Annotated in this window: 98 protein-coding genes, 3 pseudogenes and 1 riboswitch (2 of these 102 only partly in view); of the genes and pseudogenes, 20 read left to right on the top strand and 81 right to left on the bottom strand. The window is 44.1% G+C overall.

What is annotated here, in order from left to right; all coding sequences use genetic code 11:
• Together QFZ81_RS10260 and QFZ81_RS10255 are read right to left on the bottom strand one after the other, a co-directional pair.
• A protein-coding gene (locus QFZ81_RS10260; RefSeq protein ID WP_307444818.1) for a DUF3231 family protein crosses the window boundary here: on the bottom strand, nucleotides 1–803 show its 5' portion. Its footprint begins 226 nt before the window's first position; 803 of the gene's 1,029 nt are visible here — the first part of the coding sequence; the start codon lies at nucleotides 801–803; the stop codon falls past the left edge of the window.
• 118 nt (nucleotides 804–921) lie between these two features.
• Nucleotides 922–2,421, bottom strand: coding sequence for an MDR family MFS transporter (locus tag QFZ81_RS10255; protein ID WP_307444820.1), 1,500 nt, complete (start codon nucleotides 2,419–2,421; stop codon nucleotides 922–924).
• Between the two features lie 140 nt (nucleotides 2,422–2,561).
• Between QFZ81_RS10255 and QFZ81_RS10250 the strand changes: the two genes are divergently transcribed.
• Together QFZ81_RS10250 and QFZ81_RS10245 are read left to right on the top strand one after the other, a co-directional pair.
• A complete protein-coding gene (locus QFZ81_RS10250) occupies nucleotides 2,562–3,218 on the top strand; it encodes a TetR/AcrR family transcriptional regulator (protein ID WP_307444822.1) in 657 nt (218 codons plus the stop codon).
• Between the two features lie 4 nt (nucleotides 3,219–3,222).
• A complete protein-coding gene (locus tag QFZ81_RS10245) occupies nucleotides 3,223–4,077 on the top strand; it encodes an AraC family transcriptional regulator (protein WP_307444823.1) in 855 nt (284 codons plus the stop codon).
• Nucleotides 4,078–4,157: 80 nt separating this feature from the next.
• Here the strand turns inward: QFZ81_RS10245 and QFZ81_RS10240 are convergent, their stop codons facing one another.
• The gene (locus tag QFZ81_RS10240; RefSeq protein ID WP_307602615.1) at nucleotides 4,158–5,567 is read right to left on the bottom strand and encodes a HEAT repeat domain-containing protein; all 1,410 of its coding nucleotides are present in this window, start codon (nucleotides 5,565–5,567) and stop codon (nucleotides 4,158–4,160) included.
• Nucleotides 5,568–5,697: 130 nt separating this feature from the next.
• The gene (locus QFZ81_RS10235; RefSeq protein ID WP_307602613.1) at nucleotides 5,698–6,585 is read right to left on the bottom strand and encodes a sugar phosphate isomerase/epimerase family protein; all 888 of its coding nucleotides are present in this window, start codon (nucleotides 6,583–6,585) and stop codon (nucleotides 5,698–5,700) included.
• A gap of 132 nt (nucleotides 6,586–6,717) precedes the next feature.
• Between QFZ81_RS10235 and QFZ81_RS10230 the strand changes: the two genes are divergently transcribed.
• From QFZ81_RS10230 to QFZ81_RS10220, 3 genes are all read left to right on the top strand, one after another.
• Complete coding sequence (locus QFZ81_RS10230; RefSeq protein ID WP_307444827.1) at nucleotides 6,718–7,635, top strand: helix-turn-helix transcriptional regulator; 918 nt, start codon at nucleotides 6,718–6,720, stop codon at nucleotides 7,633–7,635.
• A gap of 125 nt (nucleotides 7,636–7,760) precedes the next feature.
• Complete coding sequence (locus QFZ81_RS10225; RefSeq protein ID WP_307444828.1) at nucleotides 7,761–8,084, top strand: UxaA family hydrolase; 324 nt, start codon at nucleotides 7,761–7,763, stop codon at nucleotides 8,082–8,084.
• Nucleotides 8,085–8,105: 21 nt separating this feature from the next.
• The gene (locus tag QFZ81_RS10220; RefSeq protein WP_307444830.1) at nucleotides 8,106–9,266 is read left to right on the top strand and encodes a UxaA family hydrolase; all 1,161 of its coding nucleotides are present in this window, start codon (nucleotides 8,106–8,108) and stop codon (nucleotides 9,264–9,266) included.
• Nucleotides 9,267–9,319: 53 nt separating this feature from the next.
• Here the strand turns inward: QFZ81_RS10220 and trhA are convergent, their stop codons facing one another.
• From trhA to QFZ81_RS10205, 3 genes are all read right to left on the bottom strand, one after another.
• On the bottom strand, nucleotides 9,320–9,964 hold the full coding sequence (trhA, locus tag QFZ81_RS10215) for a PAQR family membrane homeostasis protein TrhA (protein WP_307444832.1): 645 nt from the start codon (nucleotides 9,962–9,964) through the stop codon (nucleotides 9,320–9,322).
• Nucleotides 9,965–10,095: 131 nt separating this feature from the next.
• Nucleotides 10,096–10,695 (bottom strand): glycerol-3-phosphate acyltransferase, encoded by a 600-nt coding sequence (locus QFZ81_RS10210; protein WP_307602610.1) that lies wholly within the window; start codon nucleotides 10,693–10,695, stop codon nucleotides 10,096–10,098.
• Entirely contained in the window at nucleotides 10,692–11,786 is a 1,095-nt protein-coding gene (locus QFZ81_RS10205; protein WP_307602608.1) for a glycosyltransferase family 2 protein, read from the bottom strand. The genes QFZ81_RS10210 and QFZ81_RS10205 overlap by 4 nt, the downstream gene beginning before the upstream one ends.
• Nucleotides 11,787–11,963: 177 nt before the next feature.
• Between QFZ81_RS10205 and QFZ81_RS10200 the strand changes: the two genes are divergently transcribed.
• Both QFZ81_RS10200 and QFZ81_RS10195 read left to right on the top strand, forming a co-directional pair.
• Nucleotides 11,964–12,137 carry a hypothetical protein gene (locus QFZ81_RS10200; protein ID WP_307444837.1) on the top strand — a complete coding sequence of 58 codons (174 nt, stop codon included), beginning with the start codon at nucleotides 11,964–11,966 and terminating at the stop codon, nucleotides 12,135–12,137.
• A gap of 45 nt (nucleotides 12,138–12,182) precedes the next feature.
• On the top strand, nucleotides 12,183–12,941 hold the full coding sequence (locus QFZ81_RS10195; RefSeq protein WP_307602606.1) for a hypothetical protein: 759 nt from the start codon (nucleotides 12,183–12,185) through the stop codon (nucleotides 12,939–12,941).
• 315 nt (nucleotides 12,942–13,256) lie between these two features.
• Here the strand turns inward: QFZ81_RS10195 and QFZ81_RS10190 are convergent, their stop codons facing one another.
• Nucleotides 13,257–13,424 (bottom strand): hypothetical protein, encoded by a 168-nt coding sequence (locus QFZ81_RS10190; protein ID WP_307444841.1) that lies wholly within the window; start codon nucleotides 13,422–13,424, stop codon nucleotides 13,257–13,259.
• A 522-nt stretch (nucleotides 13,425–13,946) separates the two neighbouring features.
• Between QFZ81_RS10190 and QFZ81_RS10185 the strand changes: the two genes are divergently transcribed.
• Together QFZ81_RS10185 and QFZ81_RS10180 are read left to right on the top strand one after the other, a co-directional pair.
• Entirely contained in the window at nucleotides 13,947–14,984 is a 1,038-nt protein-coding gene (locus QFZ81_RS10185) for a DUF3231 family protein (RefSeq protein ID WP_307602604.1), read from the top strand.
• A gap of 76 nt (nucleotides 14,985–15,060) precedes the next feature.
• Nucleotides 15,061–15,303, top strand: a pseudogene (locus QFZ81_RS10180) (hypothetical protein); the annotation flags it as partial.
• 513 nt (nucleotides 15,304–15,816) lie between these two features.
• Here the strand turns inward: QFZ81_RS10180 and QFZ81_RS10170 are convergent.
• From QFZ81_RS10170 to QFZ81_RS10135, 8 genes are all read right to left on the bottom strand, one after another.
• Nucleotides 15,817–16,692 (bottom strand): hypothetical protein, encoded by an 876-nt coding sequence (locus tag QFZ81_RS10170; RefSeq protein ID WP_307602602.1) that lies wholly within the window; start codon nucleotides 16,690–16,692, stop codon nucleotides 15,817–15,819.
• Between the two features lie 42 nt (nucleotides 16,693–16,734).
• Nucleotides 16,735–16,869: an ATP-binding protein gene (locus QFZ81_RS10165; RefSeq protein ID WP_373463770.1), complete on the bottom strand. Its 135-nt coding sequence runs from the start codon at nucleotides 16,867–16,869 to the stop codon at nucleotides 16,735–16,737.
• Nucleotides 16,870–16,878: 9 nt separating this feature from the next.
• Complete coding sequence (locus tag QFZ81_RS10160; protein ID WP_307602600.1) at nucleotides 16,879–17,019, bottom strand: hypothetical protein; 141 nt, start codon at nucleotides 17,017–17,019, stop codon at nucleotides 16,879–16,881.
• 53 nt (nucleotides 17,020–17,072) lie between these two features.
• Entirely contained in the window at nucleotides 17,073–19,298 is a 2,226-nt protein-coding gene (locus QFZ81_RS10155; protein WP_307602598.1) for a heavy metal translocating P-type ATPase, read from the bottom strand.
• 95 nt (nucleotides 19,299–19,393) lie between these two features.
• Nucleotides 19,394–19,597: a copper chaperone CopZ gene (gene copZ / locus QFZ81_RS10150; RefSeq protein ID WP_307444848.1), complete on the bottom strand. Its 204-nt coding sequence runs from the start codon at nucleotides 19,595–19,597 to the stop codon at nucleotides 19,394–19,396.
• 17 nt (nucleotides 19,598–19,614) lie between these two features.
• Nucleotides 19,615–19,947 (bottom strand): metal-sensitive transcriptional regulator, encoded by a 333-nt coding sequence (locus tag QFZ81_RS10145; protein WP_307443690.1) that lies wholly within the window; start codon nucleotides 19,945–19,947, stop codon nucleotides 19,615–19,617.
• 103 nt (nucleotides 19,948–20,050) lie between these two features.
• On the bottom strand, nucleotides 20,051–20,365 hold the full coding sequence (locus tag QFZ81_RS10140) for a hypothetical protein (protein ID WP_307444850.1): 315 nt from the start codon (nucleotides 20,363–20,365) through the stop codon (nucleotides 20,051–20,053).
• The gene (locus tag QFZ81_RS10135) at nucleotides 20,355–20,807 is read right to left on the bottom strand and encodes a MarR family winged helix-turn-helix transcriptional regulator (RefSeq protein WP_307444852.1); all 453 of its coding nucleotides are present in this window, start codon (nucleotides 20,805–20,807) and stop codon (nucleotides 20,355–20,357) included. Before QFZ81_RS10135 ends, QFZ81_RS10140 begins: the two co-directional genes overlap by 11 nt.
• Nucleotides 20,808–21,284: 477 nt before the next feature.
• Between QFZ81_RS10135 and QFZ81_RS10130 the strand changes: the two genes are divergently transcribed.
• Genes QFZ81_RS10130 through cydS form a run of 3 tightly spaced genes read left to right on the top strand, consistent with a single transcriptional unit; the run spans nucleotide 21,285 to nucleotide 23,765 of the window.
• Nucleotides 21,285–22,634, top strand: a complete 1,350-nt coding sequence (locus QFZ81_RS10130; protein ID WP_307602596.1) for a cytochrome ubiquinol oxidase subunit I — start codon at nucleotides 21,285–21,287, stop codon at nucleotides 22,632–22,634.
• Nucleotides 22,631–23,659: a cytochrome d ubiquinol oxidase subunit II gene (locus QFZ81_RS10125; protein ID WP_307444855.1), complete on the top strand. Its 1,029-nt coding sequence runs from the start codon at nucleotides 22,631–22,633 to the stop codon at nucleotides 23,657–23,659. Before QFZ81_RS10130 ends, QFZ81_RS10125 begins: the two co-directional genes overlap by 4 nt.
• A gap of 4 nt (nucleotides 23,660–23,663) precedes the next feature.
• A complete protein-coding gene (gene cydS, locus QFZ81_RS37295; protein WP_373462665.1) occupies nucleotides 23,664–23,765 on the top strand; it encodes a cytochrome bd oxidase small subunit CydS family protein in 102 nt (33 codons plus the stop codon).
• Between the two features lie 44 nt (nucleotides 23,766–23,809).
• On the opposite strand, the gene QFZ81_RS10120 is transcribed toward cydS, so the two are convergent.
• The 4 genes from QFZ81_RS10120 to QFZ81_RS10105 form a co-directional block, all read right to left on the bottom strand.
• Nucleotides 23,810–24,619, bottom strand: a complete 810-nt coding sequence (locus QFZ81_RS10120; RefSeq protein ID WP_307602594.1) for a substrate-binding periplasmic protein — start codon at nucleotides 24,617–24,619, stop codon at nucleotides 23,810–23,812.
• Between the two features lie 166 nt (nucleotides 24,620–24,785).
• A complete protein-coding gene (locus QFZ81_RS10115) occupies nucleotides 24,786–25,994 on the bottom strand; it encodes a ZIP family metal transporter (protein ID WP_307602592.1) in 1,209 nt (402 codons plus the stop codon).
• A 21-nt stretch (nucleotides 25,995–26,015) separates the two neighbouring features.
• Entirely contained in the window at nucleotides 26,016–27,059 is a 1,044-nt protein-coding gene (locus QFZ81_RS10110; protein WP_307602590.1) for a multicopper oxidase domain-containing protein, read from the bottom strand.
• A 378-nt stretch (nucleotides 27,060–27,437) separates the two neighbouring features.
• On the bottom strand, nucleotides 27,438–28,376 hold the full coding sequence (locus QFZ81_RS10105; protein WP_307444861.1) for an NHL repeat-containing protein: 939 nt from the start codon (nucleotides 28,374–28,376) through the stop codon (nucleotides 27,438–27,440).
• Nucleotides 28,377–28,670: 294 nt separating this feature from the next.
• On the opposite strand from QFZ81_RS10105, the gene QFZ81_RS10100 reads away from it, so the two are divergent.
• A complete protein-coding gene (locus QFZ81_RS10100) occupies nucleotides 28,671–29,615 on the top strand; it encodes an alpha/beta hydrolase (protein WP_307602588.1) in 945 nt (314 codons plus the stop codon).
• Between the two features lie 467 nt (nucleotides 29,616–30,082).
• Here the strand turns inward: QFZ81_RS10100 and QFZ81_RS10095 are convergent, their stop codons facing one another.
• The 3 genes and pseudogenes from QFZ81_RS10095 to QFZ81_RS10085 all read right to left on the bottom strand — a co-directional run.
• Complete coding sequence (locus tag QFZ81_RS10095) at nucleotides 30,083–31,552, bottom strand: methyl-accepting chemotaxis protein (protein ID WP_307602586.1); 1,470 nt, start codon at nucleotides 31,550–31,552, stop codon at nucleotides 30,083–30,085.
• Nucleotides 31,553–31,755: 203 nt separating this feature from the next.
• Nucleotides 31,756–33,579 (bottom strand): heparinase II/III family protein, encoded by a 1,824-nt coding sequence (locus tag QFZ81_RS10090; RefSeq protein ID WP_307602583.1) that lies wholly within the window; start codon nucleotides 33,577–33,579, stop codon nucleotides 31,756–31,758.
• A gap of 114 nt (nucleotides 33,580–33,693) precedes the next feature.
• Nucleotides 33,694–34,097: pseudogene (locus QFZ81_RS10085) on the bottom strand (LLM class flavin-dependent oxidoreductase); the annotation flags it as partial.
• Nucleotides 34,098–34,340: 243 nt separating this feature from the next.
• Here QFZ81_RS10085 and QFZ81_RS10080 point away from each other — a divergent pair.
• Nucleotides 34,341–34,886 (top strand): hypothetical protein, encoded by a 546-nt coding sequence (locus QFZ81_RS10080; protein WP_307602581.1) that lies wholly within the window; start codon nucleotides 34,341–34,343, stop codon nucleotides 34,884–34,886.
• Between the two features lie 135 nt (nucleotides 34,887–35,021).
• Here the strand turns inward: QFZ81_RS10080 and QFZ81_RS10075 are convergent, their stop codons facing one another.
• The 10 genes from QFZ81_RS10075 to QFZ81_RS10030 all read right to left on the bottom strand — a co-directional run bounded on the left by QFZ81_RS10075 (nucleotide 35,022) and on the right by QFZ81_RS10030 (nucleotide 52,994).
• Nucleotides 35,022–35,279: an aldo/keto reductase gene (locus QFZ81_RS10075; protein WP_307606866.1), complete on the bottom strand. Its 258-nt coding sequence runs from the start codon at nucleotides 35,277–35,279 to the stop codon at nucleotides 35,022–35,024.
• 218 nt (nucleotides 35,280–35,497) lie between these two features.
• Nucleotides 35,498–36,406 carry an SGNH/GDSL hydrolase family protein gene (locus QFZ81_RS10070; protein ID WP_307444870.1) on the bottom strand — a complete coding sequence of 303 codons (909 nt, stop codon included), beginning with the start codon at nucleotides 36,404–36,406 and terminating at the stop codon, nucleotides 35,498–35,500.
• Nucleotides 36,407–36,470: 64 nt separating this feature from the next.
• Nucleotides 36,471–37,151, bottom strand: a complete 681-nt coding sequence (locus QFZ81_RS10065; protein ID WP_307444872.1) for a GntR family transcriptional regulator — start codon at nucleotides 37,149–37,151, stop codon at nucleotides 36,471–36,473.
• Nucleotides 37,152–37,307: 156 nt separating this feature from the next.
• Nucleotides 37,308–41,762 carry a X2-like carbohydrate binding domain-containing protein gene (locus QFZ81_RS10060; protein ID WP_307606864.1) on the bottom strand — a complete coding sequence of 1,485 codons (4,455 nt, stop codon included), beginning with the start codon at nucleotides 41,760–41,762 and terminating at the stop codon, nucleotides 37,308–37,310.
• Between the two features lie 96 nt (nucleotides 41,763–41,858).
• Nucleotides 41,859–43,538 (bottom strand): extracellular solute-binding protein, encoded by a 1,680-nt coding sequence (locus QFZ81_RS10055; protein WP_307444874.1) that lies wholly within the window; start codon nucleotides 43,536–43,538, stop codon nucleotides 41,859–41,861.
• A gap of 118 nt (nucleotides 43,539–43,656) precedes the next feature.
• Complete coding sequence (locus tag QFZ81_RS10050; protein WP_307444876.1) at nucleotides 43,657–44,553, bottom strand: carbohydrate ABC transporter permease; 897 nt, start codon at nucleotides 44,551–44,553, stop codon at nucleotides 43,657–43,659.
• A gap of 19 nt (nucleotides 44,554–44,572) precedes the next feature.
• The gene (locus QFZ81_RS10045) at nucleotides 44,573–45,538 is read right to left on the bottom strand and encodes an ABC transporter permease (RefSeq protein WP_373462668.1); all 966 of its coding nucleotides are present in this window, start codon (nucleotides 45,536–45,538) and stop codon (nucleotides 44,573–44,575) included.
• 214 nt (nucleotides 45,539–45,752) lie between these two features.
• Nucleotides 45,753–48,059: a helix-turn-helix domain-containing protein gene (locus QFZ81_RS10040; RefSeq protein ID WP_307444878.1), complete on the bottom strand. Its 2,307-nt coding sequence runs from the start codon at nucleotides 48,057–48,059 to the stop codon at nucleotides 45,753–45,755.
• Nucleotides 48,060–48,173: 114 nt separating this feature from the next.
• A complete protein-coding gene (locus QFZ81_RS10035) occupies nucleotides 48,174–50,552 on the bottom strand; it encodes a glycosyl hydrolase family 95 catalytic domain-containing protein (RefSeq protein WP_307444880.1) in 2,379 nt (792 codons plus the stop codon).
• A gap of 135 nt (nucleotides 50,553–50,687) precedes the next feature.
• A complete protein-coding gene (locus QFZ81_RS10030; RefSeq protein ID WP_307602579.1) occupies nucleotides 50,688–52,994 on the bottom strand; it encodes a glycoside hydrolase family 95 protein in 2,307 nt (768 codons plus the stop codon).
• Between the two features lie 244 nt (nucleotides 52,995–53,238).
• Between QFZ81_RS10030 and QFZ81_RS10025 the strand changes: the two genes are divergently transcribed.
• A complete protein-coding gene (locus tag QFZ81_RS10025) occupies nucleotides 53,239–53,454 on the top strand; it encodes a hypothetical protein (RefSeq protein ID WP_307444884.1) in 216 nt (71 codons plus the stop codon).
• A gap of 84 nt (nucleotides 53,455–53,538) precedes the next feature.
• Here the strand turns inward: QFZ81_RS10025 and QFZ81_RS10020 are convergent, their stop codons facing one another.
• The 8 genes from QFZ81_RS10020 to QFZ81_RS09985 form a co-directional block, all read right to left on the bottom strand.
• Nucleotides 53,539–54,441, bottom strand: coding sequence for a polysaccharide deacetylase family protein (locus QFZ81_RS10020; RefSeq protein WP_307444886.1), 903 nt, complete (start codon nucleotides 54,439–54,441; stop codon nucleotides 53,539–53,541).
• A gap of 162 nt (nucleotides 54,442–54,603) precedes the next feature.
• Complete coding sequence (locus QFZ81_RS10015) at nucleotides 54,604–55,932, bottom strand: DRTGG domain-containing protein (RefSeq protein WP_307602577.1); 1,329 nt, start codon at nucleotides 55,930–55,932, stop codon at nucleotides 54,604–54,606.
• A 104-nt stretch (nucleotides 55,933–56,036) separates the two neighbouring features.
• Nucleotides 56,037–57,617, bottom strand: coding sequence for a malate synthase A (gene aceB, locus QFZ81_RS10010; protein WP_307606862.1), 1,581 nt, complete (start codon nucleotides 57,615–57,617; stop codon nucleotides 56,037–56,039).
• A gap of 49 nt (nucleotides 57,618–57,666) precedes the next feature.
• Nucleotides 57,667–58,944, bottom strand: coding sequence for an isocitrate lyase (gene aceA / locus QFZ81_RS10005; RefSeq protein ID WP_307444889.1), 1,278 nt, complete (start codon nucleotides 58,942–58,944; stop codon nucleotides 57,667–57,669).
• A gap of 33 nt (nucleotides 58,945–58,977) precedes the next feature.
• Nucleotides 58,978–59,145, bottom strand: coding sequence for a hypothetical protein (locus QFZ81_RS10000; RefSeq protein ID WP_307444891.1), 168 nt, complete (start codon nucleotides 59,143–59,145; stop codon nucleotides 58,978–58,980).
• A 187-nt stretch (nucleotides 59,146–59,332) separates the two neighbouring features.
• Entirely contained in the window at nucleotides 59,333–59,530 is a 198-nt protein-coding gene (locus QFZ81_RS09995) for a hypothetical protein (RefSeq protein WP_307444892.1), read from the bottom strand.
• A 608-nt stretch (nucleotides 59,531–60,138) separates the two neighbouring features.
• On the bottom strand, nucleotides 60,139–60,774 hold the full coding sequence (locus tag QFZ81_RS09990; protein ID WP_307444894.1) for a phytanoyl-CoA dioxygenase family protein: 636 nt from the start codon (nucleotides 60,772–60,774) through the stop codon (nucleotides 60,139–60,141).
• Between the two features lie 7 nt (nucleotides 60,775–60,781).
• Nucleotides 60,782–60,952 (bottom strand): hypothetical protein, encoded by a 171-nt coding sequence (locus tag QFZ81_RS09985; RefSeq protein WP_307444895.1) that lies wholly within the window; start codon nucleotides 60,950–60,952, stop codon nucleotides 60,782–60,784.
• 179 nt (nucleotides 60,953–61,131) lie between these two features.
• Here QFZ81_RS09985 and QFZ81_RS09980 point away from each other — a divergent pair, with 179 nt between their 5' ends.
• Nucleotides 61,132–61,605: a cupin domain-containing protein gene (locus QFZ81_RS09980; RefSeq protein WP_307444898.1), complete on the top strand. Its 474-nt coding sequence runs from the start codon at nucleotides 61,132–61,134 to the stop codon at nucleotides 61,603–61,605.
• 36 nt (nucleotides 61,606–61,641) lie between these two features.
• On the top strand, nucleotides 61,642–62,037 hold the full coding sequence (locus QFZ81_RS09975; RefSeq protein WP_307602575.1) for a helix-turn-helix transcriptional regulator: 396 nt from the start codon (nucleotides 61,642–61,644) through the stop codon (nucleotides 62,035–62,037).
• A 47-nt stretch (nucleotides 62,038–62,084) separates the two neighbouring features.
• On the opposite strand, the gene QFZ81_RS09970 is transcribed toward QFZ81_RS09975, so the two are convergent.
• The 28 genes and pseudogenes from QFZ81_RS09970 to QFZ81_RS09835 form a co-directional block, all read right to left on the bottom strand.
• Entirely contained in the window at nucleotides 62,085–64,160 is a 2,076-nt protein-coding gene (locus QFZ81_RS09970; RefSeq protein WP_307444903.1) for a glycosyl hydrolase family 28-related protein, read from the bottom strand.
• 86 nt (nucleotides 64,161–64,246) lie between these two features.
• On the bottom strand, nucleotides 64,247–65,773 hold the full coding sequence (locus tag QFZ81_RS09965) for an extracellular solute-binding protein (protein ID WP_307444905.1): 1,527 nt from the start codon (nucleotides 65,771–65,773) through the stop codon (nucleotides 64,247–64,249).
• 48 nt (nucleotides 65,774–65,821) lie between these two features.
• Nucleotides 65,822–66,703, bottom strand: coding sequence for a carbohydrate ABC transporter permease (locus QFZ81_RS09960; RefSeq protein ID WP_307444907.1), 882 nt, complete (start codon nucleotides 66,701–66,703; stop codon nucleotides 65,822–65,824).
• 14 nt (nucleotides 66,704–66,717) lie between these two features.
• Complete coding sequence (locus QFZ81_RS09955; protein WP_307444909.1) at nucleotides 66,718–67,674, bottom strand: ABC transporter permease; 957 nt, start codon at nucleotides 67,672–67,674, stop codon at nucleotides 66,718–66,720.
• A 166-nt stretch (nucleotides 67,675–67,840) separates the two neighbouring features.
• Nucleotides 67,841–70,102, bottom strand: a complete 2,262-nt coding sequence (locus QFZ81_RS09950; protein WP_307444911.1) for a helix-turn-helix domain-containing protein — start codon at nucleotides 70,100–70,102, stop codon at nucleotides 67,841–67,843.
• A gap of 104 nt (nucleotides 70,103–70,206) precedes the next feature.
• Nucleotides 70,207–71,829, bottom strand: coding sequence for an extracellular solute-binding protein (locus tag QFZ81_RS09945; RefSeq protein WP_307444913.1), 1,623 nt, complete (start codon nucleotides 71,827–71,829; stop codon nucleotides 70,207–70,209).
• A 36-nt stretch (nucleotides 71,830–71,865) separates the two neighbouring features.
• Entirely contained in the window at nucleotides 71,866–74,223 is a 2,358-nt protein-coding gene (locus tag QFZ81_RS09940; protein WP_307444915.1) for a helix-turn-helix domain-containing protein, read from the bottom strand.
• Nucleotides 74,224–74,369: 146 nt separating this feature from the next.
• Complete coding sequence (locus QFZ81_RS09935) at nucleotides 74,370–75,251, bottom strand: carbohydrate ABC transporter permease (protein WP_307444916.1); 882 nt, start codon at nucleotides 75,249–75,251, stop codon at nucleotides 74,370–74,372.
• Between the two features lie 10 nt (nucleotides 75,252–75,261).
• Entirely contained in the window at nucleotides 75,262–76,191 is a 930-nt protein-coding gene (locus tag QFZ81_RS09930; RefSeq protein ID WP_307449935.1) for an ABC transporter permease, read from the bottom strand.
• Nucleotides 76,192–76,280: 89 nt separating this feature from the next.
• Nucleotides 76,281–77,429, bottom strand: coding sequence for a type 2 periplasmic-binding domain-containing protein (locus tag QFZ81_RS09925; protein ID WP_307602573.1), 1,149 nt, complete (start codon nucleotides 77,427–77,429; stop codon nucleotides 76,281–76,283).
• A complete protein-coding gene (locus tag QFZ81_RS09920) occupies nucleotides 77,404–77,904 on the bottom strand; it encodes an extracellular solute-binding protein (RefSeq protein ID WP_307602571.1) in 501 nt (166 codons plus the stop codon). Before QFZ81_RS09920 ends, QFZ81_RS09925 begins: the two co-directional genes overlap by 26 nt.
• A gap of 213 nt (nucleotides 77,905–78,117) precedes the next feature.
• A complete protein-coding gene (locus tag QFZ81_RS09915) occupies nucleotides 78,118–79,752 on the bottom strand; it encodes a helix-turn-helix domain-containing protein (protein WP_373463769.1) in 1,635 nt (544 codons plus the stop codon).
• 1 nt (nucleotide 79,753) lies between these two features.
• Nucleotides 79,754–80,299, bottom strand: a pseudogene (locus QFZ81_RS09910) (transposase); the annotation flags it as partial.
• A 175-nt stretch (nucleotides 80,300–80,474) separates the two neighbouring features.
• Nucleotides 80,475–80,624 (bottom strand): hypothetical protein, encoded by a 150-nt coding sequence (locus QFZ81_RS09905; protein WP_307444948.1) that lies wholly within the window; start codon nucleotides 80,622–80,624, stop codon nucleotides 80,475–80,477.
• A gap of 45 nt (nucleotides 80,625–80,669) precedes the next feature.
• A complete protein-coding gene (locus tag QFZ81_RS09900; RefSeq protein ID WP_307444949.1) occupies nucleotides 80,670–82,853 on the bottom strand; it encodes a hypothetical protein in 2,184 nt (727 codons plus the stop codon).
• A gap of 101 nt (nucleotides 82,854–82,954) precedes the next feature.
• Entirely contained in the window at nucleotides 82,955–84,637 is a 1,683-nt protein-coding gene (locus QFZ81_RS09895) for a type 2 periplasmic-binding domain-containing protein (RefSeq protein WP_307602567.1), read from the bottom strand.
• A gap of 50 nt (nucleotides 84,638–84,687) precedes the next feature.
• Nucleotides 84,688–85,581, bottom strand: a complete 894-nt coding sequence (locus tag QFZ81_RS09890; protein WP_307444952.1) for a carbohydrate ABC transporter permease — start codon at nucleotides 85,579–85,581, stop codon at nucleotides 84,688–84,690.
• 54 nt (nucleotides 85,582–85,635) lie between these two features.
• Nucleotides 85,636–86,598 (bottom strand): ABC transporter permease, encoded by a 963-nt coding sequence (locus QFZ81_RS09885; RefSeq protein WP_307444954.1) that lies wholly within the window; start codon nucleotides 86,596–86,598, stop codon nucleotides 85,636–85,638.
• 159 nt (nucleotides 86,599–86,757) lie between these two features.
• The gene (locus QFZ81_RS09880) at nucleotides 86,758–88,380 is read right to left on the bottom strand and encodes a response regulator (RefSeq protein WP_307444956.1); all 1,623 of its coding nucleotides are present in this window, start codon (nucleotides 88,378–88,380) and stop codon (nucleotides 86,758–86,760) included.
• Nucleotides 88,373–90,103 (bottom strand): sensor histidine kinase, encoded by a 1,731-nt coding sequence (locus tag QFZ81_RS09875; RefSeq protein WP_307444957.1) that lies wholly within the window; start codon nucleotides 90,101–90,103, stop codon nucleotides 88,373–88,375. Before QFZ81_RS09875 ends, QFZ81_RS09880 begins: the two co-directional genes overlap by 8 nt.
• 374 nt (nucleotides 90,104–90,477) lie before the next feature.
• Nucleotides 90,478–92,832, bottom strand: a complete 2,355-nt coding sequence (locus tag QFZ81_RS09870) for an EAL domain-containing protein (RefSeq protein WP_307602565.1) — start codon at nucleotides 92,830–92,832, stop codon at nucleotides 90,478–90,480.
• Nucleotides 92,833–93,256: 424 nt separating this feature from the next.
• Nucleotides 93,257–94,969, bottom strand: a complete 1,713-nt coding sequence (locus tag QFZ81_RS09865; protein WP_307444962.1) for an adenine deaminase C-terminal domain-containing protein — start codon at nucleotides 94,967–94,969, stop codon at nucleotides 93,257–93,259.
• 21 nt (nucleotides 94,970–94,990) lie between these two features.
• On the bottom strand, nucleotides 94,991–96,052 hold the full coding sequence (locus QFZ81_RS09860) for an ABC transporter ATP-binding protein (RefSeq protein ID WP_307602563.1): 1,062 nt from the start codon (nucleotides 96,050–96,052) through the stop codon (nucleotides 94,991–94,993).
• A gap of 15 nt (nucleotides 96,053–96,067) precedes the next feature.
• Nucleotides 96,068–96,856 (bottom strand): ABC transporter permease, encoded by a 789-nt coding sequence (locus tag QFZ81_RS09855; RefSeq protein WP_307602561.1) that lies wholly within the window; start codon nucleotides 96,854–96,856, stop codon nucleotides 96,068–96,070.
• Between the two features lie 4 nt (nucleotides 96,857–96,860).
• Nucleotides 96,861–97,682, bottom strand: coding sequence for an ABC transporter permease (locus tag QFZ81_RS09850; RefSeq protein ID WP_307444966.1), 822 nt, complete (start codon nucleotides 97,680–97,682; stop codon nucleotides 96,861–96,863).
• Nucleotides 97,683–97,709: 27 nt separating this feature from the next.
• A complete protein-coding gene (locus QFZ81_RS09845; protein WP_307444967.1) occupies nucleotides 97,710–98,642 on the bottom strand; it encodes a nucleoside hydrolase in 933 nt (310 codons plus the stop codon).
• Nucleotides 98,643–98,712: 70 nt separating this feature from the next.
• Entirely contained in the window at nucleotides 98,713–99,822 is a 1,110-nt protein-coding gene (locus QFZ81_RS09840; protein WP_373463768.1) for an ABC transporter substrate-binding protein, read from the bottom strand.
• A 264-nt stretch (nucleotides 99,823–100,086) separates the two neighbouring features.
• Nucleotides 100,087–100,434 carry a hypothetical protein gene (locus QFZ81_RS09835; RefSeq protein WP_057306268.1) on the bottom strand — a complete coding sequence of 116 codons (348 nt, stop codon included), beginning with the start codon at nucleotides 100,432–100,434 and terminating at the stop codon, nucleotides 100,087–100,089.
• 343 nt (nucleotides 100,435–100,777) lie between these two features.
• Nucleotides 100,778–100,866, top strand: a riboswitch (cyclic di-GMP riboswitch).
• Between the two features lie 119 nt (nucleotides 100,867–100,985).
• Here QFZ81_RS09835 and QFZ81_RS09830 point away from each other — a divergent pair.
• Nucleotides 100,986–101,348, top strand: coding sequence for a response regulator (locus QFZ81_RS09830; RefSeq protein ID WP_373462669.1), 363 nt, complete (start codon nucleotides 100,986–100,988; stop codon nucleotides 101,346–101,348).
• A gap of 51 nt (nucleotides 101,349–101,399) precedes the next feature.
• On the opposite strand, the gene QFZ81_RS09825 is transcribed toward QFZ81_RS09830, so the two are convergent.
• The 10 genes from QFZ81_RS09825 to QFZ81_RS09780 all read right to left on the bottom strand — a co-directional run bounded on the left by QFZ81_RS09825 (nucleotide 101,400) and on the right by QFZ81_RS09780 (nucleotide 110,992).
• Nucleotides 101,400–101,564: a hypothetical protein gene (locus QFZ81_RS09825; RefSeq protein ID WP_307602557.1), complete on the bottom strand. Its 165-nt coding sequence runs from the start codon at nucleotides 101,562–101,564 to the stop codon at nucleotides 101,400–101,402.
• A 134-nt stretch (nucleotides 101,565–101,698) separates the two neighbouring features.
• Nucleotides 101,699–101,971, bottom strand: a complete 273-nt coding sequence (locus tag QFZ81_RS09820; RefSeq protein WP_307444974.1) for a Rieske (2Fe-2S) protein — start codon at nucleotides 101,969–101,971, stop codon at nucleotides 101,699–101,701.
• Between the two features lie 57 nt (nucleotides 101,972–102,028).
• Nucleotides 102,029–103,168 carry an exo-beta-N-acetylmuramidase NamZ family protein gene (locus QFZ81_RS09815; protein WP_307602555.1) on the bottom strand — a complete coding sequence of 380 codons (1,140 nt, stop codon included), beginning with the start codon at nucleotides 103,166–103,168 and terminating at the stop codon, nucleotides 102,029–102,031.
• A 729-nt stretch (nucleotides 103,169–103,897) separates the two neighbouring features.
• On the bottom strand, nucleotides 103,898–104,605 hold the full coding sequence (locus tag QFZ81_RS09810) for a PIG-L deacetylase family protein (protein ID WP_307444977.1): 708 nt from the start codon (nucleotides 104,603–104,605) through the stop codon (nucleotides 103,898–103,900).
• Nucleotides 104,606–105,574, bottom strand: a complete 969-nt coding sequence (locus QFZ81_RS09805; protein WP_307602553.1) for a GNAT family N-acetyltransferase — start codon at nucleotides 105,572–105,574, stop codon at nucleotides 104,606–104,608.
• Nucleotides 105,575–105,608: 34 nt separating this feature from the next.
• Nucleotides 105,609–106,469, bottom strand: coding sequence for a carbohydrate ABC transporter permease (locus QFZ81_RS09800; RefSeq protein WP_307602551.1), 861 nt, complete (start codon nucleotides 106,467–106,469; stop codon nucleotides 105,609–105,611).
• 54 nt (nucleotides 106,470–106,523) lie between these two features.
• Complete coding sequence (locus QFZ81_RS09795) at nucleotides 106,524–107,429, bottom strand: carbohydrate ABC transporter permease (RefSeq protein WP_307444983.1); 906 nt, start codon at nucleotides 107,427–107,429, stop codon at nucleotides 106,524–106,526.
• Between the two features lie 92 nt (nucleotides 107,430–107,521).
• On the bottom strand, nucleotides 107,522–108,964 hold the full coding sequence (locus tag QFZ81_RS09790; protein WP_307602549.1) for an ABC transporter substrate-binding protein: 1,443 nt from the start codon (nucleotides 108,962–108,964) through the stop codon (nucleotides 107,522–107,524).
• A gap of 69 nt (nucleotides 108,965–109,033) precedes the next feature.
• Nucleotides 109,034–109,948: an N-acetylmuramic acid 6-phosphate etherase gene (murQ, locus tag QFZ81_RS09785; RefSeq protein WP_307444987.1), complete on the bottom strand. Its 915-nt coding sequence runs from the start codon at nucleotides 109,946–109,948 to the stop codon at nucleotides 109,034–109,036.
• A gap of 177 nt (nucleotides 109,949–110,125) precedes the next feature.
• Nucleotides 110,126–110,992 carry a MurR/RpiR family transcriptional regulator gene (locus tag QFZ81_RS09780; protein ID WP_307444989.1) on the bottom strand — a complete coding sequence of 289 codons (867 nt, stop codon included), beginning with the start codon at nucleotides 110,990–110,992 and terminating at the stop codon, nucleotides 110,126–110,128.
• Nucleotides 110,993–111,235: 243 nt separating this feature from the next.
• Between QFZ81_RS09780 and QFZ81_RS09775 the strand changes: the two genes are divergently transcribed.
• Nucleotides 111,236–112,543, top strand: a complete 1,308-nt coding sequence (locus QFZ81_RS09775; protein ID WP_307602547.1) for a 6-phospho-beta-glucosidase — start codon at nucleotides 111,236–111,238, stop codon at nucleotides 112,541–112,543.
• A complete protein-coding gene (locus QFZ81_RS09770) occupies nucleotides 112,533–113,543 on the top strand; it encodes a BadF/BadG/BcrA/BcrD ATPase family protein (RefSeq protein ID WP_307602545.1) in 1,011 nt (336 codons plus the stop codon). The genes QFZ81_RS09775 and QFZ81_RS09770 overlap by 11 nt, the downstream gene beginning before the upstream one ends.
• A gap of 97 nt (nucleotides 113,544–113,640) precedes the next feature.
• Here the strand turns inward: QFZ81_RS09770 and QFZ81_RS09765 are convergent, their stop codons facing one another.
• A complete protein-coding gene (locus tag QFZ81_RS09765; RefSeq protein WP_307602543.1) occupies nucleotides 113,641–114,483 on the bottom strand; it encodes a glycoside hydrolase family 43 protein in 843 nt (280 codons plus the stop codon).
• Between the two features lie 93 nt (nucleotides 114,484–114,576).
• A protein-coding gene (locus QFZ81_RS09760; protein ID WP_307444996.1) for an ATP-binding protein crosses the window boundary here: on the bottom strand, nucleotides 114,577–115,343 show its 3' portion. 439 nt of this gene lie beyond the right edge of the window; the window shows 767 of its 1,206 coding nt (coding positions 440–1,206); its start codon lies off the right edge, out of view; its stop codon occupies nucleotides 114,577–114,579.

The following is a 115,343-nucleotide window of genomic DNA, read 5'->3' as shown; positions in this document are numbered from 1 at the left end:
GAAAATGGGGACTCCTTAGAATCCGAAATTTCTGTTTCCCAAGTCACGGGTGCCGGCAGCTGGTCATCGCGTAATAAAGCGCTGAATACTTCGACATGCTTCGAGGAGATATCTCTGCCGCGTACGATATATTCAATGACTTCTTTGTTTTGCGCAACTTGAGAAAAACCTAACATCAATGCTTCACCTATGCTGTTTTTCATAATATTCAAATAAAGGTTCGTAATTTCTACTGCATTTAAGGGTCTACGATCGCCCAGCAGTCCATTTAACCAACTTTCTTTGTGTACATACTCAACTGAATCCGGATACGGAATGAAAGGACTCCTAGTGAGAATTCCTTTAGATTGCAGAATAGCCGTAGATTTCTCCGACAGCTCAGCCGCAGTCTTCAGATTATGTTGAAAGAATGCACGGATATCCTGTCTTGAACTGCTTGCTAAAGCCATTCCGTAAGTAACTGTACCAGCAATGCCCATATGTCTTAGATAAAGTAGCATAAAACCATCTGAAAATAGTCTTGGCGCATTTAGGTTGACATCCTTCTCTGTAAAGGCATGAGGGATAGGGAACTCTTCGTCTTTAAATAACTTGTTGCTAAATTCCATATGTTCCTTTGTCAACCCAAAAGCAAATTCAATGATTGGTTTTACTTCAACATCCTCAACAGTATGCAAGAAATGTTTAAGCACACAATTTACCATACTATCACTTAAATACCCTCCCCACAGAGGCGCGATATCACCAGAAGTTAGTTGAATATGATGCGGATTCTTTTCGAGTTTCCTTTCATCTTGACTCATTGTATTGCCCCCTACTATGATGTTTTACGCTATTAGTTATAATTCCTTAAATACCAACTTCTATGTATAAAAAAAGCCTACCGATTATTCGGTAAGCTTCCTGGACGATAGTTCTTATTTAGTGTAGTCCTTCTAACACGACTTCTTGTTTCACAGCCTCATTAGGCTGTGTCTTGTCACGGCGAAGGAACAAGCCTAAGAATATCCCACAGATCGCAATAATGAGCATCACGTGGAAAGTCTGGCCAAACGCTTCGGGCGCTACAGCAAGCATAGCCTTTTGCTTATCAGCAGGACTGTTTATTAGAATATTCTTTGCAACAATCGATGAGTTCACGCGCGAGGAGAGAATTGTCACCAAGGTAGCTACTGCGAAAGAATTGATAACTTGCTGCATCGCACTAGTTAAAGAAGTAACTCGACTCACCAAATCATGCGGAGCTTTCTTAATCAGATGCGAATTAAGCGGCATCATCATAAGTCCCATACCCGAGCCAGCCATAATAAGCGGTAAAATTAAGTCATGTCCCTCTGTCGTTAGATCGACATGCGAATATTGAAAGATCGCACCTGAAACAAGACTGAGCCCAACAACAACTAACCAGCGAACTCCGATTTTATCAAATAAGTAACCGCCAATCGGCATCATGATGGCCGAAGCTAACGCTTGCGGGAATAACGTCATCCCCGTGTCGAACGCACCGTACCCGCGGGCTTGCTGAAGAAATTGCGGAAGCAGGAAAATGGCCCCGAACAAGCAGAATTGCAGTACCCACTGTACGAAAATACTGAAGGAAAAATCAACGGAGCGGAACACTCTCAGTTCAAGCAATGGGAGTTTGGATTTAAGTTCAACAATGATAAAGGCGATCAATGCGACCGTTCCAATGATGATGCCCCATAGCGTTTTATCGGAAGTCCAGCTTTCAGCACCTTGTGTGATCCCATACGATAATGATGCAAAGGCGATGGGTCCTAGAATCATACCCGGTAAATCAAAACCAGCTACCTTTTTACGAGCGACAGCCGGCAGTTTCCATAGTCCAAAGATAAAGCTGAAAATACCAACGGGAAGATTAATTAAGAAAATCCAATGCCAAGAATGGTACTCAACAAGCCATCCGGATAAGATAGGCCCGATCGCAGGCGCAAGCAAAATGGGCACACCCAGCATCCCCATCACTTGACCAATTTTGTTCGGAGGACTTAGCCGGAATACATAAGCCATAGCAACAGGCATAACGAATCCGCCGCCTAAACCTTGAAGGATACGAAAAAAAATCAACCACTCCGCGCTGTTCGGTGTTGCACATAAGACCGATGCAACGGTGAAAAGAACAACGGAGGTGAGGAATACGTTCTTCGCCCCAAATCGATCTGATAGCCATCCCGCAAGTGGAATGACTGCCGCTGTCGCCAGCATATAACCCGTTACGGTCCACTGAATGGTCGGTAAATCCGTTTTAAAATCCACAACCAGCTTCGACAATGCCACATTCATCGCAGTCGTGTCGAGGATAACCATAAATATACCCGATATGATGGCGATGAGCGGTACCAGAATGCTCGTAATCTTAAACTCCGGCTCCGCTTCGCCAGATGTTATGGGTTGACTCATGTTGTGTTCCTCCTTCACAATATGTATTCCATCGTGCTACAATAGTAACGGACAATTGTCCGCAACATCATATTACGGACAATTGTCCGGAATGTCAATTATTTCTTTTATTAAGGTTCGTTCTTATGGGAGGAGCAGGCATGAAACATCCAGATACCAATGAGAATACATCATTATATAGCCAAGATATGAATGCAATTCCACCTTGCGGCCGACGTGAAGAACGTGATTCGGAGTATCGCCGACGTATTCTTACGTCTGCCAGAAGCCTGTTCGAAACCAATCAAATTGAATCCGTTACCATGCATCAGATTGCCAAAGAGTCAGGTGTTGGACAAGGTACTCTTTATCGCCGTTACGCCCATATTGGCGAGGTTTGCAGCGATCTGCTTCGTTCAACAACAACCCAATTTCTTGCTTCTCTGGAAGAGGGTCTTGCTGATCCCGCTCCCGAGGTTACAGCTATGAACCAATTGGCGGACACGATCGTGCGAATTGTTGATTTTGTGGACGATAAAGCCTCATTACTTTCCGTTATCAACACTATGTATACGGACAAACGAAGCTTCTATTTACACAAAAAGCCCATTTATATCCGACTTCACAGCATTGTCGCTCCTTTGATCACTCGTGCTGTAGAACAAGGGGAGATTGAACAGATCGATGTCAATTTGACGGTTAACACATTGCTTGCATCCTTAACGCCAGAACAGTACTTGTATCATAGAGAAATTCTTGGCTATAACAAACAGCAATTTGTTGAGGGCATTTGCCGACTCTTCGTGAAAGGAATATGAGCCTATGAGAATAGAAATGAATCCTAGCCAGCTCACCTTCTGGAAGAAATATATGGCTAAAGCGAAGCTTGATTTATCCTTGGCTGCGTACACCAAGGTACTGAAATCCTGGAACGATGAGAACGCTTCCTGTCCGTTTAATCGCTTGTATTTTATTATCGAGGGAGAAGGCTTTGTAAAAATTGGGGATCAGACCTATTATCCGAAACCAGGTGAACTTTATCTGCTTCCAGCGGGGAGTGATCAAGCTTATGGAACCATAAGTGATCACACTTTCGGAAAATACTGGTGTCATTTCACGGCAAAAATCGGGGATTTGGATCTGTTTCAGATTTTGCAAACTTCCGCTTTCATTACGATCAAAGATCCAGAAATTTTACAAAAAAAATTCGAACAACTAATAGAATATAATAAAAGTGAAAAGTTAACTTCCGCTTTTAGAGTCAATGCGATTATAAGTGAATTCATTGCCGAATTCATTGAACAAAGTGAAACCGTCAAGCTAAATCTAGCTTCTACCCCTACTTTCGAGAAAATGAATAGTGTGCTCCACTATATGGAAAAGCATATTGCTGACAACGTATCCATTGATACATTATCCCAAATTGCACACTATCACCCGAATTACTTTATTAATGCTTTTAAACAGTTTACGGGTTATTCACCTATTCAATATATGAACCATTTGCGCTCGGAAAAGGCCAAGGATTTACTCATGATGTCGGAATTAAATGTCTCACAAATTGCCGATTCGCTGGGAATGGAATTATCGTATTTTTCCCGCATGTTTCGAGAACAAACGGGTTTCACACCAACTTCTTTCCGTGATTTGAAGCCGAAAATGATCGATTACAATTGAAACTATGATGAAATGAAACATGGAAACAACGCAAAGAGGGCAAAAGTTAATTTGCCCTTTTTCTCAACCTATTTTGTCGTTTACGGGTAGAAAGCATTAGTCTTTGTCGTTGTAGGGCACCAGCGGGAATTAAGCAGAAACTTAATGAGCGTATTCTTAGCCCGCTCCGAACCGATATAATGCAGAGATTCCGCAGCATGAGCTCGAACATATCTGTTGTCATCATCCAAGGCGATTTCCAATTGCGGCACAGCTGCTTCCGCTTGAGAGCCTAATCGTGACAAGGACAAGCTTGCCATGAAGCGAACTTGCGCGTTCTCATCTTGTAAGCATTTACCTAAGCTTGACACGATGTCATTCAGCGGTGTGTCCATGAATCCAAGTGCATCTACTACGGCGCAGCGAACAAGATCAGCTGGATGTTCGAGCAGCTTTATGAAAGTAGGAACGGCTTCTGCCGCTAACCCTCTTAATTCACCAAGAGCAAATATCGCATGTGTAACGATTTCAATATTTTCATGATGCAAAGCTGCAATTAGCCCATTAACTGCCTCGCTTCCTGAAACTGATAATCCATAAGCGGAAATTCGCGATACTTGGCTATTCTCGCTATTTAATCCTTCGAGTAAAGCGTCCACACCCTGCTGCCCTCTTCGTGCCAGATCATAGGCCGCATTGATCGCTAGTGGTTCAAAACCATCCAGCTTAGCGGCTAACTCCTTAATCTGATCCGGATCAGATGCAGCTGTTCCGGCCAGACTGCCAATTTTACCAGACAGCCAGTTCCAAGTTTCTTCCCACATCAAATCATGCTCGGCTATTGGCAAATGTAAGTTGGCTGGTTTCTTCCATGCTGCCTCTTGATTATTCCAACTAGGTGCTTGCGGCAGCTCTGTACGCATGAATTCAAACTTCAGCATGTAGCGCGGCTGTCCTAACACATTAGGCGTGGAACGATGCCAAATATCATAATGGATCAGCGCAAAGGTACCCGCCTCGCCGCTTGCTAACACTTCCCCTTCTTGTTCATTGGATTCAAAAGTCCGAGTCTGGTAATTTTGCGTGCCTGGCATAACACCTGTCGGTCCTAATTCTACAGGCGTATCCTGTGGAAAATACATAATCATTGCCCAATTGGGGTGGTGATTGCGCATTCTGTTATATCCCCAATAGCTGTCCTTATGCCAGCCTCCAGCCGTTGCTGAAGCATTGAAATGCCCATGTCTATGTGCGTGCATCATATAGTTCGGCCCTAATACACTAGTTAAAGCACCTGTCACAACAGGGTGGTCAAATACTTTTTGCAGCTCACGAATGCGGGGTAGTAAATTATTGCCGGGGTTCCCCTCTTCCGCATAGACCGTGTTTAATTGTGCTAAAAGATTGCTGTGAAACTCGCTCGAAAAGTCAGTTTTGAGTAATAAACATCCATTTGTAATAAATTCTCTCATTTGCTCATCTGTCAATAATAAAGGTGTGTTTTCCTGCATGGCTGTTAGCCTCCTTGGCTTTAATGAATGCGGTAACAATGACCTTATTATAAGAAAGATGTCTCTGACTAAAAATAGACGATCTTAATCAGAGCTAGCACAAAACTAAGATGGAACAAGAAACGACTCATTAAACAGGGTTTGGAATGTAATCTCCGCCACGGCAGCGTTTTAAATAGTTCAAAGCATGCACCTGACCCGTCATCTCGAGCTCATCACGGTAGACAGGATCATGCCAGCCTTCAATGTCGATTGTACCTTGGTAGCCTGCCTGACGCAGAATCGTAATAATATCGGACCAATTCGTGTCCCCAAAGCCAGGTGTACGGTGCCAAACGAACTCTTTGCTCCCATGAACCCCATATTCCCGAACAATATCCCACGCAATTGTCGCATCTTTGCCGTGGACGTGGAACACTTTATCGACCCATTTACGTAACTGCGGAATCGGATCGATTAAACTAACCATCTGATGGCACGGCTCCCATTCCAGACCAATGTTATCCGCCGGTACGGCATTAAACATTAGATTCCAGGCAGTTGGGTTATGGGCAATGTTCCAATCCCCTGTCTTCCACGTTCCGCCCATATCACAATTCTCGAAAGCAAGTCGCACACCGTGATCAGCGGCTCTCCGAGAAAGCTCACCAAACACTTCCTTGAACTTCGGTATGGACTCATCAATTGGACGATCCGGAATACGGCCGGTGAAACCGTTTACGATATCGGTACCAAATAGATGTGCATGATCAATAAGCCGCTCCCAGCTCGCGAGTGTATCCTTATTATCTCCTGTTCCCGTGAGTGGATTTCCGAATACACCTATCGTAGATATGACGGCGTCGTGCTCTGCCACAATGTCGGCTACCCGCTTTGCCGTTTCTTTGAGATCGATATTCCCTGTTGTTTGCCAAAAGGATAAACTGTAGGATTCAAATCCGTGCTTGGCAATTTGGGGGATGATGCGAACGGCATCTCCGCCACCAACTAAAGTACCCACTCTAAGCTTCTTATTCATGATTGAATATCACTCCTATATTGGTATAAGATAAATGAATATGATCATTATAACTAGGAATATCAGCAAATTCTCTATCCTATCTTGCTCCAAATAGGTCTTATCTTGATACTTAGGAAAGTGAGGCAGCTCATGACGTACCCCCAAGATTTAATGGAAAAGACACCACTCTGGGATAGCAGCTATCCCATCCGCTTTTACCGAAACCGACCGCAGACGGCCGCAAAAGATGATAACATTCTCTATCTTCACTGGCATGAACATTTCGAGATCATTGATATGCAGGTTGGCAAAGCGATCTTTCATATTGATAGCCGTCCTTATGAGGCCCACGCTGGCGACCTGCTGTTCGTGCCCGCCGGAGCTTTACATGTTGGTTATAATGCAGCAGATGAAGAAATGGAGTACGTCGCTGTCGTGTTTAATGCTTCCTTGCTGCGGGTGATGCATCCGGATCCCGTCCACGAGCGGTATATCCTCCCATTTCTGGACGGGCGAGTTCCAATGCCTGCCAAATTATTTGCCGAGGATGAATTTGCTGCCCCTTACCGTCGACTTATTCGTGACTCTACGGCTGAATTCGAAAATAAAAATGCTGCTTACGAGCTCGTCATCAAACATAACTTTCAACTGCTCTTCGCGCTGCTATCTCGGCAATTTTTACCGGAGAAGTTCATAGATAAACCAGCTCCTGCCCGTCATTCGGAATCTTTCAAGCCGTTAATCCAGCATATTGAATCCCATATTGCCGAGCCATTGTCGGTTGAGCAGGCTGCACGGATGGTAAATCTGAACCCGTACCATTTTTGCAAAACGTTCAAGAAACTAACCGGACGTACCTTCGTAGATTATGTGAACTGGCTGCGAATCAACGAAGCTGATCGTTTACTTCGTGAAACGGAATGGACAGTAACTGAAATCGCCGAGCGAATTGGCTGCGGAAACGCTAACTATTTTACGAAACTGTACAAGAAATATAAGAGTTTTCCGCCATCTGACGTTAGGCGAAGACGGGAGTCCACTATGAAGTCAGTCCCCCCATTATCTTAGTCTTGTGCTAACATGCGTGAGAAAAGTCTCTATTCAATTCCATTCATCTTCCTTAAACTAGAAATGAAACTAAGCTGGATGCTTACAAAAACACTTAGTGCGAGCTTACTCTGAGGAGGGATCTAATGTCACATGACTTCATTCACGGGACAGATAGTCTTGTCATGAGCGAAAAGGACGATGTTGCGACCGTGCTGCGTGATATTCCGAGCGGTGATTCTATTCATTTCTATAAGGGCGCAAGTATGCAAACGCTATCATTGCTTGACTCTATTCCATTCGGACATAAGGTAGCCATCGCATTCATCAAACAAGGTGCCGAGGTCGTTAAATATGGGGATGTCATTGGTAAAGCTACCCAAGATATTCGAGCTGGCGAGCATGTTCATGTCCACAATATTGAAGGTATGCGCGGTCGTGGAGATCTACCGAAAACACATGAATCTTAAACTTGCCAAGGGGGCTGCGATATGACTACTATTATGGGTTATCAGAGAGAGAATGGGGACATCGGTATCCGAAATCATTTAATCATCATTCCGACCGTCATCTGTGCCAACCATGTCTGCAATCGAATCGCACAAATGGTACCCGGCGCGGTCGTGATTCCACATCAGCATGGCTGCAGTCAAATTGGGGATGACAAAAATAGAACCTTCGATGTCTTAGCAGGTACAGGGCAAAATCCTAATGTAGGAGCTGCTATCATTATTAGTTTGGGCTGCGAGGTCATCGATCCCACTGCTCTAGCCGATGCGATTAAAGCGACAGGCAAACCCGTGGAGGTTTTTGATATTCAATCCATCGGCGGTTCGGTTAAAGCCATTCAGCATGGGGCTGAAATTGCCAAAAGATTACTGGCCGATCTGGCCGAGGAGCCGAAGGTTCCGATCCCTTTGAATAAGCTGAAAGTAGCGGTGAAATGCGGCGGCTCGGATGCCACATCCGGATTAGCGTCCAATCCAGCTTTAGGTGTTGCCGCAGATAAATTAATGCATGTTGGGGGCAGTATCGTCATCGGGGAGACGACGGAAATCATTGGCGCTGAGCACATTCTGGCCAGCCGCTGCAATTCGACGGAAACAAGCGACAAGCTTTACGAAGCTATCGAGCGATTTGAAAAAGAGATTGAGCGCATGGGCGCCGATATGCGCGGCGGCAATCCAAGTCCCGGCAACATTGCTGGTGGACTTTCTACGATTGAAGAGAAATCACTTGGCTGTATCAGCAAATGCGGCACGCAGCCTATTCAAGATGTGATTGGTTACGCTGAACATATTCCAGAACATGGCTTATACTTTATGGATTCACCGGGAAATGACATCGAGTGTGTGTCCGGTATGGCTGCAGGCGGCGTACACATTGTCTGCTTCACGACGGGTCGCGGAACGCCAACGGGTTCAGCTGTTGTCCCCGTGATCAAAATTACGGCAAACAAATTCACCTATTCAAACATGGAAGACAATATGGATGTGGATGTGAGCAGCATGCTCGCTGGAACCTTAAATTTGGAGCAAGCTGGCGAACAAATCTGGCAGGAAATTTGCGAAGTGGCTGAAGGAAAACTGACCAAGGCAGAAATACTGGGCCATCAGGAATTCAGCATTAACCGTATCGGTCCCAGCTTATAGATTCAGGTATTATGCAGATGTCAGCCTGCCGGACACTAGGCACATTTCCCCCTCTACAAAACGGCAGGCATCACATAAGCATACACAGCAATAAAATGGCAGCTGCTTCCTGCAAGCACAAACAAATGCCAAATAGCATGATGATATCTTAACCTACGCCAAAGAAAGAACGGCACGCCAAAGCTGTAAAATGCGACTCCGAATAATAACCAAGCTAGAGCCATCGAGGGAAGAAGTTCACTTAGTGGCCCTATCAATGAAACCATGAAGCCACCCATCAATAAATACATAAGCAGGCCCCAAGGCATAAACCGCCTTATGATCAAATGAACATAGCGCACGCCTCCGAAAGCTAGTCCCCATATCAACAGCAGCAAAGTGTAACCTAGCGTTCCTTGCAAGGTAATCAGTAGGAATGGCGTATACGAACCCGCAATGGCAATAAAGATAGCCGAATGGTCCATGACTTCAAAGCGTTCGCCCCATTTCTTCGAGCGAGAGCAATGCAGCAGGGTCGAGGACAGATATAGCAGGCAAAAGGATATCCCATAAATCGCATTGCTAACGATATAGGCAAGATCTTCGAACAGAACAGAGCGTTGTAAAAGTAAAAAAAGACCGAAGGCACTCAGCGCCGCGCCCAAGCCGTGGCTTAATGCGTTTAACCGTTCTTCCCTCAGTGCTATGCTATCTTCCATTCAGGTTCACTCCTTTCTGCTTAGCTCCTAGTTTTTCCTAACGTGAAGCCTAGTATGTAATCACTCTGCCCTGTTTATGAGAACAAAAAAATGGATCCCGGCATCAAGGCCGAGATCCATTTTTTATTTTTTCATCGCCTCTTTAAATAGACAGCAAGCTCATATCTATGAGTATATGCAAGCAACAGAAAATTCCCTAACCATACCCAAATGATTACACTCGAATAATCCCTCATATACAAATAGACACCTACCAACAGAAAACCGACAACGACCTGCGAGCCGTCTGCCTCAGTCGATGTAGACTTTCCTCTGTTAATCACCTTGATTGCACTCTGTAAAATGGCCAAAACCACAGCAAAAACAAGCGAAACTTCAAAGCTGGATAATGCACTCCATACGCCGAAGGTTACAGCGATTGCTTTGCCCCCTTTCCCCTTAAGGAATGGAGAAAAGGCATGCCCGATAATCGGAGCCAATGCGATGGAAATGACGGAGTGTCCTTGAACATTTTCATTCCGCAATACTAAAAGAAGGATAAGATATCCTTTTAAAAAGTCGAGAATAATACCTACCATACCAAGCTTATAACCAGCTGCCTTCCACAGATTTAGAGCCCCCGGATTCCCGTCACCAACCGTCTTTAAGTTTTTTTTGGCGATAAGGCCAAGCCAGTAAGAAAACATGAAAGATCCTGATAGAAAGGCACAAACCGTCCAAACAATGGTCATTGCCCCCTCCTGCTTCCTACCTTAACGTGCCGTCCTTTCCATGACACATGTCCAAGGAATACGACCTGATAAACGGAATACAGCATGACGAAGATGAAAAATAACGTTGAGAGGACATGCAAAACAGGCATAATGATTCCAAATCTACCAACATGTTTAATGAAATAAAACAACTGAAGCATGTATAAGAGATATCCGATGAAAAGTGGCAGTGCCCACGAAGTGTTGATTAATAGGAAGAAAGTTTCTGAAACAATCAGCCCGACAACCCAAATGGCAACAAGAAGGATCGTGCCCGGACTTAACGTTGATGTGCTTAGGACTGCTCCTTTACCGAAGCCTTGAACCTCGCTTTTGATCCCTTGTGGATACATACGAAAAGAAACCAGGCCTCGCCCGATAAAATTCGTCACTTGAATCCCGGCATTCCTATAGGTGGCCCCAAGGTTCAAATCATCCAACATCTCCGACTTGATGCTTTCATGTCCCTTGATTTCCTCATAAGCTTCCCTAGTCGTTAAGATACAAGAGCCATACAGACCTTTTTTCGGATTTTTCTTTTCAAAAGGGGACGTAAAAGCGAATACACCAAGAACATTAAAGATCAGCGCCAGTCTTTCAACAAACTTCTCCGTATAATGGAAGGGAACGACAGAAACGACGCCTCCCGCTTTATTTCTCGCCTTAACCAATGCCTCCAGCGCACGTGGAGCTAAGCGAATATCCGCATCAAGAAAGGCAATTAGATCACCCGAAGCATGCAAATACCCGTTCCATACAGCCCAGTTTTTACCCGTCCATCCCTGCGGGAGACTTGTGTTGCTAATCACAGTAACCCCGTAGCTTTCAGCAATTTCCTTCGTATCGTCCTCCGAAAAATCATCAACAACGATAATTTCAAAGGGTTCCAGGGTTTGTACCTTGAGTGCATGGAGGAGATGAGGCAAATTGCATGCTTCATTCCTGGCAGGGATTATGATAGACAGCTTCACATTTCCCGGAACTTGTTCCTGACTGACGCTGATCACATTTTTTCTAAATAAAAAGAAACCACATAGACATCCGATGATAAATAATACATATATCGTCACCCTCGAACCTCCTCCTTCGATTCCCTCATAACGGATGGATAAAAGTGCTGCCCTTACAAAATGGAGAACAGGTTGTATTGATATATATGAACTTGGGGGTGATTTTAAGCCACAAGCGAACATTTCAGCAATTGTGTTATAATGTTCAATATCAAATTACTGGAGGCACAATGGCATATGAAAATATATGTTATCCTCTCCTTCGATGGCGAAGGAATGGAAAATGTTTATGTTGGCGCAGATGAGGAAAAAGCACTTTCTCTGAAGCCGGCTGACTTTGAAAACGGCGAGGCCCTTTTCGTAGAGATTTGGGAAGACGGGGAGAAAACCGACGATTACCGCTTAGAATAACTAGCGATACATACTTCAAACAAATAATAGAAAGGCGGAGATATCATGGTCCATGCGTTTACCATCCAGCCCCCTACGTATAACACTTTCGAAGACGAGAGCGAGCAGCTCGAACAATGTAAAGAATGGGGCTTGCTTTCAGAGAAAGCAGCGAAAACAAAGGCATTCTTCTACAAGGGGAATGGCTTGAATCTGCCATGCGGCATTGTTGGTTTTGTGGATAAAATGACCGCTGTCATTGAATTCGACAACAAGCAGCTGCACTGTATCCACCCCTCTTACCTGAAGGAAATGCAAGCTGCCAATTACAGCCAGAGGGGTGCAGGAACCGCTGACTCCACAGAGGCGGAAGTCTTAGAGCTTGAGACTTTGCAAGAAGATGCCCCAGCTACCGTAGAAGCTAGTATGGAAGCTACAGATGAAGCTAGTGTTGAGGAGCTTGAAGTTAAAAGGGTCCCCAAAGAGCCGAAAAAAGAGAAAGTCAAAAAAGAAAAAGCTCCAAAGCTTCAACTTCCCGAAGAAAAAGTGAAAATGATCGCTACAGTAAAGGAATTTACAACTGTACCGAACAATTTTTCTGATACTGAAGATGAAGTCGTTATCTACGAAGCTGTTTCCATGAAAGAACCAGAAATGGAGATCGGCGAAGCCTGGTCCAGCCACAGTGCCACACTTAAGAAAATGGAACTGGAAATCGGGGACAAGCTATCTTTCGAATGTAAAATTGTAGCAAAGAAGCTCTCGAAACATCCGGTACCTTACAAAATCAATAATCCTGCTAAATTACAAAAGGTAACATCCTGACTTGATATCTTGAAAACATGTAAAGTTGTACTTTGTACAACTTTATTGAATCCATGTAGCGTTATCCTCGCCAATGTTGTAATTAATGCAACAATTCGCATACTTTCCTTTTGACTGCCTCTCGGCAGTCATTTTTGCGTCATCAGAAGATGTGCTTCCGTTCCGATTAATAAATAAGTAGCCAAAAGCACTCCAAACCCTGAATCTTTTGTGCTACACTGGCCCATATGTTCACGCAACCAAAGGATGGGCAATTCATAACCGTGAGCTGACAAAAGAGCAGATTGATTAGCTGGGATCACCATTCAATTCACTCTAATGCATCTTCCTTCTATCTTCCAATTCCTTCTTCAGTGCGTGTTCAACGGATTCTGCAAGGATATCGAACTTCTCTGCAACGGTGTACGTCAGGATCTTTCCACAATGGATGCAGCGCTGCATTTGAATATCTGTGACTTTCGAACAATTGGTGCATTTAATCATCGTATGTAGACCACCTTTGTAAAAATCATAACTCTATTATACATATATACTTCAAAAAGCCACCTATTTACCTAACCAAGTGAACACCACAGGTGACACCCAGACTAACCAGATAACGGTAAGCGATGCTCATACGATCGCTCTTTAAATGTAATTCAGCTTGGAGATCCAAGGGTAGTTCCTCCGGCTTTTGATTTTGAAGTATTTCAATACTGGAATCCACTCCGAAGCAAGAACTAAATCATTGAGCATAAGCTAGACCGGTGTTCATGTTAGTTGAATGGTGAATGTGTTTTGAAGTATTGATACACTACCTTTATTCCATCCTCAATTTCATCTTTCTCATATGGAATTACCTCATATGATTCATAGACACTTCTCCAGAATTTTTCCAATATTCAGCGTAAGCATCTGTCTATCACCAAATATAACTGCCCTTAGTTTAATAGCAAAAAGAGACCCGGAATATAATTTACAATGGAGGAAAATACTAAACGAAAATTTGATTAGGGAGTTTTTATCATGGAAACGATTAAACCTATTAAAATAAGTTCAACTAAATCGAATACCAGTGAAAAACTAACATCAGCAGAAATTGGTAAACTTTGGGCAACATATCTGGGAAACAGCATGTCAAAATGTATATTAAGCTATTACCTTCAACACGTTGAGGATGAAGATATTAAAACTTTATTAGAGAATGCATTAAAATTAAGCGTAGAATTCATGAAAACAACGGAAGATATTTTCAAGAAAGAAAATTTCCCGATTCCTAAAGGTTTTTCAGATGAAGACGTTAACCTTGGTGCTCCTCGTTTATTTGAAGATGAATACTATGTTCATTACTTGAAATATGCAGCTAAAGCAGGAATGAGTATTTATAACGTAGCCGTACCGCTTGTTCATAGGAAAGATGTAAAAGAGTTTTTTATTTATTGCATGGATTCCACCATGGCTTTGATAGAACAAATCAACGATATATTAATGAATAAAGGATTAATCATTAAACCACCTATTATTCCAGTTCCAGATAAAGTAGAATTTGTTCATCAAGATTTTTTAAATGGTTTTTTTGGACATGTACGACCTTTACACGCATTAGAAATTGCCCATTTGTATGATAATATTGAAAACAATGTAACAAGCAAAGCATTAATCATGGCATTTAGCCAAGTAGTAAAATCGGAAAAAATTCGAAAATTGTTTATAGTAGGTAAGGAAATGACTCATAAACACATCGAACAATATATGGAAAAACTACATAATGAAAATTTACCTTCACCATCGTTTCTTGACCATTTGGTTACAACATCAACATTTTCTCCATTTTCGGATAAGTTAATGCTGTTTCATAAGATTGACATGTTTTCAATGAAAATTAGAGCGTTTGGAAATTCTGCGGCCGTAAACGGAAGACATGATATGGGAGTCCTCTATGCAAAGTCATTACTGAAAATCTCATCATTTGTTGAAGATGCAGCAAAAATTTTGATTGAGAACGGTTGGATGGAGCAACCACCCTATGCGGTTAATAGAGATAAGATAGCGTCTGAAAAATAATTATTCAATGTTCCTGAATATCTAAACATTTTGTGTTCTAAATATTCCATAAGAAAAGGGTAGACAAATGTGAATAGTTCGATCTCATTTTAATGAAATAATCTTGCTTAGTTTTGACGGTGAAATTGGAAAAGCCATTGATCACACTGAATACCAATGGCTTATGTTTTATCCTTGTATATATTTTTTTGCCATATGGGACGCGTATAAAGATGCAGGTGGAGATAAGGAACCATACTCTTTCTTACCGTTTCTTCTTTCAGCATGTTTTGTTTCCGTGGGACTAATGTATTCAGCGAAAATAAAATTATTTGGAATATGATGTGTCCTTAGATCAGCCGCTTAAGCCGGGCATCAATCATCTGACTGCCGTATGTAGTCATCCGAATCCCGGTCCATGATCGTAATGCTTAATGTTTGGGTGATGGTGGTTGAATTAGGCCGTTTTTCTAATAGTAACGCAAGGTATGAGCGGTGATGCCGGTAAGGTTAGAAATGGCTTGAATACTCAAATATTTTTCCATAGAGTAAGTTTACATCTTAGAGTGCGCTCTAAGTCAATAGAGCCACGATAAAAACGATGCAAAAATCACATTTGCATCCGGATTGGCTCGCCGCAGTAACGCTTTTATCCTTGCCATCATTTCGTTAGGATCAAATGGTTTCTCCAAGTAATCCTCTGTGCCAAGGTCGAAACCTTTAAGCTTGTCTTAGCTTTCGACTTAAAAGACGCCTAAACTCCTGGTGAGCGTCTTGTCATTTAATCATTAGCTTTCTTTGGCCACCTATGTATATAAATGCCCAGTTTTCCGAGAAAACTGGGCATTTATCATTACGGTACTTTTACAACAAACGGTACAGTAAATACTTTACCGTTCTGCTGGAATTGTCCCCAAATCTTATATACGCCGCTATGCGGGAACGTCGTCATAAATTTGGCATCCGGTCCTGACGCCTTTTCATCTGTCGGATGCACGTGCAGATAATTTTCTGCATCTTGGGTTAAGATCACGACGTGTCCAACTGCTCCTAAGTAAGGCTGTAGGTCTATTACAGGTTGCTTCGACTGAGCGTCTTTAATATTGAAGTTCAAGTTTAGTTCCATGCCCGCCATAAGGTGATCTATCGATAGTGTTACTTCCTTACCGTCCACCACTTTAGTTAATGTTGCATCAGGTTCAATTGATTTTTGAGCAGGCAGTTCTCCTAGAACCGTAATCCATTGGTTCTTACTCATTGCTCCCATGCCCGTGGGAGTGATATCGGCGATCACTTTGAATTCACCTGCAGTCGGAAATTGTGTGGTAACGGTAAACTCACCGTTTCCTTTGTAATCTGGGTGAATGTGGTTAAAGAAAGATAAATCTTTGCTGACAATGATAAAGTGCATCTGTTTTTCATGTACGGTATCAAATTTATCAATCGATTTGCCGTCTTTATCCTGAATTTTAATCGTAATCGTTGTATCTTGGTTCGGCATTGTCTTATCACTAGAAAGCTTAAACTGTGCTTGGACATTTCCTGCTTGTGTGGAAGCTGCCTCTTTTGCCATGCCGCTATGGTCCATTCCCGCTGTAACGCCTTGCGCGGCATTATTCGTTGATCCTGACGTCCCGCTATGCGAAGAATGGTCCATCGAACTGCCTGATTTTCCGCATGCCGTTAAGAGCGCAGCCGTAAGTAAAATTGAAATCGCTACTTTTTTCATGATTTCCTCCTATTGTTCTTAAGGGGCCCCCTCAAATAATGTCTAAACTCTTATCGAAGCAATTCGGGAAGAATGACCGCTTTGCATCTCTACAGATGTTCCTTCACCAACCTGACTTTCCATTCGAATGGTTCCTCCATGTGCTTCCACCAGTTTTTTTACGATCGTTAATCCAATCCCACATCTTCATTCATACCAATCCCAGTATCCGATACAATAATAACCACCGCGTGTTTCGCTCGTTCCGAGCGCACAACCCGCATAGCCGATTTTTAAAGGGGTTGGCGTTTCGATCCCTGAGATCGCTTTGTTTAATGCTTCAGCCATTTCAAGCCCTGCATCTTCTGCTCCACGGCAAAAGTTACACGCATGTATGCCGATTATAACTTCACTCGTTGCAAGCGTAGAGCGTTTAACACAACGGATACTGAACTGAGTGCCATAGCAGCTCCAGCTACCCAAGGTGCTAAAAGTCCAAGTGCCGCAATCGGAATCCCGAGCGTATTGTAACCCAGTGCCCAAAACAGGTTCTGTTTAATGTTCGTCATCGTTTTACGGCTCATATAAATGGCGTCTGTAATGCTTGTAAGTTCTCCGCGCATCAGTGTCACGTCTGCTGCTTCCATCGCAATGTCAGTGCCGGTGCCGATAGCTATGCCGACGTCCGCAGTCGCAAGAGCAGGAGCATCGTTGATGCCATCACCCACCATGGCCACTATCTTTCCTTGTCCTTGAAGTTTCTTCACTTCTTCGGCTTTGCCTCCCGGAAGAACTTCCGCGAGAACATGATCGATGCCAACTTGCTGCGCTATTGCATGTGCTGTTCGTTTGTTGTCACCTGTCATCATGATGACCTCGATGCCCATTTGTTTTAAGCGAGAAACTGCTTCTTTTGATGTGTCTTTGATCGTATCTGCTACGGCTACCATACCTGCGTACTTATTATCCACCGCTGCGAGCATAGCGGTTTTACCTTCAGATTCGAGCTTTTCCATAGCAGTATCTGCTTTACCGAAATCGATGGCTTCACGCTGCAGGAGCTTACGGGTTCCTACTAACACTTCCTTGCCTTCTACGATGGCTCGAATTCCGTAGCCGGGAATGGCTTCAAACTGCTCTGTAGCGGTAAGTATGATACCTTTAGCAACAATCCCAGCAACAATCGCCTCAGCAAGCGGGTGCTCTGACTGTTTTTCGGCTGAGCCGATTAGTCTAAGAATTGTATCTTCTTCATCCACGTTTTCAATTTGAACGTCTGTAAGTTCCGGTTTGCCTTTAGTTACCGTACCCGTTTTATCAAGCACGATGGTTTGCACTTTTTGCATCGATTCTAAATGTTCTCCGCCCTTAAACAGGATGCCAAATTCCGCCGCGCGACCAGATCCGGCCATAATCGATGTCGGTGTTGCAAGACCTAAAGCACAAGGGCAAGCAATGACAAGGACAGCAATAGCTTTTTCCAACGCAGTTGCAAACTCACCAGGAGCAACCCAGATATACCAAATCAGAAATGTTACAACAGCAATTCCTACAACAATCGGGACAAAAATACCCGAAATCACATCTGCGATACGCTGAATAGGTGCTTTAGAGCCTTGGGCTTCTTCTACAACTTTGATAATTTGAGCGAGAGCTGTCTCTTTCCCAACACGGGTTGCTTTTATTTTTAAGCTGCCGTTTTTATTAACTGTAGCGCCAATAACGGCGTCACCGGATTTTTTTTCAACAGGGATACTTTCCCCAGTAAGCATGGATTCATCAACAGCCGACAAACCATCTACAACCTCACCGTCGACTGGGATTTTCTCACCCGGTTTTACAAGAACAATGTCCTCAATGACAACTTCTTCAACTGGTATAGCCATTTCTTCACCATTCCGAATGACTAACGCTGTTTTCGCTTGAAGCCCCATCAATTTTTTGATGGCTTCAGAAGTTCGTCCTTTCGCCAACACCTCAAACAGTTTACCTAAAATAATCAAAGTAATAAGAATTGCGCTTGTCTCGTAATACATATCTGGCGCATGGTGGTGAACATCAGCAGAAGTTGCCCACTGCAGCGTTAGGTATAAACTATAGAAGTACGCGGCTGATGTTCCGAGAGAAACAAGCACATCCATATTGGCGCTTTTATTACGAAGGGCTTTGTATGCCCCTACGTAAAACTGCCAGCCGATAATAAACTGTACTGGTGTGGCAAGCACAAGCTGCACCCAAGGGTTCATCAAGAACTCTGGTAAGTAAATCCACGATGTAAATGTAAAGTGGCTCACCATTGCCCATAGAAGTGGTAACGAAAGGATTGCCGATACCGCTAAATGTATTTTCTTGTGGCGTATCTCTTTTTGCTTATAATCGCCCTTCGATGCTTCTTCTTCTTTACGCATGGCTTTGTATCCCAGTTGATCAACTTTGTTAACCATATCGCTTACAGAAATTTCGGTAGCGCTAAACTCAACATGGGCAGTTTCTAATGCAAGGTTAACAGTTGCTTTACTGACCCCTGGCATTTTATTTAAGCCTTTCTCAATTCGTGTTGCGCATGCCGCACATGTCATACCCGTAATTTGCAGACTTGCCTGTTGCTGTTCTAATGGTTTCTCCATTTCATACCCTCCTACACCTATATACCCCTGTGGGGTATATTTTTTTCAAAAAAAAAGGTGTTACATTGGAGCCGCATGAAGCGGCTCAATTATCTTTATTTCGCAACGTCATAGCCTTGATCTTCAATTGCTTCTTTAATGACGTCCAAAGAAACTTGAGACTCATCGAAATCTACAGTTACGGATCCACCACTCAAATCAACTTTGCCGGAAGCACCAAGTTTCTTAACTGCGCCTTCAACGGAATTCACGCAATGACCGCAGGACATACCCTCAACTTTGAGTGTAACTGTTTGCATTCCTATTCTCTCCCTTATTATTTCATCAATTTATTCATGGTAACCATGAGTTCTTTAATAACCTCATTATCGCCTTCTTGAATGCGTTCGATCACACAGCTGTTTAGATGATGCTCGAGAAGCAGTTTCCCAACACCGTTTAAAGCTGACTGAACCGCGGCGATTTGATTTAACACATCGTCACAATACGTATCCTTCTCAATTAGACCTTTCACACCGCGAATTTGTCCTTCGATGCGATTGAGCCTAGAAATTAAATTATTTTTTGTTTTATCAGAATGATGACTTTTTCGATCACTGCCCGAATGACAACTGTCCTCATTTAATTCTTGTTTATCATGTTGTTCCATTGCCTTTCCCCCTCACATTCAAAATATACCATACCCCCATACCCTATATCAAGCCCTTTTTAAGATTTTTTTCCATAAAAATAATTGGGTCTGCCTATAGAGATTACCAGCCAAACTTCACAAGTGTATACATGATAAAACCTAATGAAATCGCGGCAGAGAGAATAGTCATAATAACCACCCAGGGTACCTTAGACTTGTGTTTAAATAAACGATACATCGATACAAGCATCGTTATAATGGTTACAATGATCATGATACGTCTAATCCATAATGCTGCTGACATTGTCGCCATCATATTCGTTGAGCCGCCCAAGAGAAGTAAAATCCCCATATGAAGCCAGTGATGGGATGAAGCCAGAAAAGAAAAAATAAGCGATAATATACTTGTAGCTGTTTGACTTTTTTTATATTTCATCCTGTGTCCCCTTGTTTTTTAATAGAGCTTCTGTAAATTTTTCAAATCCCTGATGAACCAGTTGTTGATCAGCTTTTGTCATGTGTTGCAAAACATTTTGATAAAATCGAATGGACTGCTGACGAACCTGCTCAATTGTCCGTTCACCTTTTTCCGTAAGAGAAATTAACATTTCTCTTCGGTTTTTTTCGTTGATTTCACGGCGTACAAAGCCTCCTTTTACAAGCCCATCAACAAGTCGGCTTACTGAACTTCGTTCTAGATGCAGCCTATCTGCTAATTCACCAAGTATTAGAGTGGAGCTCTCCACTTCTTGTAGAGCATATACCTGTGATACTGAAAGTTGAAATCCACATGGGGTTACGGTTTGTTCTAATAAACCAAAAAGCCTAATAAATTTTTGTACATTCAATCGAAGTTCCAAAATATCGTTTATTTCCAAAATAACCAACCCCTTATGTGTATAATACATATATTGTATTGTACACATAAAATCCGATAATGGAAATAAAGTGTAATGAAAATACAGATTATCCCCCATGTTGGTCAAGTGAATAGCATCTTGTGATATGTTTGACGGTAGTTCAGTTTCTCTTGTTCGATGAATCTTGTCTTAGCGAAGAGGATTGCAGTCATGACTTCTTTGGTTACCCACTACTATATTTTCATAACGTTAATAAAGTTGTAATACTTTGTTCAAACCGTATTCACATATTATGTGAAAAAAATCACATACGTGGAGTAAGATAGAAATATATAGCAAATCAAATTGAAAACAGAAGGTGATCCACTTGAACCAATCTCGCAAACATGAAAAACGATTGATGTACCTGATGTTCATTGTTGCTTTTGTCATGCTGCTCTCTTTTATCCGCAAGTTTTTTTGAACATATGAAAGTTACAAAGGAGATGAGTCCATATGCCTATCTACGATTCCGTATTTTATAGCCGCCTACTCACTGAGACCACACTGGCATTTCATATCATTTTCGCTACCATCGGCGTTGGCGTTCCGGTCATGATTATGTTAGCTGAATTAGCCAGCATTAAACGTAAATATCCCTATTATGCGTTGCTGGCACGAAGATGGGCTCGGGGATTCGTGATCACCGTTGCTATTGGGGTGGTTACTGGTACTGCAATCGGGCTTCAACTCAGCCTATTGTGGCCGAAGTTCATGGAGATTGCTGGGCAAGCCATTGCGCTTCCGTTATTTCTGGAAACTTTCGCCTTTTTCATCGAGGCTATCTTCTTAGGCATTTATTTATACACATGGGAACGATTAAAACCTAAACATCATCTATTACTATTAGTTCCTGTTGTAATTGGCTCCTCTGCTTCAGCATTTTTTATTACGACTGTGAATGCATTTATGAATACGCCGCAAGGCTTCACTCTAAAAGATGGCTTGATTACGAATGTACAGCCGATTCTAGCTATGTTTAATCCATCCATGCCTACCAAAGTGGCACATGTACTTTCCTCAGCCTATATGACCAGCGCATTCATCTTGGCTGCTATAGCGGCCTACTCCCTTCTAAGGAAAAAAGGGGACACTTTATATGCTAAGAAAGCTTTAAAGCTAACCGTTACTGCTGGGCTCGTGTTCGCCATAACTACGGCAATGATCGGTGATTTATCAGCCAAATTTCTAGCTCATACTCAGCCTGAAAAACTTGCCGCAGCCGAGTGGCATTTTGAAACAACAAAGAATGCACCGCTCGTACTTGGTGGTATTTTGACTGAAAATAATGAGGTTAAATATGCGTTGAAAATTCCGTATGCACTAAGTATCTTGGCAGGTGGAACTCCAGGAACTGAGGTCAAAGGGCTGAATGATATTCCGAAGGATCTCCGACCTCCTTTATACGTACATTATTTCTTTGACGCCATGGTTGCTATAGGTATGTTTGTGATTGTCGTCGCCATTAGTCATATGTGGTACGCACGCAAAAAATCCCGTAAACCTTATCCGAGATGGCTTCTAGCGATTATCGTTGTGTGTGGTCCTCTTTCCATGCTAGGCATCCAATGTGGATGGTTTTACGCGGAGGTTGGTCGCCAACCATGGATTCTGCGTGGATATATGAAGGTAGCAGATGCCGCTACAACTTCACAAGACGTGGATACGATGTTACTACTGTTCTGTTTACTCTATATCGTTTTAGCACTGACCGCAGTAAAAGTATTATCCAAACTTTTCAGAAAAAACGATGTTGCAGATGAACTGATTGCACTTGGTATTTTCGGGGGGAGGACCAAAGAATGAGTCTAGAACTTGTTGGAATAACTGTTTTGTGGATCTTTTTATACGGATATTTAATTGTGGCATCCATTGACTTTGGTGCGGGTTTCTTCAGTTACTATTCGGTTATTACGATGAAACAGCATATCATTCATAAAATCATTGAAAGATATTTATCTCCTGTCTGGGAAGTTACTAATGTATTCTTAGTTTTCTTCTACATCGGTATGATTGGTTTCTTCCCTGAAACGGCACGTTATTATGGGACCGCGTTACTTGTACCTGGCAGTTTGGCTATCATATTGTTAGCTATAAGAGGAGCCTACTACGCTTTCAGCAACTATGGTTCCAAGGATAACAAATGGTACATGCTGCTCTATGGAGCAACTGGCTTGCTCATCCCTGCAACCCTTTCTACAGTGCTAACCATTTCTGAGGGTGGAATCATCGTTGAACAGAACGGCATGATCAATCTAGATTGGAGTAAGTTACTTGGGAGTCCTTATACTTGGTCGGTCATCTTGCTGTCGCTAGTCAGCGTTCTCTATATTTCATCCATGTTCCTTTCCTACTATGCCTATAGGGCAAAAGACTATCCCGCTTTTGGAATTTTACGAGGCTATGCTCTTTTCTGGAGCGGACCTACTATTCTTGCAAGTCTGCTTGTCTTTTTCGCCATAAACCAGCAAAACCAAGAACATTTCCGCAACATGCTTAACCTGGGATGGATGTTCGGAGCATCATTTCTCTGCTTTTTAGTTGCCGTCTACTTCCTTTGGAAACAAATCAAGCTAGGTCTAGCGTTTATTTTGGTACTTTTGCAATTTGCTTTTGCTTTCTTTGGTTATGGTAAGGCCCATTTACCGTATCTTTTATTTCCATACATCTCCATTCACGAAAACTTTACGAATCAAGCCATGGGAACTGCGCTAGTCATCGCCTTTATTGCAGGGCTTGTTATTCTAATCCCATCTCTGTTTCTGCTTATGCGTCTATTTCTTTTTGATGCTGATTATGTACAAGGTAAATTTATAAAGAAGGGTGATTAAACCTATGGAAAACTTATTAATCCAATATGCTCCACCGATATTTGTTCTATTTTCACTTGTTTTTATGATTCTGTGGGTACCAAGAGCTAACGACGTGAAAGAATAATCAGTAAGGCAAAGAAGTCGACTATACGCTAGTCGACTTTTTACTTATGATTCATTTTCGATATCATCTTCCATGTCGTCTTTGAGCTTTTTAGGCATTTTTTCTGGTTTACTTCCAAACCACTTCGTGTAGAGAGCTTCATAAGTTCCATCCTTGGATACTGCTTGAATAGACTTATTGATCCTTCCCATGTACATGTTCCGCTTTTTAGCAACGATTGCGTAGCTATCTTTGTTGAAAACTTCTCCTACTTTTTTAGCTTTTACATCTGCTGTGTTTTGCAAATAATCTTGAATACTGTGCTCTTCAAAAATGACTGCATCAACGGTTTTATTTTTCAAATCATCGTAAGCATCAGAGATATTCGCATAGCTCCTAATTTTGATCCCTTGAATTTCACTCGCAAAATGATAAGCTGTCGATCCGTTCCTTGTTGCCACCACTTTCTTGGCCAAGTCATCTTTGCCTTTGATTCCCTCGTTATCTGATGCGGTGAGTATCGCTTCTCCCGATTGAAAATAAGGATCTGAATAGTCTAATTTGTTCTTGCGGGCATTCGTGATGGTCATTCCGGCAATTGCGAGATCCACATCACCAGATTTTACACTTTTGTTCAACTCACCGTATTCCATGGCTACCCATTCATATTTTATTTTCGCCTTTTTAGCAATGGCTTGCCATAATTCCACTTCAAAGCCTTTCTTCTCATCCCCCTCTGTATATGTGAAGGGACGGGTGTTTTTCTCGATACCAACTTTGATCGACTCATCTTTCGAACATCCTGTGGAAGCCAGTGTTACCAAAAGAACGACCAACAGAGTGATCCCCTGCTTGCTTCGAACTCGTATATTCATTGCCTTTTATGCCCTCCTTATCAGGTAAACAACGGTATTATTTGTAAATTGTTAAACGGTTATGCAGATAGGGCAGCATATATTGTGCAAGTTGTCTTTCAGCCGTATGAAAAAGACCAATCCGCAAAATCGCGGATTGGTCTTTTATCTTCTTCTAACAATTATTTTAAAATTTAACCATGAGAGCTGTCACATACATAATAAGAATTCCTGCAGTGAGCCCTCCAAAATTCAGCCAAGAAACAGGAGAAAGATTTCTTTTCTCGGATTCTTTAAGAATCATTTTGGATATGACATAAATAACCTGCAGTATGGCACCAGCGCCTATGCCGAAGAATAGCGCGGCTAATGTATCGTTAAAAATAAATCCGCCTACCCAAGTTCCAATAATGGCGGGTCCACCGGCGATCAATGCTAAGGTGACAAAAGTCTTCCAATTCGGACGATCATTAAGCAGTGGGGCTGCGATTCCGACACCCTCCGTGATATTATGAAGAGTAAACCCGATGATTAAGAATGTTCCTAAAGCAGCTTCTCCGACCGCAAAAGCGGATCCAATGGCAAGCCCTTCGCCAAAATTATGAAGACCAATACCTGTGGCGATTTTGCCCGATACCCTTCTTCCTTCCAAAGCGCTGCTATTTAGCTTGCGTTCATTAGACTGATCCACCGCTATTAAGAAGAGACAACTGAGCAGTGCACCAAACCATACCAATCCGGTACCTTGAAATACACCTGGAGCCTCTGAAGCCATTTCAAATCCTTCTTCAAACGTATCGATCACAAGAAAGAACAATAATCCTATCGTCAATGCAAGAATAGCATGCATCCCTCTAACTGAAAATCTACGTAAAAATGGATACCACATGAGTCCTAACCCGATAGGAACAACCCCCACATAGAATCCTATTAATGCATATTGCCAAAAAAGTTTACCATTTGGTTCAGGTGTTGCAGCTGCAGCTGCAACTTCACCGGTAAAAATTAATCCATTTGAGGTGATTAGTTTAACTTCATGTGGATCACCTTGCACCCATGGGTAAGGGATTTTGACTGTCCCTTGTTCAAATCTTTGTAGTGTGTCACTTGGTGAGAAATCCGCATTCCAAAAGGCTCCATCCACTACGACTTGGGCGATCGTGATTTCCTCCGGTCCTGAATTAAGCACCTTAAGTTGGATTCCTTCATCATTGAGCGTTATTTTCTCCACATTCAGAACTTCAATAGGAGCAGCAGGCTCATTTTCGATTCCTGTTCCCACTTTTGCTATGGTTGTGATAATTGCAATTAGCAAAATCAGGGGGAGAATTCCCCATAACATAGCATTAAATTTGTTTGTTGAACCCTTATTTTCGGTTTGAACATTATTACTCATCGTACACTCACTCCTCCTTTCTTATTCAGCTATGAAGAAGCCCATCCAACCGAGCTCAGCAAATTCACTTTGATGGGCATGAAACATGTATCGCCCAGGTGCTGGGAATACAATTTCTAATATGCCTCGTTCTCCCTGACATTGCATAATAGTATCTGTAAAACTAGGACGCGCTTCAGGATCCGCACCGGTTGCATAATAGTTAAAAAAGTTCGCATGAAGGTGAAAAGAATTAATAGGATCAAATTCAGTCAGATTGCTGAGATAAATACGTACGAGTTCCCCAACTTTCACCTTAATTGGTTCTTGCTGATAGGCAAATGCGTACCCATTCACCGTGTAGACTTCATTTTCTCCATCTAGGTCAAGATCAAAGCCGTTCATAAGCATATTGAATTCTTTTGCAGCCGCTCTTGGCTTTTTCGGATCAATGATGAAGTTGCCATAAAGTCCTTTATGAATATGTCTGGCGAGAGGAGCAACATGACAATGGTAAACATGCATACCAGCAGGCTTTGCTTCAAACTCATATGTAAAAGTACCACCTGCATGAATGGCTTCCAGTCCGTCCATGTTGGTAGGATGCATACCATGAAAATGGATCGAATGCGGATGGCTCGTTGCATTGGTAAACTTCACTCGAAGCACATCCCCTTCTGTACAACGAATAGTGGGGCCTGGTATCGTGCCATTGAATGTCCAACCGGGAAACTTGATCCCTTTCGCGATCTCAACGTTAGTTTCATACGATGAAATTTCATATTCCCGTAACGTTCTTCCATTAGGAAGCATACTTACCTTTCCATAATCAAATGCTGTGAGTGCTTTCTGTGCTGCTTTAAAACCTTCAGTCACTTCTGTGCTCGGAACATAACCATGCTTCATACCATCATGCAATTGTTCTTTCATAGCAGTATGAACGCCATGCTTATCCGCGGCTAATGATGATTTGCCAAATAAGGATGATGGATTCAGTAAAGCACTGCCAATGACAGCAAAAGCCCCAGCGGTTCCCATTTTCAAAAGATTACGTCTTGATACCTTATCAACCGGTTTACGGAACATCGTTATGCCCTCCTATTTTATATTGCTTGTTTACAATATTTTTGTGTTAGGGAAACTTTTTGAACAAAAAAAAATTTATTTCCAATGGGACAAAGAGTTTACCAAGGGAAAAACCATTTGACTTCACTATAAGCCCATATACATTTTTTGTAAACCTATTTTTCCCTTTAAAAATACCGTTATTTCTATTCTTCACAAAAGAATGCTTTAGCACATAAAAAACTACTTCTGAAAGGTTTTACTCAGAAAAAGTTAGCGTATCTTAAGGTAACGTAAAATTAGCCGGCGTTTCTAGTCGATCAGCACAAAAATAAGCCACTCTTGGAAGAGTGACTTTAAACCGTGCATGTTAAGTAACACGATGATGATTACAATCAATTACCTGCGAGCGAGCTTGGTCAAGCGTCCATCCGAAATCCACTCGGCCACATACACATCTCCACGCGAATCGACACAGATGCCATGCGGAGAACTGAATTTGTTTGCGCGATAGTAAGCTTTATCTAGATTAGGCCATCCCTCCTGAGATTTAGCTTGACGATCCTCACCCAAATGCGTAACTAATCTATCATGTTTATCGAATACCGTTACACGGCTGTATAAGTCCGGAAAATACATTTCATCCTTGTAGAAATAGAAGCTGCAAGGCATATCCATGTCATGGTCAAAAGTGCGTTTGAATTGCCCATCGAGTGTAAACACTTGGATCCTATGATTGCCTCGATCCGCAACATATAGTTCCGGTTCTCCGCGTCGCAAATCAACGGAAATACCATGTGGACAAGCGAATTGCCCAATTTCGGAGCCTTTTCCTCCCCATGAGCGAATATAGTCACCAAGTGCATTATATTGATGCACCCAGCTTTGACCATAACCATCTGAAATATAAATATCGCCATTTGGCCCCACAGCCACATCCGTTGGCACAAATTTGCGTTCAGCATCATAAATCTCAGGCAGATCTGGCGTGCCGATCGTTAACAAATGTTCGCCGGTTAATGTTGTTTTAACCATAATCCCTTTGGCCGTGTCAGTCACATAAAGGAATTCGCCACCTGCTTCCTTGTGCAGATAAAAGCCGTGCGCACCTCCTTCGAATTCTTCGCCCCATGCATTCAAATATTTCCCATTGCGGTCAAATACCACAACGGAAGGCGTTCCGGTATGGAACAAATAAAAACGATCCGCTTCATCAACTTCAATTCCGTGTGTGTAACCTAGTGTGACATTCTCGGGCACTTTGGCCCAATTGGGAATAACTTCATAGTTATGTGATGTATTACCTGCTTGAAGGGCACTCAGAGATAGCGCTTCCAATTTATACACATCCTTTTTCTACTTATTTCCTTTCATAATAACACTTAATTATTGCTGTATACTAGTTCAATGTTGAAAGCCAGAGGAGAACAGTAAGATCTTGCTCAAAGTGAAAAATAACATAAGAATCTTTCAAAGGTGGATACAACCATGTCAATCTGGGCAACCTATTGAGTGCCTTTTCGATGGAAGAGAGATTCAAACTTAGGTTCAACGTTTACATAGTAGTAGGCATTTGAAACAACAATCAATGATGTTAATCCATACATGAACACTTCAAAGGAGGAACTATCCATGCCAAACAAAATTCATCTTGAAGCCGCAGCGCAGAAATTCGCAGAAGATACTGCAAAACCCCCATTTCTCTTCGATCTAGGTCCTGTAAATGGGCGCGAGACTGTTGACAAGGTGCAATCTGAGCCTGTCCATAAAGAAGCTGTCGACATACAAGATCTTACTATCGCAGGTGGCCCGAGCGGTGAAGTATCCGTGAGAATTCTGCGACCAAAGAAATCACCGCCGACACTCCCTGTTATCCTGTATATCCACGGTGCTGGATGGGTTTTCGGAAATGCACATACGCATGATCGCTTGGTCCGCGAGCTTGCAGTTGGTGCTCAGGCAGCCGTCGTATTCCCCAACTATAGCCTTTCGCCTGAGGCCAAGTATCCAACAGCACTGGAGGAGATCTACGTTGTCCTTCAATGGATAGCCAACCATGCAAAAGAGTACGGCTTCGATGCGGAGCGTCTCACTATTGCAGGTGATAGCGTTGGCGGCAATATGGCCGCAGCCATTACGTTGGTCGCCAAGGAACGCAAGGGCCCGACCATCCACAAGCAGCTGCTGTTCTACCCTGTAACCGATGCATCCTTCGATACGGATTCTTATGAGCAGTTCGCAACGGGATACTTCCTACGTCGTGATGCGATGCAGTGGTTCTGGGATCAATACACGTCCGATCCCCGCGAACGAGCGGAGGTGACGGCATCTCCGCTGCGAGCTACGCTCGAGCAGCTCAGCTGTCTTCCGCCCGCGCTGATCATCACGGGCGAGGCCGACGTGCTGCGCGATGAAGGCGAAGCCTACGCGAACAAGCTTCGCGAAGCCCGCGTGCCCGTCACGTCCGTGCGCTTCCAAGGCATCATCCACGACTTCGTGATGCTGAATGCCTTGGCCGACACGGCTGCCGCGCGCGGTGCTATGATGCTCGCCAATGCTTGGCTGCGAGAATCATAACAGTTGCCTGCGGTGCAAGCAGGCTAACACGAATAAATAGAGACACAATCCACTAGTGGATGTGTCTCTGCTTTTTTTCATAGATGAGCATCGTTCTGCATAGCTCCTCGAAACCGCATTTCCCCACATATTTTGCGTAGAAGCAATGATTTACTACCCCTACATGGGTTGACGAAAAGCAATGTTGTATTCTATACAACAATAGGCTAGCTAATTCACGACATCCCTGCGATTGTTGTAAAAAATACAACATTATCTCGCAAAAGCAGCTCCAAAGTATGAAATAAGGTGAAATTGTTGCACAAAATACAACATTGATAACTTTTTGAGAAGAAATCATCGACATTGTTGTACAGTGTACAACTTTTGCTCCTAATCGCTGCGAAAAACAGACGCAAAGGCTCCCTTATTGCCTCTCTCCTCTAAACAGAAACCTAAAAACCAGAAATACAAACACTATGAATCATTTAATGCCGGACCTGCTCCATCCATTCCGTAGCTACATCAACCGCTTGTTTAAAGCACTCTCGCCCGCGGCTAATCAGCGCTTGCTTCGCTTTATCATATTCTCCTTCCAGCATCCATGCTGCATTTTGATCCTTGATCACGCCAAAAACATCCCATGCAGAGCGCAACGAGGAGAAGTATTTTCGATCACTCGCCTCTTTCAACTTACTTTCCAGCTCTTTCATACATGTTTGTAAAAGTACCTCTTGTGCCACTTTTTTCTGGTACCAATCGTTTATTTTTTCTGAATCCCTGGCTTCAATCAACGAAACCATGATCGCTCGCATGCCTGTCGCACATTCCATCCACATATCCAAATCTTTCTGCAAGGCATGAGAGTGCTGGATTGAAGGCAATTTAAATTGCGAAACTACCGAGCGTAAGGAAAGACTGCTCCTTGTTGCTTCTTGAATACTTTCATTCATCCCCAAGATATTCTGAAGCTGAACATCAGCAGCAGCCAAAACTTCTTCGCTCCCAGCAGCTACTTGTTGAATCATTGCTGACGTTTGATTAATCGAGTTTGCTATAGACAATGTATTGCTGGTAACACCTTCTAAGCGACCATCTACTCCCTGCATATCACCTAAAAGTTGACCAAGAAACGTCTCCATCATTTCATACTTACTAACCGCTCCTTGCAAAGTGTGCGCTCCTGTACCAACCGTGTCCTGCATCTGGTGAATCGAACCCCGCAATCCATCTGCACTAGAAGTAACCGTTTGGATAAGTTCCTGTATGTTAACCGTTTCCTGCTTCGTCTGAATGGCCATTTTCGAAATCTCTTGAGCAACGACCGCAAATCCCTTTCCCTGCTCTCCCGCACGTGCCGCTTCGATATTCGCATTCAAAGCTAACAATTGGGTTTGCTGAGAGATATGTTCGATTAAAGTGGTCATATCTGCGATTTTCTCAATAGCTTTATTCAATTCATCCATTTTTACATAGATTTGCGTACTATCCTTGGAGATTAGCTGCATTTGTTCCATCGCAACACTCATTTCCACTCTGCCGGAGCTCACTTCTCCCAAAAATTGAGTCGATGATTGGACGATCGCACTGTTGCTATCTTTAACTCCCTCAAGAAAGGTATGTATAGGATGGATTTGGTCTGATATGAACTGGGCATGTTCGGAGGCATCCTGCATACCTTCAGCCATTTCACGCATCGTAGCCGTTATTTCTTCTACCTGTACAGTAATCAGAGTTGACCTCGCGCTCGTATCCTCCATCTTATGATAGAGCTCACTCGACGATTTATCGACGATTCGGATGAGAGATTTCAAACTGCGAATTGTTTTTTTCAACGTACTGATTAATGATCTCTCACCAACAACAGGGGCACAGCTCATACTAAAATCACCTGTAGCCATTTTTAATAAATCTCCATGAACCTTTTCATACGATGATGAATGAAATAGTTTGAACAAAGTGATTCCTCCTTTTTACACATAAAAAAGCCCACCCCATTACAGAAACTGTAACGGATAGGCTTCGTTGCCGACTAGAACAGATAAGAAAACAATGTTAGATTCTCTACGTGATCACGTCTTTGTGATGGTTCGATTATATAAAAATTGTTGTTCTATGTCAATATATGTAACATTACCATTACATCTATTGAAATTCCTTATTAAAATACAGGCTCTAGAGTCACAGATATGACCTGCTGTCTGGCCGTATCCACACTCTTCAGATCAATCAGATACACTGTCTCGGAATTCCCAGAATGGTCCAAGTGTTCAGCTGTCTGGATCGTAGCATCCAACAACCGAGCTTCATACACAAGACGAAGCTTCTGACCTTCACTCGCGCTTAAAATGATTTCCCCCTCCTTACCAACTTCTGGCGAATAAAGAGAGATGAAACGCTCAGTAATCGATGTAGGAAATTCCGTGAATTCATAACTATCAGTTATCGTTAATTTGCCCTGCTGCTTATCCAAATCGAACAATCGCTCCAATTTGTGCAAATGCGGTACGTCATAAGCTTGCTGCAGATCCAACAGGAACCGATCTCTTCCATCTTGAATACCCACTTCCACTACCTGCGAACGATACTGCTCTCCCTCGCTTTGAAAACAGCCATTGATGATAGGAACGCTATGCCCAGATGAGCTGTTGCAAAGAATCGAATAGCGCTCGTCGCCAAAATATTGTCTTGTATATAAACCAGCACCAAGATCCTCCAACCACCTGACGCCGTCCACTACCCAGACGAAATGTCCGATATCATTATGATTATGCGGCTCCGCATTATGTCCGCCTTTAGCTGCAAAGCTGATGAGTTTACCGCCTACCTGACACCGGCTCACCATCCATTCGGCTTCTTGAAGGAACTCTGAATGAAGCGGCAGCCCTTCCCTTTTTTCCAGCAGCGCATAGTCCGTCCAAGCCAAATCACGCAGTGCCGTTGCGAAGCGGCCGCAGTGATCAATTGAATTCGAGCGATACGTCAGCGACGGGATGCGGAGTTGTTCAATCCTTTGACATAGACGGCTGAATAAGCCAGTCTGAATGCCGCTCGTACGCGAGCAATCGGAGAAATTCGCCACATGATTCTCCTGTAGAAAGCAGAATTGCGGGAACTCCGCAATGCGCTGGGCTTTCTTTTCATCCAGAAGCAGATCGACCTGTCCACCTGTACGCTGCTTCAGCAGCTCTGCAAAATATACGTAATAACCGAAACCATAGTACCAGTAACCGAGACCTTCGAGACACGCCCCCTCTTCGGTGAACCCTTCAAGAAAGCACTCCATCGCTTCAAAAACGCGATTTAAGACAGGCATCAGGATTCTCGAATCCTGAATCATATAAATAGCAGCCATTCCGATGCTTCCTGCGCATACAGCCGACCAGTTGTTCGTTGCTGTCTCCCACCCAAACACTTGCTTGAGCTGCATATACGGATTCAGAACTCTTTGCATAACCTCGTGGCGTGCGCGTTTAACAATGAGTGGATCTAGTCGATCCTTGAACAGATGACAAATCTCGCTCAATGCATGGGCCGTCTCGGAAGCGAACAAATCTACATACCTTGGCGCCTCATCTTCTGCTTTCGGATCATAATGATTCAGGTGCGCAGGCAAGCACCATGTGTACTCATCGCATATGGCCCAGATGATATCCTCGAGTGCAGGAAAGAATGCAGCATCATCTTCCATTAGGGCAGCGATTGCAAAAGCAGCAAGCCGGCGACGGCGATCAAAATACAGCTTCTCGAACTCTTTTCTTGAACCATTTACTTGAAATAATCGAAATGCGCTGAAGGGCAGCGCCTCTATGGGCTGTGTGAGAAATTGGTCAGCCAACTGCCGGATTTCTATCCGGTGGGCAGCCAGCAGCGGATTGTCCATACCTGAGCGAATATCCACGGATCGAGTTCTGACTTCTTCAAAAAGGGAAGCATGTTCCGCCTCCGCTGCTTGCAGCGCTTCCAACAATAATCGACTATTCAAGTGAACACCTCTTTTGGGTTAGTTATCTTTAAACCCACTATAATGAATAAGGTGTTAATCGTCTAGTTCATGAATTTACTTTTTCGAGTAAAATATTAACCTTTTTCGGGCCTCATTGGATGAAAAGATCGGCTCTCCATGTTTCGCAGCCAACTCCGTGGATCGTGTACTTGATGCGCTGCCATGCCATACTGGGATTGGCTTCTGGAAAGGTCTTGGTTCGGTAGTGACATTATGAAGTGCTGGACGGTACCGCCCTTCCCAAGTGACATTTTCCTCATGCCATAAGCGCTTCAGGAGTTCATATCGTTCAGCAAGAGATTCCCATTGTTTTTCCTCGGTTATTCCAAATAGCGGGTAGTGGCGAGAATCATTCCCTTTACCAATGATCATTCCAAACGCCCGCCAGAAAGATGATCAAGTGTGGCATAGTCTTCGGCCACACGAACAGGATCTAACACACTTAGTACCGTTACCGTGGTTAATAAACGTATACGTGAGGTTCGAGCAGCAATGGCTATATTAATGGATTTATTACTTGGATAAATTTTAACATCTCATGGATTCAGCGTCTAATAGGTTCTTTCTATCCAACCTTTCAATCATTCTATATGGAGTCGATCTATTACATTTAGAAAATTTGCAATTTCTAACAATTTCGTATATATTTTTATATTGCTGACTTAAAAAAATATTATATATTTCGGATGATTTTACAAAATTAGTCTTATCCGAATAATGAAATGAAGAGGTGCACGATAATGACATTGAAAAAAACAGCAGCAGGAATTATTTTACTAACCGTTATGGTGACAGGAGCAGCTTGCTCTTCCGATCAACCGAAATCATCGCCAAGCCCCGCAGCTGCAACAAACACGACGGCTGCTCCGCAAGCAACTGCCGAAAGCCAAGATGCCGTTAATATGAAAGGCTATATAGCTGCTAGAATCGCTCAGGAAAAAGTGGACTTCCTCTTTGCGGAAGCCAAATCCAGCGATGGCGCGTTTATACTCAACCCTAAAGCTGCAGACGGCAAAGAAAAAGCCGTGAAATTTCTTTCCAGCTACTTCGATACAGCAATGGTAGATAAACTAACTGCGCATTACCTAACCGATCAAAAAGCGGATAATGCTATCGTAACCAACAAAAAATCTTTCTTCACTTCGAACATTCTTGCAACGAAAAAAGAAGATATTACGTTTGACGCGTCGAATTCGAAAGATCAAGTTAAGTTCACTACCAAAGACGGTGTAACGTATACGACGAAAAAAGTGAACGACAAATTCGTTGTCGCTGCGGTTCAATAAGTAATAACACATCTGATCCAGGCTCATGATTTGGTGAGTGTCAAAAAGTACCGTCAGGGAAGTTTCGATCCCTGACGGTACATTTTTTGTTCCACGCTATACTGCAATAACTAACAGACTTCACACATTCGCACCTTATCTTCCAACTAGCTCGAATTGAACGCCGCTCGTTATCGTATCAACTTCTTTCAACTCATCCAAGCTAAGCTTTTCACCGATGACAGGCAGCGAATCCGTAATATGCTGCGGCTTGGAAACCCCCAAAATCGCTGATGTGATTCCTTGTTTACTCAAAACCCAATTCAGTGCAAGCTGAGCGAGTGTCCAGCCTCTGCGCTCCGCGACTGGCTTTAACTGCTCCACGATGTGGAAATTACGTTCCTGTTCTAACAGCGTCTTGATCCGCTGCTCACCGGCTTCTCCGCGAGTTCCAGAATCTGAGAAGCCGGAATACCGCGCTTATAGCGAGAGCTCTGCGAGCCGAAGCTCGTCGATATAGTCCGAGAAGCCGGAAATCGACTTCTCGGTAGACCGTCTCGCGCGTCCGTGCTGATTAAGCTCGGAAAACGCGCTTACTTGGGACCCTCGAACAATAAGCGCGGAAACCGCCCTTACAGCACGATCTTCCGAATTTGCTTGGTGATCTCTTCGCCTCTTCTGAAGGCTAATTCCAGTGGCAAAGCCTCCTTTTTGCTAGGATTGGTATGACCTACATGTTCTTTCCATGCCGATCCTAAAAGCTGTTGACGCTGCAAAATCAATTGAAATAAGTGCGATTTATCAGGTTGTTCTACGAAATCTGGCATCTGTTCCAAAGTAATATGAAATAATCGACTTAAAAGCGTTTTAGCGATCACCCAATGACCATCTGAGTTGGGATGAATACCGTCACCGGAACGATAGCTGGGGTTCATTTCGCGTTCTTGTTCTCTATGCTGAAGAAGTGGGTCGTAGATATTCACGACTTCATCCGCCGTTGAATCCAGCGATAGCAGCCAATTCGCATAGTATCTAACGACATCATTGTAGCGTGCATATGGCTCCTTGTAGCTGTAGTCTTTCTTACCATCGGGCAAAAGAACATTATCGTTCATAGATTCGGGATCAAAGGGCGGAGGCGTCATGACGATGGCTTTTGCACCGCTTTGATGGATCATCTGAATGGCTGTAAGTATGCCATTTTGATAAGCTTGAAACCGTTCTATAGAAAATGGCGCATAGATGCCATCATTCATTCCGTATCCCACAACAACCCAATCCGGCTTGCTTTCTTCTAATGCCCTTGCTAATCGATCAAGGATACAGGGACGTGGAAATGGATGGTCGGCCTCCGTTAATCCAGAGGCAGTCTCACTGCTTATGCCAAGGTTTATGAATGTAAAAGGAATGTCAGGCGTATGCTGCTCAAAATAAGTATCCAAATAAGTAATAAACGTCCCTTCATCTGTAATACTGTCCCCAAGAAAAATAATTCTTTTACCGCTAGTCAACTGTGATTCCTTTCCTTCGTTTGGAGTCATCTCAACTCTCCTTTTATCATATATCATGTATGATAATTGCCGCAATCCCCGTGATAAAATTCGACTAGTTACTACCTGCTTTCGTAAAGTGAGCATTCGTCCTTAAGCGGGAATTAATAATATGTTTGGACATGGCATCGGATGCGCCTTCGGGATCTCGCTGCTTTAATTTCTGTAAAATAGCATTATGTTCCGACCATTCCTCATTCGTGGTATTTAAATCTAAATTTAATTGGATGTAGGTTAAATATCTTTGAATCTGTTCAATATAACCCCTGACTAAATTTTGCAAATTGGTATTCTCGCAATAGGCAAGAATAGTACCATGTAAAGACATATTCAATTCCTTAATTGTCCCCAAACCGTTAGTAGATCTCGGTGATTGCTGAGTTTGAAGGGAATTCATAGTTTCTTGCAGCCGCTCCAGTATATCATCTGGTATAAGAAGCGCAGCCTTTTTAACGGCAAGTGGTTCAAGCTGCAGTCTAATTTCAAATAATTCGTCCAACTCTTTGACACTCATCATATTCACAAACATTCCTTTAAAAGGAATGACATTCAGATACCCTTCCGATTGCAATCTGGAAAGGGCCTCACGAATCGGAATGTTGCTTACTTCTAAAGCGCGCGCTAATTGATCAATGTTAATTTTTTCACCGGATTTTAATTTATGAGTTAAAATGTCTTCTTTGACAATCCGATAAATTTCTTCGGTTAAATTAACACGACTAATTTTACTGCTCATGTGATACCCTCACCCTTTTTACACTCAATATATCATGTATGATTGAGGGTTATCAAATGATAAATATCGAGCCCTCCCATGATAACAAGAAGGGCTCGATATCTCAGATATCTATGGCATAACTCTTAGAATCTGTTCACCACGAGGGGTGGATATTTACTTCTGCTCACCATCATCGTGATCATCCTGGTCATCATCTTCATGATCATTCTGATTCTCGGATTTCTTACTTGTAGTAAATGTAACTTCAGCCCCATAGCTCGTTCCCGCTGAGTTGGTCGCGTAAGCTCTGGCATAATACGTCGTATTTGATTTCAATTTCTTTATTTTCTCACTAAACTCGCCTAATCCTGAGCCAATGGTAACTTTGGTTGATCCGGAACCGGTAATTGTAGGCGTTGGTGCTGTTGAATATACAATTCCTCGCGATGTGACAGCAGTACCTCCATCAGCCGTTACATTCCCGGCAATTGTTGCACTTGTATTCTTGACTTTAGAGACCCCAGTCGTTGTTACAGCAGCAGTTGACGGAACCTGCGCAACCGTAAAGCTTAATTTATCCAGCAGCATGTAGCTGCCTGATTTTTTCACGACTTTGATCGTGTGCACGCTGTTTGAAAGACCGGAAATACTGTACACCGTTTGCTGGACTAACCGCGTCGCATTAAACGTGTTCACCGTTTGTTTGAAAACATCATCCACGTAAACGTCGATTTCCCCCTGTGAAGCATCTTTTTCCGTAATAACAGCAATTCCGGTTCCTTTAAATGTGTATTTGAAATAATCGTTGTTCGTTTCTGTAAAATGCACGTCATTCTGATAATCCCCACTGAAGACGAACGTCAGATTCGTAGTTCCCACCGGCTGCGCTGCAAGGTATGCCTTCTTGATCGTTAACGTATTGCCTACTAATGTGTAATCGGTGCCTGGCACTAGGGTAGTTCGGCCATTGTCGATTCGATCAAGTACATACTCGCCCAGTGACAACGTTGTACTCACATCCGCCTGTGCAGTTATCTTTTTGTCAAAACTGCCTGTATCAGGACTCATCAGATCGCCTACAAGTATCGTTAATTTATCCAGCAGCATATAGGATCCCGATTTCTTCACAACTTTAAGCGTATGAGAACCACTTGGCAATCCTGTAATGCTGTACACCGTTTGCTGTGCTAATCGACTGGCATGATAAGTACTCACGGTTTCCTTGAATACATCATCTACATAAATATCGATATCGCCCTGCGAAGTATCCTTCTCGGTGATCAACGCAATGCCCGTTCCCTTGAAGACATATTCAAAATAATCATTGTTCGTCTCGGTGTAATGAACGTCGTTCTGATAATCCCCGAATACTCGATTATTGCTATATCCCCATGATCCAGAATAATGAATCGCAGCATTGTCATCATTGATGCTAGCCGTGGCGCCATGGGATGTGGGAACCGTCTGTTCTGTCATTTCCGACGCTGCCGACGGAGTCAACTGGATGGTCGTTATAGATGGTACTACTTGAACCGATTGTGCTGACACCTGTCCATATACACTTCCCGTAACAGTGCTGCCCGCAGCTGATGGAGTCACGCTCAATTTATCCAACAGCATATAAGCACCTGATTTCTTCACTGCCTTGATGGTATGCGGACCGTCCGGCAGTCCCGCGATACTGTATATGCTTTGTTGAACTAACCGGCTATCATTAAATGTACCCGCCGTTTGTTGGAACACGTTATCTACATAAATATCGATATCGCCCTGCGAAACATCTTTCTCGGTAATCAATTCAATGCCCGTTCCCGTAAAGGCATATTCAAAGTAATCGTTGTTGGCCTCGGAGTAATGAACATCATCATGATAATCTCCAAGTCCCCGATTGTTGCTATACCCCCAAGAGCCTGTGTAAACAATTCCCGGATCGTTATCGTTAACAGAAACCGGCGTAATCGTCACCGAGCTGTCGCTTACTTTAATTGGAAGGTTCTGGGCAGCTCCCCCACTGAAGGAGAAAGTCAGATCCGTCCAACCAAGGGGTTGAGCCGCAAGGTATTCCTTCTTGATCGTTACGACGTTACCTGATAACGTGTAGTCGGTACCCGCAACCAATGTAGTTGCTCCGTTAGCCATGCCGCTGAAGGTATAACTGCCAGGAGTCAGTGTTATCGTTACATCTGCCTGTGCCGTTAACTTTTTGTCAAAGCTTCCCGTAACAGGATTAATCAGATCAGCGACTAGAACGCGCAATTTATCAAGGAGCATGTAAGAACCTGATTTTTTCACAACCTTGATCGTATGAGGACCGCTTGATAGTCCAGATATTCCATATACGGGTTGTTGGGCTAAACGACTCGAATGGTACGTGCTAATCGTTTGTTTAAATACTCCATCCACATAAACATCTACATCACCTTGTGATGAATCCATTTCTGTAATGAATTCAATGCCCGTTCCGGTAAAGGTATACTCGAAGTATTCGTTATTCCTTTCGGTGAATTGCACATCATTCAAATAATCACCAAGCCCTCGATTCGTACTTCGCTGCCATGCGGTCGAATACGTAATCCCCGAGTCGTCGTTATTGATGGCAATTGATCCGCCTTGAGAAGTGTTGCTTACAACAATGGCGAGCGTCTGCGGATTTCCGGCGCTGAAGGAAATAAGCAGGTTCGTTGTCCCGAGCGGTTGTGTGGCTAGGTATTCCTTCTTGATAGTTAACGTATTGCCAGATACCGTAAAGTCAGTGCCTAATACAAGCGATGTTCCATCACTCGTTATAGCGCTCAACTGATTACCATCCAGTGTCATCGTAGTCGTAACATCCGCCTGCAGCGTTACCTTCTTGTCAAAATTTCTAGTTGACGGAAGAATCGTGCTGTTCTTAGGCGAAGTATCACTCACTGCAATGGCCAGAATCGGTCTAGCTCCGGCGCTGAAAGTGAAAGTAAGCTGCGTAGTTCCGACTGGTTGAGCAGCAAGGTAACCTTTCTTGATCGTGACCGAGTTGCCTGAAACCGTATAGTCGGTGCCTAGCACCAAGTCTACACCGTCATTTGATATACCACTTAGTGTATTTCCATTCAATGTCATCGTTGTTGTAACATCGGTCTGAGCGGATAAATTCTTATCAAAGTTCCCGGTTGACGGGCTAATCGTACTGTTCTGTGCTAATGAGTCGATCACGGTGATGGCAAGATTCTGAGTAGCACCCAGTCCCCTGTTGCTGTTTCGCTGCCAATCGCCCGTGTAGGAAATTCCCGTATCATCATCATTGATGGAGGAAACGCCTCCTTGCGATGTAACCTTCAACAAACGAGAAGCATGTGGAGCTAGTTCCCCCGAACTGAAGCTGGAGTTAAACACGCCTAGTTCGCTATGACTCCATAAATCACGTACAGAGGCTGCACCGCTTAAACCGATATCGCTCCAATTGACGTTCACCGTCGCGTTCGAGCTTCCCAGGTTAAACAGTCCTACGGTATAGGTTCCATCACCGTTGTTCGCATACCAGACCTGCTGCTCGGTTGCGAGGGATACGGGATGTGCCGGCTTACCGGCCTGATTGACGGCGATTGCCTCATCGTTCGTCAACAGCTTAATACCGAACTCGTCCAGATTGGTTAAGTCATTGCCTGTATATAATTGGGCCGACGAGATAGCCCAGAACGTCATGGCTGTCTGCCGCTCATCCGGTGTAATGCCATCCATGGCGCCGTTACCGATATTCAAGGAATCGAAATTATTCCATCCGCCCGGACCTGCGTGGCGCCACCATTCTCCAGCTCGCGGAAATAGCCTCGCGATATTAGCCCAATTGGTTAATCCCGCTTTTCCACAATAACATTCAATATCCCAGTCGACACGCCATCCATTCGCGTACTTCTTCCAAGTGTCAACGTAGTTAATATCCAGCGCCCATGAAAGCTCGAACCAAATATGGTGCGGGGCGAGTGCCTGGGACCAGGCTTTGACATCACCGCGAGCATCAATAGACGTATCATTATGTCCGGAGCCCGGAGTCACGCTATCGAATTTCACGAAATCAACACCCCATGAGGCAATCTCATCGGCAATGGAGTTGATGTAGCTCTGCGCACATGGTTTAGAAAAGTCAATTTTATAGCCTATATTCCAATAATCCGACGTAGTTAATGGTAGTACCACGATGTCCTGTGCATGACAGGAGGTACCATAGATTGGCAAGTTGGCGTCATACGCTTGCGGTGACATCCCCGGTATAAAATAGAGACCAAACTTTTGCCCATTGTTATGTACATGATTGATGACCTCACTAAGACCATTCGGATACAAAGTAGTGCTTGGTTGTGGGCGTCCATATTCATCCATGCTCCCATTCCAGGCTGCATCTACGTTGATATAATTGTAGCCATGGGGCTGCAGAATCGCATGCATAGCGTCAGATTGCGCCATAATCTGTGCGGCTGTAATCCAATTTCCGTTGTTATACACTTGCATGCTGTAGCTGCTCCAGCCCATGTATGGCTTTTGCGCTAATCCATTATCGGCTGCTTGTACGAGTTGTCCCTTCGGAATAAAGACAGCAAACAAAGTGATAAAGAAAATAAAAACCAGAAGCCATAATCTAGTTTTCTTAATCATATATCCCACATCATACATCCCCTTTAGCTTTAATTCGTGAAAAAAGCCAGGTGCTTTATTTCTAGAACAAACACCTGGCCATTTCTTCATCAATCGTTATTTTTTGATTGCTGCAGTATCGTACGCTTTTTGGAGAATTTCAAGGTATCTACCAACTTTCAAGTTTTCGAGACCTTTCACATAAGCATCCCAATCTTTGGTTAAGTCCTTATTTCCTGTAATAAATTGAAGTGCACTTTGCTCAATATAGTTCTTAATGTTGGTTTGTAGAATGCTCGCTTCGTCTGTGAGTGCCGGATCAATCCAAATTGCCCACATCGGGAATAGTTCCTTCGGTTCATGACCTTGATACAAGAGCGTCGCATCGTACAGCCTGCGTTCGTAGTTGGCTGAGTCGTAAATATCCGTCCCTTGCACGAAGCTATCTCTGTACTCCTTCGGCTGGTAGAAGTGTCCCATACCGCTCCATCCGGCATTATGAGGAGGCTGCCCATCTACAGCTGGAATCGATGCAATTAGTGGTGTAACTCCCTTGCCTAGAGCCACTTCGCCATCTTTCGGTTTTCTCCAATCGATGCCTTCCATACCTGATGCTGCATTCGTTTGTCCTTCTGTCGTATACATATAATCAACCATTTTGATCAACGCGATTTGCGATTCTTTACTTGCCTTATTCGTAAGAACGAATTTCGCACCCGGAGTTAAACCGCCTCCATCATGCGTTGCGAATGAACCATGCGGTCCTGTAAGCGGAGGTACGGGATTATAATCAGCTGAATTTTTGTTTCCTTTATCAATGTTAACGAAGATGGCTGGATGCATGCCCGCGCCTGCACCTAGAATTTGTCCGCCAGCGTTCTCGCCAATTTTCTTAAAGGCTTCGGCATTTTGTGTAAAAGCACCTGGATCGATCAAGCCCTCGTCGTACAAGGATTTAATATAGGTAAGTCCTTCTTTCCATTCCGGCTTATTGGCCGCAGTATCCACTTTACCGTTAACTAAGTTCAGATAATTACGGTCGTCATTATAAATGAAGCCGTTCATCAGGAACGGAATGACATGTACGCCGAAATCCTCAATCGATCCGCTAAGCGGAACTTCGTCTGCTTTGCCGTTGCCATTTGGATCGTTCTTCTTGAAAGCTTGAAGCACTTTCTTGAAATCTTCAGTCGTTTTCGGCATTTCGAGGTTTAATTTCTTCAACCAGCTTGTATTGATCCACATTTTGTTCGGGTAGGAACAATGGAAACATTGCGTATAGGAGCCAAGTCCGTATATTTTTCCATCTGGCGCTGTGATGAAGCTTTTGAGCGTTGAATCCTTCTCCATCGCCTTTTTAATATTGGGCGCATACTGGTCGATTAAATCATTCAATGGAAGTAGAACACCCTGCTTACCGAACTTGAGAAGATCGGCTTGTGAGAATTGGTCGATCCACGTTGTTAACATATACGCCTCTGGATAATCGCCACTTGCTAATGATATTTGCCGCTTTTCCTTGGCTCCATCAAAAAGGATGATTTCAAACTTAAATTTTGCGTTGAACTTGCTTTCCAAATGTTTCGTGAAAAGATTGGTATTCAAATCAATGTTATTATCCTGTTGGGCAAATACGCTAATTTCGACGGGTTTTGCCTCTGCTTGTGTTGCACTTGGCGATTTAGCCCCCGCGGTGGGTTTCGCCGATGCCGAAGTCTCCTCTTTACTCGAACATGCGGCAAGAACCATACTGAACATCAAGATGAATACCAATGTACTGACCGATCTTCTTTTCAATTGTATCCGCTCCCTTTTTTTGAATGGACTAGCTTTCTTATCGTTTAATCCTTAGTGCTCTGTTTTTTGTCAATCACCCCTTTCAATTCTTCAATAGGACATGTTATCCCTCTTTCCACTACCCTTTTACAGAACCTACCAACATCCCCTGAACAAAGAAGCGCTGCACAAACGGGTAGATGATGAGTACTGGAAGCGTTGCCACGATAATCAGACAATATTTCAAAAGCTCGGCCAACTGCTGTCTTTCTACCAGCTTCAAGGCATCTGTGGCATTGGAGCTATTGTTAAGAATGATAATGCTGCGCAAGATGAGCTGAAGTGGGAACAGATTGGCGGTTTTGAGATAAATAAGGGCATCGAAGTAAGCGTTCCATTGACCCACAGCGTACATTAAGAACAGAACAGCTATAATCGGTTTCGATAACGGAACCACGACGCTCCACATGAACCTGAGATCGCTGCATCCATCTATTGCACTCGCATCAATTAATTCATCCGGAATCGAGGATTGAAAGAACGTTCTCGCAATGATCACTTGCCATACCCATATCGCGTTTGGAATCAATAAGGCCCATCTGGTATCGATTAGCCCCATCTGCTTCACAACCAAGTAAGTAGGAATCAATCCGCCGCTAAATAACAACGTGAATGTAATTAGCATCATCAGCATATTTCTTCCGAATAAAGTTTTACGTGATAATGGATAAGCAATCATGATCGTAAGCGCTACACTAATGATCGTTCCGGCAGCCGTATAAAATAAGGAATTAGCATAGCCTGTCACAACCTTCGGATTTTCAATGAGCGTTGCATATCCCTTCAGGGAAAATTCTACCGGCCAGAGCCACACACGGCCTGAAGTTACCGCCGATGGACTGCTGAACGAGCTGCTAAAAATATAAATAAGCGGATATAAGACGACAACTAAAAGGAGGCTCAGTATCACGTAGATGCTAATCAAAAATAGTTTATCGCCAACCGATTCTCTAATCGTTGTTTTCATCGTATTCATCGTTTGGTTCCTCCATTATTTACCAGATACTCGTGTTCGATAATCGTTTTGCTACCATGTTTACACTAACAAGCAGAATTAAATTGATAACGGAATTAAACAATCCAACCGCTGTAGCAAAACTATAGTTCGCGTTCAATAAACCTATTTGATATACATAAGTGGCAATCACTTCGGAATTTATCTTGTTCAGCGGATTTTGCAGCAGATAGATCTTTTCGAAGCCAAGCGACATGACACTCCCTACATTCAAAATGAAAACAATCGTGATGGTTGGCATGATGCCGGGCAAGTCGATATGGCGGATTTTCTGAAACCGTGAAGCGCCATCTACCTTGGCTGCCTCATAAAGCGAAGGATCCACTCCTGCTAACGCAGCCAAAAAGATAACTGCCGAATAGCCTGCCGTCTGCCAAATATCCGACCACACATAAATCGAGCGAAACATGCCGGGTTCCCCGAGAAAATTGATAGATCCCAGTCCGAAATGATTCATCGCCACATTAACGAAGCCTAGCCGTGGTGCTAGAAAAAGCATGATAATCGATACCATAACGACGGTGGATATAAAATAAGGAGCAAACGAAACCAATTGAACAAACCGCTTAAATTTGCCGTTGCGTATTTCATTAAGCGCCAAGGCCAACAAAATTGGAATAGGAAACCCGACGACTAACAAGTATCCGCTGATGAGGAGTGTATTTTTAATTAACGTCCAGAAAATCGGATTATCAAAAAACAACTTAAAATGTTTGAATCCCACCCATGGGCTTCCCCATATCCCTTTAGTGACGTTGTAATCCTTAAAAGCAAGGACGGCATTCAACATAGGATAGTATTTAAAAATAAGGAAAAACAAGGCTGGCGGAATGACGATAAGATACAGTTGCCAGTGTTTTTTAAAACTCTTTGCCGCTGCTGTAAGGAGGCCACCACGCTCTTTTGGTGCCACTCTGCTGCGTTCAATTACAATTCCTTTTTCCAAAATGCTCCCCCCTAAACTTCTCATGCAGTTATGATAGCGCTTTCTATATGGCTGATTATAGGGGGCTATTGCGGCCCTCGTATAGGTACAATTGCGTCGTTTTGCGAACAAATAACCCGAATTCAGCGGACATTTTTCCTATTCGAACGGCCATTTTTCCCGCTACAGTCATATAAGACAGAAAAAATCCTAACCGCCTCAGCGATTAGGATTTTTATTCTTCTGGAGACTGTCTGAACGAGCTTGGCGATACGCCCATCACTCGCTTGAACGCCCTTCGGAAGGAATGTGAACTGTTATAGCCAACATGAGAAGCGATTTCATCCACATTATATTGGTTTCTTTTTAAAAGAATCGCTGCGTGGTCCATTCTAATTTTTTCCAAATGATCGGATAAATTCGTCCCCGTTACCTCTTTAAATAATTGGGAGATGTATTTTTCTGGACGCTCAACAATCTCAGCTATCCGGTATAGGTTTAGATCGGGATCTGAATACTTTTCAGCGATATATTCATTAATTTGCTTCACTGTTTTAATATGTGCATCGTTCTTTTTACTCGTGATGAGGCCGCACATGGCTGAGATAATCTCATTGATTTCACGCGAAATCAGCTCGATGGCTTCCGTGGCCTGGATGCTAATAATCCGATTTTTAATTTTCTCGAACATAGGGGATTCCATGAGAGCCTTCTGGTCGAGTAATTTAAGCAGCGTTCCTTTCACTTCTCCAATGAACTGATGCTTCATCTCCACAGATAGCTCTCGATTTTCCGTATTTTGCTCGATCATCGACTTGACGATCCGCTCGGCTTCATCCACATCGCCTGCCCTAATCGTACTAATTAATCGCAGCTCCACATCGATTGGATAATAATACGTATTACTCTCAACTCGGGTATCACTGTACCAAACGATTCCTTTTCTATTCATATATACGGCGTATTCCAAGGCCTGCCTGGCTTGTTCATAGGAACGGCTGATCTCCATGACAGAGGAAAAGGGATCGCTTAGCGCTGCAGTAATGGTAATTCGATAATCGGTAAAAGCCAGATGGGCGAGATTAGCCACGAGTTGTTCGATATCTTCCTTACCAACCTCTTCACCTTCATCCTTTTCACCTGACGTAAATAGGGTTACGATGCGATCTGAACCCAAATCAGTCATATGAACATGCAGGTGGCTTCCTGAATCAATTAAAATCTGTTTTAGGATGAGTCTGGCCGCATTCAGTTCGTTGAGAATTTCTACGCTTTCCATGCCGGAGTAACCATTGATTTGCAGAATACCCGTATATCCGGCATTCATATTTAGCCCAGTGTCAGCCTGCGCGGCAGCAGATATCAATTCATCCCTCGATTGAAACTCTCCCGCAATTAACCTTTTATAAAAGGCATCGCGAATTAATGGCAGCTGCCGATTAAGCTCAGACTCAAGGCGCTTGTTGTTGGTAATGATATTGGATATATTACCCTGCAAGAAATCATATTCATTGCGCTCTGACGTTGCTTCCTTGCCAAACTGCTCTTTCATTACACTAAGCAGCCTATTGATCGGGGCTGTATTTCGATAAGACAGCATAAAACCAACAAAAAGCCCGATCAGTAGAGCAACACCAGTCACCGACCAAGTGATGTACTTAATTTTATTCGCATTCTCCATTAAAACGTGCTTTGGAATGCCCGTGCTGTATACCCACCCTGTTGATTTGGATTGAATCCTTATCACGAGATCATCTGCATAGAATTGACTGACTTTCCCTTTATCGAAGCGGCTATCCGCGGATAATTGATCCATTTCCTGTTGACTGATCCCCTGTAAGCTAATGGTATGTCCTTCTGCGTCGCTAATATGCATCCAACCGCCGTTCGGATCTCTTAAACCAGACAATACACTGTTGATGGTTTGTTCATCAATAATGGTGACAACCGTGGCCGGTGAAGAATCACTAAAGCTGTCTAATGGGAGCGATTGCATAAAGGTGATAACTGAGGTTTGCGTTCCGTTATTCACAAATGGGCTCAGCGGCATGATTTCGCTTCTATGCGTTTTTTCTAGTACCGTTTTTTTCCATTCGTCTAAGGAAAGATTGCTGTAATGCGAAGTCTGATAATAATGCTCAGGGCGAAAAAAAGCATTGCCTGGTGTCACAACGACGTTAAAATTAGTCAAATAAATATAAAAATGCTTCAAAAAGTCATTCGTTTGGCTGTAGGCCTTAATATCTCTCGTTATTTTCCAGATCCCATACACATTTGCTTTATCATCTACCAATTTTTCGTTCAAAAGGACACTCAAGTCTTGGTTTAAAGCCAGTTGTCTCGTAAAACTTTCAACTTCGGCCATTCTGCGTTCCAGAATCTCTTGACTCTTTTGAAGCTGCGTCACATTATTCTCAATGGAAATCGATTGTGTGACCGTGATCGAAGTACGGTATGACATATAGCCCGCTATACTGGGGATGATCAAAATAACGATATAAGAGATCAGAAACCTTCGAAATAATCTGGAATACTTGGGCACTGGCAATTCTCCCTTCCATTTTGGAGGTTTCGGAATACGTTCTTTTACAAGTTAGCATGATTCTTCAACAAAAAAAACCCCTAGTCGGGTCTTTTCTGATATTTCGTAAAAGGTTTATAACTTAGCTCTGATTAAACGAATATGCTCACCCTTGACGGTATTCACCGTGATGATGTTCCCTGTCAGCAGTTCTTCCCCTCTACTGTGTATGCATCTAACACCCTTTTCCCAAGGGCTATAGATCTGAAGCCGGGAGCCAGCCTCACTATATATATCTATCCATAGGACATCCTCCCGATTAGCTGCAGCGCTTACAAGAAAGCCTCCAACCGCACGCAGCGTGGAAAACTCCGTATATTGCTCTATGTCCCAGTTAGGGAAAAAGCGAAGGATGCCGTTATAGCTTTGCATCAAGCACTCATTGATAACAGCGGGCAATGCAAAATTTTCAAACCATATGCCCATCGATCCCATATAATCAAAAGCCGTTGTATCCGAATACCGTCCACCGGATTGCAGTAGTTTATCTGTGCATGTTCCGTTTGGAAGCAGGCAGTATTTGATTTGACGTTTAAAACGCTCCAGATCAAGCTGACCTAATCGGGCTCCGGCAAGATGATAGAAAACAAGATCGTTTCCTCCTTCATTTCGGTGATTCTTATAGGAATTAACGGCGATCTCGTATTGATCAGGCGAAGTATGCAAGCCGTGGTCTTCTCCTGGGAAAATCGTTGAAACCCCGTTAGGGACATTATACACGACTTCGGGATCTTCACCCGGAACGGAAACGAATACTTTACCCCTCTGTGACTCCGCCGTCGGATAGTCAGGGAAATTGTGCAAAACCTCGTGGACCTCAGCGAGTAGCTCAGCTTCTTCCTCGTTTCGCTCAAGCACGTCGCACGCCTTGGTGAAAGCGTTGAACAGAAACTTCGTTAATGTCAAATCGACGATACAATCGCTGTTTTTCTTGAAGCCGGGCGTTAACTCATACAATTCTGGCACGACGGTTGGGAAAATATGATACCGGTCATCGCCCCATTCCTCTCCGTGTGCTTCTGGACGTTTCATATAATCGACCATAAACAATACGGCTTCTTTCATAGGTGTGAAGGCACGCTCAGCTAGAAACGATTTGTCCATCGTATACAAATAATGCCACCAAAGGCTCTGCACAGTCCATGGTGTTTCACATATTTCCCAGCCCCAGTGCGGCACTGGGTATGGCATGATATTCATGTCCACTGGGTAAGCGGAATGCGGGTAATAAGCACCGCGAAGGCCGTAATATTCTTTCGCCCACTTTCGGCTGATAGGGAGAATATGATCAACCATGTTCACATAGGCCAAATGTTTATCTACATGGTTACTAGAAAACGCTACCCAAAATGGCTGCTGTGTATTGTAATTCATATGATAATCGCCATGCCAATCAGCACCAATCAAGCCATAGCTCCAATTAGCAAACAATCCTGGGCAAGTGGCTTCTGGTTTCACAGCGCAATGGAAAAAGTATAAATTCCGATACCAGACTTGCTCTAGAAATTCATCCTGCAATGTTACGCCCGAACGTAACCAATAGTCGTTCCAACTATCCAACGAACCAGACAACGCATGGTCAAAAGACTCATTTGTCGGTAGATCAATCGGCTTTATCTCATGACTAATGACAGAGTCAAGTCCTTCTTCTAACTGGATGCAAACTAGGAAACCTGATTCTTTACCCAGCAATACTTCCAGATCATGACCACACTCTTGTACCGTAATCGATGGTGAGATCCTCGCTGATAAGCGGAACGCACGGTCGCGAGGATGCCCATCTCGCATCTCTTCTTCTAGGCAGGAGAAGGGAAGCGTTTGGTGGAACGCTAACTGCATGTTGGAAGCATCGGTTGTAGCTCGGAATGCAGGAATCTCTTTGGGTGTGGAAGGATCTGGAATTAACTTCAATCGATTGAAGAAAGTAGCAGCCTTCCCAGCTTGATCAGAATCCTTCATCGCCACCCATAGACGATCAGCTTGCTGGTCGACAAAAACCTGCAGCGTGGTCGAAGCCCCTTCATTCAGGAAATGGATTTCGCATATCCCACAATCAATATGCAGCGAATGTCCTAGTACTTCTGTAGTCCGTGGGTCGAAGCCTAGCAGTAGAGAGCCGCACGGCATCGGCCTAGGATATGGGAAGCTGTAGTTCTCGCTTGTCATCGTGACATAATCGCGGTACCATTCTTCATCGCTTAATGAAGCATACGTGTCTGGGATGTCCTTCAGTTTGGCGAACAAGCTTTCAAAGGTTCCTATTTGTTCTTGATTATTTTCGGCGATCCGAATATCCCATACGTTGTTATGTCCAAAATGGATAAGTACCGAATCGGGTCGAGTCGTTACGACTGCCCCCAACCCCCCGTTTCCCAGTAATGCCCCTTCAAAAAAGGTTGCTGCCGGACGATCGTAAATAATGGCGTGTTTGCGTGCTTGTTCTTGTGAATTCAATACTTCAACCTCCCGAATTGCAGCCCATGCAAAACTGTACCTTATCTATTTGATAGCGCTTACCACACGACTGATTATATAGATTCAGGGCATTATCGCATAGGTACAATTGGGTCGTTGACCATACAGATTTCCTTATTCCTTCTGAGTCACGTTCAACTGCTTGTCGATGCTATAGACGTTATCTGGCGTTAGAACGAGCGGAACGCTTTGTTCACGGTAACGCAGAAATGTTTGACACGCTGAGAACGCTTGAATAGTGGCCTCCATCAACTCACCGTTCTCCCAGACGATATCAACTTCTATATTTCCTTTGGCCCGCAGTCCTGAAACTTTACCTGTATGCCATTTCTTAGGCAGGGCGGGAAGTAAATTAATTTCTCCAGCATGACTTTGCAGCAGCATTTCGGCTATCGCCGCTGTCCCTCCAAAATTTCCGTCAACAACAAATATGTGTTTCTCCGCTCCGGCAATCCCCGGTTTGGAAAAAGTTAATAAGTTATCGAAGCTCAATTGACCGATTAAATGGGTTAAATGCTTATAGGCATGTTCGCCGTCCTCTAGTCTAGCGAAGCTCGCTGCAAAAGAGGCGACCGTGAACTCAACATCTTCCAACGCCTCGCGAGACATACGATTTTCTAAGGTGGTTCTTGCAGCGGCACTCAGTTCCGGAGTGCCTCTTAGGGTGATTTGGTTACCCGGATGTAAACTGATTAGATGAGATAGGTGACGATGATCCGGCTGTGCTTCTTTATAATCTTCCAGCCATTCCTGCAATTGTCCCCGGTTGCCAATACGAAGGGGTGGCAGCTTAGCGATGGCTTGCTTCAGCTTGGTTTGCACATCGAAATCCAATTGCAGCGTATCGGCAGCCTCCAAGCAAAAGACGAATAAATCACGAACCAACACTTGATCGAGTGTTGATCCCATCGACAATTGATAAACGTTGTCTTCGATATAGAAGCTATTTTCCGGTGAGTTAGAAGGGCCAGTTACAAGCCACCCATATTGTGGATGCAGCGTCATGTAATCGAGGAAAAAGGCGGCGGCTTCTTTCATCACAGGATATGCTTGCTGCGCTAAGAACTTACGATCTAAGCTAAATTCATAGTGCTCTCGCAGTTGGCTTGCAATCCATAAGCCGCCTGTAACGTTCAGTCCCCATGAAGTTTCCCAGCCTGGAGCCGTAAACCCCCATGCATTTGAGAATACGTGAGCCACCCAACCTTCGCATCCATAAAAGTCATGCGCTGTCGTTCGGCCAGCTTGCGATAACATCTCCAAATAATTCATTAAAGGGATATGACATTCTGCCAGATTGCTGACTTCCGTTGGAAAATAATTCATTTGTGTGTTGATGTCCAGGTGGTAGTCGCAGCTCCATTGCATACGATTGGCTTCGCCATCATTCCAAATGCCCTGTAAATTTAGAGGCAAAGGAGAATCGGCACGTGAACCGGAAATCATCAAATAGCGGCCATATTGATAAAATAAGGCAAATAATTGCGGATCATCATCTTGTCCGTTCTGGAAAAGACGAATTCTTTCATCCGTTGGTAGGTGGGACACGTCTGAATGACCTAAGTCCATGCTCACTCGTTTATATAAGTCGCGATAATCGGATATGTGGTCTTCTTTAACTCGTGCGTAGCCCTTGGCTATGGCATGTTCCAATTGCCGGCCCGATTCCTGCAGCCAGCCACCATCGCTTTTTCCATAATCGGTATTAGAGGCAAAGTAGATGCATGCTTCATCTGCGTTTCTTACGACGATTTGATCTCCCTCTACAACAATGGTTCCGCCCTGTGCCACCACTTTGACCATGCCTTGACAGAAAACTCCGCACTTACCGTCACTATGCATCGTTTCCGTCGCTTGCCCTTCAAAAGTAATTGTAGCGTCCTCAGCTAACCATTTCGTAAAATTTTCAGTCTGACCTTCCATTCCTAACGTGAATGAAATGCCCCCTTTGTGTTCACTCCAAAAACGCGAAGCCACAATATCGTCCGCGTGCGAAGCAAATATTTCCCGGGTAAAGTTATTCCCATTTACGCTGTAAGAAATATGAAAGATAGCGTTTTCAAGGTTTAGTACACGCTGAAGATCTTTACCTTGATGCTCCACATTCAGGATTAGATGACACATCTGCAAATTCGTACCGAAATTTTGCTTCTTAGGCTGCAGTGCCAGCTGAGCTAGCTCTTCCCCGCGCTTGTAATCCCCTGCGAAGAAATGCTGCCGCATCTGATCAAGATCAGCTTTGCCCCTTGAATGGCTTTCGATCCTCTCCGTTTTTCCAGACCAATAAGTGACTTCCGTCATACTCCAGGTTTCCTTCTCGATTCCACCATAGATGACGGAACCTAGTCTCCCGTTGCCTATTGGCAGCCCTTGCGACCAGTCCAGCGCAGCGGTGGTATACCATAGCTTCAATTCATTCATGCAGGATTAGCCCCCTCAATTTCATTACACATTATATATCGTGTATGATTTGAATCTTATCATTTGCGATTAATCGTGTAAAGACATGTTAGCTCCTCGTGAAAAAGCAGCCAAGTTTTGAAAAAAAGTGGACTGCTCTACCACCTTTCATTATTTTTTTATTCGATACGGATAACGCATGATTTAGTCAAATTGTGGCAATATTAACTTTGCCTAATAAAACAATAGATCGGAGATGTATGCCATGTCTAACCAACAATCCGAACAACAAAGTGCAGAAATTGAAGCCCATAATGCGGTAGCTGATGCACTAAGCGAACTGAATCAAGCACAATCGATTAGTAATCATCGCAGAAGAGCTGTTCAGCAAGCACACGAACAACTTGACCAAGCACATGCACAATTAGCAGAAGCACGGACAGAACAATCTGGTAGCGCTGATGAAGATAGCCTCACGTAAATAAGGAATATCCTCATCTACATTTTATATGAAAAAAAGGGGCTGTCCCTCAAGGTCAATAGACCTTGAGGGACAGCCCCCCTATCACTTTTTACGATCATAGTTCTGCAGCTTTTTGAGAAAGTTATCCGCGGAAACATAGGGCATGCCGACATTCAACCGATTTATTTCTCTGCTATCCCCCGAATTGATCCCTTCTTTTGTCGTGATAAAATAACGGAAACCCATCTCTTTCGCGTCATCCATAACGGTCTGATTATACTCCCCATAAGGGAAACATAGCATGGATAGCTTATTGTCTAGCTGCGTTTTTAACATGGCTTCGGCCATCCAAAGATCCTCACAAACTCTTTTTCTCCATTCCTCTTCCGTCTCCAACCGTTTTTCCTGTTCCAGAAAAAGGCGATTCGTTAGAGCAGGTACGGCATTCACACCGTCACCCCTCTTTTTCTGGTGAAGGTTAAACGTATGAGAATAGAAACTGAACCCATCGTGTTTCATCTCCTGAATTTGCTTCCAAGTCAGAAAGGGTAAAGACGGATAATCAGAATCCAGATAACTTACAACAACAAAGTTAGTTGCCGGGAACCCTTGTTTTTTCAGTAAAGGATATGCTTTCTCATAAAAGGATCGATAGCCATCATCGAATGTAATCACGACAGCATTCGGGGGAATTGACTTTCGATGCTCTAGAAAACAGCTATAATCTTCGATCGGGATCACATTATAATGATTTTCTTTTAATACCTGGAGGTGCTGATTAAATTTTGTCGGGGTAATCGTCACAAATGACTCGTTGTCATCCAGATGGTGGTAAGTAAGAAAAATAGCTTGATTGGTATAATGAATAACCTTCGTATCCACTTCCGATCTTATGATTGCGCTTTCATTTATGCTGGAGCAAACCTCATTGAGGTGATCATCCTGATTCCCCACATTCCCCCAAGGCGCTAAAGCTAGCATTAAGTAGAATATCCATGCATTCATTGACTGCGACTCCTCCCCCAGATTAATTAGAAAATCAAAGATAACCAGCACGCACTTCGTCATTTAGTTAAATAATACATATCATTTTCAGAGCAAACTTATGCTTGCACAAAACAAAAATAACCACCTCCACAGGTGGCCATTCTTCCTTTAAGATTATTATTATAAAATACGTGCCGTAAACATGGATCTAGCTACTCTAGTGCCGTTCGTCCTGATTTCCATATCAATTTTGCAAAATCTGCGGCTCATCTCCACGATCGAGGGTACGATTTCGATGACGTCATCGATTTGCAGCGGGATCAGAAAATAGCTGGAAGAACTATCCAGAATAAGATCACCTTTCTTGTGCTCCTGAACCGTGCGATAAGCCGCACGAATCATAATCGTTGTCAGTATACCCTCGGAGACTAATCCTTCAAAATTCGTCATTTGCGGGGTAACCGTTCCTTGAAAATACAGCTTACCTTCCTCATCTCGTAGCTCGTCGATCCCCGAATAGATCTGCACTTCGAACGTTTCTGCGTTCTGAGGCTGCCTTTGCATATGCTGCATTGCTTTCATAACATCCTTACGGCTAATGACACCGATCATCTTGCGATCGGTATCGATGACGGGCAGCAGCTCAATACCTTCCCACACCATCGTATGTCCAGCTGATGCTACTGACGTTTTCAAGTTAATCATTAACGGATTAGGAGTCATCAAGGTGCCAATGAGCTGATTCGGCTTCGCGCCCATGATGTCCTTGGTCGTGATCATGCCAATCGGCACCTGATTGTCATCGATGACAGGATACCGTGTATGCGTTGTTTCCTCAACCAGCTTTTGCATGTCTTTGACCGTACTAACAGCGAGCAGCGAATAAATAGGACTGTCTTTGCGCACGATGTCATCAACAATCATAATCTTTTTCTTAATGAGGCGATCTTCCATGGCACGGTTAATCATCGTAGCAACCGTGAATGTATCGAATGAACTGCCGATAATAGGAAGCTGTAGTTCATCAGCAAGCTCCTTTACTTCAGGCGTGGTATCAAATCCACCGGTAATCAACACGCCAGCTCCCTGACTTAGTGCACACATGTGTGCTTGTACACGATTGCCGACAATGAGCAAATTGCCTGCCTCAATATACTTCAGCATGGCCTCCAGCTGCATCGCGCCAATCACGAATTTGTTCAGGGACTTATGTATACCCGAAGAACCACCCAGCACAACGCCTTCCACCACATTCACGATTTCCGCGAACGTTAATTTATCAATGACGGGTTCTTCTTTCTTCTCCATGCGAATCGTGCCGATCCGCCGTTTGGTGCTGACTAGACCGATATTTTCCGCTTCCTTGATGGCACGATAAGCCGTTCCCTCACTCACATCCAGATCTTGAGCGATTTGCCGAACGGACAGCTTGGTGCCTACAGCCAAAGATTCAATATATTTCGTAATTTGTTCATGCTTCGTATGAAGCTCCGAATGGCCCGTGCTCATGGTTCACACCTCGCTGAACTGTTCTATAACATTGAAATAATTATAGTATATCCAAATAAAAAAAGACAGAAGCCTCATAAAGGCCCTGTCTCAAATTACTTCAATTACAAATGTCGATACCCTTCTTCGGTTAAAAAAGCTTCAAACTCAGGTGAAACCGTCATTTGGGTAAAAAGAACATTTGCTTGGTCAAACTTCATTTGCTGAAAAGCATCTTCCCCAAGCTTTTCTTTGATCTTTGCCATCTCTTCAACTTGAATCTGTTGAAATAGCTCTGCCGTTACTTTACGCCCGTCATCCAAAATTCCTAGTGGATGGTGGATCCACTGCCAAAGCTGCGCACGTGATATTTCCGCAGTGGCCACGTCTTCCATCAAGTTGTTGATCGGTACAGCACCGAAACCACGCAGCCAAGCTTCCAAATACTGAATGCCGACACTGACGTTCGTCCGTATCCCATTCTCTGTTATCGGCCCCAGCGGCACCTCTAGCAATTGTTCAGCGGTAATTTGGGTACCAGAAAGCTGCTTGTCAATTTGATTGGCCGCCGGCATATACTCATCGAATATCGCTTTTGCCACAGGAACTAATCCGGGATGAGCCACCCATGTGCCATCGTGACCATTTCTCACCTCGCGCAGCTTATCTGCTCTTACTTTCGCCATCGCTTCTTCGTTCGCCTCCGGATCATTCCTCACCGGAATTTGTGCGGCCATGCCTCCGATGCAAGGCGCATTCCGCTTATGACAAGTCTGGATGGCGAGCAGCGAATATGCTTTCATAAACGGCGATTCCATCGTTACGAGAGCACGGTCGGGAACGATAACGTGAGGCTGCTTCTGCAGCTTTTTAATATAGCTGAAGATATAATCCCACCGCCCGCAGTTCAGGCCTGCGCTGTGCTCGCGAAGTTCATACAAAATTTCGTCCATTTCAAAGGCAGCGACGATCGTCTCGATAAGCACCGTAGCTTTAATCGTACCTTGCGGAATACCTAGCTCCTGCTGAGCAAATAGGAACACGTCATTCCAAAGACGTGCCTCGATATGGCTTTCAAGCTTAGGCAAGTAAAAATAAGGTCCGCTTCCTTGCTGAATCTGTGTCTTTGCATTATGGAAAAAGAAAAGGCCAAAATCAAATAACGAACCTGATACAGGACGCCCATCAACCAGCATATGTTTCTCTTCCAAATGCCAACCGCGAGGACGAACTTTGAGCACTGCCGTCTGAGCCTGAAGATTATAGCTTTTCCCTTCCGGACTAGTGAAAGCGATCGTTCGACGAACAGCATCGTATAAATTCACTTGACCGCCGATCGTATTGTTCCAAGTTGGCGAGTTGGCGTCCTCGAAGTCTGCCATGTAGACGTAAGCACCAGAATTGAACGCATTAATGACCATCTTACGGTCGCCAGCTGGACCTGTTATCTCAACGCGTCTGTCTTGCAAATCCGCAGGGACCGGCGCTATGCTCCAATCGCTGCTGTGTATCCTTGCAGTTACTGGTAAAAAGCCCGGCAGCTCACCTGCATCAATACGACTTTGCCTCAAGTTGCGCTCCTGCAACAGCTCTAGCCGTTTAGCTCCAAATGTACGCTCAAGATGTGCTACGAATGCTAATGCTTCCGGCGTGAGAATCTTCTGCCCCTCCGTAGAAGTCGGTTCGATTTCAATTCCCCTTAGCATGGTTTGATCGATCAATATCCTCATCTCCTTAAACCTTCTGGCATGGCTATTAATGAGCAAATTGTTCCTCTTCCGTTGAACCGGAAAGCGCAGTTGTGGAAGAAGTACCGCTCGTAATGACTTGGGAAACTTCATCGAAATAACCCGTTCCTACTTCACGCTGATGGCGTGTCGCTTCATAACCGCGAGATTCACTAGCGAATTCCGTTTGTTGGAACTGAGAGTAAGCAGCCATACCACGATCTCTATAATCGTGAGCGAGTTCAAACATGCTGTGATTCAAAGCATGGAAGCCTGCCAATGTCACGAACTGGAACTTATAGCCAAGTTTACCTAGCTCTTGTTGAAATTTTGCAATCGTAGGTTCATCTAATTTCTTCTTCCAGTTAAATGAGGGAGAACAGTTATATGCAAGCAGTTTGCCAGGAAATTTCTCATGAATCGCTTCTGCAAAGCGCCTAGCTTCCTCTAAGTTTGGCTCCGAGGTTTCACACCAAACCATATCCGCATAAGGGGCATAAGCTAGACCGCGTGAGATCGCTTGATTCAAACCTGCATGGACATAAAAGAATCCCTCGGGTGATCGTTCGCCAGTTAGAAACGGTCGATCAATCTCGTCAATGTCGCTCGTCAGGAGACTTGCTGCATTCGCATCTGTACGAGCGATTAGCACCGTCTCCACGCCCATCACATCGGCTGCAAGCCTTGCTGCGATAAGATTTTTTACGGCTTGCTGCGTTGGCAACAGCACTTTACCGCCCAAATGGCCGCATTTCTTTTCGGAGGAGAGCTGATCCTCGAAATGGACAGCAGCGGCTCCTGCCTCAATCATGCCCTTCATCAGCTCGAACACGTTAAGTGGTCCTCCGAAGCCAGCTTCCGCGTCTGCCACAATAGGGAGATAGAAGTCTATGCTTCCCTTGCCTTCCGCATGCTGGATCTGATCAGCGCGCTGCAGTGCCTGGTTAATTCTTTTCACAACGCTAGGAACGCTGTTAGCTGGGTAAAGACTTTGATCGGGATACATATGACCGGATAAGTTCGCATCGGCGGCAACTTGCCAACCGCTCAAATAAATCGCTTTAAGTCCTGCTTTTGCTTGCTGCACAGCTTGATTTCCCGTTAGAGCGCCAAGTGCAGGTACAAAGTCTTCTTCGTTAACCCGCTCCCAGAATTTGCTGGCTCCCTGCTCAGCCAGTGTCTGTTCAATGATTACGGAGCCACGAAGGCGAAGCACATCCTCAACCGAATAAGGTCGAGACACCCCTTCGAATCGCTTGGAATTCAAGCTTGCTTGCAGTTGTTCACGTTGACTTTGTTTGCTCATGATCCTATGCACTCCTTTATTGGGTTTTGTTTTTTAAAAGGATACGTCTAGAAATCCGCTTCCGCCGCAAATCGGACAAGTGTTGGGCCAGAGCACACGATCCTGACCAAAATAGATGGACGACCCCTCTTTGTGAAAGTGCTCATCTGTGCTTCTCATTTCCTCTAAATCTCCATTACCTTGACATGTTGGACAATCCATTGTTGTTTCCTCCTCTAATGTATTAATACAGATTTATTTTTGTTATATAATATATAACACATAACCAAATAATGTTCAATATTGTTTTATAAAATTAATTGTTTTTATTAATATACTATAACAATAAAAAGCCTACCGAAAACTCGGTAGGCTTTCATATCATTTTATGAGTTGCGCAGTCCGCCAATTATCCCACTTCCACATCATTATCAAAGGCATAGTACAGTGTCAAAGACAATGGAGACAATGGATACAGAGCAGTTTCACCGCATTCATCGTGTTCTTTATGAACTTCTTGTTTTGCAACAGATCGCTGAAAACCATAGGCGCGAAGGTTTGTGAATTTCCTTCTTTCAAACTCCATCGATGAGGCCAAACTACTCATAACCATCTCTCCCTTCAACATATGAACCATTGTACCAATACAGATTGTTATTATATTTTATATTGTATAACTAAATAAAACATTTATGCAATAACAATTTTAAAATATTTTTATTGTTATATAACAAATATGATGTCACAACTCTAAAAGCAATTAACGGTAAACAAAAAAATGATGAGGCAAGAGTTGGAGTAGGGGGAAATAAGGTTTGAATGAATAAATCCATCTTCTCGGTTGAAAGATGTTGTAGAAAGTACAAGAATTCTGGCTATCCCACCTTTATCATTTCGATGTTGCATAATGTACAACAATTTAGCCCCGGACAGGCCATTTAGCAACAAATGGGTTCGAAATGGTGTACAAACTACAACTTTTACTTACAAAATAGCCTTTAGGCGTGTGAATTGTTGTAGAAACTACAACATGGGTAATCACGGTAGCCCATCGAAGTTGCTGAACGACAATGCGATCGGTATCAATGGACATTAAAAAAGATGACCCCCGACGAATACCGGGAGCCATCTTTTAACAGCTTAATTTAGGGTCTTTCTATTAATTGTCCACGAATAGGGTCACAGTTCATAGACCTTGCCCAATCAATTTTTTTATTACTTCTTATAAACAACAGGAAAATCGTCTCCGGTCAAAAGTTCGCCCGGTTGAACATGAACATGCTTATTCATGGGATGATTGCCTACAGGCTCATAACGAATATGTCCCGGCATATAATGGACCGCAATTGCACGCCGTTTCATCTGCGATTGATTCGGCAGTGAGCCGTGCCATGTCATGCAGTGATGGTAGCCAACCTGACCCTTCTTGATCTCGAACGGAACCGGCTTAATCTCCACACCTTCAGGCAGCAGTTCAGGACGCTTATGCTGCGGCATATGGTCAGGACCGTGAAGCAAATGCCGCTGGTGATCTCCCCATTGATGACTACCGGGTACCATCCACATGCAGCCGTTCTCAACAATAGCATCGTCCAGCGCCACCCATGCGCTTATTAGCTCTGCAGGCTTGATGATCGGCCACAGCGGATGGTCCTGATGCCACTTCGTAGGCCCGCCTGTGACTGGCGGCTTGTATTGAATTTGGTCGTGCCATATGCGCAGTGTGTCCGTACCGGCGAGTTGTGCAACATCCTCGCATAAAATGTGATTAGCTGCATGCTGCAAGTAGATATCGCTGGCCATCCAGATGTTAACAACCTGAACAATCGTTTCACTGGCTTCCATGCTCATTCCATATTCACTGGACTGAAGCCAAGTTGCGATTCAGTACCGGTTTCTTAACGGTCTTCCCTTCCAGTACAAGATCCAGCTCACGACGCAGAATCTCAACTTCCTCGTCGTTCAGCACAACATCGCCCTTAACAAAACCGTCACGTTCAAACAACTGTACCTGCTCCGCTGTCAGCATGCCTAATCCCCCGTCCACTAATTGTTGAAGCCGATGTTTCGACTTACAAGATCAAGTGTATCAGCATACAGTTCGCTAGTCGTTGCCGTAAAGATTAGAACTAGTTGCACTTTTCAAAGGTTTTTAGCCAACGACAGCGAAGTAGCTTAGAATAACAAATCGACGAAGGAGCACGCCAAATGGAACCTTCTCACCCGCTCGGACCGACAGCCTTATTACTCCCTACAGTGAACTATGCAAATGTGGAGAAAGATGTTTCGGCAGGCTTCGTTTTCGGTCCCCGTACGATCCCTGATTGCCAACTTGTTTACGTTGTGTCCGGTCAAATGGATTTGTGGGTAGGCGCCAATAAGTACTCGCTACTTCCCGGCGAATGTGCTTATTATGGATCGTGTACACCGCATAAGCTATCCGTCCATCCCAGCATTTCAGCTACTTTCATCAGCCTGCACTTCGATTGGCACCGAGTGTCTCCAGAGCCTGTTCACCCTGGCGCTAAGCTGGAACGCTTTGCAGGCGGACCGCCATTTGACTCGCCGCTGCACTACACGGTTGAAGTCGAGGGTTATGGCAGCGTCACCATTCCTGATCATTTCAGGCTAGTCACGGGAGAACGGTTGCTGTATCAGATTGTTCAGGAATACAAAGAGTAGGAGCCCGGCTATTCGCTCGTATTAAGAAGTCTTCTGATGCAAGTATTAGCTCAAATTGTTCGCCAAGAATTAGAAATTTCAGCGCTTCATAGCTCCAAGCGAAGCATGATTGGACCAGCGCTGCAGATGATTAGGGAGCATCCTGAACATCCGTGGAGCTTATCAGAGCTAGCCCAGCAGTGCGGTTATCACCATGCCTATTTTGCCCAGTTATTTAAGGAAGTGATGGGCGTCTCACCGAAACCCTACATGATTCGTAAACGGATACAATTGGCGAAGAAGCTTCTGCTGGAGGAAGAAAAAGTAGAGGTTATTGCCAGCAAACTCGGCTACGCTTCAGTCCATTACTTCAGTCGGCACTTCAAATCAATTACCGGCATGTCTCCGTCTTCTTTTCGACTTTACGGTGGCGAGAAAGGCCCTGTGGCTTAATAGCCTCTCATCGCCTCTTTTGATCCAAATAGAACGATTGTTATACGTTACTTTCTCACTAATTCAAAATCATCAAATGCGGCCCAGTTATTGCCGTTGGCGTCATTCCATATGCCGATCTCAACTTGGCCGTTTGTCACCGGGATGTTGTCTATCGTATATTTCGTATAATTCGGTATTGGACTGGTTCCAATAACAGCATCAATTTCAGCGGCGCCGTAGTTTTTAGCGAATAGCTGCAGCGCATTTTGTCCTCCGCCTGAGCGTACCCATACGCTAGCCGAGTAAAGTCCGTTTGGCACTGTCTTCAGTTGAGCCGTTATTTGTTGATAATTAGCCGACGCCCAATGAGTCAGTTTATAGCTTCCACTCCATGGCAAATCCGTATCCACTTTTTGAGCAAGCGTTGCATTGTGCCATTCCGTCCATCCTGTCAGATCGCCTGTTTCAAACCCGGGGTTTGTCAAGAGATTTACAGGCTGTCCGACACTTCTCTTCGCCTTTTGGTCCAAATACAAGGATTGTGGCACCAAATCCAATCCTGTACCGATACCCTCTACCAGATCCTGCGGCGCGGAGCCATCCGAGGCTGGTACTGTATAGGTCACACCATTAGCTGCTCCCCGAGTTCCTATCACATATCCTTGACCAAATTGCTTTGATTTCACAATGGACGACTGACCAGTGGCATAAGCAGTACCGTTTGTATTCCAGATCACCGATTGCGTCGTTGTCCATCCATGCTCTATCGTTCCATACGGTCTATACACGGCTTCGATAAAGTCTCCGTTCATCGTCATGTTATCGAATAAGTTGGCCATACTTAAATGCATATGGAAATCGGAGGCAAGACGAGGAGTATTCGATGTGCTGTTGTGGATGACGTTTCCGCTTGTCCACATGCTTTTGAAATCGAAGTTATGTCTCCCGTTCGTGGCCGTAGCATTTTGCACCAAGTTATCCGAGCCCTGTATGGCGTACATATATCCATTTCCGCCTTCGCCTTTATACTGCGGTTTCTGAAAATGGGTATTCTGGATGGTGACCGTACGAGATTGATTGATCGTAATACCATATGATAGTAAATGATAATCACCGCTATTGGAACTAGGTTTATAGCTGTTAACGTTATCTACCCAGCTATTTTTGGCATTTACGATCGTTATCCCCTTAGAGTCATGCACATCGTAAGCCCCTGTGCCAGCTACATTGAAGTCCAAATCTCCCCAACCTGTTCCCGTATGCTGCTTCATCCCGATTGACAAATCTTCGATTCCTGCCTCTGCAACCGCTTCGCCTATTTTATATACGCGTGCATTATCCCTTGTTTTCAACGTATACCGAATAGGAATATCGATGGTAAGCGTGTTAGCAGAAGCATCAATACCTGTGATCTTCCTGTAGAACGTCGGCCCCTTCAAGGATGCATCCCATTTGCCGGTCATACCGTGATCCGCAATGAAAGCATCCGTAGCATCGGAGTGCACGATAATAAATTCGTTGATACTATACCCGCTGACACTGTTAACGGGAATTGTCATCGCCTGCGGCTGCACATCACTTCGTATGGAAGTTGGTGTATTCGTTGGCGTAAACCAATCCGCCGACGTTAGCGGCGAAATACGGATGACTGCTTTATTTCGCATACTCGTTGAATCATTGTAAATGAACGTTGATGTTTTACCTGAGCCCCGGAGCACGACATTGTCTTTATTAATCCAGAGGGCACTTGTAGCGGTTCCTTGCGGCTTAACACGATAAGTTCCCGCAGGTAAATAAACGATACCGCCCCCAGCAGCACCTGCCGCATTAATCGCATTCTGAATGGCATTCGTAGAATCGTTGGTTCCGCTTGAATCTGCCCCGTATTGGGTTACGACGTTATAGGTGGCGCCTGGCGGAGTGGATGGGATACTTTTCTCACCTCTCCAATAGCCCGCATAAGAAAAGTCATGAAAAAACCGGCCTTGCGCATCTTTATACCCCGGGGTCCAATCAGAAGGATATAACGAGCTTCTCCAAGGCGTGCCTGCATTTGCCGATTCAATAGGCACAACAAATGATAGAATTAACGCAAACATCCATACTGCTGCCAACAACTTCCAAACGAGCTTCTTTTTCATCAAATGAGCCTCCATTGTTCGATTTTTTCAAGCTCTTATGTCCATTTCTGGCTGTCCGAACTGTTTGATCACCTCCTTAAACATCTTTACTTCGCGTTCTTCGCATACTGCGCGCTGAATTCTTCTATCACTTTATCGCCGCCAGCTTTGCGCCACTGCTCGATCGCCTGCTTCCATCCCGCTTCATCCAGCTTGCCGAGCACAAATTTAGTGCGGGAATCATCAATGATCTGTTTTAATTCGCTGCCTTTCGTCGTTTGCGTATTAGAATCAAGCGGATTAGCTGGGTTATTCACGGCAATCGCTTCGTTGTCTCTAATCATTTTTCCGTATTTTTCCATCAGCTTTGTTTCTTTACCTGTCGTTTTAGCCGTATATTTCGCTACTTGCAATTGAAGATAACTGGAGCCAACCTCTGTGTCCTGCAGCTTTTGGTCAATGAATACCGGCTTGCTTTCTTCTACTTTATAATGTCTTCCCTCAATGCCCCATCCGAGCAAATCGAGCATTTTCTGGTCAGACAGCTTATCATAAAAGCCAAGGATCTGTTTGAGTTCAGCCTCCGTCTTCACACTCGACTTGGGAAACATGAATACACTGTTATAGCCTTGACCGCCGTACGTCCTTTCCCCTTTAGGCCCTTTAATTCGGCTCACCACATCGATATCTGCTCCAGGGAACGTCTTGGTAAGCGTAGCTTGGTAGCCCGCTGCATCAATCATGTTGGAAATCACAGCGCCAGCTTTTCCTTGATTTATATCATCTTTTTTCTGTTGATTGTTCAGCACAGGGAAATCCTGTTTGATCAGTTTCTCGTCATACAGTTTTTTATAAAATTTCATCGCTTCATAATACTCCGGTGATAGGAAATCCGGGCTCAGCTTGCCGTCCTTTACTTCCCAGCCATTCGGAGCACCCAAGTAAGAAGCTACTGTATTTAAACCATCCATCACTTTTTCTTCCGTTAGTCCTACGGTATCCTGCTTGCCATTCTTATCTGGATCATTCAATGTAAAGGCTTTCAGAACGTTATAAAGCTCATCCATTGTTTTCGGTTCACTTAAACCGACGGTTTTCAACCAGTCACTTCGAAAAATAATCCCAGAGGTCGATAAGTCACGGGCACGGTACAATCCGTAAATTTTACCGTCAACCTTAATATTGTCGAATACCGACTTATTCATTTTGGATAAATTGGGATACGCGCTTAAATACGGGCCAACTTCCCAGAACATGCCCGAACGAATGGCACTCAAAATATTGGAGTCCTTATTATTTTGCACGAGCATGGCCTTCGGCAGTTCACCTGAACCGATCGTCACATTGACCTTGTCCTTGTAGGAGGAGTTCGGAACCCAAGAGATATCGAGCTTGGTGTTCGTATATTCTTCGATCTTCTTTTGCACATCACTGTCTGCCTTGGGAGGTTCCGCGTACATTAATGTCATGATGCTTAGTTTTAAAGGCTCCTTATTAGCCGTTGCGGTACTCGTTCCAGTTCCTCCTGCTGCTGGACTCGAATCGCTCCCGCAACCCGTGAGTAGTGCCGCTGCTCCTACGATGATACTTATGGCTGTAAATCCTGTTCTTGTCATTTCCAATTGGCGTTTCATTGATGTGATGCCTCCCCTAATTTAATTCCTTCTGAATTGAAAACCCCTTCAACCTTTTACAGAGCCGAGTATAACCCCTTTGGCAAAATGCTTCTGCAGAAAAGGGTACACGATCAATATAGGTACGGTTGAGATGACGATAACGGCCATCTTAATAATTTGCGATGGTGGGGCGATATAGTTCTGATCGAATTGCGTGGAATCACCAATTCCACCTTGAGATAAGATCACGATTTGTCTCAACCAAACTTGAATCGGCCACATTTTAGCATCGTTGATGTACAAGATTGCACTGAAAAATGTATTCCAATGTCCCACGGCGTAAAACAATGCAAACGTTGCCAGCACAGGTGCAGATAACGGGAGTACAATGCGGAAGAGCAGTCCCAGATCATTGCAGCCGTCGATCTTCGCCGCCTCTTCTAGCCCTTCCGGTAATTGCCGAAAGAAGCTCACAACGACGATCAGATTAAAAGCGCTAATGGCGTTCGGTATGAGCAGCGCCCAGTAGCTGTTTAGTAATCCGAGTGATTTCACGACAAGAAAGGTGGGTAATATGCCGCCATTAAACAGCATCGTGAACACAATAAGCATCATAAATAACTTTCTACCGTCAAAGTCCTGTCTCGATAATGGATACGCCAGCAGCGATGTGAACAACAAATTGATAAATGTCCCCGCCACTGTAATGCCTGCTGTAACCAACAAGCTTCTCATCATGATACTAGTGGAAAATATGTATTTGTATCCCTCAAGTGAAAATGAAGTAGGAAATAAAATAAAGCCGCGCCGGAGCACCTCCTCCGGTTCCGCAAAAGAGACAGACACAATATAGAAAAAGGGGATAATGGTTACCAAAGCAACTATAATCAAAAATGTATAATTGACACTGTCAAAGATACGACTGCCTATGCTTTTGTTGATCATCATGTACCGTTCCTTTCTTAATACAGACCGTTTTCGCCGAATTTTTTGGCCATCCGGTTCGCACCCATAACAAGCATCAGTCCGATCAACGATTTGAACAAACCAACTGCTGTACTATAACTGAATTGCCCCTGCTGAATTCCCACATTGTAGACATATGTATCGAATACTTCGCCTACATCACGGTTCATTGCGTTCAGCATAAGGAAGATTTGTTCAAATCCTGTATCAAGGAACGAGCCGAGTCTTAGAATGAACAGGATGACGATGACACTTCGTATGGCTGGAAGCGTAATGTGCCACACCTGCCGAAATCGACCCGCACCATCGATGGTAGCAGCTTCATACAACTGCTGATCGACCCCGGCCAATGCCGCCAGAAAGATAATCGTCCCCCAACCGGTTTCTTTCCAAACGACCTGTGAAACGATCATCGTACGGAACCATTCGCTTGAAATCAGAAATTCTACTTTAGGAAGTCCCAACGCTGCAAATGCATCGTTGACAATCCCTCCTTCCGTCGTAAAGAAAATGTAAGAAATCCCCACGACAACAACCCAAGATACAAAATGAGGGATATACACAATCGTTTGAATAGTACGCTTAAACACTTCTTTCCTGACTTCATTTAACAATAGAGCCATGATAATCGGCAGTGGAAAAAAGAAAACTAAATTGTAAAAAGCCAAGATGAGCGTGTTTTTGAACAGCATGACAAAAGAGCTATCAAAGAAAAAGCGTTCGAAATGCTGAAACCCGACCCACTTGCTATGCAGCATTCCCAGCGTAGGCTGGTAATTCTGAAAGGCGATTAGTAACCCCCACATAGGCAAGTATTTAAAAACAATAAAATAGAGCATGCCTGGAATTGCCATCAGATACAGCCACCTGTTTTTAATCAGTCTCGCTAATAACCTGTGGCGGGCATTGCTCCTGACTGCCGCTTTGATCGGCGCAGAAATCAGTTCCACCATCCATTGTCCTCCTTGATTCGGTTGATAGCTTCAGATTACCTAAGCCTAAAGTTGCGTTCAATAATCAACAGCGCTCCACTTCCTATTTATGGGGAGATACGTCTGTAAAACGTGCTTTATAATCAATAGCGCTCCTTATGATAATCATTGGAATCAGCCCTTCCCTTCAAACTGATTCCTTTAGCTTCTGCTCTCTATATTGACCAGGCGTCATTCCCTCAAGCTTGCGGAACTGACGGATAAAATTTTGTGCGTTCGTATACTGCAAACGTTCGGCAACTTCAGTGATCTTCATTTCGGTTTCACTCAGCCAGCTCTTGGCCATATCATGACGAAACCGTGCCAAATATTCGCTAAAATTCATGCCGGTTTCCTTACGAAACATCCGGCGAATGTAATGTGTGCTGTAATTCAACCTCATCGCGCACTGCTCTAACGTTAAATCGCTGTCATAATGGTCATGAATTAGATCCTTTACAGAACGAGAGATGCTTTTACCGGAAAATTCATGCACTTCGCGAGTTAGCTCCATCATGGGGGCAATCATTTGCGACTTGAACCAGTCTTCTATTTCTTCCGGTGTTTTCAAGTTGAATAATTGCTCATATTTATTGCGATGTTCCTGAGAAACCATGATTAATGCAGCACCTATGTCGTAAGTTACGCGCACCAGATCTGTCAAAAGCATGGCAAAGGACATCCGATAAAGCGCGGGGTCACTTGCCGCCTTAAGTACTTCTTGAATAAACTGACGAAGCTGATCTCCGGCCTCGTCCCTATCGAGAAAGGTGATGGCCTGTATAAGCTTCGACACCAGATGATGCGGATAGTATGGCTGAGATGTCATCTGCGGCTTCAGATCACCGATATGTAAAATGGCTTTTTCCCCAAGTCGAATCCGATATTGCAAAGCTTCTTTGGCTTCAAGAAACGCTTGCGGTGTGGCATACATGGTCTCATACGGACGGCTGATCCCTACACTGACTTTGAGTCCCAAAAATTCATCCACAGCTCGCTGTACGGACTCAGCTAGACCACTCAACTCACTTAGCAGTATCCCGTGACTCTCAGCATCGCTCCCGACCAGTGTAACCTGATAATTACCAATGGGCATTGCATGAATGCGCTGCGGTGTCGGGATCAATTCGGAGGCCATATTGTTCATCGCAAACAACAGCAAATCCTGCTCATTGGAACTATACCGCGTTTGCGCAAAGGTATCGATTTGCATGACCAGAACCGCATATCTACGCCAAGCAGGAAGTTGAAACTGACTCATTTTTCCCTCCAATTCACTACGGTTCAACTCCCCTTGGAAAAGCTTCAACATGAAGTAATCGACGAGTTGGCCAGACTGCATCTTCATTTTCCCTTCCAGCTGTTCTTTCGACTGATGCAGCGAAGCGAACTGTGTACCGATCCACTGTAATTCGTCTTTAACTACCGTTACTTCTCCAGATGGTCCGCTTTGCTTCATGGTGAACTCCATCAGGCTGCGCACAGGGAAATATATTCGCTTCGAGCCCCAGTAAGATAGCAGCCCAGTAAAAAGCAAAAGAAGCAAACATGCGGTCAAAGTCGCCCATCCGATACTGGCGGACTCCTTCTTCGCTTCCTCTATAGGAATGATGGATACATAAGTCCAGTTATTGTACCTAGAATGGTTGTACACAACACTATACGGCTTGCCAAGCGATGTGCTGTTAAAATAACCCTGCTGCTTGCCCTTGTTTTGCAGCTCCTGCGACCAGGGCTCGGATAGAACGCTTTGACCGATTCTCTTCTCATTGGTATGAATGATGATATTCATCTTGTCGTCAACTATCATCGTTTCCCGGGTCGAAAAGCCGCCTGTCAGCAGCTTGGCTAGCTCGATATTGGACACGCGAACAGACAAGTATCCCTTTGGATCAGCGGTCGTGGAAGGGATTGTCTTCACCAGTTTGATGCCAGTAAACGTATGATCCAACTCCGGGGACCAGCGTGAATTAAATGCGGAGTCCAAAGAGAAGGACTTAATAACCGTGTCCTTTCCGAAATAAAAGCCCCCGTCTTTGATATACCAATCATTCCTAAGACTATGCAGTTCCACATCCTTAACTCCCAGCTCATAGGTTTGCACGCCAAGAAGCCCTTTAACAAGCAAATCAATGTCCTGAAAATCTTCAATTTCCATCCGTTTGGAAATGGCACCAACGACAAGCGGAGTTTCCGCATAGCGCCTAGATACTTGATCGATGACCTTTAAAATCTGTTCGACCCGGCTTTGCGACTGCTGCAAAATGAAAACGTTCGCTTCATTGACTTTCGTTTGGACCGTAGAAGTGGATTGAAAGAAAGCGTAGATGCCCAAAAACATAAGCGGAATCGTACTAATCAGTGTAGTAAATGTGATCAATCTGATGAAATAGGAATACCGAGAGACCATAGTTTCCTCCAGAGGTTTGATTTCGTTCTACTTGTTCAGGAAAACGTAGGAAAAGGGCTAACACATTGTCAGTAGACGTTGCATTAGCCCTCTTATAAATACTCTTAACGCTTATAATATCTATCTAAAGCTGATTTCTGGATCTGAATGGCACGATCAATCTTGGAGGCTTTAATTTTACTCACATAGGTGTCAAAAGCGTCCAATGGTTCCACACCGAGTATGATTTTAAGCGACATCTCGTCGACAAGCGTCATAACATCGATCATGATGGAAGAAAGCTCAGCGCTTTCTAACTCTGTCTTAGGCATTTGCGGGAGTATATGACTGTCAACATCGGTATTTGCCCAAACTTGAATGGCCTCCCTCTGTTGGGGCAATGTGTAATATTGCTCCATATAACGAACGTCCTGGACGAAGGGACCAAAGTAACTAGCCCGATTATACATCGAAAGCGCTTGAGATGGCGCGAGTTTATTGGGATTTTTCAAAATTAAATCCGTATATCTCGGGTATCCGCCTTCCATGTTATAACTAATTCCCTCGATCCCGAAATTGAAAAGCATATGACCTTCTGCGCTATATCCGTAATCTAGCAGCTTCGCTGCTGCTTCAGCGTTCTTGCTTTTGCTTGAAATGGCAACCCCGCCTGTCCCCACATACGCATAGCTCCGCTGCCCGAACTTAGGCTTATTGCCTTTTATCAACACCGGATAAGGTGCAGGACCTAACAATGCAGCCTTTTCTTTGTCCTGAACGATGGGCTGCCATTTTCCAATACCTGCGCCAGCATTCCATATCGTTGCCCCGCTTCTTCCTGAAATCATATTGGCATCCAACGTTTTGGTATCAACTGTAGCGATATTTTTGTCAATCAACCCTTCTGCATACCATTTGCGAAAAGTAGCGAGAAACTGTTTATAGCCCTCTTCCATCGGCCCATACTTCACTTGGCCGTTATCCAAGTAGAACCCTTTTTTGATCCCATAGGCACCCACGAAAGCACCGCCTTCAATGCCGAATAACGGATTGGGAACACCTAAGAAGGTCAAAGGAGCAGCGATTCCCTTTTTCTCTTTAAACGCTTTTAAAACTGTATACCACTCATCTATTGTTGTAGGTGTCTGGAGACCAAGTTCTTGAAGCCAATCCTGACGGATGATAGGCCCCTGAAAGGTCCGAAGCAATTCGTCACCCCGTATGAATGGAAATACATAATAACTGCCATTATCCGTTTTGACCTGTTTGTCTATTTCTGGGTGTTCACGCAAGTATTTTTTCAGATTCGGAGCATGTTTATCTATGAGATCATTCAATTTCAAAATATAACCGTCATTGATCGCCTTCTCTGGTCCTCCAGGATGGTTATCCCATTCGTATTCCATCATATCGGGCAAATCGCCTGACGCTAATAAGACATTCATCGCTTCTTTCGCTTGATTAGATGGCGGTTGAATGAAAGTTATCCTTACCCCTGTCCGCTTCTGCCATTCTTGGAAGAACGGTATGTCCTGAATGTTCGGTTTTACACTCGCCGCATTGCCGTTAAGTTCAGACCAATAAGATAGCGTCTTCTTGGCCTGATCAGGTTGTTCTACCTTGGCAGTGTCTTTAATCGGCTCCTCTGCAGGCTTTGCTGGGTTATTTCCAGAAGTACAAGCCGATAACAACAGGGTAATTACCCACATGAACAATAGGATTGAGGTACTTATACGTCTTTGACTCATCTGGTAACCCTCCATAGCCTTAATCCCTAGCGTGAATCAGTTCATTTCCTTGAATTTCCCAGGTGTAATCCCCTCGTACTTTTTGAACACTCGAATGAACGTCGCGACCTCATTGTAACCCACATAATTGGCAATATCGGATATGGAGTCTTGCTTATAGCTGATCATGCGTTTGGCTTGCTGAATGCGAACCTTCGTGATGTAATCGAGCAGTCCCTCACCCGTTTGATCCTTAAACAATTTAGAGATATAACTACCTTTTAACTCAAAGCGTTCACCGATTGTATTCACATTTAAATTAGAATCCTGATAATGCTCGTCGATGTAACGAGTCACCTTGGAGATAAGCTCACGCAGCGTCTCTGCACGCTCTTTGGACAAGTTCGTCTCCATTTTCACAGCTGCAAATGCACAAACTTCTTTGAGCAAGGTTAGGAGTTCATGCTGCATTTCCAGTATCGTATCACAGGCGATGATCTTATCCATCCACAGTGGATTATCTTCTAAAATACGGCTTTCACCGTCTCCTAGTTCATTGATCGCCTTCACCATCGTACCGACAAGATTGAAAATGAGACATCTCGCCAAGGTCAGTAACACGAGGGGCTTATTGAAATTCCGCTCCATAATTTCGTTCATACACGCACTAGCCTGTTCAAAATCGCCAATTTTTATCAGATTGATAATCTGCTGCTCGACCTGAAGCGGATAATAATAGCCCAGCTGTTGCTGATCCGTGGAATCGATTCGAATCTCATCGTAGGTGATGATCTCTCTTTTTCCTCGAACCATCTTATATTCCATGGCATCCAATGCCTCACTATACGCCTCGGCGACTCCAAACAAGGAGCCATGGATTCCGCCGATGGATACCGTAAGATCCATGTTGAATCTAATTAAAAACCGCTGTGCTTCTGTGGCAATCCAATGAAGGTCTTGTTTCATTTCGACAGCTTCGATATCTGCAAAGTTCACAAGACAAACCATCATATCATCTACTTCAGCCACATAACCCGCATGCCCACGCTGCCCAACAAGCTCTTCCACGACATTGGTTATAATGAACTGTATGAGTTTCCTTCTTTCATTCATATCCATTCCCGGCAAATTGGTAGAAAGGCTGTCCTGATTCTCAACAGCAAATAAAATGACGGCAAAATCATTAGAGATTAAATCAATATGGAACGATTTGAAAGCTTCCTCATATGGAATCAGTGTATCCATCTTCCCTTTCAGGAGCCGATTCAACATATTGGAACGCAGCACATGGTGATGAGATTGCAATTGTAAAGCAATTTTATCTTTTTCATTTCTTGTTTGTGAAATTGCTCTTTGGATGAAATTGAGTTCATTTCCATCTGGCCGTTCCTGGGTGGAATTCTTATCAGAAAGCGACTGAACCAGCCGCTGAATAGGCGAATAATTGCGGCGCATAAAAAACCATGTCAATACGCCTGCTCCCATTAAACTTATTAAAATGCTAATATAGGTGAATTTACGGACATATTCCGCTTTCTCCCAATAAATACGACTAGGAATAACCAAAACATATTTCAAATCAGACACAGCAGATTGCATATAAAATAGCTCTGAATCCCCATTCTTCGCTGGCTTATACATCACATCATCCCTATCTAACAATTGCTCCAAAATAAGGTTCTTATTGACCGACACAGGTAAATTGGAAAGAAGAACTTGATTATCATGATTAAGAATTAAGATCTGTCCGCCACTAAATCCTGAGATTGTTTCCATCGCCTTCTGGAATCTTTCCATGTCTGCCATGACGACGACGGTACCGGTTTGTTTGCCGTTCAAATCCTTTGGCAGGTGTGCAATATAAGCGATTGAGTTTTGAGGATTCGCCGCATCCGCGCGTGGCAATAAGAGAAATTGGTTATTAGCGGCATTATGTATCGTATCTAGCCATTGCTCGTATCGAAGCGTTCCTGTGTTGTGGATCGTATCAAAAGCTGTCTTCAGGTCCCTGACATTCCCCGGACGGAGGATCGATGATTCCTGATCCCAAGTGACATAAAATTCATCAATCGTTGCGTAAGACGTTTGGTACATCCTAAATTCTTTCACCAATTGAAAAGCGAGGAACTGATCGTCGTTTGACCGTAGATTGGAGTACATTAAGCTTTGAAGCTTGGTATTCCAAGTGATCTCCATATTCAATCGTTTCATTAAATCGATTTGATTATCTATCGTATATCGGACTTGTTTCAATAAGGAATCATTCGCACGATGAATCTCGCTCTTAAGTGCTTCACTGGATTGCATATAAATAATCCAACTCATCATCATGGGTACGAACAACACCGCGCTATATGAAATTAACCAAGTAAAAATAATGCTTTTTCGCTTCTGCCAAAGAAATCGGATCTTCACATGGATCTCCTCCCATTGAATGGTGGATGAATGTCTGAAGGGATTGTCTCCACTTACCTCTATTATACCTCTGATTGCAAGGGGAGGAATGTCCAAAATAACAAAACCGATTGACAAAAGCTCTATTTAACCCGTTTTAAACGGTTTTACCCCTTCAAAGAACCTACCATAACCCCTTTTACAAAGTAACGTTGAACAAAAGGATAGATACAAAGTACAGGTACTGTTGCTACGATAATCGTTGCATATTTAATTGTTTCACCTATTTGATGTCGATCTCCCGCATCTGCCCCTACTGACATTCCGTCTGTAGAATTCGAGATTAATATCTCACGGAGTACAAGTTGTAAGGGGAATAGGTCTCTGCTTTTAATAAATACAGAAGCGTAGAACCAGGCATTCCATTTATCAACCGCATAATAGAGAATCATAACCGCGATGACCGGCATGGAAAGCGGAATAATGATTTTGAACAAGATGGTAAAATGGTTCGCGCCATCGATTTTAGCTGATTCTTCCAAACTATCGGGTACAGACATGAAGGCTGTACGCATGATAATAAGATTGAAGGTACCGATCGCAAATGGAATAATCGTAGCCCACAACGAGTCCAGAAGGCCAACATTCTTCACAACTAGATATAAAGGAATTAAGCCACCGTGAAAGAACATGGTGAAAACGATGATCAGCATAAATGCTTTATTCCAAATGACATTTTTCCGTGAAAGCACGTAAGCCCCTAAAGCTGTCATCAAAATATTCACTAAAATACCGAACACAACGATAAATAGCGTATTACGGTATCCGATCAGAATACCTGGGTTTTTCATGACACCTTTGTACGCTTCCAGACTAAAACCTAAGGATTTATACAGAATTCCCTTGTGAGCCACGAGCTGACCTGCATCACTAAAGGATGCCAACACGACATATAGCAATGGATATAAAGTAGCAACCACTAGCACTACTAAAATTAGATGAATACCAATATCGAATAATCTTTCAACTATACTAGGTCCCTTATTCATTTGCTTCACCTCACCATAAGCTGCTTTCATTTACTTTGCGGCTGATATAATTGGCTGAAACCAATAAAATTAGATTGATTACAGAGTTAAATAAGCCGACTGCTGAGCTGTAACTCCATCCGAATTCAAGTAATCCCTTACGATACACAAAGGAAGAAATGACATCCGCGGTTTCATAAGTAACCGGATTGTAAAGGAGAATAATTTTCTCGAAGCCTACATTTAATAAATTCCCCATTCGCAATATGAACATGATAGCAATCGTTGGCATGATGCCGGGTAAGGTGATATGAATGATTTGCTTCCACCTGGTTGCTCCGTCCATACGCGCAGCTTCATACTGCTCGGTATCAATACCCATTAATGCCGCAATATAAATGATGGACTCCCAACCAATTCGCTGCCAAATCTCCGATAGAATATAAATAGGACGGAATAAATCAGGCTTCTGCAGCATCGCTTGGCCATCATATCCAAACGTCATAAGGATCTTGTTGATCACACCATCCGCGTTCGTAAAATCAGTTATAATCCCACAAATAACAACAAGTGAAATAAAGTAAGGCATGTACGTAATGGTCTGAGCCACACGCTTGAACATCTTGCTGCGCACTTCATTGATTAACAATGCCAGAATTATCGGCGCTGGGAATTCAAATACCAAGGAGTACAAACTGATAACAAGGGTGTTCTTTAAAATACGCCAAAAGTAAAAACTGCTGAAAAAATCTTGAAAATGTTTGAATCCTACCCACTCACTGCCGATAATCCCTTTCATGGGTGAATATTCTTTGAATGCAATCAGTGCTCCATACATCGGGGCATAATGAAAGATAATATAATAGACAAGCACAGGAACCATCATCAGATATAAGTACTTATTCATTATGAAATCACGAACATATCGATTTATGCCCGGTTTTTTCTTTGCTAGTGCCATTCTTTTGAGCGGTTGCGTATTCTCCATCTTTTCCCTCACCTCATTCTGAATGGATGGAGAGAGCAAAGCTCTCTCCACTCAGTTCCGCATTATCTTTTGTTATAACGATCCAAAGCCGCCTTTTGAATTTCAATAGCACGATCCAATTTCAAAGATTTCATTTTATCTAAGTATTTCTGATATTGATCGACGGATTCCGTTCCAAGAACGATTTTTAACGTCATTTCATCTACCAGGGTGTTGATGTCACTCATGATTTTTGCATATTCCGAACTCTCTTCCGGCGTTGGCGTAAGCGGAGGCAGACTATACTTATCTATATCCGTTTTCTTCCAAACATTGATCGCCTCACGCTGGGTTGGCAATGTAAAGAATTGTTCGGCATATCGTTTATCTTGGATAAAAGGACCGTTGTAGCTGCCGCGAACATACATGGACATCGCTTGCGCCGGAGCTAGTTTATCGGGATTTTTCATCAATAAATCTGTATATTTCGGATAACCGTTCTCTAAATTGTAGCTAACACCTTCTGTACCGAAGTTGAAAAACATGCGTCCAGCTTCACTATAACCATAATCCAGCAGCTTCGTCGCTAATTCAGCATCTTTCGCCTTCGTCGTAATGGCAACAATGCCTCCAGAGGAATACGGTTTATCCTTTTGACCAAATTTAGGGATATCACCTTTTTTCAATACCGGGTAAGGAGCTGCCACCAATTGTGCTTTGGGATCTTTCGCTTGGACAATCGGCTGCCATTTCCCAATACCGCCTCCAGCATTCCCAATACTTGCTCCCGTGCTAGCTGTAGAGAAGTTTCCATCCAACGCTTTCGAGTCGACAGTGGCAATATTTTTATCCAGCAAGCCCTCTTTATACCATTTGCTGAATAATGCCATATAATCCTTGTATCCGCTCTCAGCTGGACCGAATTTGATTTGTCCATTTTCCAAATAGAAATTGCGGTTAACCCCAAAAGCCCCTAGAAACGCGCCATTATAAGAGTCATTGAAAAAGTTCGGTTTACTGATGAATGAAAGAGGTGCAGCTGCTCCTTTCTTTTCTTTAAACGCTTTAAGAGCAGTTGTCCATTCATCAATCGTTTCCGGTACAGGAATACCTACCTCGTCTAGCCAATCTTTGCGAATAATTGGACCTTGGAATACTTGCAGATACTCATCTCCCCGAATGAAAGGAAACGCATAGTAGCTGCCGCTATCGGTTTTTACCCATTTTGTCAATTTCGGGATTGTCTTTCAGAAATTTCTTAAGGTTAGGCGCATGCTTGTCGATCAAATCATTCAATTTAAGGATGTATCCATCCTTAATTGCCTTCTCTGGTCCACCCGGGAAAGTAAGGAAATTATATTCGATGATATCCGGCAAATCCCCGGATGCCAACATAACATTAAGTGCCTCTTTGGCCTGACCCGTAGGCGGTGCGGAGAACTTGAGCTGCACGCCCGTCTTCTTCTGCCAATCTTGAAAGAAAGGAACTTCAGCGTGGGTTGTTTTAACACCGGTTAAATTCGGGGTCAACTCGCCCCAATAAGTAAGTGTCTTATCGGTTTTGATTGGGTATGTCGTCACGGCATTGTTCGCGGATGGCGATTGCGTTTCTTTCGTTGTACTAGGTGTAGATCCCGTCTGAGAGGAGCAAGCAATCATTGTGCCCATCATCAAGACAGTCATTGTAGAAGCTAACATTTTCTTCATTCATTGACCCTCCAGTAATTTTATGGTGAGATGCATCTCTTCCCTTAGATTAATGGAACGCCCCTGACTTAAATATGAGTAAAATGAGAAGTGGCATGTTGATTTTCATTCAGCAAACTGATTATTTCTCCAAAGCAATAGACTATTTCTAAAATCATTGGCAATATTCACAAAAAAAAGAACTAGCGTAAGATCATCGCTAGTTCTTTAACCCTATACTTTCCCCAAACTCTCCCGATAGGCCTTCGGGCTAAAACCCGTCATTTTCTTGAAAATGCGGCTAAAATGCTCGGGGTTTAGGTATCCAATTCTCTCCGAAATATCGGAAATTTTGATCCCCAGTTCGAGCAGCCGCTTCGCCTCTTCGATACGCAGCTTCGTCAAATAGTGGATGAAATTGCAGCCGACTTCTTTGACGAACTGCTTGCTCAAGTAGCTTTCGCTCACGCCCACCATCTCACTGATGAGCGACTGATTAATTTCCTCACGATAATGCAAATCGAGGAATTTTTTTGCACTAGTAATAGAAGGACTATAGCGCGCTGCGTTCATGAGGCTATTCCCGTGAATAGCTGAATGAGCACGCTGTACTAGCAGTCTGACATACTGCTGCGTTTCCTCCAGCGTCTCCAGCTGTTTGATTTCATCAAATGGATTGTGAGCAGTAGGCTGTACCTCCTCCAAGCGTATGCCTTTCGGATAAAGAACAGCACCGAGCTCCCACAACATATCGACGAAGAAAGCCCGCACCTTGTCAGGCAGCTCCTGCCTCGCATCAGACATTCGCTTCTCCAATTGCTCATAGTCGCGAACCCACTGACTTTCGTCAGGTTGCTTCAGAGCTTGAAGTAGTACAAGCCTCCCAGCCCTCAAGTCTTTCCACAACTCGTGGTCCCCGTTGTCTTTCACACCGGATTCATGGGACGCCGATTCCCGATAAAACAGCTTCCCCAAGCCGGCAAAATAACTTTTCGCTGCCAACTGCTTGGCCTGTTGGTATAAGCGAGGCCACTGCCTACAGCCATTTGCCAAATCGCTTATGCCTACCGAAATAGAAGCGTTCACGTATTGCAGCAGGCGAGTTTGAATCATGGTCAGTGCGCTATGAATTTGGGAACGAATAGCCGATTCGCTGCGATCGTGCGGGAACGCGCACAATAAGACATATTCGCCAGCCTCCCGTCGAACAATTTCATGCAAAATGGACATTTCATGAAGAACAGTTTGGATCGTTTGTTGGATGAAACCATGCAGCTTCGTCGTATCGATAGCTTGTGCTATTTGAATGATGATCGCCATCTCGTTTGTTTCATTTAACAAACCGCTTGCTGATAAAAGCCATTGTTCGAACGACTCTGCGTCTTCCTTCAAATCGAAGTCTAGAAGCTTTTGTAGTAGCGCATCCTTATCCGATTGTTGGACTAGCTGCTTGTCCGCGTGCCCAATCTCTTCTCTCTTCGATACGCCGCCTAATCGCACTAACTCCTCTAGGGCTTTAGTGATAACCGGAACGATATGCTCCTCATCCATATCCACCTTGACGATGTAATCCAGAGCGCCGAGAAGGAAAGCTTCTCTCACATAGCTGTAATCGCTATAAGCGCTAAGGATAATTGGAAGCGGATGCTTCGTTAATGCTGGGTCATTCAATGCCTTTAATAGCGCTATGCCGTTCATTCGCGGCATTTGGATATCGACTAGCAGCAAGTCGATGTCGCCATGGGCCTTAAGAAGCCCGAGACCTTCGACACCGTCACCCGCTTCGCACACGATTTCAATATGGAGAGCTTGCCAATCGATCAAATGATGCAAGGCCAAACGAACTAACGGTTCATCATCAACGATCATCATCTTTGGCCAATTCATCCACGCTGTAAACGGCCTTTCGTAATTTCCGTGCACGATCTTGTAGAATTTCTTGCGGTGATTTCTGGTTATAGCGCGCTTTCGAATGCGTAGCGTCAACGATAATGGAGTTGCTCTTCAGAATATTCTGCTCGATGGCGAGAACTACCGTCTTCCCGATAAGCATGTCCAACAGGTTGATGTCTTTTAACCGCAGCTTGCGAAATTTCGTCAACGAACTCGAGTCAATAACCGGATCCTCCGGCGCCATACCTAGGAAATATTTGAACGAAAGGTCATACTTAGAGCGCTCAACAATGTCTACGTCAGATAGTTCAAAGATGGATTTCAACAGTAGATATTTAAACATGCGAATGGGGTCAATGGCGTTACGTCCATTGTCCAAACAATATTTTGCTTCCAGTTCCTCATATATGAAAGTGAAGTCCACCAGTTCGTTGATTTGACGGAGCATATTGTCCTTCGGCACGACGATGTCATACAGTGCCGCGTAAGGACTCAGAACCAAAGTTTGTTGTTGCCGAATCATCTGCTCTCACCCACTTTTCGTGATGCCTTAATTATACGACAAAAAAGGTACAGCCTCCTCAATTTTCTTGAGGGATTGTACCTTTTTCGTATGAAAGGACTTTTTCAGTGGCCTCCTAATAGAGCGAAATGCCTTTGTTACATGCAATGCTGCCGAAGCACCATACTGCTAGATTTCAATTGTCTTGCTTATCAACTTCCATCTCTCCATTAAGCTGCTTGGCATAATCGCGTATCAATTCAAAATCCGGATTACAGATATCTTCCTGCATGTTGGCTTCATCTAATTCCTGTTTATTCAACAGATTCATGTTCTCGTTGTCCATTCTGCTCTCACCTTCCTGAGAGTAGGGTTTCCATCCTCATACAATTTATCCCTTTTCGAAAATAACCGTAACGAGTGTCCCCTCCGGCACGCCGGGATAGCGGATTAGAAGCGTTCGAGATCCGGGTTCCCAACTTCGATCTACAACTTCATGACCATCCGCAATGACAAGACGGGGTTCCTCTGTCAGTTGGAGCCTTGAACTAACAGTTACTCCTTCAGGCGCCTCGGAGACGAACTGGAACTTCCCATTTACGACGGGTTCCTCGTCGCGGATTCGCGATGAACTGACGATGACGGCTGAGGTCAGATCAGGAGCTGCCTCAAGGTCATACAAAAGACTGCCCTTGCCTGGTTCGACAACCGGATTGCTCACAATAGCAAGTCTGGCATCGAAAAGGTCGATATAACTGCCATGAACGATAACAGCCTCATCCGTAAGCGACTCCGTCATGACGCGTGTCGCGACATAGGGACCTCGGCGGATTTGAAGGTATTGTTTTTCGCGCAATGGCTCCTCATCACCGCGCATGTTTAGTGCACGCTTCACGCTTTCGCGGACCCAATTCGCACCGTCTTCGGTTTCAGCTAGTCGAGCTGGATGTACGCGGTGAACGATAACACCGCCTTGACCTATCCGGTACTCCCCATCCTCAGGGCGGCGCCCCATCCCAATGGCCTCGAACAGGTGATCATCTGGCCGTTCGTAGGCTTTGGCCCCTTGGTTCCACCATTCCTTGACGTCGTGGTACGGGTCACTGCCATCTCCAACATAGATTAAGCAGCCTCCTTCTCGTATCCACTGCGACAGCACTTGGTGAAGACCGGCGTGCTCCGGTTTCATAAATTCATAACTGAGCAGCAGCACCCGGTAATCGTCCAAATACCCCGGGAAATGAAGCAAATTGTCCAGCTGAACCGGGCGAAGCGGTATGCCATGTTTAACAAGCGGCAGCGCCAGCCCATAGAATGCCGACCAATTCAGCATCTCTTCGTGATGCTCGGAAGGGAGAATTAGCGAACTGATGGTGCCATCGTAACGAAAGTCAGCCTCATCTGACTGCAGCTCAATGTCACCCCGTTGGAACATCGCTGAGTTAGCAAGGAGGAGACCGATTCCTTCGGTTTGTTCATCGGACATGATTTCCTCATGGCGGTGCATATCACGAAGTACGTGCATGACGGTCAACAGCTCGGTCGCATAATCGGACGGGATCATTTCTTTCCCTTTACCGTCTTCCTTCGGATAGGCAATCTCGAACACTCTTCGCGGCCAAGGGCATATTTCGTAATTGTTTACGTAAGGATGAAGCAGCGAAGCCACGACTGTATCTTCATAATTGACCTTATAGTCCGACCACGTGTAATTCGGATTGTCCTCAATTGGATCATGCAGAAACCACATATCACGTCCCGTGCCGCGAACGAGCTCTTGCATGACACCGTATTCAAGGAATGCCGTTTCGAACGTTCGCTCCTCACGAATGCCTTTGTACACATTTCGCGTGCGCGCGGTCCCCGTCCATACTTGAGCAATAAACCCGTCGCAAGCTGGCATGTTGACGAGCAGCGCTTCCGGACTCACAATCCGCCATTGCGTATAATTGATCAGACTATGCGTCGGCACATAAAAACGGATCGCACGCCCATAATTGACTTCCGCATATTCCTTCATCTGCGCACATAAGCGATCTAGCGTGCGATAGTACAGATACGCCTTCAACTTGGACGCCCGGTACTGCGCGTCTGGCGACTCATGAGGCGGTATCCACGGCTCCTGATAAAAGATGCGCCATTCCCGCTTGAAGGCTTCTGAATATCCGCCGGCAACCCAAAACTCCGGCTCCTCCAGATGGATGGCTTCGGCCCCACTGTCGATCGCCCGCTTAATACCGGCAGCAAGGTACTCGCTAAAGGAGATCGTCGGGACCATATAGGGCACGTCTTTGCCGTGCAGCAGGTGGTCACCGGCGCGATTGGTCTGAGCTTCATCCCAATGATCACGACCATCATACTTTCCGTACAAATAGTCTTGGTATTCTCCCCATGACACACCTGTCATCAGGTGGATGATATATCCCCTTTCTTTCCACCCGGCAATTCGTTCCTCCAAGTCGTCCGAGATGCCATACACCATGACAAAATCGCTGCGCAAATCGTACTTCGTCCCATACGGACGCGATTCTTGGAAACCCGTCCATTCCTTCCTATCCGATACCGGTCTCGACAAAGGTAATCCCTCCTCTATGAGTCGCCTCTCGGCTGAACGAGAACGGGAGAGTCTTTTCGCCTCTCCCGTTGTTCACCGCCTGTGCGGCTTCTTGTTAAGTTTTAGTTAGGCATTTGAAATTTTACAACTTCTTTACCTTTTAGATTATCATTCGTGAATTTAATCGCTTCACGATATCCTGTTTTTACCAGCTGTCCACGTAAATCATTTATGATTTTGAGTGCCGCCTCATCAGACTTGGCAAATATCGCTTCCTTCCAAACGTCACCGGTTTTATCCATGGATGGCTTGAGCGATTCCCATTGAGGGGCTTTCGTAATGACGTCCCAAGGATTGTAGGCTGTGATGACTTTAATGCCGTTCGGGCGTAAAATTTTACGAGCTTTCTCTAAAGCGGCCACGCGATTCTGATCAGCCCAGATGTCCCCGTTACCTCTGGAATTCGTACGGTCCAGACCGGTTAAACTTTCGTAGCCGACGCCAATCCCTTCGTTCTTTTTCAACTTCCCGGTTTTGTCATTCACAAACTTATCAAACCATTCCTTTTTCGCTGTCGGTTTACCGTTCTGCATATCCCAATGGACGCCTTGAACGCCGTAGCGAGTAAGCATGAAGCCTTCATCAGAAGCTAGGAAATCCAGCAGACGCAGGGCTGCATCCACATCCTTAGCTTGCTTCGTAATGACGGTCACATTGTTGCCTTGCACGCCTAGATCGGCCGGACGGTTGGCTTCAGCGCCAGCTCTTTCCAGTGGACCTACAGGCACATAATCGCTGCCTGGGTGAGACTGGACGTAGTCCTTGGAAGCATCAAGAATAGCTGGATAGTGAGCTGCGAGGACGGCTACGCGCCCTTGCTTTACTTTCTCATTTGCGATTGGATCCGTCTGCGTAAACGCTTCGGAATCGAGCAATCCTTGGGAAACCAGCTTCCGATAGTATAACGTATAGTCTTCATATGCTTTCGTAAAGAAATTATTCTCTAGAGAGCCATCCCCTTTATCAAGGAAGCCAGAACCCATAAACATCTGATCGCCGATATTAACAGCCCAACCATTGTGAAAGCCGCCGAGTGGAATGACAGGTTGACCACTTTCCTTGAGGCCCGCATCTTTGATCTTCTTCAAGAAATTGTATAAGTCGTCCTTTGTTTTGACGGACTGCGGATCGACGCCTACTTTATCTGCAATGTCCTTGCGTACATAGAAGCCGTATAGCCAGTCCATGGCATCCTTATCCGTTGCGGGATGATTTTGGTATAGCAAATATTTTTTGCCACTATAGGCGTCGATTCCTTTTTCGTAGAGTGCAGGCGGTACGTTTTCCTTGGCGATTTCTTTGGCTAGGTTGGGATAATTAGCCAGCTTGCCTGAGAGATCAACGAGTTGACCCTCTTTTGCAGCTTTGATGATACCATCCAGCTCCCCGCCCCACGCTGGTCCCGTATATATATCTGGCAAGTCCTGCGTCGCGAAGATCGTATTGACTTTCTCCACTTCGCTTCCTTTGGTGTATTCCATTTGAACCGTTACCCCGGTTTTCTCCTTAATCACTTTGGCGACGGCATTCATGTCGCTCTCAGAGCCGCTGGAACCATTCCAATTGTGCAAAACTTTAAGCGTGACCTCTTTCTTGGTGTCCGTTTTAGCAGTTGCACTTGGACTTGTGCTTGAATTTGCACTTGGGCTTGGAGACGTGTCATCCTTCTGAGTACAACCTACTAAACCACCAGCAAGCGTTAATGCTAATACAACGGAAGCACCTCTAGACCATTTCTTTTTCATGAGAACCCTCCTTCATTTTTATATGATAAGCCCCCCAAATTCGAGGACAGCTAACCCTTAACGGAGCCTAGCAAGACGCCTTTGACAAAATACTTTTGCAGGAATGGGTAGATGCACAAAATCGGGAAGACGGTGATAACCAAGAGCGCCATCCGTAATGATTCGGGCGTTGAACCGGCTGGATTCACGCTAATCGTTTGACCACCTTGCTGAGCTGCCCGTTGCATCGAATTCGAGAGCGCTTCCGCTTCAGTCAGCATTTGCTGCAGCAGCGTCTGAACAGGAACTAGGTTTTTGTTGGATACGTAGTAAGCCCCAGCAAACCAATCGTTCCAATGTGCGACACCAATGAACAAACTTATTGTTGCTAGCACTGGACCTGATAAGGGCAGGATAATTTTCAAGAAGATCGTGAAATCACCATATCCGTCAATGCGTGCCGACTCGTCCAGCTCTTCCGGTATCCCCTGCAGGAACGTCCGGATGATGACGATATGCATGAAGTTGAATAACATCGGAATGATATACACCCAGAAAGAGTTGATCAGATGAAGCTTTTGCAGCGTGATGAAGTAAGGAATGAAACCCGCGCTAAAAATCGTAGGCAAAAAGATATAGAAAGTGAAAAATGTTCTTCCCGGCAGTGTTTTCTTTGCTAATGCGTAGGCCATAAGGGTACACAAAAGCACGTGTAGAAATGTGCCGAGAAACGTACGCAGCAGTGTAATCTTGTAAGCTTGCCAGATACGAGGATTGTGGAACACTTGCGCGTAGTTATCTAATGTAAACTGCCGAGGCCAGAAATACAGCGCACCCTGCATGGAGTCATTTCCATCGTTTAGTGAGTACACGAGAATGTAAATGAACGGGTAGATCATCGAGAAACCGATCAGCGCCAGGATGATATAATTTAGTAGGCTGAACAAGGAAAAATCGCGCTTCATCTCATCACTTCCTTAGCGTCTTCGTGAGTAAACTTTCTTCGTAAGCATTTACTTTTAAAAAAGGGACACGTCGCTGTATTTCTTAGCGATTCGGTTGACAACAAGAATCATCACCAGACCGATGATGCTCTGGAACAAACCAACAGCAGCCGCATAGCTTAGTCGACCTCCACTAATACCGGAAGTGATAACATGCACGTCGAGGACGCTGCCAATTCGGGCTGTTGCAGGCCCATTCAAGAGAAGCAGCTGTTCGTACCCGGCGCTCATCAAGCCACCGACGGAGAGAATAAAGAGGATCACGGCAATGTTGCGAATGCCAGGGAGCGTGACATGCCACACTTGCCGAAAACGATTCGCGCCGTCAATCTTCGCCGCTTCGTATAATTGCTGATCAATCCCGGCTATTGCCGCCATATAGATGATCGAGTTCCATCCAATATTTTTCCAAACATCAGACCCCAATATCATGGGATAAAACCATGTCGTGTTGTAAAGGAATTGAATGCGCTCCATGCCAATTGAGGCAAGCAGGTCATTCAACGGTCCTCCGTACGGAGTTAGGAGGCGCTGCATCAGCGTCACGACTACGACCCAAGATACGAAGTAAGGTAAGTAGGAAAGGGTCTGGACAACTTTTTTGAATTTCACTCTGCGAACTTCATTCAAAAGAATCGCGAGAATAATCGGCATTGGAAAACCGATGAGAAGCTTTGATAAACTGATCACAATGGTGTTACGTATGAGCTCTGTTGATTGATAATAATCGAAGAATTGGCGAAAGTATTTCAAGCCGGCCCAAGGACTTCCTGAGAAGCCGCCGGTGAATGTAAAATTACGAAACGCCACTTGAATGCCGTATAGGGGAACGTAAGAAAAAATGAAGAACCAAATGATGCCTGGCAGCATGAATAAGTAAAATACTTTATGCTGCCAGATGCGTTTCCAAAGCAAACGCTTGAATGACATCGGATTTCGGGGCTGAACTTGCGTCATAGAATTTGTTAGTGATTCCATTGTAAGCGTTTTACCTCCTTATAGGACTTGCTCATAGGTTCCATTTGATATATTTATCATATCATGCATAAATACCCACCTGTAAGTCCAAATATTTATGATCAGGTATCACTTTCTTTGGAATTATCATGTTTTTTGATTCTCACTTCATCTTGAATTTCACGTTATCTTGAGCCTTTCCCTGAATTGGGTGGGCGTCATCGCATAGTAATCTTTGAATACCTTTGTAAAATAGCGGTAACTCTGATATCCGACCTCATCCCCTACTTGAGCTACGGTTAAGGACGTTCGTTCAAGCAGTTCCAAGCTCTTCTCCATTCGAAGGCGAACGAGAAAATCTACGAAGTTATAACCCTTCTCTTGCTTAAATAAGGTACTGAAATAAGAAGCACTGATGCCCACATATTCAGCAACCTCCTGAAGAGAAATATCCCGAGACAGCTTGATCTTCATGTATTCAATGCCTTTGGAGACCGGAGACAGGGAAAGGGCTTCGATGGCGATCGATTGAAGCATAAACTGAATCAACTCTTTCGCCTTCTCGGTAAGCTCAACATACGTTTCCTGACGGCGGATTTCCTCTATAAACATTTCCATGACTTCGCTCGTCACAGGAAGAGACTTAACTTCCCTGAGCTGACGAAACAGATTAACGAGCATCTCGCCCACGATGAAACGTATGGAATCCTCTGATTCCCCGCTGCTGCACATATTCCCCAGAAATTCGTTAAAGAGTCTATATCCCCCTTGTTCGTCGCCTTGCTTAAAGGCAATGATGAGTCTCTTTTCAAGCTCAGTCGGGTAGAAACCCTCATTTTGTCCTTGCGGTGATGGATGAAAAAGATTGACAGACCCTTTACCCGTGAAAAATTTATGCCTAAGCGCCTTGAAGGCTTGATCATATGCCTCGGGAACATTGGAAATACCCTCGAACTGTTGACTGCATCCTACTGAAAGTTGAACGCTAAATAACCGTAAATATTTGTTTAAGCTCTCTTGGAAAGCATGGCCCGCAAGAAGTCCTTTGTGATCGACAGCTTTTTCTGATCCAGCTTCAAGGAGGAAAACGTAACGGTTCGGCGGCATCAGCACAGAATCTACCGCTCCGTAATTGTGAGTGATTTCATCCAAAATATTATGAACGATGAAGCGGCATAGTTTCTGGTCTTCATCGTTGTAATTATCGGTGAACTTAGTGTAATCATCGAATTCCGCGACAAGCATAAGAAATGAGCCATTCACGAAGTCTAATTGAGCGTCAAATGGATTGAACCACCGCTCTGGAGAGATCAGGATGTCTTTGCGCGTTAGCCAACGCTCATAGATTTGCGCTTTTTCCAACAATGCCTTCTCCTTCTGCATTTGATTCGCATATTGGATTTTCGTCGACTGCAAATGACGCTCATCCAGTCTTCGCGCGATGATCTCAAATACTTCTGTTAATTGCTCTTTGGTCACAGGCTTCAGCAAGTAATCGCGCACGCCAAGCTTAATGGCCTGCTGCGCATAATCGAATTCTCCGAAACCGCTAAGAATGACAATTTCCACAGGTTCACCAGGCAGTGATCGGATGCGTTCCGTTAGTTCCAAACCATCCATATAGGGCATCCGGATATCGGTCATCACCACGTCCACTTCAGGACGTTCCTTCAGGATTTCCCATGCTTGCTGCCCATCCTCCACAATCGCAATGACTTCAAAACCATTTTGCTCCCAATTAATAACCTTAGTGAACCACTTGCGTGTTGATAATTCATCTTCCACAATAAGCAGCTTATACATGTTCAACCCCCTCAAGCACTGGCAGCGTTAATATAACTTCCGTTCCTTCCCCGGGCTCGGACTTAATGGACAAGCCATACTCACTGCCGAAATACATCCGAATTCGACTGTTCACGTTGTACAACCCGATGCCCTTGCTGGGCGAATGTTCACTAAGCAAAGTTTCAGCTTGAGCCTTCGTCATCCCCACACCATTGTCACGAACGGTCACGATGACAGCCTGCTCTGTGAGCTCGCCTATCACGGTTACAGAGCCTCCCGCAATTCCCTTCAGCCCATGCTGGATCGCATTTTCTAGGAGAGGCTGAAGGATAATTTTCAAGGTATAGAGACTTGGTATCTGCGGATCTATTTGCCATTCGATCGTATGTCGAGCACCGAAACGGATTTCCAGAATTTTCAAATAGCATTTGGCGTGATCAATTTCTTGTTCGAAACGGATGGTGTTACTTCCCTTGGATACCGATATTCGAAAGAGGTCCGCTAGTGCGACAACCATGCCAATGGCCGTCTGCTTCTCGTCCATGTCAATCTCGTTCTTGATTGCATCCAGTGTATTGTATAGGAAATGAGGATTAATTTGAGCTTGTAAAAAATTGAGCTCCATTTCCCTTCTTTCCAGTTTTTCCACATAGTTTTGGTGAATGAGGTCTCGTAAATTATCGAGCATGTTATCAAAATTACGATCTAGTTCATCGATCTCATCGCCTTTAACATGGACTCTGCGGCTCGTAGAGAGCACTCCCCTGCCTACCCGAGATACTTTCGCGTGGAGACGTCGAATCCCACGGGTCAGTTGACGGGTAATAAGCAAGGTCAGAAATGAGAAAATAATCATACAAATGATACTAACTGTCAAAATGGTTTGCCGAATTTCATTCACTTTGGATTGAATCGACGCTTTGGGAACAAGCAGATACATCGTCCAGTCAACATTCTGGAGCTTGCGGTACCACATGACATAGTCGGTTCCCTGAATAGGAAGGCTCAGCTCGGATTCGGAGCTTCGATCCTCACTGGTCTGTTCGACGATTTCCTGTGGAAGCGGTTTGCCAAGTTGATCGGTATCAGGGTGAAACATGATGGTTCCCTTACTGTCTGCAATGATTAAGCTTCCGCTAGCGTCAGCTTTGTTGCCCAACGTTTCCTGTACATACGTCACGGAAGGGATCTGGATCGTTAGCTTTATGTAACCAATTTTCTTAAACTCCCCGATGCTGTAAATCGGCCGCACCAACGCATAATAATATTTACCGTCAACCTGCTCAAGTATCCAAAACTTCGAGTCCGGTATCTCGTTCAACCCGAGAACCTTTCGAAGCCTATCCACTGGAAAAAGGTATACGCCATCAGACATAACATCAGGTGATGTGGAGAAAAACTCGATGCTCTCGACATCGGTCGCCTGATAGGCTTGGATAAACCGGACCGCACGAGAGATTTCCCGGTTCATAATAATGACGCCTTTTTCCCGGTATACTTCGGGTTCCGAAAGTACGTTTTGAACGGACTCCGACACCGTTAAATTGTCAAGAATGCTTTCATAAAATCGGATATTGTAGTAAATGCCGTTGTTGGATTGGATTAATATCTTTTGATAAGAATCAGAGACGTACCGGATAATGAGGTCGGACATTTGATTAAGGAAGTAATTCGTTAGCCCTACGATCGGAAGTAAAATGGTCACTAAATATACGATCATTAATTTTTTGTGCAGCTTCATGCATGTCTGTCCCCCTTAGTTTAAGTAAGACTCTGCCTCCATAATAATGGACTGATACGTATCAGCGGCATTGACATCACTGCGCAGCACAGCTTATTCGCCAGTCACTTTGTTGCCTGTTCCGTCATAGATGTCGAGATTCAGCACCCATTTGAATTATACATTATATTACTAACATATTATACATGTCATTTAGATCATTTGAACCTTCTATAATTTCGTCATTTAGGTCATGGTTCGACATATTAAACTCGTAGTTAGACTTGTAGGCTGGGCCCAAGATCCCATTCGATCAATGGTTATCCATTAACGAAAAAAAAAGCCAAGCCAGGTTCCGCGCAGCATCCCTGACTCAGCTTATTCAATTGATCCATTTACATATGTAATTTTGTTTCGGGTACCTGAGACAAATCAGAACCATTCAACATCTCAATGATCCTGCCGGCCGGCACCGGTTTGCTGATGAGAAATCCTTGAATCTGATCGCACCGATATGTTTGGAGAATACGAAGCTGCTCCGGCAGCTCAACTCCCTCCGCCACTACGGTTAGCTGAAGCCGGTGAGCCATTTCAATCAACGACGATACGACAACTTGGCTTCGAATGTTATCTGCCAGTTGATCGATCAACGTTTTATCAAGCTTCATACATTGTATGGGGAGTTGACATACATATTTCATTGAAGAGTAGCCTGCGCCAAAATCATCAATGGAAATCATAAAACCCAGATTACGCAATTCGAGCAATATGTTGATCACTTCTTCAAAGTTTTCGATCGCAAAACTTTCCGTCACTTCCAGCTCGAAATGGCAGGGATCGACCTCTTCTTCTGCGAACACACCGCGAATTCGGTCAACAAAGTTTGGCTGCAGCAGTTGGACGCCCGAAATATTAATGGCAACAATAAGAGGCATGTTCACGGATTGCTTTCGCCATGCGATGAATTGCCGGCATGCCGATCGCATGATCCATTCACCTATCTCATTAATGAATCCGGAATACTCAGCAATGGGAATAAATTCATAAGGAGATACAGGTCCGAGTTGTCTATTCGTCCACCTGAGCAGCGCTTCCACCCCGACAATTTTATTCTGTCCCAAATCCAATTTTGGCTGGTAATGAAGCGTAAGCTCGTCATTGTCAATTGCACATTTCAAGTATTGCTCTAAAAGCATTCTTCTGGTCCGAATCGCTTCAATTGATTCCGAATACAATCGGTAATTATTTTTGCCGGATTCTTTGACATCCAGCATAGCCACATCGGAATGATGAAGCAGGCTTTCCGAATCCTTTCCATGATCAGGATACAGGCTTATTCCAATACTAGCTGAAATCGTAGCACGATAGCCAGCTAAATCGTAGGGTACATTAATCGCCTCTTTGATATTCTTCGCCAGGTGTTCAATTGGGTTGGAGTCTTGAACGTAATGGGAAACAATGCAAAACTCATCGCCCCCCAATCGGCAAAGGAATTCACCCTCCCTCAAACAAAGACGTAATCTCCCGGCAACCTCAATCAGCAGCAAGTCTCCTGTATGATGTCCCATCGTATCGTTGATCAACTTAAAGCGATCCAAGTCGATGAAGATTACAGCAAAGCGAAATGGAAGCCGATGGTTTTGTTTAATGATTTTCTCAAGATACTCGAAAAAAGCTTTTCGATTGGTGAGACCGGTCAAATTATCATGATCCGCTTGATATTGAATTTCGTTTTGCGATTGCTCGAGCGACGTCATCATGTGGTTAAACGACTTCTCTAGCTGGGTAATCTCGTCTTTGCCGGACTCCTGAATGCGAATCGAAAAATCTTGTTTTGTTTTGATCACATTCATCCCATTGATCGTGCGGTTCAATCTAGCAAATATCGTTCGATGAAGGACGCAACTTATAATGAAAAAGAATACCAACCCGGAAAGCCCGAAATAGAACAAGTAAAATATGATACTTCTCTGGGCTTCCTTATATAATTCTCTCTGCTTCACGAACTTCAGGAGAACGGCGGGTTTATTATTGACGTCTGTTAGCAGTGAGAAGCCTATGACCGTCGATTTATCTGACTCGGTCCAAAACGGCATAGCTCGGTTTCTGGAAACGGTTACAGTTGTAGCTTGAACAGGAGGAGTAAAAGATGGATCCACAATAGATATACTTAAAGGCATGTCCGTTTTTTCCGAAATATACTGAACGTAATTCGAGTCTAAGAAACGAGCGAAAACCAAGGTTCCGTGAACGGGTCCTTCATTGTTGCTCGTCAAAATAGGGTATGAGGTTGCGATCAGAGGTTGCTTGTCAACAATCAACAACCCCATCTTCCGGGAAGAAGCGTCCGATTGTTCAAAGAAAGAAGCATACTCTGTCTGTAAGGTATGGATGAATGTACTCGGATAGGCGAGAGGGCGGTTATTGCCATAATCATAAGCTTTTCCGAAGTAAACTTGCTTTCGGTTGTTCATCAGAAGCGTTATATTAAGACGACTTGACATAAACAAAGAATCGGTATAATTGACCGTGAGATAAGGATCGTTATTAGCAGGAATCGTCGGCCTATCGATAAAGCTGTATGTATCGTCCCAGCCCGCATAATTAATCGCAATTGCACCGAGATTCGTATACTCATCATAATAAGAGAGAAGGCTTTGCTTCATGTTTTCACGCAAACTTTCAAGCTCCATCTGCTCATAATTGCGCAAAAGAGCTCTCTCTGAAATCAGGTATAGAAGTGAAAGCATGCAAATTGTTGTCATCCCAACATAGATTAAAATTTTCCGGCGAAGCGACACGGCAACATCAACCTCCAATGATGAATTTCTTTGTGCAATAGTCCTTAGGTTGAATAGCGGCCTATCATCTCCATTCAAAAAAAACACATCAATATAAGAGGGATGTGGTTTTCTTTTACGGTAACTAGCTGTTTCTGCGGGTTTGCCCTTAACAGTATTCATATATGTATTTATCTAATTCGATTATAATGGACTATAAATAACAACACAATAAATAGTTCTAAAGTATTATAAAATTGAACGATCATTAGGTATTAAGCGTGTTCCCAAATCTACGAAAATAAGCTAAGTCACAGTGGTTATAACCATCTGGACTTAGCTTAATCCAAGAATTCCATTAGCCTCCGCCTTGAATCCGCGAAAACTCAATAAATTAACTGTGTATGATTAGAGGCACAACTTTCCCTTCATTCACATCAATTAAACCAAAATCCGTTATTTTCAGTGCAGGACTAACAGGTAAAGAATGCGTACTGATGGACATGATCGGATTATAATGGCAGTAGCCTAACGATTCCATAGACTTGCGCAGCTGCTCAACTTCCTTGGCGACTTGCTCCAAAGGGACTTCGGTTAAAATACCGCCGACAGGCAGCTCAAGACTAGCGATCACCTTGCCGTTCTCAACAACGCTGAAGCCCCCTTGATTCTTGATAACCTCATTAGCGGCCATCATCATATCGACGGGATTATGCCCGACTACAAGCATGTTATGGTTATCGTGGGAATAAGTCGTTGCTATGGCTCCTCGCTTGATCGTATCACCGCCAATTAAACCATAAGCGCGATTCCCATTTTTCCCATAGCGTTCAAAAGTAGCAATGAGTCCATAGCCGCTTTCCTGCCAGTTAAGCTTCCCTTGATGAACTTCCACATCTGTGTGATGCTCCTCTGTAAACGTGGAACCATCCTTTACCATCATTGCTCGGCAGGCATATCGGCCATCCGCTACTTCTGTGTTCACTGAGAAATCCGCTTCGGTTAACGGCGACATATGAACGCTTTGATAATAGTGTGCTGGAAATGCGGGTGAATGGACGGTAGGTTTGTATGTTTCGCTCACATCATATACCTTGCGGCCATGCTTGTACACTTGATCGATTGTCAGCTGCTCCAGATTGGATATCAGTTGAAAATCGCCAATTTTACCGGGCGCTATTACGCCGCGATCATACATCCGCATTCTTTTGGCTGGAGAAAGCGTACTGGCATAAATCGCCTGCTCAGGCTTCATACCCATCCCAATCGCTTTACGAACAAGGTGATTTAAGTGTCCCCGACGCTCGAAGGAGTCGGCCATTACATCATCGGTAACAAAGCAATAATGCTCGGAAACCTCATGCTCCATCAAATACGCCATCACTTCAGGCGTCATCGATTTTTCTTGAATTTCAATAAACATACCCGCAGCGATCCGAGCTTCCATGCCCTCGATCGATTGATGTGTATGATCGGAATCTACCCCGCTATAGATCATTCGATGCAAATCCAGATCTAACAGTTTCGGCACATGTCCTTCAATAATGAGATGAGGATAGTGGCTGCGGATATGATTTAAGATGTGATTCGTTTTGCAGTCAGGATCCGTAATGACGTCCACGTAGTTCATGATTTCGCCTAAGCAAATGATTCTTTCCGTACGAAGCAATTCGTCCAAATCCTCGATTTCAATCGCTCCTCCGGTCGTTTCCATCGAAGTGGCAGGAACCGAACTCGGGATCGCGTAGAACATGTCCGCCACACAATGCTGGCTAGCTTTAATGAATTCCTTCACCCCGTCAAGCCCGAAGACATTGGCGATCTCATGAGGTTCTGGAACGATGGTTGTTACACCGTTGCGAATGAGTCCGTAAGAGAACGTCTCCGGCGTGACCATCGTGCTTTCGATATGCAGATGGATATCAATGAGGCCGGGAATCATATAACGTCCTTGTCCGTCCAAGTGCTCGGTCGCTTCGAAACTATCGGTAGCCCGTTCCCCGATATATAGAAACCTTCCATCCAAGATCGCTGCATTCCCTTGAATGAATGTTTTAAAATAACTATTATAAATTCGTACATTCTCAATCAGTAAATCTACACGCATCTGCCTTCGCCTCCAAGTACATTACTCAACTAGAACTAATTTCTCGCTAGGAAAAAGAAGCCGGACCTCTTGACCGTTCAGGTAAGGAAGTTCCATTTCTTTATTCACTGTGAAATTTCCCAGCTCCGTCTCGACAACGTATTGATAGCTTCTTCCAAGGAAGGTGCTGACCTTGATATGACCTGACAAACGATTCGCTCCTGCCTCGATTTCATCAGACATTCCAATCACGACATCATCCGGACGAATAGCGCCTTGCTTGCCCAACTGTTCTCCTTTGCTGGCATGCTTCGTAACGGTGAACATATAGTCTTTCACCTTTAACGCAATCTCTTCGTTTCCATCGAATCTTGAATCGAAGGTAATAAAATTCGTAAAGCCAATAAACCGAGCCACAAACTCCGTTTTTGGATATTTAAATATCGCCGCTGGAGCGCCAAGCTGTTCAATGATGCCTTTATTCATAATCGCAACTTGATCGGAGATGGAGAAGCACTCTTCCTGATCATGCGATACATAGACTGTAGTAATACCGAGCTCCTGCTGAATGCGGCGGATCTCCACTCGCATATTAATACGCAGATTAGCGTCCAAATTGCTTAACGGTTCGTCGAAGAGCAGCAGTTCCGGCTCGATCACAAGCGCTCGAGCAATAGCGACCCGCTGTCTTTGGCCGCCTGAGAGCTCCTTCGGAAAGCGCTTTTCGAAGCCGGACAAGCTTACGATATCGAGGATGTTCCGGACTCGCCGATCGATCTCTGCCCCACTCACTTTCCGAAGACGCAGACCGAAAGCTACATTATCATAAATGGATAAGTGTGGAAACAAAGCATAGCTCTGAAACACGAATCCGAAGTTCCGTTTGTTGACGGGAACGTACGTATAATCTTTTCCGTTAAGTGAAAATTTGCCCGCTCTTGCTTCTATAAATCCCGCGATTAGCCGCAAAGTCGTCGTTTTCCCGCATCCACTTGGACCGAGCAGCGAGATCAGACTTCCTTTTTCAACACTTAGGTTGAAGTCCTGCAGAATATATTGCTGGTCATAGGCAACCGAAATATTTTCCAGTGATAGCAATGCCATGGATGAAAGCCTCCGTTATCGTTTGGTGAAATAGGATAAACCCATCAACCGTTCAATGATGAACATAAGTACGGCAGTGAAGAGCATTAGTAAGACAGAAATGGCGGCAATTGTAGGGTCAAAATGATTCTCCACATACGTCAGCAGCTGTATTGGCAGCGTACTGACTCCGGGGCCTGTCATAAAGACCGAGATGTCGACATTATTAAATGATTCTAAAAATGCAATTAGAATGGCTGCGATAATACCGGACTTGATGTTCGGTAGGACCACTTTGAAAAAGGTTTTAAGCTGACCGGCGCCAAGACTTAACGCAGCTTCCTCAATCGCAAAATCGAAATTCGATAAGCTTGATGCAATAACGCGAATGATAAAAGGAAGCATAATCACGGTATGTCCAATCAGCAGAGCTGCATAGATCGGCAGGTGATAGGTGACGATAAGGTACTTGAGCATCGTAAACCCAAGTACGATACCTGGAATAAGCACTGGGGAAATAAAAATCGCATTAAGCGCTCCTTTTCCCTTAAACTCAAACCGGCTTAACGCATACGCCGCTGGGATACCAAGCAGCAGTGCAAACAAATTACCGATCATCGATACGATAACAGAGGTACCCGCGGTCGTCATGAACATCTTGACTTCCAAAATGTTGCGGTACCATTTCAATGAGAATCCTGTCGGTGGGAATTTCAATACACTCCCTGGCTCAAATGAAGCAAATGCAATTATGACGAGCGGCCCGAGCAAGAACATGTAGACAAGAAGCGTAAATAAGGCCAGTCCTCGATTCTTCTCCCGCATACTTCTACCCCTTCGGATTTAATTTAGTAGCCAGTTTGTTCATAAGCGCGATAACCACGAAAGTGATCACGATCATAATCACGGCAATGACGGAGGCGAGATACCAATCGTTCAGAGTAATCGCATTCTGATAGAGGAATGTGGAAATAACCCGCTGCTTGCCTCCGAGCAAAGCCGGTGTCGTATAAGCTGTCAAGCTTCCAACAAACACAAGGATACTGCCTATAATTAATCCGGGTACACTAAGCGGCACGATGACCTTGACGAAGGCCGTAAATCGGTTAGCTCCCAAGCTCTCCGCCGCTTTAATCAGATCCGGATCTATATTCTCAAGAACACCGACCAACGTAATAATGATGAGCGGAAGAAATAAATGGAGAAGACCAATCATCATCGCCACTGGCGTGTACAAAATATCGAGTGGCTCTTGGATGATACCAATGGCCATCAAGGCATTATTGAGCAGCCCTTTTTTACCTAAAATAATCATCCAGCTGAACGACCTGACAACCGAGCTTGTAAGCAGCGGAAAAATAGCTAATGCAAGTAAGATCGCCTTTTGTCTCGGACTCTGTTTGGAGATGAAATAAGCCACAGGAAATCCAAGCAATATGCAAAATAGGGTGGTTACCAAGCTGACACGCAGCGTCGTCCACACGATTTTGAAAAAATAAGGGTCTTTAAAGAAACTTAAGTACCCTCCAAGCGTGAATGTCCCTTTATCGAAAAAGGTTGAACCTATCGTGAGAAGGATCGGTACCACCATGAAAACCGTCAGGAACAGTAGTCCCGGTAGCAATAATAAAAATAAGTACGTTTTTTTCATGTAGCTTTACTCCTGTTCCTGGGTTCGCTAGGCACGCAGCGCGTGTATAAAAAGCTGGAGGAATTCGTCAGCCGATACTTCCGTACACACATGAACATTAGCCTCTTTGGACAAGCGGTTCTGGAAATCGCATACGGTTTGTCCGTCGCACAGCTCACTTCGGGTTTCTACATCAACATAATAATGGCGTGTCGTGACCAGCTGTTTATTCAGAGCCACTCCAACTGCAAGTGGATCATGAAGCGCACAGGCCCGAACCCCGTTGCGTTCATAGTAACGCTTCATATAATTCGCGGTGCTTTCCTGCACATATCGGGCTATGGGAGAATCTCCGAGCTTACGGATATGATCATCGGTCAGCAGCGCTTTACGCGTCACATCCAACCCTACAAGGGTTAAGGATGGAAAACCTGCCTGGAAAACGATCTTCGCGGCTTCCGGATCGACGTACATATTGTACTCCGCCGTGGGCGTTACATTGCCGAAGCCTTGAACGACGCCGCCCATCACAATCACTTCCTTGACCTGATGAATCAGATCAGGATGCTTCATAACCGCCAAAGCCAGATTCGTTAATGGCGCAGTCATAACCAAAGTGACTTCTCCGGCGTGCTTCCGCACTTGTTCCACGATAAAATCGGAGGCATGTCCAGCGGTCGTCTGCATATGAACCGGCATATCGCTTAAAGCGCCGCCAAGCCCGTCATTGCCGTGGACATGATGCTCAAAGTGAGAAGCTCGCATTAAAGGCTTGTCTGCCCCTTTAACGACAGGAATCTTCTCTTCCATCCCGAGCAGTTGGAGGATCTTACATGTGTTCTTAGTCGCTTGGTCCAGTGAAACGTTGCCATTCACGGTTGTAATTCCGAGTACATCCATCTCTCCGCTGCGGATGGCCAAGAGAATACCTAGCGCATCATCCACACCCGTGTCTACATCTAGGATGACCTTTTTTTTCATGACTAAGCCCCCTTTAAGTCCTATTGAAGAAATCAAGGGTATATTTGCATATACCCTTGATTGGTTTTATTTATTGAGCAACTTCCTTGTTCCAACGGGCAATCCATGCTTTGAGATTCTGATTGACGAATTTCATATCCAATTTGCGAAGTTTACTCACGACGTCAGCGCCATAGGTAATCCCCGTAGCTTCTTCAGCCGAAAGCTGAAGTGTCGTGTTTACAGGTGAATCTACTTTCGCTTTCGCTGATTTCTCCTGTACTTCCTTGCTCAAATGCCAGTTGATGAAATCTTCAGCCAGCTGCTTATTTTTACTTCCTTTAATCACGTTGACCGTGTTCATAACGGCATAAGCCCCTTCTTGCGGGGAGACGAACTTCGTTTCTGGCACAGCCGCTTTCAAATCCTTCACATACATTTCCATGATAGGACCAGCTGCAATTTCCCCTTGCGCGAACATGTTTACGAATTCGGAGGTTTGGCCGTAGTATTTAACGACACCTTTGTTCAACTCCTTAATTTTTGCAAAAGCTTGATCCTCATTAAACGTAGCATTTCCAGCAACGACAGATGCTGCATCCAAGACCATTGGGCCAGTTGTCCCCGTGATGTTAGGAAGTGTCAGCTTCTTGGAGAGTTCTGGACTCCACAGGTCGCTCCACGACTTGATTTCTTTAGTAGTCGCTTTCGGATTATAGGCAATACCCAATCGCCCTACTGTGTACGCAGGACCGTAATCTTCACCTAGTGGCGCCTTAGCCAAATCATAAATGTCTTTCAAGTTCGGAATCCGACTGCGGTCGATCTTATCGAACAGTCCCGCTTCAATTCCTTGTTGTGCGTAATAGTCAGATAAATAAATGAGGTCCACGCTCGAGCTGCCTTGTTTCACTTTGTTCAGGCGTTCTGCGTTATTGCCTATTTCCAGAACGATCTTGGCATTATGCTCTTTCTCAAACGGCGCGTACACTTCTTTCTTGAAGAAATCATCCGCAAAACCCCAGGTGGAGATGATTAAAGTTGTAGGTTCCCCTTTGGATGCCGATGTGGCAGCCGCTGTGGGTGCTGTTGTAGCTCCACTTGTATTGCCCTGGTCCTTCGCAGGCGCTGTGCCGCAACCTGTTAAGGCTAGTCCTACTACAGATAAAGAAATTAAACCACGAACCATTTTTTGTCTCATCATTTCATCGTCCTCCCAAGTTTTATCATGTATGATTTTAATGCGTGAATCCCCTGTTAAATTTTTACTAGTATTCTTCAAGACCCCAGATATATGCGCGTATCGATCTAACTACAATATGAAAAAAAAAAAGAAAAGTACCCTTGATAGAAAGAAGCTTCTAATCAAGAGCACTCTTCATTGTAAACAAAGTAAAGTGACATCTATTGGTATACATGTGGTTTCCTCTTAAGATAAATCAAAAGAGAACACCGCCCGACAAAACTATTCGGTTTGTTTAAGAATAATGTTCGTTATTGCCCATTGCGTCGGCGGATCATAGTCCCTTAATACGGCATCCATGGATAAGCCAAGTTCTTGCTCCAACCTGTCCCGGATTCTCTTCTTGTATATGGAGGACATATAGAAATCGACTTCGTGTTTGAGCGTTGGCGCCTCGCCCTCTAATGCGGTTGATCGTGGTGAGCGGCGATGCTTGGCATGAAAAGTAATAATGTTTTGATCAATGGAAACCTTCAGCAGTGTTGTGCCAAACCCGAACAACTCTTTGGAGATTTCGTTATAGAGGTGACACAGCTTCTTCTTGTATTCATTAGAATCTAGTTGTGGCATGGAATCACCTTCAAGATCAATTATCAACCCTTATGCGTTAAAATCTATCTTAATAATACATAGGATTTCAGAATTAATCAAGAGAATCGTTCGTCTTTCTCACTGAAAAAGGGCATTATTTACCTACATCACATCTAAATGATCCAATTTCCCGAATGTCTTACAAATATTGATTGATATTAATGACGGATAAACGTTAAAAAACACTCGGATAGCATAACTCTAACTTTGTTAACATAAATCAAGGGCTTCCTCGCGGCAACTTTTAATAAACTAGTACTTTATTACTAATAATAAGAGTGCTATACTTTAGAATAAATGAATAAATAGTAATTCTTCTGTTATACGATAAGAGCAAAGCTAATGAAAATTAGTGACGCAAAGCTAAAGGAGCTAAGGCGAAATACGTCGCTATGCTTGCCAGTTACCGAAGGAAGGGACATATCCACAACTCCCCTTATTCTTCTTATAAGGGGAGTTTTCTTATGTAACGAGCCATCTATAACAGTAAATAGCTAGGTAGAAAGTCCCTCTGAAAGGTGATGATTATAATGGCAAGACTAATGGTTGTAGATGATTCTATCTTTATGCGATTGATGATTAAGAACATCCTCTTAGAATTAGGACATGAAATTGTAGCCGAAGCATCGAATGGACTTGAGGCAATCTCTCTGTTTTTACAGCATTCACCTGACGTGATTACGTTGGATATTACAATGCCCGAGATGGATGGTATTACTGCATTAAAGGAAATAAAAAGTTACAAGACCGATTCAAAGATAATTATGGTCTCAGCAATGGGGCAGCAATCCTTTGTTATTGAAGCCATTACCCTTGGCGCTAGAGATTTTATTGTGAAGCCTTTTGATAAAGACAGGGTAGCTGAAGCTGTAAAAAAGGTACTGAATACGTGAATACCCACAATGCTCTCCACCTGAATGCCTCGCCAATCCACTTTTCTGGAATTATCCGTTTGTTTTCAAAATAATTATAAACTCCGGATACGTAAATAAACGTTTGAAATGGGCCATACCTACCCAATTCGCTTCGCTCGCTGCTGTAAAATAAGTTTTGGCCCAGGCGGGAATTTCATCAGCGTCGGCAAAGGCAACTTTTTTTGTGGTATCCAATCCAAGGGGATCAAATAGGCGTTTCAGCCCTTTCGATCCCTCATTTCCCGCTTATTCTCGCTATATACTTTCTTTCCAGATTAATACCAACTTTACCGTCTTGCACATTCACCTTATACGTTTTCACCCAAATCTTATCGTTGAATAAAGATTTGCCGGTTCGAATATCGAATACCCAGCCATGCCAGGGATAGCGGATGATCACCCTTTTTACCGTACTCGTATTCATACACGTCCGAAGGAAGCGTAGTACCAGAAACGAGTCCTGCGCACATCGGCACCCCTTGGTGGGGGCAATAATTGTTTAAAGCGTAATATTCATCGTTTATCCGGTAAATGCTGATGCTCTTCCCTTCGATTGTGACGACAGCGTGACCGCCTTCGGAGACAGCGTCCGCATCCAGCACGTAATGTACACGTTCGCAGTGGTGGCATTACGAATAACTATCTTGTCGCGTTCTATTTTAATATAGATGATACTGCTGTTTCATCTGTGCGAATTCCCGGCTTTCGTCCCGAAATTGCTCCAACAACACCGAAACATCTAATGACTCTTCACGGTACAACTTATCCCCGCACAATAAATCAATAAAAGGTCTGGATCCCTCTTTAAGAGGTGGCAGGAAAGAAAATTGCTCATAGTTACGCTTAATGGAATACATTAGTGTGATAGCTGTCTCCAAAGGCCGGATCGCTCGGGTATCCAGCACATGAAGCTGAACGCCACTGCACGACTCTCCCTGAAACTTGGAAAAGGTCGGTTTAAAATAGACCGGACGGAAAACGACCCCAGGCAGCTTCTTACTGTTCATGTCATCCGCCAGTTGTTGAGCGTCGATGAACGGAGCTCCTACAATTTCAAAAGGAACTGTAGTTCCTCTTCCTTCAGACATGTTGGTGCCTTCAAATATACAGGTGCCTGGATACAGCAATGCCGTTTCAAACCGGGGAATCCCCAAGGAGGGCATCACCCAGTGTCGACCGGTATCAGTGAACTGCATCTTCCGCTCCCAGCCCTCAGCACGTATCACATGCAGATTACAATGCCAGTTCATCTGATCGTTAGCCATGGTAGCCACCTCACCGGCAGTTAGACCGTAACGCACACAAAGCGGATAATTACCAACAAAAGATTGATAGTCTTGCTTCAAAATATTACCTTCTACCGTCACCCCATCCAGTGGGTTGATCCGGTCCAAAATGACAAATGGCTTGCCTGCTTTCGCACAATCTTCCAGAGCATACAGCATCGTATAAATAAAAGTGTAGTATCGTGTACCTACGTCCTGAATATCATAGACGACCATATCTACCTCATCCAGCATTTCCTGGCTCAGGCGCTTGGAATCCTTACGGTACAAGCTATGCACCGGCACCTGTGTGATCGGGTCCAGATACGTTTCTACCAGGGCGCCTGCTGCTTGATCTCCACGCACACCGTGTTCCGGTGAAAACAGGGCTGTCAGATTGAAATTCTCATGCAGAATTTGAATGGTGGATACGAAGTCATTGTTTAAGCCGGTAGGTGCCGTAATTAGTCCCAATCGTTTCCCTTTAAATAGATGAGTGTACTGCCTAATGCAATCGATACCGTTTCTGATCATAGCTGCCTCCCAAATTTTGTTTGATATAAGAAAAACGGATTATGCCGTCCTAGACGAGTGTGTTGTCCAGGTTTTGATGCCGAACACTTCTCAACGCGCGCGAATCCTGGGCGCGCTTGGTAGCACCCCCGTATGGCGGTGGTCACCCTACTTTTCGCCCAAGATATCCGTGAAATGTTGTAGCGTTGTACACAATAAGCAAGCAAATCCGCTTAATCCTCGCGAATATTGCAGAAAATACAACAATTTCAACCAAAAGCAACCTTTTAGCATGAGAATATGGCTAAAATGTTGTACACCGTACAACATCTTCAGCTTATCCTGAAGAAACTGAGGAAATTGTTGTATGAAGTACAACTTGCCTACCTATTTCCTAACTCCTAACCCCAAATCCCTACTTCCTAATTACTGACTACTGACTACTGACTACTAACTTCTACTCCTACTTCTACTCCTACTTCTACTTCTACTTCTACTTCTACTTCTACTTCTACTTCTACTTCTACTTCTACTTCTCTTCAAACATCTAACTTCTAGCAACAAACTACTAACTCCCACTTTCCCCACTCACTTCCCCTACAAACCAGAAAATATTATCTATGTAAAACTCGCTTATGCAATGTAGCAAACTATGCAAATTGAAGGTCATCTTCGATTTACCCAAATTGAGAAAACCTCTAACAAGGCCATTCATGAATGAGCAGCCGCGTGTAGAGGTTGATTTTATTTTTATAATTCAGTTTTGATAACACGCATATTTTCTTCTGGAATCATGAAGGTTTGTGCATATTGCTTTCTGGCTTCAATCCCGCGGACACGCATTAAATGCTTATAGTATTCCAGGTACTGGAAGGATTTGCTGCCTGTTACGAACCAATGTGTTGAGACGGCCTTCACCCATAGATCAAAGGCTTCTTGGTCGAAGTCGACATACACGTACGGTCGATAGTCGACGGCGTCCTCCCAGTTCTCGGCATAATACAATCTCTGTGCAAAATGTGCAGGAAGCTCCCGCTCGAACGTCGGCAAGGCGGCAAAATAGCGGGCATCATTGACGATGCGGTGCGTTGTCATATGATCCTTGTGCATGCTGTTCTTCCAATGCGTAATAATGACGTTGGGACGAACTTGACGAATGACATCGCATACGCGAAAACGCATTTCTTGGTTATCCTGCAGCTCACCGTCAGGAATATCGTCGAATACGAACGCTTCCCCGCCCAGCATCTCGGCAAAGGTTTTCGCCTCATTCACTTTCTGCACGCGATATTCGGCCATATCTTGTCCTGCCGGAACGCCGCGTTCGCCTGCTGTCAGCGCTAGGGTCGCAATGCGGTCCCCTTTCAAAGAGTGACTTGCCAATACGCCCCCGGCCGTTAATTCGGCATCACCAACATGGCCACCGATGGCTAGAATCGTTAACTTTTGCTCACTCATTCACACAAACTCCCTTCTCATGACAGAAAATTGTTTGACGGTTGTAAAGCCTGCCTTCTCGTAGATGCGGATAGCCGGATTCGTACTGCCCGTATAGAGCGACATGTAGTCGGTCCCGATCGAACGAAAAGCTTCGCACAGCTTAAAGAATAGCATGCTGCCCAGACCGTGTCCCTCATGATCAGGAAGCACGCCGATCCCAGCAAAATAGCCCCGGCCGTTCTCCTGCCGAATGACAGGACCGGCAAATCCAATTACCTTGCCTTTATATGCAGCAATTATCACTGGCACACCTTCTGCCGTGCTTTGCCCGATTTCCCTCTGCCATAAAAGATTATTAAATCCATTCAGCAATTCATCCACGCCGTCATGCTTTTCCGGGTCGAACAATTCAACTGAGTAACCCTCAGCAGCAGCTTTATCTTCTTTGGCTCTTATATCCTCTGGTATGGTAAAACCATCCAGCTTCAAATACATGGCGCACTCTTTAGCGCGTTCCACATACCCTGCCTGCAGCAAAAACGCATACAATTTACTTTCAATCGGCACGCCCGGCGCATTGTTATGCTCATGCTTCGGTGTCCCCGGTATATACCACGGCAATAACATCGGATTAAAAAATAAGACATCGCCTTGCTTTTTTCCCAGCTGCTGAAAGCGACGCTCCAAAGCGTCCAGCATGCCTTGATAGCTCTCATCTGTTTTGAAGTCATCGGATAAAACGATGCAGGTGATGTATCCAGCCACTTCCCCAAGCGGCAGATCATCGCCTGTGCAGCCGCAGGCAAAGCCTTTGACTTCATTTTGTTCCAGTAACACAAAAGCATTTTGTCTATCGAAATAAGGGTTGGCCGTGAAGATACGCTCAAAGGTTTGCTCGGTAAGCTCCTTGTAGCCTTCTTTCACGGCTTCTTCATTCCATAAGTCAATTACGGCCTGCTTGTATTGCTCATTCCAAGACACAATCATGCTGAAGTCATTCCTCCCTCACGCGCGGCTCGTATTAGCCCTTCACCGCACCAACCGTTACACCTTCTAAGAAGTACTTTTGCAAGCTGAAGAAAAGAATAAACATCGGCAGTGCAGAGATCGTAGCACCCGCCATCATCGGCGCGATAAACGTCGTATTGGCGAAGCGGAAGTTTTTCAATCCGACTTGGATCGTCTGCATATCCATCGTATTCGTGACAAGAAGCGGCCAGAAGAATGTGTTCCAGCTATCCATAAACGTTAGAATCGCCATGACGGCAAGCACGGTTTTGGACAACGGCAGAATGATTCTCCAATAGATCGTGAACTGACTGCACCCTTCAATCTTGGCGCTTTCCATAATCTCGTTCGGGATGCTGCTCATAAACTGTTTAGCCAGAAAAATATTATATACAGTAACGATACCCGGCATAATTAACGCGCTGTACGTATTTTGCAACTCAAACACGTTAACAACCAGAATATACAAAGGAACTTGCGTAACTTGGTAAGGAATCATCATGGAGACAAGCAGTACGGCAAATAGCACGCCTCTCCCTTTAAAACGAAGTTTAGAAAATGCATAGCCGGCCATGCTGGCAAAAATGACATTGGACACCATCACGGTGGTCGCCACAATCAGCGAGTTCAAAATCCAACGATACGAATACTCACTGTAATCAAAGAAATATTTAAAGGAAGCGAATGTAAACTTGCTTGGTAAAATGGAGTAACTCACCGCTCCGGCCTCAACCGGATCAGCAAAGGATGAAATGACCATGAAATAGATCGGAAATATCGTCGCCAAAGCAAAAAGTAGAAGGGCGATAAAAATGATTGAATTTCGAAAAGTTTTTACTCTAGGTTTTCCTGCATGATTGCTGTATAAAGCCATTTTTTATCCTCCCAACATAGGGATCTTTGAGCGGAGCTCAAAGTCTCTCCGCTCTTAATACTCGACATCTTTTCCTGCATATCTGAACTGAATAACCGAAATTCCCGCGATAATAACAGCTAGAATCAGCGATTGCGCCGCTGCTTTACCGAATTCAAAATAAGTAAATGCATTATTGAAAATCAGTAGACCAACCATGGTAGTCGCATTGTTCGGACCGCCACCGGTCATCAGGTACGCGTTTTGGAACACTTGGAAAGAACCGATAACACCCGTCACCAAAAGGAATAACGTAGCTGGTTTCAAAGAAGGAACAACAATGTGCCACAGCTTTTGAAAAAAGTTCGCTCCGTCCATTTCCGCTGCCTCGTAATACGTATCATCAATGCCGAGTAGACCGGCCAGGTAGATGATAATGCTTGTGCCATGACTGGACAACCAGGACATCAGAACCAAAGAAAACATCGACGTTTTACTTGAGCCAAGCCAATTCTGATTGCTAATGCCAAAGAAATGAATCAACTGGTTCAAAATCCCGCCTTCCATTGGATCGAAGATCCAAAGCCATACGACGGATAAAGCAACACCTGAAGCAACAACAGGCAAGTAATAAACACCTTTGAAAAAGCCCTGTGTTTTTTTCCTGAGCGGCAGAATCATAATCGCGATCACCATGGACAAGATCAAGTTAACAGGCACTGTCAAAAGCGTATAGACGACGGTATTGCGCATTGCTTGCCAAAACAAACCGTCTTTCACCGTAGAAACATAATTGTCAAATCCAACATAGGTAGAACCAAGAGGCTTGTATTCTTGGAGACTAATGATAAACGCGCTTACGACCGGATATGCGGTGAACATCGCAAAAACGACCAAAGCGACGGCAATGAATGCATATCCCCAAACTCCTTCTCCTCTGATTCTCCTTCTTTTCATCGGTTTAGCGATATGAGTAGCCATTCTGTCAAACCCCGTTTCAAAAAACTCGGATTAAAATAGTTCGGATAGCCGCGTAACAAGCATCACGACTATCCGAGGTTTACAACTTATCATTAATCTTTCACAATGCCGTCTGCGCCAAATGCAGCAATCGCAGCGGTTTTCACAGCTTCATACATCGCTTCAGGAGTAATTTCACCTGCGATTAGACCTTGGAACTTAGGCACGATAACTTCTGTTTCCAATTTAATTGCTTTAGCACCAAGTTCTGTAGGGATATCCGAACGAGCCGGTGTTGCATTTTTCAGCATGTAGTCAACAGCAGCGATGTTCTCAGGGCTTCTGTCAATTTTCATGCTTTCAGCCGCTTTTTTACCGCTTTGTGTAATGTGTGCAGAGAACAGATCACTGTTTGTTGCTGCAGCATTTTTACCGCTAGCTAAGAAGTATGCAGCTTTTACGACATTCGCTTTGTGCTCAGCCGTAGGTTCCTTTTTACCGCGGAACGTCATGTAACCGTCAACGACAGTAGCGAATGATGGTTTTGCACCTTGGAAAGTCGGAGCCGGCAATACAACATAATCAACCGGGATGCTCTCTTTTACAGCACTAGCATCGTTTGCTTTAAGCTTTGCGTTATTTGTTTTTGCGGAATTTTCAAATACGGCAAGCCCTTTACCTGTGATCATGGTTTGACCTGTCAGGAACATGTTCCAACGCTTACCAGCGTCTACAGAGCTAAGTTCTTTCGGCATGGAGCCGTCATCAATCAGCTGACGAAGATCTTTGAGCAATCCTAAGTAGTTTTTGCTAGTGTAAGCATATTTCAAATCTTTATTAAACGCATGAGGCATGCCGGCATTTTTCGCCATGATACCCAAGTAGTCAACGGCAGCAACACCTTTAACAGCGAACACGAAACCATAGCGCGTTTTGCCATTTTCAGTTACGAGGCCTTTTTTGATCGCTTGACGGAATTCATCGTACGTCCAACCGCTCGTTTGTACTTTTTTCCAATCGATGCCGGCCTTTTCCAAGTACGCTTTGTTACCGCCCAGTGCGTGAACTTCCATGTACGCTGGGAAGCCGTAAAGTCCTTTGCCATTTTTCATGTATTCAAGCGGTGCTTTCTCATAATCGTTAATCATCTCAGGAGTAGCTGAATCCGTGATGTCCATGAGTAAACCTTGCTGCAGATACTTAGGGATGCCGTCAGAGCCTCCGAACGCAATATCCGGCGGGCTGCCCGCATTCACTTGTGTATCCAATTTCTGTTTCATATCTTCCCAGCTTGCCGGTTCGATTTTCAAAGTCAGATTCGGATACAATGCCGTAAAGTCTTTCGACATTTGTTCGAAAGTCTTTTGGTAGTTCGGTGAAACCGGCGGCAGCAAAGCAGTAATGGTGTCTTTAGCTGTTGAGGCTCCAGCCGTAGCCGCTGGAGCAGCAGTACCTGTAGGTGTACTTGTTGCTTTCGTACCGGAAGTACCACCACAAGCTGTTAAAGCCATGGTTAAAGCTACGACAGATGCTAATACGGGCATTTTTCTTTTCATAAAAATAGACCTCCATTTATAGGGATCTTTGAGCGTAGCTCAAAGTCTCTCCTTTTTATATTGAGTTTTTCACACAACTTTGCTAAAAGTACGTATGGCTGTTTTCAAACGGCCATCGCATTGATTCAATGCTTGTTCTGCTTCCGCTGCATTCAAACCGGTTTTTATCATCATAATCGCTAATTTGCAATTCATGGAAGCGCTTTCCAAATGCGCAATAGCGCACTTTTCATCTACCCCTGTTGCTGCCCTAATGATTCGAACAGAGCGATCATACAATTTGTTATTGCTTGCCTTCATGTCTACCATGAGGTTGTTATACGTCTTTCCAAGCTTCACCATCGTACAGGTCGTCAGCATGTTAAGAACCAGCTTCTGTGCTGTCCCCGCTTTCAATCGGGTAGATCCCATAATCGCTTCCGGCCCAACCACAGGCGCAATACACACATCACAGACAGGCTCTAATTTCGAATTTTTGTTATTCACTACGCCGATCGTTGCTGCACCAATTTCCTTCGCTTTTTTCAAACTGGCAATGACGAATTGCGCGCTTCCACTGGCCGTAATTCCGATAACAGCATCCTTGTCTGTCACACCGCACCGTTCAATGAGTGCGATCCCCTCCTCCGCGTTGTCCTCAAAACCTTCAACTGCAATTCTTAGTGCCCCATCGCCACCGGCAATATGACCTTGCACGAACATGGGGTCAATACCAAAAGTAGGAGGACATTCAGAAGCGTCGAGCACACCGAGTCTGCCAGAAGATCCAGCTCCTACGTAGAACATTCTGCCACCGTTTTTCAGAACATGATGTAAAATATCAACCGCTTTCATAATTTGCGGTATCTCTGCTCCCACTGCAGCGGGAACCTCAGCATCCTGCTCATTCATTAAACGCAGCATTTGTTCCGTTGTACATTCATCCATAGTCAGTGTTTTCTCGTTAATCTCTTCCGTAGTCAACCCCGACAGATACTCATCCATAGCCATCCTCCTATCCTGTTTGTTTCAATTTCTAATTTCATACTAGCGAAATATTTCATGATGGTCAATAGTTTTTGAAATTTTATTTCTTTTTACAATAAACTTTTGATTTTTTATTTTATTTTACAACAAAAAAAAGACAACGACTTTATCTGGCTAAGGCGTTGTCTTTGTCTTTTATTTGCGATGTTTGCTGCTGGCTATAATATCGTGCGTTTTAGCTAAATATTTCTTCACTTTCTTGTATTCCGCACTAGCTACGCCAGCAAAAAGAATATCAATTACCGTCAGCATAGCAATTCGCGAACCCATAGCACCGCTTCTGATGGTTACCTCTGGTGTAGAGATGCTCAAGACGATATTCGCCTTATCTGCTAACTCGCTTTTATTATATTTGGTAATGGCAATAATGCATGCGCCATTCTTTTTGGCTATTTCTAGTGAATCCAGAATTTCCACCGTACTGCCGGAATTCGAAATAAAGATGGCCACATCACTTTTGTCCAGCAGTGTAGCTGCCGTGAGCTGGCTGTGCCCGTCCGTGTAGGTATGGCACATCTTGTTGATCCGTGAAAATTTCTGCTCCGCATCAATACCGACCAGACCGGAAGCTCCAATTCCGAAAAAAGCAATACGATTACTTTCACGCAGAACTTTTACAGCACGGGCTATTTCATTTTTATCGATGACACTGAGGGTGTCTTCAATAGATTTACTATTATTACGAGAAATATTAGAGATAATGACGGATAGATCATCCCCTGGTTGTATATCGGTGTACTGGTCCTTCTCATCATCATCCATTGATCCAATTGAAGCTGAGATACTTACAATAAAGTTCCGGTAACCTTTATACCCCATTGTTTTACAGAAACGAAGAACGGATGCGTCACTGGTCTTCGTCAGCCCGGCAAGGCTCTTAATCGAAAGATGCGGGATTTCCTCTAAATTCTCCAAAACGTACTCGGCTACCAACTTCTCTACAGGTGTTAGGCTATCTTTCATATCACGAATCTTTATCAAAATATTATCATTAATTGACATATATATTCTCTGTTCACCCTATTTTCTCTGAGCTAAAATTTTAATCTCATCATACGTATAATTGCTCGAAAAAACAAGATTAATATCTAAAATAGTAAACAATTTTGAATAATAAGTTAAGAAATTTATTTTCAGAATAAATCACCCAAAATGAAATTAAACACCAATTTATATTGCAGCGTTTCTGAATGCGATGCTATAATAGCAGCGAGATTGAGCTGAATAGGAAGGGTGAATGCATGGATGAATAAAAAATTGAAAATAGCGATTATTGGATCAGGAAGCACCTACACCCCAGAACTGATTGAAGGAATGATTAAACGAAAAGACGTATTACCAATAGATGAACTAGTGCTTATGGATATTGACGCAAGAAAGCTAGGAATTGTAGGAAAACTCTGTGAACGCATGATACAAGCAGCGAATATCCCGTGTCGAGTGATCTTAACTGAAAACTTGGATGAAGCACTGCAGAATTCGGATTTTGTGTTGTCACAAATTCGTGTGGGTAAGCTGCCTGCCCGCGTACTCGACGAGACCATTCCTCTCCAATACGATTTAATCGGGCAAGAAACCTGCGGAATCGGTGGTTTTTTCAAAGCCATGCGTACGATTCCCGTTATGCTTCATATTGCCGACCGTATGCAAGAACTGTGTCCGGATGCTTGGCTCATCAATTTCTCCAATCCAGCTGGAATCATTACAGAAGCTCTTCTCAACCATTCCAAGGTGAAGATGCTTGGTCTGTGCAATGTCCCTTTCAACATGTTCAAAAGCATTCGTGAAACCTTGCAATTAAACCATGCTAGCTTTACCTATGTGGGACTTAACCATTTAAGCTGGATTACGACGATTGAGCAGGACGGTAAGGATTATGTGAAAACGGCACTTGATATGGGACTTAACAGTGAAGCGATGAAGAATATTCCTTCAAGTGGATTCAGTAAAGAGGTCGTTCAGATGGTGGGAGCTATACCTTCTTCTTATTTGGAATATTATTACTTCAAAGAGAAGAAGCTGAAATTGCTGAAAGAAAGCGAATTAACCCGAGGCGAGAAATGTATGCAGATTGAAGTGGAGCTGCTAAACATCTACTTGGATTCCGAACTGCATTCAAAGCCAGAACTGCTTTCTACTCGCGGCGGTGCCAATTATTCGGAAGTGGCCATCAGCTTAGTCGATGCCATCTATAACGATAAACAAGAGGTCCATGTGGTCAACCTGCTTAATAACGGGGCACTAGATTTCATGGAAGACTCCGATGCGGTTGAAGTGTGTGCTGTTATTGGTAAAAATGGCGCCACACCGATCAAAGTTAAAGATTTCAATAATCAACATATCATCGATTATATGCGTATGGTCAAAGCCTATGAGCGTGAAACTGTAGCTGCTGCAGTGAACGGCAGCGAAGATGCCGCCATGCGCGCCCTATTGATGAATCCATTGGTCGGTGACTATGATGCTGCGCATCACTGTTTCAATGAGTTGAAGGAAGCCCACAGAGACTACCTCCCGCAGTTTTTCGCTAAAGTGAATAGTCATGATCGATAAAAACTACATTATCGGTGTCGACGGCGGCAACAGTAAAACGGACTACTTTCTATTTGATATCCAGGGGAACTTTGTAGACCATATTCATACAGGTACATGTAGTCACGAGCAATTCCCCGACGCATACCTGAGCTCATTCAGAATCATGAATGAAAATATTCAGCATTTGCTGACGCGCAATCAGTTAACTATGGATCACATTGCAGCAGGTGCCTTCGGATTAGCTGGTGCTGACATTCCATCCCAGAAGGAAAATTTATGCCATGTTATTGAGCATATCGGCTTTACTCACTATGCCATAGACAACGACTCATTCCTGGGTGTTAAAGCAGGCAGTGAAAAGGGCTTCGGCATTTGCTCCATTAATGGCTCTGGCTCCTCTACGGGCGGGATTTCTCCAAGTGGAAAGCGCCTTCAAGTAGGTGGTGTTGGCAGTGAGCTATCTGGGGATGAAGCTGGGGGGTTCTTTCTAGCCAGAAAAGTACTTCGGGCTGTATATGACTTTTTCTATCGGATGGGGCCGGAAACCGGGATGACTGAACCCGTCATGAAGCTGCTGCAAATTCCCAGTAAAGAATTGTTCATTGAATACACCTTGAACGGCATACAAAAGCGAACAATTCCCACCACCAAGCTGGTGCAAATCCTGTTCTCCGCGGCAGATAACGGGGATTCCGTAGCTCTGAATATTCTAGATAATACGGGCAAACAACTGGCCTACTCCACGGTTGGCTGCATGCACAATCTGGATTTTGAACATGAAGTCGATATCATTCTGGCAGGCTCAGTTTGGGTCAAAGCTGAAAGTCCTTTGCTGCTCCAAAACTTCAAAAATCATATTGCCAACTTGACCAATCACAGCTGCAATTACATTCTTCTACAAGTCCCGCCCGCAACTGGCGCAGTCTTATGGGCACTGGAACTTGCCTATGGTCATCCGGTGAATCTAGATACTCGACTGAAAGTAATTGAGGCCGTAGAACAACACGGTAGTTTATAGCTGTAATAAAGTATCGAAGTCGGGTGACTTTCCCATGCAATTGACAGGAAACAAAAAAATGAGTAGGCAAGAACCTTGCCATCTCATTTCTTTGTTTTTACTTTAGGGATAACCCCTTATTCAGCTTTATGACCGAGCCATGTCTAGCACCCTTGGGCACATTCACTTGTTCCGTAATATTGTTCCAGGTCATCAGGTCTGTAGAATGGTAAGCTCCATAATAATGCTCTTGAAATCCGTCTACTAGCAGAATCCATTCCTTGCCGCCGTTTCTCTCCACGTTATAGAGCGTCGGTCCTTCCGTAAGCGCCGGGGTTATCAGTTCGGAGATGTGGTTGACCGACGGGCGGTCACTATCTTCCTTCGCCATGATACAGGAACGAATGGCTTTATTCGTAGTCCCATTCTCATTAAGACCGCGTTCATCTTTAAAAAGCATCAAATAACGATCATCTAGATCCGTAATGGTGGCATCAATAACGTTATAACCCGGATCGAAGAAGATCTGCGCTTCCGAGAAATCCTGAAAGTCAGTTGTCGTCGAAGACCAAATTCTGTGATTTCTCGGACCTGCTCCTACCGTAGAAGACCATACAATCCGGTAGGCTTGCTTGCATGTGTCGTAGAAAATTTCCGGCGCCCAAGTATTCTGGGTTTCCGCAAGGTGTTCCATCACTGGAATGAGTTTAGCATCGTGCCAATGGATAAGGTCCATGGACCATGCGCAGCCTATGCTCTTGCTCTGCCAACCGTCCGTCCATACGAGGTGAAACTTCCCTTCTGCGTCTTCCATTATAAACGGATCACGCAGCTGCTTCGTGCCAATCGGTGATTCCCAAATAGGGCGCCCGTCGTTCAATTCGTTCCAATGGTAACCGTCCTCACTAGTAGCAAGAAACAACTTCTCTTCGACTTCTGTAAAATAGCTGAATAAGTGCACGTTGGCTCATTCTCCTTGTTTCAGATAGATGGTCGCTGTCTTCGGCTTACTTAACAGCATCTATCATAACATGATCGGACCAAGTCATGTACCTCATAAAGCCTCCAACAATCGTTGTCGCTCATTTGAACCCATCGCTAAGTGAATAAGATGAGCCACCAATTTTTTCTGTTCTGGATTTAAGCGTGCAAACACTCTTGGTTCTAGTTGACACATTTCCCTGATGACAGATTCCAGCTCTTCTTTTCTAGTATTATCCTCAGGTTCGTCTTTAAAAGTAGGAAAAGCCTTGGATTCCGTAAAGTCTTCAATTACATGATCAGCAAATAATCCTAAATAGGGCTTCCTTTTTTGCTTAATAAACGTGTTGATTTCTTCAAGTAAAAATTGAAACGCGTCGCTTTTTCTGCTTGCTCCAAAAGATAATTCCAGTTGTCCACCGTTGTCTTCACTATCAAAACCAAAATGATCGAATCCTTTACTTTGAATATAAACACTATGATAGAAGGAATCGCCTTTATTATTAAAAGTTGTCGGCTGCTTATGCTTCTCCGCTAAATTCGAATCGATAAAGTAAAGCTTGGAATATTCATGATTGATTCGATCATTCCAACGAACATATTTGATTTCAAACTCCGTTTGTGTAGGCTCATGAACGATTTTAAAACATTCTCTTTCGGCTATAACGCACGAATAGTCTAAGGATACGCCATCCAATCTAACATCGAAATGTTTGTCAGAATGAAGTTCCAGGAACCATCCAAATTCCTTACATAAAAAAGTCAACAAATCCTCATATACAAAGTCTTTCATGATATTATGAAAAGTTACCGTCGTCCCTGAATCTTCATCTGTTAGTA

Source organism: Paenibacillus sp. V4I9 (assembly GCF_030817295.1).
Classification (GTDB): Bacteria; Bacillota; Bacilli; order Paenibacillales; family NBRC-103111; genus Paenibacillus_E.
The sequence above is the reverse complement of the archived record's forward strand: the minus strand, read 5'-3'. Positions and strand labels throughout refer to the sequence as shown.

Coding starts and splice junctions, on each gene's coding strand:
- QFZ81_RS09775 (WP_307602547.1), top strand. CDS start 111,236: ATGAATAAAAAATTGAAAATAGCGATTATTGGATCAGGAAGCACCTAC.
- murQ (WP_307444987.1), bottom strand. CDS start 109,948: ATGGATGAGTATCTGTCGGGGTTGACTACGGAAGAGATTAACGAGAAA.
- QFZ81_RS10170 (WP_307602602.1), bottom strand. CDS start 16,692: ATGAAAAAAGTAGCGATTTCAATTTTACTTACGGCTGCGCTCTTAACG.
- QFZ81_RS09960 (WP_307444907.1), bottom strand. CDS start 66,703: ATGATGATCAACAAAAGCATAGGCAGTCGTATCTTTGACAGTGTCAAT.
- QFZ81_RS10130 (WP_307602596.1), top strand. CDS start 21,285: ATGCCTATCTACGATTCCGTATTTTATAGCCGCCTACTCACTGAGACC.
- QFZ81_RS10120 (WP_307602594.1), bottom strand. CDS start 24,619: ATGAATATACGAGTTCGAAGCAAGCAGGGGATCACTCTGTTGGTCGTT.
- QFZ81_RS09905 (WP_307444948.1), bottom strand. CDS start 80,624: ATGGACAACGAGAACATGAATCTGTTGAATAAACAGGAATTAGATGAA.
- QFZ81_RS10115 (WP_307602592.1), bottom strand. CDS start 25,994: ATGAGTAATAATGTTCAAACCGAAAATAAGGGTTCAACAAACAAATTT.
- QFZ81_RS10240 (WP_307602615.1), bottom strand. CDS start 5,567: ATGCAGGAAAACACACCTTTATTATTGACAGATGAGCAAATGAGAGAA.
- QFZ81_RS09780 (WP_307444989.1), bottom strand. CDS start 110,992: ATGTCAATTAATGATAATATTTTGATAAAGATTCGTGATATGAAAGAT.
- QFZ81_RS09860 (WP_307602563.1), bottom strand. CDS start 96,052: ATGGCATTGCTATCACTGGAAAATATTTCGGTTGCCTATGACCAGCAA.
- QFZ81_RS10125 (WP_307444855.1), top strand. CDS start 22,631: ATGAGTCTAGAACTTGTTGGAATAACTGTTTTGTGGATCTTTTTATAC.
- QFZ81_RS09855 (WP_307602561.1), bottom strand. CDS start 96,856: ATGCGGGAGAAGAATCGAGGACTGGCCTTATTTACGCTTCTTGTCTAC.
- aceA (WP_307444889.1), bottom strand. CDS start 58,944: ATGAGCAAACAAAGTCAACGTGAACAACTGCAAGCAAGCTTGAATTCC.
- QFZ81_RS09885 (WP_307444954.1), bottom strand. CDS start 86,598: ATGGAATCACTAACAAATTCTATGACGCAAGTTCAGCCCCGAAATCCG.
- QFZ81_RS10200 (WP_307444837.1), top strand. CDS start 11,964: ATGAAAATATATGTTATCCTCTCCTTCGATGGCGAAGGAATGGAAAAT.
- QFZ81_RS09790 (WP_307602549.1), bottom strand. CDS start 108,964: ATGAAAAGAAAAATGCCCGTATTAGCATCTGTCGTAGCTTTAACCATG.
- QFZ81_RS09840 (WP_373463768.1), bottom strand. CDS start 99,822: ATGAGACAAAAAATGGTTCGTGGTTTAATTTCTTTATCTGTAGTAGGA.
- QFZ81_RS10230 (WP_307444827.1), top strand. CDS start 6,718: ATGACGTACCCCCAAGATTTAATGGAAAAGACACCACTCTGGGATAGC.
- QFZ81_RS09915 (WP_373463769.1), bottom strand. CDS start 79,752: ATGATCGTTGATGATGAACCGTTAGTTCGTTTGGCCTTGCATCATTTG.
- QFZ81_RS09800 (WP_307602551.1), bottom strand. CDS start 106,469: ATGGCTTTATACAGCAATCATGCAGGAAAACCTAGAGTAAAAACTTTT.
- QFZ81_RS09875 (WP_307444957.1), bottom strand. CDS start 90,103: ATGAAGCTGCACAAAAAATTAATGATCGTATATTTAGTGACCATTTTA.
- QFZ81_RS10225 (WP_307444828.1), top strand. CDS start 7,761: ATGTCACATGACTTCATTCACGGGACAGATAGTCTTGTCATGAGCGAA.
- QFZ81_RS09935 (WP_307444916.1), bottom strand. CDS start 75,251: ATGAATAAGGGACCTAGTATAGTTGAAAGATTATTCGATATTGGTATT.
- QFZ81_RS09845 (WP_307444967.1), bottom strand. CDS start 98,642: ATGAAAAAAAAGGTCATCCTAGATGTAGACACGGGTGTGGATGATGCG.
- QFZ81_RS09850 (WP_307444966.1), bottom strand. CDS start 97,682: ATGAAAAAAACGTACTTATTTTTATTATTGCTACCGGGACTACTGTTC.
- QFZ81_RS09965 (WP_307444905.1), bottom strand. CDS start 65,773: ATGAAACGCCAATTGGAAATGACAAGAACAGGATTTACAGCCATAAGT.
- QFZ81_RS10195 (WP_307602606.1), top strand. CDS start 12,183: ATGGTCCATGCGTTTACCATCCAGCCCCCTACGTATAACACTTTCGAA.
- QFZ81_RS10145 (WP_307443690.1), bottom strand. CDS start 19,947: ATGGAACAACATGATAAACAAGAATTAAATGAGGACAGTTGTCATTCG.
- QFZ81_RS10065 (WP_307444872.1), bottom strand. CDS start 37,151: ATGAGCAGTAAAATTAGTCGTGTTAATTTAACCGAAGAAATTTATCGG.
- copZ (WP_307444848.1), bottom strand. CDS start 19,597: ATGCAAACAGTTACACTCAAAGTTGAGGGTATGTCCTGCGGTCATTGC.
- QFZ81_RS10070 (WP_307444870.1), bottom strand. CDS start 36,406: ATGACTCCAAACGAAGGAAAGGAATCACAGTTGACTAGCGGTAAAAGA.
- QFZ81_RS10100 (WP_307602588.1), top strand. CDS start 28,671: ATGCCAAACAAAATTCATCTTGAAGCCGCAGCGCAGAAATTCGCAGAA.
- QFZ81_RS09955 (WP_307444909.1), bottom strand. CDS start 67,674: ATGGTGGAACTGATTTCTGCGCCGATCAAAGCGGCAGTCAGGAGCAAT.
- QFZ81_RS10155 (WP_307602598.1), bottom strand. CDS start 19,298: ATGGAGAAACCATTAGAACAGCAACAGGCAAGTCTGCAAATTACGGGT.
- QFZ81_RS09865 (WP_307444962.1), bottom strand. CDS start 94,969: ATGCGTGTAGATTTACTGATTGAGAATGTACGAATTTATAATAGTTAT.
- trhA (WP_307444832.1), bottom strand. CDS start 9,964: ATGGAAGATAGCATAGCACTGAGGGAAGAACGGTTAAACGCATTAAGC.
- QFZ81_RS09770 (WP_307602545.1), top strand. CDS start 112,533: ATGATCGATAAAAACTACATTATCGGTGTCGACGGCGGCAACAGTAAA.
- aceB (WP_307606862.1), bottom strand. CDS start 57,617: ATGCTAAGGGGAATTGAAATCGAACCGACTTCTACGGAGGGGCAGAAG.
- QFZ81_RS10190 (WP_307444841.1), bottom strand. CDS start 13,424: ATGATTAAATGCACCAATTGTTCGAAAGTCACAGATATTCAAATGCAG.
- QFZ81_RS10110 (WP_307602590.1), bottom strand. CDS start 27,059: ATGTTCCGTAAACCGGTTGATAAGGTATCAAGACGTAATCTTTTGAAA.
- QFZ81_RS09920 (WP_307602571.1), bottom strand. CDS start 77,904: ATGAAGAAAATGTTAGCTTCTACAATGACTGTCTTGATGATGGGCACA.
- cydS (WP_373462665.1), top strand. CDS start 23,664: ATGGAAAACTTATTAATCCAATATGCTCCACCGATATTTGTTCTATTT.
- QFZ81_RS10255 (WP_307444820.1), bottom strand. CDS start 2,421: ATGAGTCAACCCATAACATCTGGCGAAGCGGAGCCGGAGTTTAAGATT.
- QFZ81_RS10000 (WP_307444891.1), bottom strand. CDS start 59,145: ATGGATTGTCCAACATGTCAAGGTAATGGAGATTTAGAGGAAATGAGA.
- QFZ81_RS10050 (WP_307444876.1), bottom strand. CDS start 44,553: ATGAATACGATGAAAACAACGATTAGAGAATCGGTTGGCGATAAACTA.
- QFZ81_RS09970 (WP_307444903.1), bottom strand. CDS start 64,160: ATGAAAAAGAAGCTCGTTTGGAAGTTGTTGGCAGCAGTATGGATGTTT.
- QFZ81_RS09995 (WP_307444892.1), bottom strand. CDS start 59,530: ATGAGTAGTTTGGCCTCATCGATGGAGTTTGAAAGAAGGAAATTCACA.
- QFZ81_RS10080 (WP_307602581.1), top strand. CDS start 34,341: ATGACATTGAAAAAAACAGCAGCAGGAATTATTTTACTAACCGTTATG.
- QFZ81_RS09795 (WP_307444983.1), bottom strand. CDS start 107,429: ATGGCTACTCATATCGCTAAACCGATGAAAAGAAGGAGAATCAGAGGA.
- QFZ81_RS09890 (WP_307444952.1), bottom strand. CDS start 85,581: ATGAAGCGCGATTTTTCCTTGTTCAGCCTACTAAATTATATCATCCTG.
- QFZ81_RS09870 (WP_307602565.1), bottom strand. CDS start 92,832: ATGCTTTCACTTCTATACCTGATTTCAGAGAGAGCTCTTTTGCGCAAT.
- QFZ81_RS10020 (WP_307444886.1), bottom strand. CDS start 54,441: ATGAATGCATGGATATTCTACTTAATGCTAGCTTTAGCGCCTTGGGGG.
- QFZ81_RS10220 (WP_307444830.1), top strand. CDS start 8,106: ATGACTACTATTATGGGTTATCAGAGAGAGAATGGGGACATCGGTATC.
- QFZ81_RS10185 (WP_307602604.1), top strand. CDS start 13,947: ATGGAAACGATTAAACCTATTAAAATAAGTTCAACTAAATCGAATACC.
- QFZ81_RS09950 (WP_307444911.1), bottom strand. CDS start 70,102: ATGGTCTCTCGGTATTCCTATTTCATCAGATTGATCACATTTACTACA.
- QFZ81_RS09880 (WP_307444956.1), bottom strand. CDS start 88,380: ATGTATAAGCTGCTTATTGTGGAAGATGAATTATCAACACGCAAGTGG.
- QFZ81_RS10060 (WP_307606864.1), bottom strand. CDS start 41,762: ATGATTAAGAAAACTAGATTATGGCTTCTGGTTTTTATTTTCTTTATC.
- QFZ81_RS10030 (WP_307602579.1), bottom strand. CDS start 52,994: ATGAATGAATTGAAGCTATGGTATACCACCGCTGCGCTGGACTGGTCG.
- QFZ81_RS10250 (WP_307444822.1), top strand. CDS start 2,562: ATGAAACATCCAGATACCAATGAGAATACATCATTATATAGCCAAGAT.
- QFZ81_RS10160 (WP_307602600.1), bottom strand. CDS start 17,019: ATGGCTGAAGCATTAAACAAAGCGATCTCAGGGATCGAAACGCCAACC.
- QFZ81_RS10140 (WP_307444850.1), bottom strand. CDS start 20,365: ATGAAATATAAAAAAAGTCAAACAGCTACAAGTATATTATCGCTTATT.
- QFZ81_RS09990 (WP_307444894.1), bottom strand. CDS start 60,774: ATGAGCATGGAAGCCAGTGAAACGATTGTTCAGGTTGTTAACATCTGG.
- QFZ81_RS10025 (WP_307444884.1), top strand. CDS start 53,239: ATGTCTAACCAACAATCCGAACAACAAAGTGCAGAAATTGAAGCCCAT.
- QFZ81_RS09895 (WP_307602567.1), bottom strand. CDS start 84,637: ATGAAAAAGAAATGGTCTAGAGGTGCTTCCGTTGTATTAGCATTAACG.
- QFZ81_RS09835 (WP_057306268.1), bottom strand. CDS start 100,434: ATGCCACAACTAGATTCTAATGAATACAAGAAGAAGCTGTGTCACCTC.
- QFZ81_RS09815 (WP_307602555.1), bottom strand. CDS start 103,168: ATGATCAGAAACGGTATCGATTGCATTAGGCAGTACACTCATCTATTT.
- QFZ81_RS10210 (WP_307602610.1), bottom strand. CDS start 10,695: ATGACCATTGTTTGGACGGTTTGTGCCTTTCTATCAGGATCTTTCATG.
- QFZ81_RS09980 (WP_307444898.1), top strand. CDS start 61,132: ATGGAACCTTCTCACCCGCTCGGACCGACAGCCTTATTACTCCCTACA.
- QFZ81_RS09830 (WP_373462669.1), top strand. CDS start 100,986: ATGGCAAGACTAATGGTTGTAGATGATTCTATCTTTATGCGATTGATG.
- QFZ81_RS10245 (WP_307444823.1), top strand. CDS start 3,223: ATGAGAATAGAAATGAATCCTAGCCAGCTCACCTTCTGGAAGAAATAT.
- QFZ81_RS09985 (WP_307444895.1), bottom strand. CDS start 60,952: ATGCTGACAGCGGAGCAGGTACAGTTGTTTGAACGTGACGGTTTTGTT.
- QFZ81_RS09945 (WP_307444913.1), bottom strand. CDS start 71,829: ATGAGTCAAAGACGTATAAGTACCTCAATCCTATTGTTCATGTGGGTA.
- QFZ81_RS09810 (WP_307444977.1), bottom strand. CDS start 104,605: ATGAGTGAGCAAAAGTTAACGATTCTAGCCATCGGTGGCCATGTTGGT.
- QFZ81_RS10235 (WP_307602613.1), bottom strand. CDS start 6,585: ATGAATAAGAAGCTTAGAGTGGGTACTTTAGTTGGTGGCGGAGATGCC.
- QFZ81_RS09930 (WP_307449935.1), bottom strand. CDS start 76,191: ATGGCACTAGCAAAGAAAAAACCGGGCATAAATCGATATGTTCGTGAT.
- QFZ81_RS09805 (WP_307602553.1), bottom strand. CDS start 105,574: ATGATTGTGTCTTGGAATGAGCAATACAAGCAGGCCGTAATTGACTTA.
- QFZ81_RS10015 (WP_307602577.1), bottom strand. CDS start 55,932: ATGAGCACGGGCCATTCGGAGCTTCATACGAAGCATGAACAAATTACG.
- QFZ81_RS09975 (WP_307602575.1), top strand. CDS start 61,642: ATGCAAGTATTAGCTCAAATTGTTCGCCAAGAATTAGAAATTTCAGCG.